The following is a 115,343-nucleotide window of genomic DNA, read 5'->3' as shown; positions in this document are numbered from 1 at the left end:
CCGCGCGCGCGCCACCGGCTTGGCCAGTTCGAACAATGCCTCGATTTCAGCAGGCGTGGATTGCGTCATCTGCGCCAGCGAGCGCACGATCTGCAGGCGCAAGGCGGACGCCGGCATCGCTTGCAGCAGCGGTTTGGCATCGAACTGCGCACGCGCCCTGCCCTCGGCAGTGCGAAGATCATGTTCACCGGCGACTTCCTTCAGCAGGAAGCGCGACAGCGGCATGGCATCCTTGATTTGCGCTTCGAAGGCTTCGGCGCCGAATTCACGCACGTAGCTGTCGGGGTCGTGCTCCGCCGGCAGGAAGAGAAACTGGATGGTTTTATTGTCGCCGGCATGCGGCAGACAGGCATCCAGCGCACGGCGCGCGGCGCGACGGCCGGCGGCATCGCCATCGAAGCTGAATACCACGTGGTCAGTCTGGCGTAGCAGCTTTTGCACGTGGGTCGGCGTGCAGGCGGTGCCGAGCGTGGCCACGGCTTGAGGAAAACCGAGTTGCGCGAGCGCGACCACGTCCATGTAACCTTCCGTGACCAGAACATAGCCGGCATCGCGAATCGCCTGGCGCGCTTCGAACAGGCCGTACAGCTCGCTGCCTTTCTGGAACAGCGGCGTTTCCGGCGAGTTCAGGTATTTCGGCTCACCCTGTTCCAGCACTCGACCGCCGAAGCCGATGACTTGGCCCTTGGTATTGCGAATCGGGAACATGATGCGATCACGGAAGCGATCGTAGCGCTTGCGGCCAGCGCCCTCTTCCTCGCTCTTGTCGATTACCAGACCAGCCTCAACCAAGGCTTCGTTCTGATAATCGGGAAATACCGTCTTCAAGCCATCCCAGGCATCGGGCGCATAGCCCATGCCGAAACGGGCGGCGATCTCGCCGGATAGGCCGCGCTTTTGCAGATAAGCGATGGCATTCTGGGCGCCGCGCAACTGCTTGCGGTAATAGTCGCAAGCCCTGGTCATCACGTCGGACAAGGCCAATGACTTGGCTTGCGCTTCTGCACGCTGCGCCGGCGGCAAGCGATCGTCGTCGTTTGGCACGGTCATGCCGACGCCTTGCGCCAACTCCTTGACGGCGTCGACAAAGCCGATGCCGGAATATTCGATCAGAAAGCCGATGGCCGTGCCGTGCGCGCCGCAACCGAAACAGTGATAGAACTGTTTCGACGGACTGACGGTGAAGCTGGGGGATTTTTCGTTATGGAAGGGGCAGAGCCCCATGAAGTTGGCACCACCCTTCTTCAGCTGGACATACTTGCCCACCACGTCGACGATATCGACGCGGTTGAGCAAATCCTGGATGAAGGACTGCGGGATCATGGTGCTGCCTGAGTTGCTGCCCGTACTGCCACCGGCGTCAATGCGCGCTGCACCCGGCAGCGCGACGCCGATGGAATCAGGCCTTGGTCAATGCCGCTTTTACCTGGGCGGATACCGCCGTCATGTCGGCACGCCCGGCCAGCCTGGCTTTCAGCACACCCATGACCTTGCCCATGTCTTGCGGACCGGCGGCGCCGGTCGAAGCGATGGCAGCAGCAATTTCCGCTTGCACTTCCTCATCCGACAAGGCAGCCGGCATGTAAGCCGAAAGAATGGCCAGTTCGGCTTTTTCAGCATCCGCAAGATCCTGGCGACCACCTGCTTCGAACTGGGCGATGGAATCCTTGCGTTGCTTGACCATCTTTTCGATGATGCCGAGGATCAGGGTGTCATTGAGCTCGACGCGCTCATCGACTTCCTTTTGCTTCATGGCAGCAGTCAACAGGCGGATGGTGCCGAGGCGGACACTATCCTTGGCGCGCATGGCGGCTTTCATGTCTTCGGTGATTTGTTCTTTCAGGCTCATGCGAACTCCATGGTCAATTGACTAAAAACACCAAAACCCGCTGCGGACCGTTTCCGGAGCGGGTTTGCGCCAGGTCCGCAGCGAAGCGGACGTGAAATCAGTACAGCTTTTTCGGCAACTGCTGGCTGCGGATGCGCTTGTAGTGGCGCTTCACGGCAGCGGCGAGCTTGCGCTTGCGCTCTGCAGTCGGCTTCTCGTAAAACTCGCGCGCACGCAACTCGGTCAGCAGACCGGTTTTTTCGATAGTGCGCTTGAAGCGACGCATAGCAACTTCGAACGGCTCGTTTTCTTTCAGGCGAATAGTGGTCATGTACGAATCAAACCGGGAAAAATTATGGAAAGACGGCGAGTGTAGCAGCTTTTATGAGCAATGGGAAGATCTATCTTGCCATGTTTGCTTTTACTCAAATTACCAGATTTCCTATACCGCCTGCCCTGCCGCCACGCCGGATGACCAGGCCCACTGGAAGTTGTAGCCGCCGAGCCAGCCCGTGACATCCACGGCTTCGCCGATGAAATACAGTCCGGGCATCTTATTCGCCATCATGGTTTGCTGCGACAGTTCGCGGGTATCGATGCCGCCGCGCGTGACTTCCGCCTTTTTATACCCTTCCGTGCCATCGGGCGTGATGCGCCAGCGGTTGAGCGATTCGCCAAGCTGTCGCAATTGCTTGTCCGGCAAATCGGCCAGGCGCGCCTCGCCTTTCATGCCTTGCACTTGCAGCCAGCTATCCGCCAAGCGCGCGGGCAGCCATTGTGCCAGCGTATTGGCCAGGTTTTTCTTGCTGCCGGCTTTGGCTTGCAGCAGGGCTTCAGTCAGGTTCTCTTGCGGCGCTAGGTTGATAGTGAGCGCGGTGTTTGGTTGCCAGTAGCTGGATATCTGCAGCACCGCTGGGCCAGAAAGGCCACGGTGAGTGAATAGCAAGTCTTCCAGAAAATAGCCGCGCGATTTTTTCTCGCCGGTTTCGATTTCCACTTCCAGGGCGATACCTGCCAGGGGCACGAAGGGTTGCCATTCGCTTGCGCCGAATGTCAGCGGCACCAGCGCCGGGCGCGGCTCGATCAGTTTCAGATCGAACTGGCGGGCGATGCGGTAAGCGAAATCGGTAGCGCCGATTTTCGGAATAGACAAGCCGCCGCTGGCAATCACGACGCTCTTGGCGAGAATTTCACCGGCATCCGTGTCGACGCGATAAGACTCTCCTGATTTGCCGATTGCTTCCACCTTGCATGGCATACGCCAGGCGACCTTGCCGGCATCGCATTCGGCCTTGAGCATGGCGATGATGTCTTCGGCGGAGTCGTCGCAAAAGAGTTGTCCCTTGTGCTTTTCATGGAAGGGGATGCGATGACGCTTGACCAGGTCGATGAAGTCACGCGCCGTGTAGCGCGACAAGGCGCTGCGGCAGAAGTGCGGATTCTCGGAAAGGTAATTGGATGGGCCGGCATCGAGGTTGGTGAAATTGCAGCGCCCGCCGCCGGAGATACGGATTTTTTCCGCCAGGCGGGTGGCGTGGTCGATCAGGACAACACGCTTGCCGCGCTGCCCTGCCACGGCGGCGCACATCATGCCGGCGGCGCCGGCGCCGATTACTGCAACATCGAATTCTTGGCTCATGGATTACGCTTGATAGGTAATCCATGATTGTACGGTGAATGGCTGGCTGGGTGCTTGCCTGATGCGTTAGCTTGGGCTTTTCCAGGGCCTTATCAGCCTGCGGCGCACTCTTGCAATTGCGCGGCGCTATCGGAGCAATCATGGCTTTCACCAAATTGATCGGCGCAACGCACGACGTCGCCGATGACGATGATGCTGGGGCTGCCCAGTTGCGACGCTTCCAGGTCTTGCGGCAAACGGGACAAGGCAGTGATCAACTGCGCTTGCGTTGTGCCGGTGGCCGACTGAATGACCGCGACAGGCGTCTCCGGCGCCTTGCCGCCTGCCAGGAGCGCCGCCTGGATGTCGCGGCTGCGCGCCACCCCCATGTAGATGACCAGGGTGAGATTCAGCTTCGCCAGCGTCGCCCAGTCGGGATTGGCTTCCGGGGTCTTGCCATGGCCGGTGACGAAAATCGCGCCCTGACTCCAGTCGCGGTGCGTCAGTGGAATGCCCAGCGTGGCAGGCGCGGCCAACCCGCTGGAAATACCATTGACGACCTCCACCTCGATGCCAGCGGCCTGCAAATGTTCGCGCTCTTCGCCGCCGCGGCCGAAGATGAACGGGTCGCCGCCTTTAAGGCGCGCGACTGTGTGGCCGTCCTGGGCTTCGGCGATCATCAGGCGCTCGATGAATTCCTGCGGAGTCGACTGGCAACCGCCGCGCTTGCCGACCTGGACGACTCGCGCTTGCGGCGACGCCAGTTCGAGAATCGCCGGGTTGACCAGGTCATCGACCAGTAAGACGTCTGCCCGGCCAATCGCCTTGGCTGCTTTCAATGTCAGCAATTCAGGATCGCCGGGGCCGGCGCCGATCAGATATACCTTAGCTTGGGGGTGTGATGTCTTTTTCATGGTGGCTCTGCCTTGCTCGTATCTGCTTTGATACTAGCAAGCAGTGTTCCACCTGCTCGATGATGGGTTGCGGTATCGGCTGCGCGCCATCCAGCGCTTCCTTGATCCAGGCTGCCGTGACCTGCGCATCATTTGTGGGCGGCAGTGGCGGCAATTCATCGACCGGCCCCTGCTTTTGCACCAACACCGTGCGCTGGCCTTCGTGAAACCATTCGATCTGCTGAGCCCGCCGGGCATTGGCGACGGTCTCGCCCTCGGTGCCGCGCATCAGGAAGGCATCGCCGCGTTCAGCCGGCGCGGCAGTGGTGAAATAGGCCGTCAACAATTCCAGGTATTCGGGATGCGTATAGGACGTGAGACGCAATGCCGGTTGCACGAAAGGCTGCATGATCTTGACCAGCGTGTGCGTGGAACTGCGCACGCCGAGAATGCGGCGCAAGGACAGCTGGTGCGCCAGCTTCGGCGCCAGCATATCGATGGGCATGAATGCCGGCAGGCCGCGCGCGAATTCGGCTTGCGCGGCTTGAGGCGTGCCGGCAGGCGGCAAGCCGAGTTCATGAAAGATTTCCGCGGTCGTCACGCGCTTGGGATCGTGCAGCATGCCATGCACCAGCACCGGCGCGCCGGCACGGGCCAGCAACAGGGCCAGGAGCGGCGTAAGGTTGGGCATGTTGCGCGAGCCGTTGTAGCTGGGGATGACGATCGGCGCATAGTCACCGCCAGGTGCTTCCAGCAATGGGAAGGACCGCTCGGCGGCATCGAGAAAGCCGGCAAGTTCGTCGATCGATTCGCCCTTGATGCGCATGGCGAGCAGGATCGCGCCCAGCTCCAGATCTGACACGCGGCCTTCGAGCATGGCGGTGTACATGAGGTCGGCATCGGCGCGCGTCAGGCTGCGCGCGCCATCCTTGCCGCGGCCGATTTCCTTGATGAAGCGCGCGGCGGCAAGCGGTTGATTATCGTGTAAAGGTTCCATGCGCAAAGCTTACTACGAAACCCGACGATCTATGCCGCGGCCTTCATGGATGTACGCTGAGTCAAAATAATTTTCTTCAGCTCAGGCAAGCAGGAGCCGCAATTGGTGCCGCACTTGAGCTTGTCTTGCAGGCTCGCCAGGCAGACATCGCTATCGCCAACCATGCCAGCCAGGGCATCGCCGATCTGGCTTTCGCTGATATTGAAACAGTTGCAGACGATCTTGCCGCGCGACTTGAATCCCTGCGGCGCCTGACTGGATGGCATCAGCAGCAGGCGACCGAGCGAAGCCACCGCTTGTCCGCTTTCCAGGTATTCCTTGAGCCAATGCTCGGCGGAGATATCGCCTGCCAGGGCAACTGCCGCGAGCTTACCGTCGCGCACCAGGATACGCCGGGCATTGCCGCGTTTTTTATCGTCGTAACGCAGCACTTCGGCGCCGGCAATTCCAAACATGGATTCGATTTCCGCCAGCAGTTGCGGATCGGCGGCATAGTCGTCCGCGGCACGGAACAGGACGCCCATCTGCTCGCGGCCGAACAATGTACAGGATGCATAACCAAAGCGACGCATGAATGGGCGAAGCGAGGCTTGCAACTCCAGTACGCGCGAGGCATCCACCCAGCCGAACACCAAAAAGCGCCAGGGCAAGTCGGCCTTGAGGATCTTGACCGCGGCGTGCTTGAGTTCAGGCTGTTTCGAGTACGGGTCGATTGCGGGCAGCGTCACGGCATTCACGCCATAACTGCCGTCACCATTGGCGCCGCGCCCGGATACATATTCCTCGCCCCAGTGCATGCCGATGAAAGCCTGACCGGGGCGGATCTCATCGCTGGAGATTGCCGGCAGAATCTGCGAGCCGCGCCGGCTGGTGACATGCACAAGGTCGCCATTCCTGATGGAGCGCCGCTCCATGTCGAGCGCCGACATGACTACCGATGGCTCTGACTGGTGCGCGAATAATTGCGCGACCGTGCCGGTGCGGCTCATGCCATGCCACTGGTCGCGCAGGCGTCCCGTGGTCAGGCGGAATGGATAGCGCACATCGACCGGCTCGGCCACCGGCTGGTAGATGGTATTGACGAACCTGGCCTTGCCGTTCGCAGTCGGAAACAAGCCATCTTCGTACAGACGCTTCTTGCCGCTGTTGGCCCCTTCCGGAAATGGCCATTGTTGCGGTCCCTTTTCTTCAAGAATTCGATATGAGAGACCTGTGATATCGAGATCGCGTCCACGCGTGGATTCGCGGTGCTCGTTCCAGATCTCTTCTGTCGTTTCATAGGGAAAGAGCGTGCGAGGTTTATCCAGGAGCGCTTCGAGCTTGCGGGCAAAACGGATGGCGATTTCCCAGTCATGCAACGCTTCGCCGGGCTTGTCGAGCGCAGCTTTTATGCGCGTGATGCGCCGCTCGGAATTGGTGACCGTGCCTTCCTTTTCGCTCCAGGTCGTGGCGGGCAGGAGGATATCGGCATAATCCACGCTGGCAGTGGTCTTGTAGGCATCCTGGACGATTACGAGTTCCGCCTTGCGCAATGCTTCGCGGATCAACTTTTGCTCCGGCATCGATTGCGCCGGGTTGGTACAGGCGATCCATAAGATCTTGATCTCGCCGGCGCGCACCGCCTCGAACATTTCCACGGCAGTCTTGCCTGGCTTGGCGGGCACGTCGTCGATACCCCATAACCTGGCGACTTCGGCGCGATGCTCGGGATTGGCCAGGTCGCGATGCGCCGACAACAGGTTGGCCATGCCGCCGACCTCGCGCCCGCCCATGGCGTTGGGCTGGCCGGTCAGCGAGAACGGGCCGGCGCCCGGCTTGCCGATTTGGGCGGTAGCCAGATGCAGATTGATCAGGGCAGCATTCTTTGCCGTGCCGGATGCGGACTGATTGAGTCCCTGGCAATACAGCGACAGACTGGCCCTGGATTTGCCGAACAAGCGAGCTGCTTCCACGAGGTCTTGCTCGCGGATGCCGCAAATATCGGCAACATATGCCGGAGTGTAGTCACGCACGGTTTGCTTCAGCGCGGCGAAACCTTCGGTATGGGCATCGATATAGGCCATATCGACGAGGTCTTCCCACAGGCAGATATGCAGCATGCCGTTGAAGAGCGCGACATCCGTGCCCGGCAGGATCGGCAGGAACAGGTCGGCTTCGCGTGCCGTGTCTGTCTTGCGCGGGTCGGCGACGATGACCTTCAGCTTGGGATTGGCACGGCGCGCCATTTCCAGGCGGCGGTAAAGAATCGGATGCGCATACGCCGTGTTGGAGCCGACAATGAACACCACCTCCGTCAGGGCGATATCCTCGTAACAGGCCGGCGGCGCATCGGCGCCCAGCGTTTGCTTGTAGCCGGCCACCGCGCTCGACATGCACAGCCGCGAGTTGGTATCGATATTATTAGTGCCGACCAAACCCTTGGCGAGCTTGTTGAAAACGTAGTAATCCTCCGTGAGCAACTGGCCGGAAATGTAAAAGCCGATGCTATCCGGCCCATGCTCGCGTATCGTATTGGCGAATTTCTTTGCCATGAAATCCAGCGTGACATCCCAGGAAGCAGGCGTGCGCGTGTCGCTGCGCTCCAGTCGCAATTCCGGATGGAGGGCGCGCGCCTGCTGCTGCAGCACCGGGCTGGCCGACAAGTGCAGCGTACTGCCCTTGGTGCATAACCGGCCATAGTTGGCCGGATGTTCAGGATCGCCCTTGACGCCCAGCACCTGCGTGCCATCGGATTCGATGATCACACCGCAGCCGACGCCGCAGTAGCAGCAAGTTGCCCTGGTTTGCCGGATTGCAGTCATGCAGCCTTCGCCTCCAGGCCGAGTGCAGTCAGCTCGTTCACATCCAGATAGACCTTGCCCTTTTCCACCTTGACGGAGAACTTGGGCGTACAGCCGTCATCGGGCGCCACCGCGCAGCCGGAGCCGAGTTCGATATTCCAGTTGTGCAGAGGACAGGCGACGCGTTCGCCGAACACGATGCCTTGCGACAGCGGACCGCCCTTGTGCGGGCACTTGTCGAGCAGCGCGAAAATCTTGTCTTCGCTGTTGCGAAAAACCGCGACATCGGGCTGGTCGACGCGCTTGACTACGCGCGCGCCCAATACCGGGATGTCATCCACCTGGCAAATCGGTTTCCATTGTTGCGTCATGGTGCTTCCTTGTTCGAAAAGTGGTTCAGGCAATGTCAAACGCTGAGCGGGGCGAACTGGCGGGTATCGACCATCGCCTTTTCCGGCTCATGCCAGGGATCGGGCTCGCCATCGAGCGCAAACAGCAGGCGTTCGTACAAGGCCTTGCGATTGGCCGCATCCTCCACCACTTTCTTCTTCACATAATCCAGTCCGACACGGCCGACGTAATGCACCGTGCGCTCCAGGTACCAGCCTTCTTCACGGTACAACTGCAGGAAGGCGCCGGCGTATTCCAGCACTTCTTCATGGGTTTTCACCTTGACGAAGAATTGCGCCACTTCGGTCTTGATGCCGCCATTGCCGGCGACGTAGATTTCCCAGCCGGAGTCGACGCCGATCACGCCGACGTCCTTGATGCCGGCTTCGGCGCAGTTGCGCGGGCAACCTGATACCGCCAGCTTGACCTTGTGCGGCGCATACATGCGCGCCAGTTCGCGTTCGAGTTCCTGGCCCATGCGGGTAGAATCCTGCGTGCCGAAGCGGCACCATTCCGAGCCGACGCAAGTCTTCACCGTGCGCAAGCCTTTTGCATAGGCGAGGCCGGACGGCATGCCAAGGTCTTGCCAGACATTGCGCAAGTCTTCCTTCTTCACGCCCAGCAAGTCGATACGCTGGCCGCCGGTGACCTTGACGGTCGGGATCTTGTATTTTTCCACCACGTCGGCGATGCGGCGCAATTCATCGGCACTGGTCTCGCCGCCCCACATGCGCGGGATCACCGAGTAGGTGCCATCCTTCTGGATATTGGCGTGCGAGCGCTCGTTGATGAAGCGCGATTGCGGATCGTCCTTGGCTTCGTGCGGCCAGGTGGAAATCAGGTAATAGTTAAGCGCCGGCCGACACGACGCGCAACCATTGGGCGTGCGCCATTCCATGAATTGCTGCACGGCTGGAATCGTCAACAGCTTGTTGGCCTTGATGGCGTCGCGCACTTCCTGGTGGGTATGGTCGGTGCAGCCGCACATCGGCTTGGTTTTGGGCGAGGATGAATAGTCGCCGCCGGCGGTAAAGCTGATGATCTGCTCCACCAGGCCGGTGCAGGAGCCGCATGAAGCGGATGCCTTGGTGTGCTTGCGCACGTCTTCCAGGGTGAACAAGCCCTTTTCCTTGATCGCCTTGACGATGGAACCCTTGCAGACGCCATTGCAGCCGCACACTTCGGCATCGTCCGGCATGGCAGCGGCCTTGGTATGGCCTTCATGGCCGACGTCGCCGGGACGGCCGGTGTTGGCTTCGCCGAACATCAGGCTGTCGCGGATTTCGGCAACATTCTTGCCTTCGCGGAGCAGCTTGAAGTACCAACTGCCATCCACAGTATCGCCATACAGGCAGGCTCCCACCAGCTTGTCGTCTTTCAGCACCAGCTTCTTGTAGACGCCGCCGAGGGGGTCGGACAGCACGATTTCTTCGGTGCCTTCGCCGCCCATGAAATCGCCGGCCGAGAATAGATCGATGCCGGTGACCTTCAGCTTGGTGGAAGTGACCGAACCCTGGTAACGACCGATGCCGAAATTGGCCAGGTGGTTCGCGCATACCCTGGCCATCTCGAACAAAGGCGCCACCAGGCCATAAGCCGTACCACGATGATTGACGCATTCACCCACGGCGTAGATGCGTGGGTCATAGGTTTGCATGGTGTCATTGACGACAATGCCCCGGTTGCAATGCAAGCCGGCAGATTCCGCCAGCGCGGTATTCGGGCGAATGCCGACAGCCATCACCACCAGTTGCACCGGCACTTCCGTGCCATCGGTGAAGCGCACTGCCTTGACGCGGCCATTTTCATCGCCCAGGATTTCCTGGGTGTTCTTTTTCAACAGGAAGTGCAGGCCGCGCTGCTCCAATGATTTTTGCAGCATCTTGCCGGCGACTGAATCCAGCTGGCGATCCATCAGGGTGCCGGACAAATGGACTACCGACACATCCATGCCACGCAGTTTCAAGCCATTGGCGGCTTCAAGGCCCAACAGGCCGCCGCCGATGACGATGGCATGCTTGTACTTGGCCGCCGCCTCGATCATGGCATTGGTATCCTGGATGTCGCGGTAGGAAATCACGCCGTCCAGGTCCTTGCCGGGCACGGGCAGCACGAAGGGATTGGAGCCTGTTGCCAGCAGCAGGCGATCGTATTCCGCCGTGGTGCCATCTTCGGCAATCACCAGGCGCCGGACGCGATCGATCCTGGTGATCTTTTTGCCGAGATGCAGAGTGATGTTGTTTTCCGCGTACCAGTCGACATCGTTGAGCATGATGTCCTTGATGGTCTGTTCGCCTGCCAGCACCGGCGAGAGCAGAATGCGGTTGTAGTTGGCATAGGGTTCGGCACCGAACACGGTAATGTCATACACATCCGGCGCAAGCTTGAGCAGTTCTTCTAGCGTGCGCACGCCCGCCATCCCGTTGCCCACCATGACCAGCTTCAGCTTTTTCATTGCGCTTTCCTCCTGATTGCTCTCCGCCTTTTCTCTAGCAAAAGCAATGCCAGTTGTGGGTGCAGGAAAAACAGCCCTATCGGGTGCAAGCACGCCTCGCAATGGTGAAATCAATCGGCTTCGTTTAGTGCACGGCACCGCAATGGCGCATGTCATGGCAAATTCGGCAACGTAATCCCGTTCTTCACCATGAGAGGCAATCACCAAACAATGGCATGGCACTTGCGTAGTGCAATGCATTCGCGTTGTTGAACGGTGCGCGCTCCATGTAAAACATCCTACGGGCACTCACATATCAGCAATGTCATTCACACGGCATGCTTGTTGCTAATAATGAGAAATGAATTCCGGACTTAATTTTCTAGTCGCCGCGCGCCAATGCGAAATTGGCGAACTCGAACAACTCGCCCGCACCGGCGAACTGGTCGGTGTGATCAGCAGGTTCACCCACGAGTTGCAGCGCGAGCGCGGCATTTCCAACCTGTTCCTCGGCGCGCAAGGCAAGCGCTTTGGCAAGCAGCTGGCCTCGCAGGTCGCGGAATGTCGCCAGCTCGAGCGCGATGTGCGACAACACTTCGCCCGGCTCGACACCGATGCCATCCGCGTGCGCAATGGCGCGCGCCTGTTCAGCCGGATCGCCGTGGTGCTGCATGCGCTGGATGGCCTTGCCGGACTGCGCCACCGCATCGCCACGCAAGCGCTGACGCCCGGCGACTCCACCGAGGCCTTCAGCCGCCTCATCTCCGGCTTGCTCGCAGTGGTATTCGAAGCCGCCGACAGCGCTTCCGATCCGGCCATCACCCGCGCGCTGGTCGCCATGTTCAATTTCATGCAAGGGAAAGAATTCGCCGGACAGGAACGCGCTTTCGGCGTGGCGATCTTCGCTTCCGGCTACATCGACACCACCCGCCAACATCACTGGCGGCACCTGGTCGAATCGCAGGAAGCCTGTTTCCAGGTGTTTTCCGACTTTGCCGATGCCGCGATAAGAGCGGACGTGCAGGCGAGCCAGGACATCGCTGTCCTGAACGAGCTTGAACGCCTGCGGCGCGCCGGCTTCTCGATCGGCAGCGGTGGCCGCACGGACCCGGGAATGACGCAAGCCTGGTATGACTGCTGCACGCGCAGGATCGATGCCATGAAAGCCGTCGAAGATTCCATCGTGCTCCACCTGCGCCAGCTATGCGAACGCAAGATCGCGCAAGCCCGCACCGAATTACGCGACCATCAAACGATTTTGGACGCGCTCACGCGGCAGGCGAGCGCGGCACCAGCCAGCACCACCGCCGCGTACGGTCCCAATCTGGAACGTTCCGTCGTCGGCATGCTGCAGGAACAGTCGCGGCGACTGCAAGTCATGAGCGATGAACTCGACACCGTTCGCACTGCCCTCAACGAGCGCAAGACCATCGAACGCGCCAAGGGTTTGCTGATGGCGCACCGGCAGCTCAGCGAGCAGGATGCCTACAAGATGCTGCGCCGGACGGCAATGAACCAGAAACGCCGGTTGATCGATGTCGCCGAAGCCGTGCTCGCCATGTCGGACATGCTGCCGCGGAATGCTCTTTAATCCGGTGCATGCCAGCGCCCTGTTGGTGCATGCCGATCGGGCGCGAAGCATATATGGCTACAGCAGCCATCTCCTGGCGGGCAAGGCTGCCGCCCAATTCACGGGCATACGCGCACCGCTTTGACTATTTCGACCCATGCGGGTGCGGAACTGGCGGTTTTTGTTCCATGCCGGGTCATGCTTTTACCAACCAGGCGCCGGATCGAAGCTTGGCATGGTCTCTGCTTATACAGAGACGAGCCCGCGCCAACGGCGGCGCGAGTGAAAGTCAATACCGACTTCTGGACAACGGCGTCCATCCTCCGTTTGTTATTTAAACAGGCGGTGTGATGGACGTTTTTTATTTTGCTACACGGGGAGCTGAAAATGGATAGCAAATCGAACAAGCCTGCAAACTTGTCGCGCCGTTCGGTCATCAAGGGCGCTGCCGCTCTGGCGGGCGCAAGTATTACTGGCAGCCTGTGGCCGGCGATCGCGTCGGCGCAGAACACCGCGCTGGAAACCAAGGCAGCCAAGCTTGGCTTCATCGCGCTCACCGATGCCGCGCCGCTGTTCGTTGCGGATGAAAAGGGATTCTTCAAGAAGCATGGCATGACCGAGGTCGAAGTCGTCAAGCAATCGTCCTGGGGCACGACGCGCGACAATCTGGTCCTGGGATCGAAGAGCAATGGCATCGACGGCGCGCACATCCTGACGCCCATGCCCTATCTGATCAGCACCGGCGCGGTCACGGCAAACAACGTGCCGACGCCAATGTATATCCTGGCGCGCCTGAACCTGGGCGGCCAGTGCATTTCGGTAGCCAACGAGTACAAGGACCTGAAAGTCGGCCTGGATAACAAGGAATTCAAGAAGGCATTGCTGGCCAAGCGGCTGAAGACAGGCAAGCCGGTGAACGCCGCCATGACTTTCCCGGGCGGCACGCACGATATGTGGATTCGCTACTGGATGGCCGCCGGCGGCGTCGACCCGACCCGAGATATCTCGACCATCGTGGTGCCACCTGCGCAAATGGTGGCCAACATGAAGGTCGGCAGCATGGATACCTTCTGCGTGTGCGAGCCGTGGAACCGTCAGCTGATCAATCAGAAGATCGGCTACACCGCGCTGACCACCAGCGAGCTGTGGATGAATCATCCGGAAAAATCCTTTGCGATGCGCGCCGATTATGTCGACGCCAATCCCAACTCGGCCAAGGCCTTGCTCAAGGCAATCATGGAAGCGCAGATGTGGTGCGAAGATCCGAAGAACCGCGCCGAGGTAGCCGAGATCTGCTCGCGCCGGCGCTGGATCAATGCGCCGGTGGCGGACATCATCGACCGAGTCAAGGGAGATTTCGACTATGGCACCGGCCGCGTCGAAGCCAACAGCAAATTCCAGATGCGATTCTGGAAGGACAATGCCAGCTACCCCTTCCAGAGCCACGATCTCTGGTTCCTGACTGAAAACCAGCGCTGGGGCTATCTGCCCATGAACCTCGATACCAAGAACCTGATCGCCAAGGTCAACCGCGAAGACATGTGGAAAACAGCAGCCAAGGAACTGGGCGTCTCAGCCAAGGATATTCCGACTTCCACGTCACGCGGCGTCGAGAAATTCTTTGACGGCAAAGTATTCGATCCCGCCAAGCCGAAAGCCTATCTCGACAGCCTGGCGATCAAGTACCTGAAGAGCGCCTGAGCACCGGAGCGGACCACGTTTTGAACCACAGGAGAATTCCATGAGTAACTCTGAAACCATCGCGCCGATCCCCCTTGCGACGGCGGCAATGCGAACCGCGCCGGCATGGCAAGCGTCGCTTGTGTCGGCGGGCCGCACCTTCCTCTCGCGAGTGGTGCCGCCGATTGTCATCATCGGTTTGCTGATCCTCATCTGGCAAATTCTGGGCTCGCGTCCCGGCGCCGCCCTGCCCAGCCCGAGCCAGGTGGTGAATGACACCTGGGAGCTGATCGTGGATCCGTTCTTTAACAATGGCGGCAACGACGTCGGGCTGGCCTGGCAAATCCTGGCCAGCCTGCAGCGCGTCGCCTACGGTTATACCCTGGCGGTTGTGGTCGGCGTCGGCCTTGGCGTACTGGTCGGCCAGTCGACCTGGGCGCTGCGCGGCCTCGACCCATTGTTCCAGGTGCTGCGCACGGTGCCGCCGCTGGCATGGCTGCCGATTTCGCTGGCCGGTTTCCGCGACGGCAATCCGTCGGCCATCTTTGTGATTTTCATTACTTCGATCTGGCCGATCATCATCAATACCTCGGTTGGCATTCGCAACATTCCCGAAGATTACCGCAACGTTGCCCGCGTGGTTCGCCTGAACGGCGTCGAGTACTTCGGCAAGATCATGCTGCCGGCCGCCGCGCCGTACATCTTCTCCGGACTGCGCATCGGCGTCGGCTTGTCCTGGCTGGCGATCATCGCGGCGGAAATGCTGATCGGCGGCGTCGGCATCGGGTTCTTTATCTGGGATGCATGGAATTCGTCCCGCATTTCCGACATCATCCTCGCCCTGGTGTATGTGGGCCTGGTCGGTTTCACGCTTGACCGTATCGTTGCCTGGATCGGCAAGAAGATTACACGGGGCACTTCCGCCGGCTGAAGGAGATCATCATGAGCCAACCCTATCTCACCCTTTCGCAAGTCGACATGAGCTTCGGAAACGGAGCAACCTCGACCCAGGTACTCAAGGGTATCAACCTGACTGTCGAGCGCGGCGAATTCATCTCGCTGATCGGCCACTCGGGCTGCGGCAAATCCACGGTGCTCAATATCGTCGCGGGACTGCTGAAGGCCACCTCGGGCGGCGTCATCGTCGATGGGCGCGAAGTCAACGCTCCCGGCCCCGACCGCGCGGTGGTGTTTCAGAACCATTCGCTGCTGCCCTGGCTGACGGTCTACCAGAACGTCGAAATCGCGGTCAACAAGATTTTCAAGGATAAGAAAAGCGCGGCTGAACGCAAGGAATGGATCCTGCATAACCTGGCGATGGTCAATATGTCGCATGCGCTTGACCGTCTGCCGTCGCAAATCTCTGGCGGCATGAAGCAGCGCGTCGGCATCGCCCGGGCGCTGGCCATGGAACCGAAAGTGCTGCTGCTCGACGAGCCGTTCGGTGCGCTCGATGCGCTGACCCGTGCCCATCTGCAGGATGAAGTCATTCGCATCCAGGCGGAACTGGGCAATACCGTGATGATGATCACCCACGACGTCGACGAGGCGGTATTGCTGTCCGATCGCGTGGTGATGATGACTAACGGGCCATCGGCCACGATCGGCCAGGTGCTCAATATCGACCTGCCCCGTCCGCGCAATCGCATTACGCTGGCCGGCGACCCGGTGTACAACCACTGCCGCCAGGAGATACTCACCTTCCTGTACGAGAAGCAGCGCAAGCTCGAATCGATCAACGCATCCCGCCAGAGCAAGGCCGCCGGCCAGGCAGAGAAAGCCACGGCGTAAGCGGCGCATTCCCCGGCATGGTCCGACGTCGCGCCCAGCGCCGCCGGACCATGCCATTTCCTCTTCAAGCGTTTCCGTGCCGGGCCAGTGACGGCGGAATACGTTACAATCTCGGCTTGTTCCACACCACCAGCCGCCTCCTTCCCAGCTGCTCTTCCCATGCTTGTCCTTGGCATCGAATCCTCCTGTGACGAAACCGGCGTTGCCTTGTACGATACGCAAGGCGGCCTGCTTGGCCACGCCCTGCACTCGCAGGTGGCGATGCATGAAGCGTATGGCGGCGTAGTGCCGGAGCTGGCTTCGCGCGACCACATCCGCCGCGCCTTGCCACTTTTGCAGCAAGTGCTGGAACAAAGCGGCTCGCCATTGTCGGCCATCGATGCCATCGCCTATACCCAGGGCCCTGGCCTGGCCGGCGCATTGCTGGTCGGCGCCTCGGTGGCCTGCGGCCTGGGACTGGCATTAGACAAGCCGGTGCTGGGCGTGCACCATCTGGAAGGACATTTACTGTCACCGCTCCTGGCAAAAGATCCGCCGGAATTTCCCTTCATCGCCCTGCTGGTCTCGGGCGGCCACACGCAACTGATGCGGGTGGATGGCGTCGGCCGCTATACGCTGCTGGGCGAAACCATGGATGACGCCGCCGGCGAAGCCTTCGACAAGTCGGCCAAGCTGCTGGGCCTGGGTTACCCGGGCGGACCGGCGATTTCGCGGCTGGCGGAGTTTGGCGACCCCAATGCCTACAAGCTGCCGCGGCCGATGCTGCATTCGAAAAATCTGGATTTCAGCTTTTCCGGCCTGAAGACCGCCGTGCTGACCCTGGTGAAAAAGCATCCGGCCAATATCTGCGAACAGGACAAGGCGAACATCGCCCGCGCCTTCGTCGATGCCATCGTTGACGTGCTGGTGGCCAAATGTGTCGATGCGCTCAAGCAGACCGGCTTGAAGCGACTGGTGATCGCCGGCGGCGTCGGTGCCAATGCGCAACTGCGCGCGGCCCTCAACGCAGCGGCGCAAAAACGGCGCTTCCGCGTGTTCTATCCCGAGCTGCAATTCTGTACCGATAATGGCGCCATGATTGCCTTTGCCGGCGCCCAGCGCTTGATGCGCAATCCTGACGCGGCCACGCGCGACTATTCGTTCGGAGTGCGGCCGCGCTGGCCGCTGGAAGAACTGCCTGCCGCTTGAGTGTTGACAGCCAAGCTTCGACAAGCACGCTTTCATGACCAAGCTTTCGTCACCGCGCCTCCGGCAAAACGGCAGCGGCAATTGCACCCGGATTGCCCCTGTGTATAGAAATGTCTGTATATATGGGAAAATGTCAGCCTTGCATTTCAGAGTACTTCCATGCCGACTTCCCAATTGATCCAGTATGCCGGCGCCACCATTTTTGCGCTGGCGGTATTGCACACCTTTTCCACCAAGTTCTTCGACCACCTGTCGCATACGCATCCGCGACATGCCGGGCTGTTTCACCTGCTGGGCGAAGTCGAAGCGGTCTTTGGCTTCTGGGCGATGATACTGATCCTGTTCATGGCGGTCACGGCCGACATGCACACCGCCATCGACTACCTGGAGCAGCAAAACCTGACCGAACCGCTGTTCGTGTTCGTGATCCTGGTGATGGCCGGCACCCGTCCGATCCTGTATCTGGCCAAGCGCCTGGTCGACTGGATTTCCGCGGTCCTGCCCTTGGCAGCGCCCGTCGCCTATTACCTGACCTGCCTGAGCGTGGTGCCGCTGCTGGGTTCTTTCATCACCGAACCGGCCGCCATGACCCTGGCTGCGCTATTGCTGCGCGACCGCTATTACAGCCAGCCGATTTCGCAACGCCTCAAGTATGTCACCCTGGGCGTGCTGCTGGTGAATGTCTCGATCGGCGGCGTGCTCACGCCCTATGCCGCGCCTCCGGTGCTGATGGTGGCGGCCAAGTGGGGCTGGGACTTGCCCTTCATGCTCAGCATGTTTGGCTGGAAGGCGGCACTGGCGGTCGGCATCAATGCCATCGGCGCCGCCCTGCTGTTCCGCCGCGAGTTGTCGGCGCTGCAAACGCCTGCTACAGAAAACAATAAGGATGGCATGCCGTTCCTGGTGGTCGCCATCCACGTGCTATTCCTGCTTGGCGTGGTGTATTTCAATCATCACCCGGTCGTTTTCTTTGGCCTCTTCCTGTTTTTCCTGGGCTTTACCGAGGCTTACCATAAATATCAGGATCCGCTGATGCTGCGCGAAGGCTTGATGGTGGCGTTCTTCCTGGCGGGCCTCGTCATCCTCGGTGGCGAACAGAAGTGGTGGCTGCAACCGCTCCTGGCCGGCATGGATGCGACCGTGCTGTATTTCGGCGCCACGGCTCTTACGGCGATTACCGATAATGCGGCGCTGACCTACCTCGGCTCGCTGGTGGAAGGCATTTCGGATACGGCCAAATACGCCCTGGTGGCAGGCGCCGTCACCGGCGGCGGCTTGACCGTGATTGCCAATGCGCCCAATCCGGCTGGCTTTGCGATTCTCAAGGGCAGCTTCGATGAGGAATCCATCAGCCCGCTCGGCCTGTTCGCCGCCGCCCTCACGCCGACGGTGGTCGCCATGCTCTGCTTCCTGTTGCTGTAGCAGGCTGACGCAGCACGAGTCAAATGCAAACGGGGCGGAATGTATCCGCCCCGTTTTTTTTATGGTTGCTGGCAATGCCGGCTGCAGGCTATTTTTTCAGCCTGCTTTTTTCTTGCTGCCGATGCGGCTTTCCTTGCCGGCCAGGAGATTGCCGATATTGGCGCGATGCCGGTAAACCAGCAATGCGCTCATGACCAGTATCGCCAGCAGGATTTCATCCGTGCCAAACAGCAGGCCGTAATAGAACGGCGCAAACACTGCCGCCACCAGCGCCGCCAGCGAGGAGTAGCGGAAGGCATACGCAATCACCAGCCAGGTCACCAGCGTCGCCAGGCCCAGCCAGCCATTCACGCCCAATAAAACACCGAGCGCCGTCGCCACGCCTTTGCCACCGACGAATTTGAAAAACACTGGCCACAGATGGCCGATGAATACGAAGATCGCCACCAGCGCCACACCGGCTTCATCGAGACCGTACTGCGGACCGATTTTCTGCGCCAGCCACACCGCCAGCCATCCCTTGAAGCAATCACCGGCAAGCGTCAGCGCGGCAGCGGCCTTGTTACCGCTGCGTAGCACATTGGTCGCCCCCGGATTTTTCGAGCCATACGTGCGCGGATCGGCCAGGCCAAACACGCGGCTGACCACCACCGCAAACGACAGCGAGCCAATCAGGTAAGCCGCCAGCGCAAATGCCAAATAAATCATTCTTTCCCCTTGAAGCTGTATGTATAGTTGTAACTACTCAATCCGCCAGCGCACAATTCACCGGCGTGGCTTGCAAGCTTGTCACCAGCACTTTCGGATCGATGCCGACCAGATAGCCGCGCCGTCCGCCGTTGATGTAAATCTTGTCCAGTCCAAGAATGCTTTCCTCGACATAGACCGGCATGGTCTTGCGCGTACCGAACGGCGACGTGCCGCCCACCAGATAACCGGAATGGCGATTGGCCACTTCCGGCTTGCAAGGCTCGACCGATTTGCAGCCGATCTGTCGCGCCAGGTTCTTTGTCGAAACCTTGCAATCGCCATGCATCAGCACGATCAGCGGCTTGGCCGCATCGTCCTGCATCACCAGCGTCTTGACGACGCTATGCTCCTCCACCCCCAGTTCGCGCGACGACACCGCGGTGCCGCCATGCTCTTCATAGGTATACGGATGTTCAGTGAAGGCGATGCCGTGCCGGCGCAGAAATTGCGTTGCCGGCGTTTCGGAAACGTGCTCTTTTTTAGCCATGCGTGTTACGCTAAACCTGTTCGCAGATTGAAACCGGGGCTTATTATGCAACAAGAAATCCGCTTTGCGACCTTCAATGTATGCAATCTGGCACTGCCAGGCGTGAGTTTTTACGACAATGTGCCGCCCTATACCCCGGAAGAGTATGAAGCGAAGCTGAACTGGCTGGCACGCAAGATCGATGAGATCGATGCCGATGTCATCGCCTTTCAGGAAATTTTTTCGCAATCGGCATTGCGCGACGTCCTGGTACGCACGCGTCATTACCGCGAAGCACATCATGCCGGCTTCGATCCGGACCCCGCCATTGAACCGTTGACTCCCAGCGTCGCCCTGGTGTCGCGCCTGCCGTTTGCCGCGCCCCCCGCGTCGTATCACGGCCTGCCGCCCGCCGTGCTCGCCAGCCTGGGCCCGCAAAGCCTGCCGCTGACGCGCTTTACCCGTCCGCTCTTGCATGTGCCGGTGCAACTGACTCCGGAATTGAAGGTAAATATTCTGGTGGTGCATCTGAAGTCCAAGCGGCCGGACTATCTCGATGGCGAAGATATCCTGGACCCGGGGCTGTATGACCTGGCGTCGCTGCGTTCGCTGTATCGGCGCGGCATCGAAGCGGTGGGGCTGCGCCATGTGCTCGACGGCTTGATGCGCGACGATGATCATGTGCCGCTGATGGTCATGGGCGATTTCAATGACATTGCCGAGTCGGTCACCACGCAACTGGTGATGGGCGTGGGAAGGCCGCAGCTCGATCCGGAAGACTTCGGCCTGCGCCTGTTCGACAGCTACCACATCCAGGAGCTACGTGATTTTTCGCGTGACGTCGGCTACAGTCACCTGCACGAAGGCGTCTTCCATACGATCGACCACGTGCTGGTGTCCAAGGAATTCCATCCGGAATGGCCAGAAGCCTTAGGCACGATCTCGGAAGTGGCATACGTGAACGATCATATCCACCTGCATGACCCGCAAGCCTCGGACCATGGCGCCGTGGTGGTGCGCCTGATTTTGCACGATACCGCCGCAAGCGATGCCGGCACTGGCCCCTTGGGCGATGCCTTTCCCTGAGACCCCTGCTCCTCACTTGCCTTTCACTTCGCAGTTCGCTTGACGCCGGCTGCCATTCACCCGCGCGGATGATGCTGCGCATGCAATTGCTTCAGGCGCTCGCGCGCCACGTGCGTATAGATTTGCGTCGTCGAGATATCGGCATGCCCCAGCAACAGCTGCACCACGCGCAGGTCGGCGCCATGATTGAGCAAATGCGTGGCAAAGGCATGGCGCAGCGTATGCGGCGACAAGGGTGCATGGATGCCTGCCTTGGCCGCGTGTTTTTTTATCAGCGTCCAGAACATTTGCCGGGTCATGGCGCCGCCGCGGGCGGTGACGAACAGGGCGTCGGAAACCTGGCCATTCAGAATCTGCCTCCTTGCCTCGCGCAGATATCGCTCGATCCAGGCACGCGCTTCCTCGCCGAAAGGCACCAGGCGGGTCTTGCTGCCCTTGCCGGTGATGCGCAAGACGCCTTCATTCATGCCGACCTCGATCGACTTGAGCAATACCAGTTCCGAGACGCGCAAGCCGCTGGCATACATCAGTTCGAGCATGGTGCGGTCGCGCAAGCCCAGCGGCGTATTGGCATCGGGCGCCGCCAGCAATGCTTCGACCTGCGCTTCGGACAAGGTCTTGGGAAAACGCGGCGGTTGCTTGGCCGACTGCATGTGCAGGCAGGGATCGGCCTCGATCTTTTTCTGCCGCAGCGCCAGCTGGTAAAAGCGCTTCAATACCGCCAGGCGCCGATTGGCCGACGTAGCCTTGGTATCGGCATGACGAGCGGCGAAATATGCATGCAAGTCATCCGCCTGCGCCTGCAGCACAGGCTTGCTGCGCTCGGCGCGCAACCATAATGCAAACAGGCGCATGTCGCGCCGGTACGCTTCCAGCGTGTTTTTCGCCAGGCCATCCTCCAGCCACAGGCTGTCGCAGAATTCATCGATGGCAGCCTGATCTTCCGCCGCAAGGCCTGGAGCGGAACTTGCCGCCGGAACGGCACGCGGCGTGCGGGTGCGGGGTTTGACTGCCTTATTCACTGATAACCGGCGACGCCTTCATGCGCCAGGAGCCAACGCTTGACGCCGACATGAAAGCCGGTGACATCGTCATGATTGGAAAAGCCGCCCAGGCCGCCACTGGCCGTCACGCGATGGCAGGGAATCACCAGCGGAAACCAGTTGGCGCCGCAGGCCTGGCCGACGGCGCGCGGCGACCCGCATCCCACCGCCTTGGCGACAGCGCCATAGGTCAGCACTTCGCCGCGCGGAATGCTGGAGATGGCTTGCCACACACGTTGCTGAAACGCCGTGCCGACCTTGGCCAGGGGAAGATCGAAACGGAAATCGGCTTGCTTGAAATAGCGTTCGACCTGGCGTGCCGCCAGCTCGGCGGGGCGATTCGAGGGCGCCTGCTCGTCGCGCGCAAACGAAGACGGCAGATACACCAGTTCATGCACGTATTGGTCATCGCTGCGGATGCCGATGAAGCCGAACGGGGCGGGAACGATGGCGGAAAAAATCGGGCCGTTTTGCGGAGAAGTCATGGCCGCAAAGCTTAGCGCAAAACCGGTTCGGACGGAACCGTCCGTGCCGATCCGGCATCGTCATGACAAACATGTCCGGACTTCAGAATGCGGCCCAAGGTATTTAATGAGATAGCACACAAAGAAAAAAAGCGCGTCTCGCGACGCGCCCAAATCTTTTGATGTCCCGGACCTCTTTTATAGCGGCATTCTCAGAACACCTGTCTCCTCGCCACACGGTGCATCCGTCTGTGTTTTTGCTGTCACCTCGCTCCTCCTTGGTGCGCTTTTCCTCACCGAAATTTGATGTCATGCACTTTGTTACTGGTGTTTTCAGTATGCGTATTGCCTAACATACGACTTCGGTGGACAGACACTGTAGCAGTGCGATTCTCCTTTTATCTGACAAACATCAACTATTTACCATGTCAAGCTGACATTTATCCAACGAAAAAATTGATTTAAAGAAATTTAACCTTTCCCTTGTGTGCACTCACCGTGCCGCTGTCACTTCACCAGCAGCACCGGCACTTTCGCAAGATTCAATAATTTCAAGGATACCGAGCCCAGCAGCATGGTGGAAATCTTGTTCTGTCCACGTGTGCCCATGACGATTTCATCGAATCCCTGTTCGTTGGCGTAACGCGCCATGACTTCGGCCGGCTCGCCGACAAAGACATGCGCCTGATAGGGAATGCCGGCTTCATCCAGCAGCTTGCGCGCCCCGGCCAATGCCTTGGCGCCGTCTTCCTGATGCAATTCCTTGATCTGTGCGGCGCTGATAAAGCTGCTGACGCCGCCATGCAAGGGATACTGGACATTCACGATATGCAGCTCGGCTTTTTCGCGCCCCGCCTGGATTTTCGAGATCAGGTAGGCCAGCCCGCGCAAGGAGCCGGGCGAATCATCACAGGCGATCAGAATTTTGGACATGGGACTCTCCCTTATGGTGATTTACTGTTCGATCGGGGATCAGGAGGCATGCGGCGGCTCGTCCGGCCGGCTGTCGCGGGCCAAATCCTCCATGGCTGCAGCCCGCTGCGCTTGGGTGCGACCAGCCAATGCCTTGCCGGTCGCCACCACCAGGACGGCGCCGATTGCCGGCGCGACCCATTTGGCCAGCGGGAATGCGCGCATCACGGTGTCATGGACCGCCACATCCGACACCAGCATGCCGCCCGCAATCCAGCCCAGCAAGGCGCCACCGGCGATGACAACGACCGGAAAACGGTCCATCAGCTTGATGACCAGCTGGCTGCCAAGCAGGATGATGGGAATCGACAGCAGCAAGCCGAAGATGACCAGGACCAGATGGTCGCCCGCCGCGCCGGCGATGGCGATCACGTTATCCAGGCTCATCACGGCATCGGCAATGATGATGGTCTTGACCGCGCCAAACAGCGTGGTGCCGGCTTCGATGTGATGCCCACCTTCGTCGGGTTCCGGCTGCAATAGCTTGATGCCGATCCAGAACAGCAGGAAAGCACCAACGATTTTCAAAAAGGGCACCTGCAGCAGATTCACGGCAAAGAAAATCAGGATGACACGCAAACCGATCGCGCCGGCCATGCCCCACAGGATACCGAGCTTGCGTTCGCGTTCCGGCAAGCGCCGGCAGGCCAGGCCAATCACGACGGCATTGTCGCCACCCAGTACGATATCGATCGCCACAATCTGCAAAAGCGCGATCCAGAACTGAGGGCTGGTGAAATCCATGATGTCCTTTCCAAAATAACAAATCACTTGCGAAAACAACCAGCATTATGCGCTGTTCCTGCTGGGCTGAGAATCATTAGCTTGCGGAAACAAGGTATGCTTAGCATCTTTCCTGCATTATTACCGCGACTTCTCGCGCTGGCTGTTTCATGTCGATTGCTTCCCTGCTGTTTCCCGATTTCACGCTCATCCTGCTGGGCTTCGTGTTATACCGGACCACCAACTGGGGACAGGCATTCTGGATGGGTGCAGAGAAGCTGGTGTATTACGTCCTGTTTCCTGCCTTGCTGTTTTATTCCACCACGCGCGCGCCGCTCGACTTTGCCAGCACCGGCAAGATGATCCAGACGGCCATGCTGACGCTGGCCGGCGGCATTGCCCTGGGATGGCTGGGCAAGTTCCTGTTTCGTCCCGGGCCGATGTTGTTTGAATCGGGCGTGCAAACCGCTTTCCGTTTCAATTCCTATATTGCCTTGGCCCTGGCTTCGCGTTTAGCGGGTGAGCAAGGAGTCGGATTGATGGCCTTGATCATTGGCTTTGCCGTGCCGACAGCGAATCTGGCAGCAGTGCATGCCCTCACGCACAAGGATGGCAACCTGCTCAAGGAAATGGTGAAGAACCCCTTGCTCATGTCGACCTTGTGCGGCGTGCTGTTCAACCTCGCTGGCCTGCATGTGCCGGAAGTGCTGGGCGCCAGCCTGTCGCGGCTGGGCAATGCGTCGATTGCGCTTGGCTTGATCATGGTGGGCGCGGGTTTGCGTTTGTCCGGCTTGCATGAAGCTAAAGGGCTGGCCGCCTGGTTTACCGCGATTAAGTTGGTAGGCATGCCGGCCATGGCGTTTTTCATTGGCCGCTGGCTGGGGTTGCCGCAACTGCAATTGCAGACTGCCGTGCTGTTCGGCGCCTTGCCGACCGCTTCCAGCGCCTATGTGCTGGCGGCGCGCATGGGCGGCAACGGGCCTTTTGTCGCGTTCCTGATTTCGGCGGGGACGGTATTGTCGGCGCTGACCTTGCCGGTGTGGCTGGCGCTGGCTGGGTAAAACGCCATATAGGGCTAGGGCTGCCCGGGTTTACTGGTCGCGATACAGTTGAATGATTGCCGACAAGTCCTTGTCTCCCCATCCGCGCGCAATCAGCATCTGATAGAGCTGTTGCGAAACCGCGCCCAGTATCACCGGCTGTTTCACTTCGCGCGCCGCATCCACCGCCAGGTTGACATCCTTGAGCATGATTTCAGCCGTGCCGCCGGGTGCATAGCCATGGGACGCCGGCGCATCGGGCGACACGCCGGGCCACGGGTTCATCGTGTCGGAACTGAAGCAGCGGCCTGACGAGACGTTGATCGCGCCGGCCAGAACCTTCGGATCGACTCCGAGCCTGACTCCCAGCGCCATGACTTCGCTGGTGCCGGTCATGGAAATCGCCAGCAGCAGGTTGTTGCAAATCTTGACCACTTGCCCGCTGCCGGGCTCGCCGCAATGAATGACGTTTTTGCCCATGGTTTTCAGCACCGGCTCGATCTGCGCAAACAAGTCGGCGTCCGCGCCCACCATGAAAGTGAGCGTGGCGGCCTTGGCGCCCATGCTGCCGCCGGATATCGGCGCATCCGCCATTTTCAGGCCGCGAGCAGCGGCCGCGTCGACCAGCTCGCGCGCGGTATGCGGATCGATCGTGCTGCAATCGACCAGCACGGTATCCTTGCCAGCACCGGCCAGGATGCCATCCTGCGCCAGGTAAACCTGCTTGACAAGCCGCGGCGATGGCAAGGCCGTCATCACCAGTTCGGATTGCGCAGCCACGTCTTTCGCCGAGCCGGCGGCAACCGCGCCGCCAGCAACAGCCGCTGCAACCGCAGCCGGGTTGATATCGAAGACATTCACGGTCAAGCCTGCCTTCAGCAGGTTCGCCACCATGGGGGCACCCATGTTTCCCAAACCGACAAAACCGACGCGCATGGACTTTTTGCTCATTTCAATTATGGTGACAGGAAGCGGGTTCACGGCTTCCGGTTATTGACCGAAACGGTCACGGACGAGGTGGTAATCAGGTCCATCAGGATATTTCTGGCCCGCTCCTCGGCATAGTCATTCCGTGCCGCGCCGGCAGCCTGGGCAGCCTCCGTCAGGCCATCGATGATGGCATGCAGCTGATCGATATGCAGATCGCAAATCTTGGCCAGGCTGGGATAACGGTCCTGATGAAAATAGAGAAACCGCCGTGCCAGCGTCTGCAGCATGGCATAGAATTCGGCAGCGTAGCTATTACGCGAAGCTTGTCCCAACACCCTTGTCAGATCAAAATGCACGCGCATGTACCTGCGCATGTCCCGGCGGGTTTTCAGTTTCTCGAATTCCGCAACCAACTTAGTCATCTCGGCGCGTTCCTGCTCGCTAGCGCATTGCGTTGCCTGCGGAATAATCAATCGCTCAATCTCGCGGCGGCACTGGATAACGTGCAGCTGGCCCTGGTAATCGATTTCAGAAATGAAGATGCCTTGCCTGGGCGCGATGTGCACCAGTCGCTGGAACGCCAGCTTTTGCAGCGCATCGCGGGTCGGCGACCGGCCGATTCCGATCCGCTCGCCCAGCACGCTTTCCGACCATTGACTCCCAGCCGGCAATTCACCGGTGACAATCATTTCTTCAAGGATGACGTAAGCTTTTTCGGTCTGGCTCACCGCTTCGCGATCGAACAGTTTTTCCGGTGTCTTCACTCTCATATTTTTATCCTGATGCTTCGTTACGTCGCCGCGATACTTTTCTGCAGTTCCCGCTTTAATACTTTTCCAGTGCTATTTTTAGGAAACTCAGGGACGAAAACGTAACGCTTCGGCCGCTTGAAACGCGCAATGCTCTGAATGCAATGGTCGTCCAGTTCCTCCGCCGTCACCGTGGCGCCCGCATGGCACACCACGAAAGCCACCACCACTTCGCCCCATTCCGGATCGGGCGCACTGACCACCGAAACTTCCGCAACGGCCGCGTGGGTCAGCAGCGCTTCCTCCACCTCGCGCGGATAGATATTGCTGCCGCCGCTAATGATAACGTCTTTCGAACGATCCTTGAGGTACAACAGCCCGCGCTCGTCCAGCAAACCGATATCGCCGGTACGCAGTGCGCCATCCACCACGGTCTTTTGCGTCGCTTCCGGATTATTCCAGTAGCCTGACATCACGGTCGGCCCCCTGACGACAACTTCGCCTGCCACGCCGGGCGCGACTGGTTTGTTATCGCCATCCATGATGGACACGTGGATGGCGGTTTGCACAAAACCCACGGACGCCAGCATGGCGGTATCGTTTTCGGCGACGGCGCGGGCCAGGTGCTCGGCCGGCAAGGCTGAAATGGTCATCGGTGTTTCGCCCTGGCCATACATCTGCGCGATCCGCGGGCCGAAGCATTGCACGGCAGCTTTGATGTCTTCAACGTAAAACGGCGCCCCACCAACCAGCAATGCGCGCAGTCCGGGCGAGCTGACAGGATTGTTCTGCGCATATTGCACCAGTCGGTGCACGATGGTGGGCGCGGCAAACAGGCTGACTTTGTCGTAATGGTTAAACAGTCCGAATAGCTCAGCCTCATCCAGCCCGCCGGATTCCGGCACCACCTGCAGCGCGCCCTTGATGAAATACGGCAGGCTGTAAATGCCGCTGCCGTGCGACATTGGCGCGACATGCACCAGCACATCGTCGCTGGCGATAGTCTGCACATCCGAATAAAAATGCATCGCCGCGCTGACCATGTTGGCATGAGACAGCATGACGCCCTTGGGGCGGCCGGTCGTGCCACTGGTATAGAACAGCCACGCCAGGTCACGGTCGCTGTCGCTGACCGGCGGGAGAGGAGGATTGTTCATCGCCAGGCGGTATGCCTCGGACGCCACATCGACCAGTTGCAGATCGACGATCTGTGCCGCCACAGGCTGCAACGCCTGGAACAGCTCGCCTTGCGACATGCAGGCGCGCGCGCCGGAATCGCGCAGCATGTAATCGATTTCATTCGGATGCAGCTTGCTGTTGACCGGAACCACCGCCAATCCGGCATGCCAGCTGGCCAGCATCAGTTCCATGTATTCAGGGCAGTTTTTCATCGCCAGCATGATGCGGTCGCCCGCCTGCAATCCCAGCGTATGGCGCAGCCAGTATGCCAGCGACCGCACCCGCTGGTTCAACTCCGAATACGTCAAGGCGGGCTCGGTGCCCTTGGCCAGCGCCGGGCGCTGCGCGTACAGTTGCACACTGCGTTGAAAGAGATGGCTCAGATTCATGATTGTCTCGCGAAGATTCGGACTACCGGGTATCAAAAATTCGGTTTATTGCTTGCCAAGGATGATGATGGACGTCGATGCCTCTTCGACGCCGCGGAAGCCGCCGCCGTTTTCCGCAATCGCAAAGCGGGCGTTCTCGACCTGGCGCGCGCCGGCTTCGCCACGCAGTTGCGTCACCATCTCGTACACCTGCGCCAGGCCAGTGGCGCCGATCGGATGGCCGCGCGACAGCAGGCCGCCGGAGACGTTGATCGGAATTTTGCCGCCGAGCGTGGTGGCGCCGGATTCCGCCATCGGGCCGCCTTCGCCGAAGGCGCAAAAGCCGAGCGCTTCGGTTTGCTGGATCTCGGCAAACGCGGTGGCGTCGTGCACCTCCGCCAGCGACATGTCTTCCGGGCCGACGCCGGCAGTCTCATACGCCTGCAGCGCCGCCAGGTGGCACAGGTGGCGTTCGTACTCAGTGGCGGCGCGGTCGGTGGCGCTGCGTATTACGCTGGCGCACAGGCGCACCGCGCGGTTTTGCTGCAGTTTCTTCAGCCCCGCTTCGTTGCAGATGATGGCTGCCGCGGCGCCGTCGCCGATCGGCGCGCACATCGGCAAGGTCAGCGGCCAGGACACGGGCCGCGCCGCCAGCACTTCGTCGATGGTCATCGGATACTGGAACTGGGCCAGCGGATTGCGCGTCGAATGCACGTGGTTTTTCGCCGCGACTGCCGCGATCTGGCGCTGGGTGGTGCCGAAGGTCTGCATATGCAGCCGTGCCAGGCTGGCATAGATATCCATGAACACGCTGCGCTTGCCCGGCTCGACATAGTCCGCCGGCGGCTTGACGTCGGGAGCGAGGTCCATCAGGGATTGCATCTGCTGGCTGGCCTGGTGCACATCCCAGGCGCCATCGAACACGGCAAAGCTTTTTTCCTTATCGGTGGAGAACAGCTTGTCGACGCCGACCGCCAGGCAAATATCGCCCGCGCCGGATGCGACAAACATATGGGCCGCATTGAGGGCCGTGCTGGAACTGGCGCAGGCATTCTCGACATTCACCACCGGAATGCCGGTAATACCCGCCGCCGCCAGCGCAATCTGACCGGCCACCATGTACTGGCCTTCGATCGAACCTTGCCCGGCGGTGGCGAAATAAGCGCCTTGCAGCAAGCCGGCCTCGCAACCCGCATCCTTCAATGCCGCGCCCACTGCTTCGCGCACGAGATCCTTGACGCTGGTTTCCAGCTGCTTGCCGAAGCGCGTGATGCCGACGCCGACGATATAGGTAGGGTTAGTGCTCATGATTCACTCCTGTAGTAATGATCGATTCAACGATGTCGCGTTGCGCTTCGAGTTCGGCGGCCGTGCCGGACCAGGCCACCGCGCCGTGGTCCAGCACATACTGCCGGTGCGCCAGGCGCATCGGCACCTTCAGGTTCTGCTCGACCAGCACGATGCCGGTGCCTTGCTTATGCACCATGGTGAAAATCTCGATCAGATGATTGACGATCAGCGGCGCCAGGCCCTCGGTCGGCTCATCCAGCAAGAGGATTTTCGGGTTGCCGAGCAAGGCCCGGGCGATCGACAGCATCTGCTGCTCGCCGCCGGACAACTGGTCGCCGCCGAAGCCGATGCGCTCCTGCAGTCTGGGAAAGATTTCGAGCACGCGCTCGATGGTCCAGTAACCAGGCTTGTGCGCCAGCGCGCCCATGCGCAGATTTTCGAGCACCGACAAGTTCGGAAAAATGCGGCGGCTATCCGGCACCAGCGCGATTCCGAGGCGGCTGATGTTTTCGACCGCCTGGCGGCTGATGTCCTGTTGCTGGAACAGGCGCCGGCCTTGCTGCAGCGGCAGCAGGCCCATCATGGTTTTCAGGGTGGTGGATTTTCCCGCGCCGTTGCGGCCGACGATAGCGATGATCTCGTCCTGCGCCGCCTTGATGCTCACATCGCTCAGCACGCGTGCGGGCCCGTATTGAACATAGGCGTTTTCCAGTGCAATCATGCTTATTCATCCTCTCCGAGATAAACCGAGCGCACGGTCTCGTCCGCCCTGACCTGCTCCGGCGTGCCCTGCGCGATGACGCTGCCGTTACTCATGACGACGATCTGTTCGGACAGCGACATGATCACGTCCATGTTGTGTTCGATCAGCAGGACGGTGCGGCCGGCCGACACGCTCTGGATCAGGCGTGTGGCGGCCTCGATTTCGTGGTGGCCGATGCCGGCGAGCGGCTCGTCGAGCAGCAGGATGCGCGGCCCCGGCAACAAGGTCAGGCCAAGTTCCAGCGCGCGCTGCAAGCCGTACGACATGGCGCCGGCGATATCATGCCGATGCGCCGTCAGGCCGGTCATTTCCAGCATCGCATCGATATCCCCGGCCAGCTTGCGGTCGTAACGGGACGAAATCCAGAACGGCATGAAACGCGAATGCTTGATCTGCGCGGCGATGCGCAGGTTTTCCAGCACCGTCATGTCAGGGAAGATCTTGGTGATCTGAAAGCTGCGGCCGATGCCGTGCCGCGCGCGCTGATGCGGCGCCAGCGCCGAAATATCCTCGCCATGGCACAGCACCTTGCCCTGGTGCTGCAACAGGCGGCCGGCCAGCACATTGAGCAGCGTGGTCTTGCCGGCGCCGTTGGGGCCGATCAGGCCGTACACCCGGCCCGCCTCGAACTCATAGTTGACGTTGTCGATCGCCTTGAGCGCGCCGAAGCTGACACTCACGTTAGCGCATTGCAATGCGATACTGCTCATGATTTTCCTCCGCGACGGCGCATCCGGCCTGCGAATGCCTGGAGTTCTCCCAATACCCCTTTCGGGAAATAGAGAGTAGCCACGATGAAGATGATGCCGAGGATGCCGTACCAGTACGGCGTCCAGCCGCTCAGCCATTCCTTCAGGATCTCGAAGATCATGACGCCGGCCACCGGCCCCCACAAGGTGCCGGCGCCGCCCAGCAGCGTCATGATGATGACGTCGCCGGAAGTGCTCCAGTGCAGCATCTGCGGATTCACGTACATCAGCAGCGAGGCCAGCAAGGCGCCGGCTAGGCCGCTGATGGCGCCGGACACGAGAAAGGTGATCTGCTTGATGCGATGCACGTCGTAACCCAGGTGCTGGGTACGGATTTCATTTTGCTGGATGCTCCGGATGACGCGGCCGAACGGCGAGCTGCGCACGATGGCGATGGCCACCATCACCAGCACGAAAATCGCCGCCACGTACCAGTAGAAGTTGAACGAGCTGAAAAAGTCGATGCCGTGGAATTCCGGGCGGGCCACGCCGGGCAAGCCGTCGGCGCCGCCGGTCCATTCGCGCAGCTTGCTGTCGGCGAGGATGTACAGCAATTGCGTCAAAGCGAGCGTTACCAGCGCAAAAAATATGCCGGAAACACGCAGGGCAAAAAAGCTGAATATCCAGGCGCAGACAGCCGCCGTCGCAATTGCCGCCAGCAGGCCGACCTCGAATGGCAATCCGAATCTTTGCGTGATGATCGCCAGCGCATAGCCGCCGATGCCGAGAAAACTGGCGTGACCGAACGACACCATGCCCAGGGAGCCGAATACGAAATCGAAGCCGACCGCGAAAATCGACCAGATCATCACCAGCGTCGCGAGATTCAGATAGAAGTCATCCTGCGTCAGGAATGGCAGCGCGAAAACCACCGGCGCCATCAACAGGCCGATTACTACGTCGAAGCGTGACAGATTCATGCGGACCTCACGGGACGGGAAAACAGGCCTTGTGGGCGCGTCAACAATGTCGCGATCAGCATCGCAAACGTCAGCACATCGACCCAGCTCGGCATGAAGGTGTAGCCGATCGCCCGCACCATGCCGATCAGGATCGCTGCCGCGACCACGCCGCGGATATTGCCCAGCCCTCCCAGGATGACGACGATGAAGCAGTCGATGATGGTGTTGGTGCCCATGCCCAGTTCGATCGGGAACAGCGGAGCCGCAATGGCGCCTGCCAGGCCGGCCAGACCGGCGCCGAAACCGAATACCGCGGTGCGTATGGTGGATGCCGGCAGGCCGAGCGTCTGCACCATTTCGCTGTCGCTGCTGGCCGCGCGCACCAGCATGCCGAAGGTGCTGCGTTCGAGCGCGGCGAACAGCCCGATCGCAGCGGCGGCGCCGAAGCCGATGACAAACAGCCGGTAGATTGGAATCGTGCTGCCGAACAGCTCGACCGAGCCGGACAGCAGTGCCGGCATGGGCGCTTCCTTGTAGCCCAGACCCCAGAAGAACTTGACCGCTTCGGTCAGCACCAGGATGAAGCCGAAGGTCAGGACCAGCTGGTAGAAATGCGGACGGTTGTATAGCGGACGCAATGTGAATCGTTCCATCGCGATGCCGGCCAGCCCAGCCACTACCGTCGAGGCAGCGACGCCAAGCGCAAACGAGCCGGTACGATGCGCGATATCGAAGGATAGATAGGCGCCCAGCATATATAAGGCCCCATGGGCGAAGTTGATGACGCCAAGCATGCCGAAGATAAGCGTCAGCCCGGATGCCAGCAGAAACAGCAGCATGCCAAGGCTAAGCCCGATGACGATCGTGGACATAATTGATCCCTGAGGTTACTGAAGGGCGTGCGACGCCACCCGGCCAGGATGGCTGGCCAGAAAGGCGCGGCTGGCGGCATGGCGCCACCCGCACCCGGCGCACGGATTACTGGGGATTACTGCTTGCAGTCCTCGAAAATTTCCTTCGGCTGATATACCTTGGTAATTTTCATGACGTAGGCGGGGTGCGGCGGCTTGCCGTTGACGACCTCGCCCCACAAGCCGACCTGGCGGGCCTGGTGGTCGCACGCACTCATTTCCTTGCGGCCTTCCAGGGAGTTGTCGCGCACGCTGCTGGCAAATGCCTCGACCCATTTTTCACGATCCCAGGTGCCGGTCTTTTCCACCACGTCCAGCCACCAGGACATGCCGTCGAATGCTTCACCGGCAGCGCTCGATGGGAACTCGTTGTATTTCTGGCGGTAGGCGTCGACAAATTTCTTGTTCGCCGGATTATCAACCGTGAAGTGATAACGCACGCCGGAATTGACCCCGACCGAGGCCGCTCCCACGCCTGCCGCCATGGTTTCATCGGCGATCACCGGACCGAAAATCTTGCGGGTCTTGTCGAGACCGACCTGGCCAGCCTGCTTCACCATCGTGATCGAATCCGAACCGGTCATGAACAAGGCGACGCCATCCGCATTGGAACGGGCAATCTTGTCGGCGATCGACGAGAAGTCACGGTTGCCGAGCGGCGGAAAGTCGGCGCCGACGATTTCGATACCGGCTTTTTCCGCTTCCTTGCGATACCACTCCCAGCTGTCGCGGGTCGCCTGGTAATCCGCCGTCACGCCATACACGCGCTTGATTTTCTGTTCCTTGCTGTAGGCAAGCGCCATGCGCTGCTCCATGCCCAGCGTGTTTGAAGTACGGAAGGTGTAACGCGACCCGCCCGGCAAGGTAATCTTGTCATCCGCCGACATCGTCACCAGGTGCGGGATCTTGCGCTGCTTCGTGATATTCATGATCGCGATGGTCGACGCCGAGCTGACCGCGCCGAAAATCATTTGCGCACCGTCCGCAATCAGGCGGGTGGTTTTCTGCACCGCCGGCTGCGGCTTGGTTTCGTCGTCCTCCCAGGTCACCTGGATCGGCTTGCCCAGCACCTTGCCGCCGCGCTGCTCAATGGCCAACTCCACGCCTTTGCGCATGTCGTCGCCGAACACGCCGTAGGTGCCGGATAGGGACACCACGCCGCCGATCTTGAAGGCGTCCGGATCAGCGCCGAACGCACTGCCGGAAAAAGTCAACGCAGCCGCCAGTCCTGCCCCTGCCGCCAGACGATAACCCGATGCTTGAATACGGAATTTCATGTTGTCTCCTGAATTTTGCAAACCGATTAGGAATCGCAAGTCACTATTTTGTGATGTTTTACTATAATCCTCTGATATATCAGATATATCAATCTGAAATATAAGTGACATTATCGTGAAATGCAAATGACATTTCTCAGCTTGGAAGAATTGCTGCAGTGCGAACCTTCTGAATAACGAAAGAATGCGTGACCCAAACATGGAGCCGGCCGGCTGCGAGATAGACAGAAGAGGAGATAATTCGCGACGGTGCTGAAGCTCAGGCTTTCAGTCACCGCTGAAAAGAGGGCTGAAAAATGGATTTCAGCCAATTGAATTTTTGCGGCGCAGCATCAGGCATTGCGCGCGTGCTGGCATCCGCCTCAAGGCTATTGATGCCGCGCCAACGCCCAGGTCACGTGTTCGCGCACCATTTCCGAAGGATGATCGGCGCGCGCCTTGAGGGCAGCCACCATTCCCGGGCGGGCGCCCTGCCCTGCGGCCGCATTACCCAGTGCCACCGCGATATTGCGCAACCAGCTTTCATGGCCGATGCGGCGGATCGGGCTGCCTTCCAGGCGCCGATTGAATTCCTCTTCGCTCCACGCAAACAGGTCGATCAAGGAAGCGGCATCCAGTCCATTGCGGACTTCGAAATCCGGCACCACCGCGCGCTGCGCAAACTTGTTCCAGGGGCAGACCAGCTGGCAATCGTCGCAGCCATAGATACGATTGCCGATCAGCGGGCGCAAGTCTTCGGGAATGCTGCCTTTTAATTCGATCGTCAGGTAAGAGATGCAGCGCCGCGCATCCAGCCGGTATGGCCCGACGATGGCTTGCGTCGGGCAGGCATCGATGCAGGCATGGCAAGTCCCGCAATGCGGCGCCATCGGCGCATCCACCGGCAAGGGCAAATCGGTATAGATCTCGCCGAGGAAAAACATCGACCCGGCTTGCCGATTCAGCAAGAGCGTATGCTTGCCGCGCCAGCCCAGGCCACTCTTGTCCGCCAATGCCACTTCCAGCACCGGCGCCGAATCGGTAAAGACGCGATAGCCGAATGGCCCCGCTTTCTCGGCAATCCGTTCGGCCAGCTTTTGCAGCCGGTTGCGCAATACCTTGTGATAATCCCGTCCACGCGCATACACTGACACCACGGCCGCGCCCGGGTCGCCATGGCGCCGGCGTTCATTGGCGCGCCAGTCAGGCGATGCATCCTGGGGCAGATAATCGATACGCGCCGAAATCACCCTGACCGTACCCGGCACCAGTTCGGCAGGCCGCGCCCGCTTCATGCCATGGCTTGCCATATAATGCATTTCACCATGCATGCCGGCGTCCAGCCAGGCTTGCAGGCCGGTTTCTTCGGCGGTCAGATCGATGGCGGCAATGCGCACATCGGCCAGGCCGAGTTCGCGCCCCCAGGCGGGAATGGCCTCAGCCAGCGCTTGCATATCTTGAGGCGTAGTCATCTGACGGGATAATTGAAAAAGAAAATGGGCAGCGATGTGGACGCTGCGCTGTCATCGGGACGTTGAGCAATGCATCATTTTAAAACCATTCTGCATGATGAGGCCGGCACTGCCGCACTGGGCGAATCGCTGGCGCTGGCGCTGGCGCCCGGCTTGACGATTTATCTGCATGGCGACCTGGGTGCCGGCAAAACCACGCTGACACGCGCCCTGCTGCATGCCGCCGGTCATGCCGGCCATGTCAAAAGTCCAACTTATACCCTGGCCGAGCCCTACACGGTTCGGCTCAACGGCAAGCCTGTCGAAGTCATCCATTTCGACCTGTACCGCCTGGGCAGCCCTGAAGAATTCCTCGACGCCGGTTTCCGCGAGTATTTCAATACTGCTACGGTTTGCCTGGTGGAGTGGCCGGAAAAGGCCGCAGGCGTGTTGCCTCCCCCCGACATTGAAGTGTTTCTTGGCATCATCGACGACGGACGTGATGTAGAATTGCAAGCATTGTCCGAGCAGGGTAAAGCATGCCTCGAAAGACTCCATTTCGCACCAAATCTGTAGAAAATCACGCTGCGTCGCCCGTTTCGCATAAGCGCCGCACCTTCCTTGGTGCCGGTGCGACTCTCCTGTTATCTGTGCTCACGCCGTTGCCGGTGCAGGCGGCGCGCATCGTTGCCGTACGCGTCTGGCCGGCCGAAGACTACACCCGCGTCACCCTGGAAAACGATAGCAACCTGAAGGTCAGCCATTTTCTCGTCAAGGACCCGGAACGGCTGGTGGTGGATATCGATGGCATCGAACTCAACCCGACGCTGAAGGAACTGGTCGCCAAGATCCAGCCGAACGACCCTTACATCAAGCAGGTGCGCGTCGGCCAGAACCGGCCCAATGTCGTGCGCCTGGTGTTCGATCTGAAGGAAGCGATCAACCCGCAAGTGTTTACGCTGGAGCCGGTGGCTGGCTACCAGCATCGCCTGGTGTTCGATCTCTATCCGGTCAATCCGCCCGATCCGATCGCCGCGCTGATTGCCAAGAGCCAGACGAAAGAGGGAGTACCAGACGGCAAGCCCCTGCCGCTCGAAACCAAGCCCGAAGCCAAACCGGCCGAGACCAAGACCGCCAAAACCGAGCCAGCCGAACCGGCGCCGCAACTGACGCGCATGATCACCATCGCGCTCGACCCTGGCCACGGCGGCGAAGATCCGGGCGCGATCGGCCGTGGCGGCAGCCGCGAAAAGGATGTCGTATTGGCCATTGCCAAGCGCTTGAAAGCCAAGATCGAGGAACAGCCGAACATGCGCGCCATGATGACGCGCGACGCCGACTTTTTCGTGCCGCTGCACGTGCGCGTGCAAAAGGCGCGCAAGGTCCAGTCCGACCTGTTCGTCTCGATTCACGCCGATGCCTGGGTCGAGCCGACCGCGCGCGGCGCCTCGGTCTTCACGCTGTCGGAAAAAGGCGCCTCATCGACGGCGGCGCGCTGGCTGGCCAACAAGGAAAACGCCGCCGACCTGATTGGCGGCGTCAATATCAAGACGCATGACAAGCAGCTCGCCAGCGTGCTGCTGGATTTGTCCACGACGGCGCAGATCAACGATAGCTTAAAGCTGGGCAAGGCCGTGCTGCGCGAAATCGGCGGCATCAACCGCCTGCACAAGGCCAATGTCGAGCAAGCAGGATTCGCCGTGCTCAAGGCGCCGGATATTCCCAGCATCCTGATCGAAACCGCTTTCATTTCGAATCCGGAAGAAGAAGCCAAACTGACTGATGAAAACTACCAAGAACAAATGGCCAATGCCATCCTGACCGGCATCCGTAAATACTTTGCCAAGAATCCGCCGCTGGCGAAAAACCGCATGACATAACGGGCCTTGTCCATGAAACAAGGAACACAAGAGGAGAACCAATGAAGATTGCAAATACACGAGTCGGCACCCGTCTGGGCGTCGGCTTTGCCTTAGTGATGGTGCTGCTGGCGGGAGTAACCGCGCTGGGCATCATGAACATGTCGCAGGTCCAGCAGCGTCTCGACAAGGTATTAACCAGCAATAACGTGCAAAGCCGGCTGGCCGCCACCATGCGCAACGCGGTGATGGACCGCATGATCGGCTTGCGCAATGTCGCCCTGGTGCAGGATGCCACCGAACTGGAACAGGAACTGGACCGCATCCGCAGCCAGAATCAGCAATACCTCAGCGCCGAAGAACAACTCGAGCAGATGCTGACATCAAGCGAGGCCGACGCGGAAACCAAGGCCGTGCTGGAAAAGGTCAAGGCTGCGGCAAACGCCGCCAAGCCGCTGATGGCCAAGGCCATGGAACTCGGTCAGGCGCGTCAGCAGGCTGAAGCCACGCGCGTCTTGATGGAGGAAGTACGCCCGGTACAAGAGCAATGGTTGGCGGGTCTGGACGAACTGGTCAGGACCGTCGACAAGCAGAGCATCCTCTATGGCTTCGACTCCAGCGCGAATTTTGAAAGCGCGCGCAACTTGATGCTGACCCTCGGCGGCATTGCCATGCTGCTGGGTGTGGCGGCCGCTTTCGTGATCACCCGCAGCCTGCTGCGCCAGCTTGGCGGCGAGCCTGCCGTGGCAGTGGAAATCGCCGAACGCATTGCCCATGGCGACCTGAACGTGGAAATCAAGCTCAAGTCCGGCGATGATTCCAGCATGTTGCATGCGCTGCGCGCCATGCGCGACAGCCTGGCGAAACTGGTGTCCCAGGTGCGCGCCGGCACCGATGCCATCGCCAGCGCCTCCAATGAAATCGCTGCGGGCAACATGGACTTGTCCTCGCGCACCGAGGCGCAAGCCAGCTCGCTGGAACAAACCGCCTCTTCCGTGGAAGAGCTCACCTCTACCGTCAAGCAGAATGCCGACAATGCCCGCCAGGCCAATACCCTTGCGCAATCGGCGTCCGAAGTCGCCAGCCAGGGTGGCGTGGTGGTTTCGGAAGTAGTCGAAACGATGGGGTCGATCAACGATTCCTCGAAGAAGATCGTCGATATCATTTCCGTCATCGATGGCATCGCCTTCCAGACCAACATCCTGGCGCTGAATGCCGCCGTCGAAGCGGCACGCGCCGGCGAACAGGGACGCGGGTTCGCCGTCGTCGCCGCCGAAGTGCGTTCGCTGGCACAGCGTTCGGCCGCCGCCGCCAAGGAAATCAAGGAATTGATCGGCAACTCGGTGGAGCGAGTGGAAGCCGGCACCAAGCTGGTGGACCAGGCCGGCGTGACCATGCAGGAAATCGTCACCAGCATCCGCCGCGTCACCGATATCATCGGTGAAATCACCGCCGCCAGCACGGAACAAACCGCCGGCATCGAGCAAATCAACCTGGCGATTTCCCAGATGGACAACGCCACCCAGCAGAATGCCGCGCTAGTGGAAGAAGCCGCCGCCGCAGCGCAGAGCATGCAATCGCAAGCCGGCAAGCTGGCACAACTGGTCGGCGTATTCAAGGTCAACAGCGCTACGGTTGCACGTACCCTGCCCGCGCAAAAAGCCGGTGCATCCAAAGCTGCAGCGCCGAAATCCGCCGCGCCGGCAGTCTCGGCCCCGGCTGTCCCTGCCTTGTCCAAGCCGGCAGCAGCGCCATCGCCTGTTGCCACTGCCCGCGCAAGCACACCGGCGCGCGCACCTGAACCGTTGCGCAAGGCCGCGCCTCCGCGCAACGGCGACGATGACTGGGAAGAGTTTTAACGCTCCGTCCCGTAGCCGCCGCTTTTCGCCAAGCGGCGGCCAGCCTTCCGCCTTTCCTCTTCCAGCTCTCCCCTGCCGCAGCGCCTTTCAAAAGGCGGTATCAGCAGCCAAGCCTGCTTCCTCGCATCCAGCTTGAATCCAACGGCGCAACGTCAACCTTGCGCTGCCGGGAGAATGACTGCTTCAGCCGTCCGTTGCTGCGTCCTATACGCCTCTGCAATTTCGTTGTTGCATTGCAACTTATTTAACATTAGTTTTCCTTGCGTCTTCGAGTTGCACTGAGGAAATTTCAACTTAACCAATATACTTCTCTCTCTGACAGGAGCCGTACCTGGCATAACAAAAATAACTTTTAAAGAGATAACAATGGAGAAGCTTTTCTCGTTAAGCATTGCAAAAAAGCTGTACCTGATTTTCGCCTGGGCGACACTCAGCATCGGGATCCTGACCAGCTACGCTCTTTTATCTGAAAAAGATATGTTGCTGGATGAGCGCAAGACCAGCGTCCAGCGTGCCGTGGAATCCGCGCACGGGGTGCTCCAGTACTATCACGAACAGGCAAGCAAGGGGGCCATGCCGGAAGAGGAAGCCAAACGCCAGGCGATCGCCCAGATCAAGCGCTTGCGTTACAGCGGCACTGAGTATTTCTGGATTAACGACATGCACCCGCGCATGGTCATGCATCCGATCAAGCCCGAACTGGACGGCAAGGACCTCAGCGACAACAAGGACCCCAATGGCAAGCGCCTGTTCGTTGAGTTCGTCGAGACCGTCAAGGCCAAGGGCAGCGGCTTTGTCATGTACGAGTGGCCCAAGCCCGGACAGTCGGCACCGGTGCCGAAAGCTTCCTATGTCAGCGGCTTTGCGCCGTGGGGATGGGTAATCGGCTCGGGCGTCTATATCGATACCGTGACCGCTGCCTTCTGGGAACGCCTGGTCAGGTTTGCACTGGTCGCGCTGGCGCTGTGCGGCGTGCTGATTTTTGTCTGCAGCAGGATCGCGCGCAGCATCACGCGGCCTTTGCACCAGGCGCTGAATGTAGCGAAAACCGTCGCGGCAGGCGACCTTACGAGCAGCATCCGGGTCAAGGGCAGCGATGAAACCGCCCAGTTGCTGCACGCGCTGGCGCATATGAACGATAGCCTGTCGCGCATCGTCGCCGGCGTGCGCACCGGCACCGACGCCATCGCCAGCGCTTCCAACCAGATCGCTTCCGGCAACATGGATCTGTCTTCGCGCACGGAAGCGCAAGCCAGCTCACTCGCAGAGACAACCTCATCGCTTGAGCAACTGACTTCGACCGTCAAGCAGAATGCCGACAATGCGCGTCAGGCCAATGGCCTCGCCACGGCCGCTTCGGAAGTCGCCATGAAAGGCGGCACGGTGGTTGCCGAGGTGGTCGAAACGATGGGGTCGATCAACGGTTCCTCGAAAAAGATCGTCGATATCATTTCCGTCATCGATGGCATCGCCTTCCAGACCAATATCCTGGCGCTGAATGCCGCCGTGGAAGCCGCGCGCGCTGGCGAACAGGGACGCGGCTTTGCCGTCGTCGCGACCGAAGTCAGAACGCTGGCGCAGCGCTCGGCGGCGGCGGCCAGGGAAATCAAGGAGTTGATCGGCGACTCGGTGGAAAAAGTCGAAGCCGGCACCAAGCTGGTGGATCAGGCAGGCGTGACCATGCAGGAAATCGTCACCAGCATCCGGCGCGTCACCGACATCATGGGAGAAATCAGCGCGGCGAGCCAGGAGCAGACTACGGGCATCGAGCAAATCAACCAGGCCATCACAAAAATGGACGAGGCCACTCAACAAAATTCCGCGCTTGTCGAGCAATCCGCGGCAGCCGCCCAAAGCATGCAGCATCAGGCAGCCAACCTGGCTTCGGCGGTCAGCGTATTCAAGCTCTCCACGCAAGCGCCGCGTCACGCCAGTCTTGCTATTGCTCCAGCCTCAAAGCAAGTCATCGCACCCCCTGCGACCGCCGTCAGCAAGCCGGGCGGCCGACCTACAGCCAAGCCGACACAACGCGCGGAGCCTGCGCTCTCGACCAGGCCTGCTGTCGCCGCCAGCTCAGCCGCGCGCGGCGACGATTGGGAAGAGTTTTAAGCCAGGTCGAAAATGCAAAGGCGCATTGATCCGCAAGGACAATGCGCCTTTTTCATGCCCGCCGCGCAGTGAATGCACAGGAGCGAAGCCTTACGGACGCGCGGAACGCTTGGAATTCAGCCAGCCGATGATACCGGGCAGCAGCGACAGCACGATCAACCCCATCAGCACAGCGGTGAGATTTGCCTTCACCCACGGCACGTTGCCAAGCAGGTAGCCGGCCACCGTCAGCGACACGACCCAGAGAATGGCGCCCGTGACGTTATACAGCGCAAAGCGGGCATAGTGCATCTGCCCGATGCCCGCCACAAATGGCGCCAGCGTGCGGACGATCGGAACGAAGCGCGCGATGATGATGGTCTTGCCGCCATGCCGCTCGAAAAACTCATGGGTGATGCGCAAATGCTCGGGATTCGGCCAGCGGTAGCGCTTGCCGGCAAGCGTCTTGCGATGAAACCAGGCTCCCGTGGCGAAATTCACCGTGTCGCCGGCAATCGCCGCGATGATCAGCAAGACGATAATCAGCGGCAGGCTCAGGCCGCCGGCCGCTGCCAGCGCGCCGATGACGAACAACAGCGAGTCGCCCGGCAAAAACGGCATGACCACCAGGCCAGTCTCGACAAAAATAATGAGAAACAGTATGGCGTAGATCCACGGACCATAATTCTGCAACAGCTCCAGCAGGTGCATATCGACGTGCAGAATCAAGCTGACAAGTTGTTCGATCATCCTGAATAATCTTCAAGTTAATCCATCGCAATCGCACTCGTGATGCCGGCGGGATGGAAAGGAATGGGAGGAGGCAATATCAGAGAAGAAACGGATAATACCTTAGCTTTCTCCAAATTGCGCATTTTGGCAGCCATGGTCTGATTCACTTCATATCTGCCAGCTTGCGACCAGGCTTGCGTTGCCAATGCGATGGCATTTCGTCAACCGCCAATCGGCGCACATCAGATACATCCTCGCTGTAAATACGCTGCGGTGAAGGGGCGCTGCAACTGCCCGCCAGTTATAATCGAGGCATGAACGCGCCCCACTTGCCCTCACGTCCAATCCAGGCCCTGCCCGACCAGTTGATATCCCAGATCGCCGCCGGCGAGGTGGTCGAACGTCCGGCTGCGGTGGTCAAGGAATTGCTGGAAAATGCCCTCGATGCCGGCTCCACCCAGATCACGGTGCGCCTGGAGCAAGGCGGCGTCAAGCGTATCGCCATCACCGACAATGGCCGAGGCATCCCTGCCGAACAATTGCCCCTGGCGCTGGCGCGCCATGCCACCTCCAAGATCGCCTCGCTGGCTGATCTCGAAAATGTCGGCACCCTGGGGTTCCGCGGCGAAGCGCTGGCGTCGATCGCCTCGGTGGCGCAGTTGACCCTCACGTCGCGCACCGCCGACGCGCCGCATGCCTGGCAAATCGACGGCGCCACCCTGCAAGTGACGCCAGCGTCCGGCGCCACCGGCACCACGGTCGATGTGCAAGACTTGTATTTCAACACGCCGGCGCGGCGCAAGTTCCTCAAATCCGAGCAAACCGAATTCGGCCATTGCGCCGAGGTCGTGCGCCGCATCGCGCTGTCGCGCCCCGACGTGGCGTTCTCTTTATCGCACAATGGCAAGACGGTAGACCATTGGAATGTCAGCGACCCGGCCCGCCGCAGCGCCCAGGTGTTGGGCGAAGAATTCGCGCAAGCGCGCCTGATGCTGGAAGAGATAGCCGGCACCGTGCGGCTGTCCGGCTTTGTCGGCTTGCCGACCGCGTCCAAGGCGCGCGCCGATTCCCAGTATTTTTATGTCAATGGCCGCTTCGTGCGCGACAAGCTGCTCACGCATGCCGTGCGCGCGGCGTATCAGGACGTGCTGCATGGCGACCGTTACCCGTCTTATGCGCTTTCCCTCGAAGTGGACCCGTCGCAGGTGGACGTCAATGTCCACCCCGCCAAGATCGAGGTGCGCTTTCGCGACAGCCGCGCCATCCACCAGTTCGTCTTCCATGCCGTGACCCGCGCGCTGGCGCAAACCTCCGCCACCGCGCATGGCAGCGCACCGGCGCCGCAGCCTGCATCGTCCGCGCCGTTACCCTGGATTCGCGAACAGCAGCAAACATCCTTCCATGCGCAATTCGCCGCCCAGCCTGCCGGCGGATTTGGCGTCGCGCAGAACACGGCGCAGTATGGCGCGCTGTTTGCGGGAGGCGGTAACGACGTATCCAGCACGACAGCTGAGCGCGCCGGGTTTGGCACTGCCGCCGGATATGCCTCGCCTGCCGCGATGGCGCCCTCACTGCCGGCGTCGGCATACACCGGCAATGCGGCCGACAGCGACATGCCGCTGGGTTATGCACTGGCGCAGTTGCACGGCATTTACATACTCGCCCAAAACGCCAAGGGCCTGGTACTGGTGGATATGCATGCCGCGCATGAGCGCATCCTGTACGAACAATTCAAGATGGCGCTGGACGAGGATGCCTTGCAGGTGCAGCCTCTTCTAATCCCGGTGACGTTCCACGCCGATGCCGTCGAAGTCGGCACTGCCGAAGAAAACCGCGACACGCTGCAGGCGCTCGGTTTCGACATTGCCGCGCTGTCGCCCACCACTCTGGCGGTGCGCTCGGTGCCGGCATTGCTGAAAAGCGCCGATGTGCAAACGCTGGCGCGCGACGTCTTGCGCGACGTGCGGGAATTCGGCGGCTCCCGCGTGCTGGTCGAGCGCCGCAATGAAATGCTCGGCACGCTGGCTTGTCACACCGCCGTGCGCGCCAATCGCGCGCTGACGCTGCCGGAAATGAATGCCTTGCTGCGCCAGATGGAGCAAACCGAGCGCGCCGACCAGTGCAACCATGGCCGGCCAACCTGGGTGCAACTGGCGCTATCCGATCTCGACAAGCTGTTCTTGCGCGGGCAATAAGCCATCGACATTTCGAATCCTCTGTTACCGATGTCTGCCATACCCTCTTCCACCAAGCCGCTCGCGGTGGCGCTGATGGGCCCGACTGCCTCGGGCAAGACTGCCGCCGCGCTCGAACTGGCGCGCCGGGTGCCGGCTGAAATCATCTCGGTCGACTCCGCCCTGGTGTACCGCGAGATGGATATCGGCACAGCCAAGCCCACGCTGCAAGAGCGCGCCGGCGTGCCACATCACCTGATCGATATTCTCGACGCTAGCGAATCGTATTCGGCCATGCAGTTTCGCCAGGATGCCTTGCGACTTGTCGACGACATCCAGTCACGCGGCAAGCTGCCGCTCCTGGTCGGCGGCACGATGCTTTACTTCAAAGCCTTGCAGGATGGCCTGGATGAATTGCCGCAAGCCGATCCGGCATTGCGCGCGCAGCTGGACCGGGAAGCGGCGGAATTGGGCGTGCCAGCCCTGCATGCACGTCTCGCCACGCTCGACCCGGAAACGGCGGCCCGGCTCAAGCCCAACGATGCCCAACGCATCCAGCGCGCGCTCGAAATCATGATGCTGACCGGTCAGCCCATGTCGGCCTTATTGGCCAAAGCGCCGAAGACGGAACTGCCATTCCGCCTTTTGCCGCTCGCGCTGGAGCCATCGGATCGCAGCGTCCTGCACGACCGCATCGCAGCCCGTTTCGACGCCATGCTGAATGCGCCCGAAGGTCTGCTGGCGGAAGTGCAAAAGCTGCGCGCGCGCGGCGATTTGCATCTCGGCCTGCCATCCATGCGCTGCGTCGGCTATCGCCAGGCTTGGGAATATCTGGATGGGGCTTATGACTTTGCCACCATGCGCGAAAAAGGAATTGCCGCCACCCGGCAACTGGCGAAACGCCAACTGACCTGGCTGCGCTCAATGCCCGAGCGCATCGTCGTAGATTGCCTCGATCCGCATGCGACACAACAGGTGTGGCTGCATGTCCAAGCAGCCTTGGCGCAGTGAACTACCCGAGGCCCGGTTTATCTGTTTATTAATTTTCCTGCTTTAGAAAAAACCAGCGGCTGGATTTTGCGTTCTTAGGCTTGACAATTGCGCGCCGGAACCGCATACTAGAAGGCTTCTTGGTGATATAGCTCAGTTGGTTAGAGCACAGCACTCATAATGCTGGGGTCGGTGGTTCAAGTCCACCTATCACCACCAGAACACAAAGCCGTTGATTCAATCGAGTCAACGGCTTTTTCGTTTGGCGCCTGCCCTTTCACATGTCGCCGGCGGCATCAAGCCCTCGCTCTAGCTTCCATTCCTTTTCCCGGCCGGAACCTGCTCGGCTGACTGCACATCGCGCAAGAGCCCCTTCAGCGCTTCAAAACTGACCGGCTTGGTCAAGTGATAATCGAATCCCGCTTCCCTGGTGCGATCCCGGTCTTCCTTCGCGCCCCAGCCGGTGATTGCCGCCAGCCGCGTTGAGCGCAATTGCGGCGCCTGGCGAATTGCCATGGCCAGCTTGTAGCCATCCATGACGGGCATGCCGATATCCAGCAATGCCATGTCAGGCAAGAATGTTTTGGCCAGCTCCAGGGCCGACATGCCATCATTGGCGATCCTGACCATGTGGCCTTGAATTTCCAGCATTTCCTTCAATAGGTCTGCTGCATCCTGGTTGTCATCGGCAATCAGGATGCGCATGGGTCGCTGCTCTACCGGCATGGCATTGTCATCCACCTTCGCCGCAGTCGACGGCTCCGCTTCGGCCGGCGCAATGGGAAGCCGGATAGTGAACGTCGCACCTTGTCCCGGCCCCGCGCTAAAGGCGTGCACCGTGCCGCTGTGCTTTTCGATCAGGCGTTTTACCAGGGATAGTCCAATGCCCAGGCCGCCTTGCGCGTGGCTGCTGTCATGGCCGACTTGCGTGAAGATGTCGAAAATGTGCGGCAGCGAATCCGCAGGTATGCCGATGCCGTTATCGGCGACGACAATCACCACTTCGTCACTCTTGCGCCGGACGGACAAGTCGATCTTGCCATTATCCGGCGTATATTTGCGGGCATTGGTCAGCACGTTGCCGATCACTTGCGCCAGCCGGTTGGCGTCGGCAATCAGCCAGATCGGCTCATCGGGAATATGAACGCTGAAGTCCTGGTTTTTTGCCTGGATGCCGGGCAGCGTCGTTTCCACGGCGCTCAGCACGATATCCTTCAGCAACACACGGGCCTTCTTGGGTTCGATCTTGCCTGTGCTGATGCGCGCCACATCCAGCAAGTCATCGACCAGGTGCACCAGATGATCCAGCTGGCGATCCATCATTTCCCGAATTCTTACCGTCGACGCCGGATTGTCCGCGCTGACCCGCATCAGGTCGAGCCCGGTACGGATAGGCGCCAGCGGGTTGCGCAATTCATGCGCCAGGGTGGCGAGAAATTCGCTTTGGCGTTGATTTGCCTTCGACAAATCAGCGGCAAGCTGGCGCAGTTCTTCCTCGGCCTGCTTGCGCTCCGTGACATCGCTACCCTCGGCAAAAATACCGGTGACGACACCGCGCGCATCGCGAATCGGCTGATAGACGAAATCGAGAAAGCGCTTCTCCAGCGGGCCATTGGGTTCGCGCTGCAGTTCGACCGGCATGGCATGCCCGACATAAGTCTGGCCTGTCGTATAGACATGGTCGAGCAAGGCGATGAAACCTTGCTCGACCACTTCGGGCAGCGCCTCGCGTGCCGGCTTGCCAAGGATGTCGCGATGTCCGACCAGCTGGGAATAAGCCTGATTGGTGAGGTCGAACACATAATTCTTGCCGCGCAGGATAGCCATGAAGCCCGGCGCCTGCTCAAACAGCGTCCGAAAACGCTCATTCTCTTCGTTGCGGTAGGCTTCGGCAAGCACCTGTTCCGTAGTTTCCACGCACGCGCAATACATGCCGGCGATCGTGCCGTTGTCATCACGCACCGGCGAATACGAAAAGGTGAACCAGACCGGCTCGTCATAGCCGTGACGATGCATCGTCAGCGGCAGGTTCTCGTGGTAGACGGCTTCGCCTGCCAGGGCCTTATCAATCAAGGGGAGAAGGTCTTGCCAGATTTCCGACCAGATTTCCTGAAAGCGCCGGCCTAACGCCCAGGGATGCTTGGCGCCGAGAATCTCGACATAAGCATCGTTATATAAAAAGCACAGTTCCTTTCCCCATGCGAGAAACATAGGAAATCTACTGTTCAGCATTAACCCCACAACGGTTCGCAATGATTGCGGCCAGTTTTCCGGAAGCCCCAGAGATGAAGCGGACCAATCATAAGCGCGCATGAGCGCCCCGACTTCACCGCCCCCATCCAGAAATGCAGGCATATCAGCATTCGTCATGCTATTCACTTTCGCTCGATGTCTTTCGGCAAAATAGACGATAAAAATACCCTACTTACTGCACGCAATAGAATTCCGTTAGACACAAATTAAGGATAAACAAACAATTCAGCATTGATTAAAGCCCTTATCGCCGCTGGCAATTGCGCGAATGCGCCCTACCGGATCCCGGCATTCACTATCGGCGTCGGCGCTGAAGCAGCATTCGGGTTATTAAATTCATATCGAACAGCGCTCCCGACGAATCCCGGAAGGTCATTAATGGTACACTTCAATCCATTTCCTGATGCCTTTTACCGTCACAAACGATTGATTTCTTAAGGATTTTGCTTGTGACCAAAAAGCGCCAGGCGGGCACGCCGCCCGGTCGTTCACTGCCATGGAGTTTGACATGAGGATTCAACGATTTCTCGCCGCTGTTGCCCTGATGCTGCTGGCCGTATCTGCGTTCGCATTCGAAAGACCCTTTCCGCAGATTGCCAAGCGTGGCACGTTTACCATGGGCAGCTCCCCGGAAATCACCCTCAATGGCAAGCCGCGCCGCATGTCGGCCGGCGGACGTATTTTCAATGAAAACAACCTGGTCCAGATGCCGGTTTCCGTGACAGGAAACGATCTGGTGGTGAACTACACCGAGGATTACGAAGGCAATGTCGATCGCATCTGGATTCTGACCGCCCGTGAAGCGGCGCAATCGCCTGCGGAACAACGCATCAATCCAGCCAACCCGCCTCAACAAGTGACGATCCAGATCGATCCGGTCCGGTAACACACGCAACACGGTACTACACCGATTAACTGATTCATGCAAAAGAAAGTATTCATCAAAACCTTCGGCTGCCAGATGAACGAGTACGACTCGGACAAGATGGTAGATGTGCTCAATGCCTCTGAAGGTCTGGTCAAGACCGATACGCCGGACGATGCCGACGTCATTCTCTTCAACACTTGCTCGGTGCGCGAAAAGGCGCAGGAAAAAGTCTTTTCCGACCTGGGCCGCGTGCGCGAACTCAAGCTCAAGAATCCGAACCTCGTCATCGGTGTGGGCGGCTGCGTCGCTTCGCAGGAAGGCGAAGCCATCATCAAGCGTGCGCCTTACGTCGACGTGGTGTTCGGCCCGCAAACGCTGCACCGTCTGCCGGACCTGCTGGCGCAGCGCCGCAGCAGCGGCCGCTCGCAAGTGGATATCAGCTTCCCCGAAATCGAGAAGTTCGACCACCTGCCGCCGGCACGCGTGGAAGGCGCGACCGCTTTCGTCTCGATCATGGAAGGCTGCAGCAAGTATTGCAGCTATTGCGTCGTTCCCTACACCCGCGGCGAAGAAGTCTCGCGCCGCTTCGACGACGTGCTGACCGAGGTCGCCGGACTGGCAGCGCAAGGCGTCAAGGAAATCACCCTGCTGGGGCAGAACGTCAATGCCTTCCGTGGCGAGATGAGCGATGGCGACACCGCCGACTTTGCGCTCTTGATTGAATACATCGCCGAAATCGATGGCATCGAGCGCATCCGCTACGTTACCAGCCATCCTAAGGAATTCACCCAGCGCCTGATCGAGACGTACGCGAAAGTGCCGAAGTTGGTGAACCACCTGTACCTGCCGGCGCAGCATGGCTCGGACCGCATCCTCATGGCGATGAAGCGCGGCTATACCTCGCTGGAATACAAGTCGATCATCCGCCGACTGAAGGAAGTGCGCCCGAATATCGCGATATCTTCTGACTTTATCGTAGGCTTCCCCGGCGAAACCGAGGCAGACTTTGAAGCTATGATGAAACTGATTGACGATATCGGTTACGACAATAGCTACAGTTTTATTTTCAGCCCCCGTCCCGGCACGCCGGCGGCCAACCTGCCGGACGATACGCCGCACGAAGTCAAGCTGGAACGCTTGCAACGACTGCAGAAAGTCATTGCCGACAATACCCGGCGCTTCAGCGATGCTCTGGTTAACACGACCCAGCGCATCCTGGTCGAAGGGCCGTCGCGCAAGAATCCGGGCGAGCTGCAGGGACGTACCGAATGCAATCGCGTAGTGAACTTCGATGGTGGACCGCAGGCAGCGCGCCTGGTGGGCCAGATGCTGGATGTAACCATCACCCAGAGCAACCCCTATTCCCTGCGCGGCGCGCTGGTGCTGCAGGGTTGAGGTGACCGTGAAAGCCAAAACTCCCGTAGAACCTCTGCATTTCACTCCCCAACCGCTCGACAACCGGCGCCTGGCCAACCTGTGCGGCCCGATGGACGAGAACCTGCGGCAAATAGCCGCTGCCCTCGACGCGACGGTATTCCGGCGCGGCGAGAAATTCATCGTCAGCGGCAAGGATGCCGCTTCGGCGGTCGAGATTCTCGAACGCTTCTATGAAGTCGCGGACAAGCCGATTTCCGTGGATGACGTGCAGCTGGCGCTGGTGGAACAGCGTGCCGGCAAGACCACCACTTCGCGCAAGTCGTCCAAGCCGGCGCAAGAGCCGGAAGCCAGTGATGCCGGCGAAGGCACAGGCGCGGGCGAGGAACCGACTCCCAGCGAACCGCTGGTGCTGAAAACCCGCCGCCATGATTTGCGCGGCCGCACGCCGCACCAAAACCAGTACCTGAAAGCCATTCTCGAGCATGACGTCACGTTCGGTATCGGCCCGGCCGGTACCGGCAAGACCTATCTCGCCGTGGCCTGTGCCGTTGATGCGCTCGAGCGCGACGCCGTACAGCGCATCGTGCTGACGCGTCCGGCAGTCGAAGCCGGCGAGCGGCTTGGCTTCTTGCCGGGCGACCTGGCGCAGAAGGTCGACCCTTACCTGCGTCCGCTGTATGACGCCCTGTACGACCTGATGGGCTTCGACCGCACGCAAAAGATGTTCGAGAAACAGGCCATCGAAATCGCGCCGCTGGCTTACATGCGCGGCCGCACCCTGAACCATGCCTTCGTGATCCTGGATGAAGCGCAGAATACGACGCCGGAACAGATGAAAATGTTTTTGACGCGTATCGGCTTCGGCAGCAAGGCCGTGATTACCGGCGACGTCACTCAGGTCGACCTGCAGCGCGGCCAGAAGAGCGGCCTGGTGGATGCCATCCAGGTGCTGAAAAAGGTGCGCGGCATCGCCTTCACCCACTTCACCAGCGCCGACGTGGTGCGTCATCCGCTGGTGGCGCGCATCGTCGATGCGTATGAAGCCGCCAATAAGCCGGTAAAAGGCAAGAATGAGTAAGACTGCAGAAAAACCCGAGCTGTCACTATCGGTCCAGTATCCTGACCCGCGCTTGCGTGAAACGATTACGCGCGCAAAATTGCGGCGCTGGGCACAGGCTGCGCTGCTGGCGTCAGCCGAACTGACCGTACGCTTTGTGGATGCCGAAGAAGGCCGTGTGCTCAATCGCGACTACCGCCACAAGGATTACGCTACCAACGTATTGACCTTTCCCTATACCGAATCGGAAGAGGACATCACGCGCGCGGATATCGTCCTCTGCACCGATGTGCTGGAAAAGGAAGCGGCCGAGCAAGGCAAGACGCTGGAAGAACATGCGGCGCATCTGGTAGTGCATGGCGTGCTGCATGCGCAAGGATATGACCACGAGGACGATGAGGAAGCGACAGAAATGGAGCAATTGGAAATCGATATCCTCACAGCATTGGGCTTTCCCAATCCTTATGAGCCAACTTAGGCTGCCTTGCCTGCAGGATGGCAAGCCCGAAACATGTCGGCTTGCCAACTTGCGGCTCCCGGCAGGATTTAGTGTATTCTATTGACCTCTGAAACAACGGCTACCCGCCATATGCAAGAACACCCTAGTAGCGTCAGTTCGTTCGACGCCAGCGCCAAGCCCCACCGGCCGCCGCACCGCACCCTATTTGAACGACTGACCGCCCTGATTTCTCCCGAGCCCGACAACCGGTCGGAATTGCTCGACATTCTCCACGACGCCCACGAGCGCAATCTGATCGACGCCGACGCCCTGTCGATGATCGAAGGCGTTTTCCAGGTATCCGACCTTTCCGCCCGCGACATCATGGTGCCGCGTCCGCAGATGGACGTTATCGATATTTCCACGCCCATCGAGGAATGGATGCCGCTGGTGCTGAAAACCGGCCATTCGCGCTTTCCGGTGGTGGACGGCGATCGCGACAAGGTGATCGGCACCCTGCTGGCGAAAGACTTGCTGCGCTATTACGCCGATGAGTCCTTCGACGTGCGCAACAAGGTGCGTCCGGCAGTGTTCATCCCGGAATCCAAGCGCCTGAACGTGTTGCTGCGCGATTTTCGCGCCAACCGCAATCACATGGCGATCGTGGTCGATGAATACGGCGCGGTCGCCGGCCTCATCACCATCGAAGACGTGCTGGAACAGATCGTCGGCGATATCGAGGATGAATTCGATATCGACAAGGAAGAGGACAATATCCTGCGCGTGCGCGACGGCCTGCACGGTCCGCGCTGGCGCGTCAATGCCATCACCGACATCGACGAGTTCAATGAAACGCTCGGCACCGACCTGACCGAAGATGCGGTCGATACCGTCGGCGGCCTGGTGGTGACCCACCTGGGCCGCGTGCCGCGCAAGGGCGACCGGTTCGATATCGGGCAGTTGCACTTCCAGGTCTTGCGCGCCGATGCCCGCCGCGTGGACATGCTGCTGGTCGAAAAACTGCCGACATCACCGGCTCCTGCCGAAGACTGAGGCTGACATGGCGGCTCTTGAAGGCGCCGGGCGCCGCCCTGCTTTCGCTGTCACGACACTGGTGGCGCTGGCCGCCGGTGTCGGCAACTTGTTCGCCTTCGCGCCCTTCGGCCTGTGGCCGCTGCAAATCCTGCTGCTGGCCATCCTGTTGCGGCTATTGCTTGCATCCGCTTCCGTGCGCCAGGCCGGCTTGCTCGGTCTTGCCTATGGCTGGGGCTGGGCAGTCGCCGGCGTGCACTGGCTGTACATCAGCATGCACGATTATGGCGGCATGCCATCCTGGATGGCGGCGCTGGCGGTCGCGCTGCTGGCAATCTGGCTAGGCCTCTTCGTCGCGCTGGCGGGGGGCGTCGGCATCTGGCTGCGCCGGCGCTGGCAGCTTTCCGACACGCTGACTTTGCTACTGATTCTCCCCTCGCTCTGGGCCCTGGGAGAATGGATGCGCGGCTGGATCTTCACCGGTTTCCCCTGGATCTCATCCGGTTATGCGCATGGCAATGGGCCGCTGGCCGGCTTTGCGCCGCTCGTCGGTGTGTATGGCATCGGCTGGCTGGCGGCACTGATGGCAGGTGGGCTGGCGCTACTGCCGTCACGCAAATTGCCTGCGCTATTGCTGCCGGCATTGCTGGTCGCCGGCTGGGCATTACAGACGATTACCTGGACTGACAAGCATGGCGAGCCGATTACCGTGCGCCTCCTGCAGGGCAACGTGCCACAGGAAATGAAGTTCGATCCTGAGCGTATCGTCAACACCCTGTCGGACTACGAGATCATGATCAGCCAGCGCCCGGCAGATTTGATCGCCACGCCGGAAACTGCGATTCCACTGCTGTCGACCCGCCTGCCGGAAGAGTACCTGGGCAGGCTGGCTACCTTTGCACGGCAGTCGGGCAGCCACATCATCCTTGGCTTGCCGATGTCCGATGGTCCGGGCCGCTACGCCAACAGCGTGCTGGGGCTGGCTCCCGGCGGCACGCCAGGCGCGCAAGGTGTGCAGAACGCAGGCTATCGCTATGACAAGCATCATCTGGTGCCCTTCGGCGAATTCATTCCGCCGGGGTTCCGCTGGTTCGTCGACATGATGAACATACCGCTGGGCGACTTCACGCGCGGCGCACCGTTGCAGGCGCCATTCAAGGTCAAAGACCAGTGGGTGCTGCCGAATATCTGCTACGAAGACTTGTTTGGCGAAGAGATCGCCGATCAGCTTTCAGCCGGTTATTTCGGCGAGATGCCGCAAGCCACCGTGCTGCTGAACGTGTCCAACATCGCCTGGTTCGGTGACTCGATCGCCTTGCCGCAGCATTTGCAGATTTCGCAGATGCGCGTGCTGGAGACGGGCCGCCCGATGCTGCGCGCCACCAATACCGGCGCGACCGCCATCATTGACCATCGCGGTCAGGTGACGGCGCAACTGAAGCCATTCACCACCGGCACGCTGGAAGCCACGGTGCAGGGTTATGCCGGCATGACGCCCTATATCGTGCTCGGAAATGGGCTGGTAGTGACGCTCGCCCTGCTGGCTCTGGCAATCGCACGTTTCTTGAGCTGGAAAAAGGGGCAAAATCAGCCGGAGCCGGGCAAAAAACGCTAAAATTCAGGGTTTTACCGATTCGACTTCACCCCATCACGGGGACGGAAAACCCACCATGCTCACATTTCAACAAGTCATACTGAAGCTGCAGGAATACTGGGATGCGCAAGGCTGCGCGCTCTTGCAGCCCTACGACATGGAAGTCGGCGCCGGCACTTCGCACACCGCGACCTTCCTGCGCGCGATCGGCCCGGAACCCTGGCGCGCCGCCTACGTGCAACCCTCGCGCCGTCCCAAGGATGGCCGCTACGGCGAGAACCCCAACCGCATGCAGCACTATTACCAGTATCAGGTGGTGCTGAAGCCGGCGCCGGAAAACATCCTCGACCTCTACCTCGGCTCGCTGCAGGCGCTGGGGCTCGACCTCAAGCAAAACGATGTGCGCTTCGTTGAAGACGATTGGGAAAACCCGACCCTCGGCGCCTGGGGGCTGGGCTGGGAAGTTTGGCTCAACGGCATGGAAGTCACGCAGTTCACTTACTTCCAGCAAGTAGGCGGCCTCGATTGCAAGCCGACGCTGGGCGAAATCACTTACGGTATCGAACGCCTGGCGATGTACCTGCAAGGCGTGGAAAACGTCTATGACCTGGTGTGGACCGAATGGGAAGAACATGGCGTGACCAAGCGCCTGACCTATGGCGATGTCTTCCATCAGAACGAGGTTGAGCAATCGACCTATAACTTCGAGCACTCCAACACCGAATTCCTGTTTTCGCTGTTCGGCAATTACGAAGCCGAGGCCAAGCGTCTGATGGAAGTTCCGCTGGCGCTGCCGGCCTATGAAATGGTCTTGAAAGCCGCGCATACCTTCAACCTGCTGGATGCGCGCGGCGCCATTTCCGTGACCGAGCGCGCTGCCTATATCGGCCGCATCCGCAACCTGTCGCGTTCGGTGGCACAGGCCTACTACGATTCGCGCGAGAAGCTGGGCTTCCCGATGTGCGGCGACAGCCGCCAGGCCGCGTAGTCCCACGACGCGCCGACAACAAATAACGAGAACGCAATGACTCAAACACTACTCGTCGAACTGTTTACCGAAGAATTGCCGCCGAAGGCATTGGCAAAACTGGGAGAAGCCTTCGCCGCCGGCATCGTGAATGGCTTGAAATCGCGCGACTTCCTCGAAGCTGATGCCGTCGCCACTTCCTATGCCACGCCGCGCCGCCTGGCGGTGTCGATCACCCGCGTGCGCGGGACGTCTCCCGACAAGGCGATCCGCGAAAAAGTGCTGCCGGTAACGGTGGCGCTGGATGCCGAAGGCAAGCCGACTGCGCCTCTGGGCAAGAAGCTGGCCGCGTTGGCAGCCACCGCCAAGGTCGAAGCCATCTCGCTGGAACAACTGGAACGTGCTCAGGATGGCAAGACTGAAAGCTTTTTCTTCAGCTATACCGCTGCCGGTTCGCCACTGCATATCGGCTTGCAAGCCGCGCTGGAAGATACCGTCGCCAAGCTGCCGATCCCGAAGGTCATGAATTACCAGCGCCCGGATGGCTCCGACGTGCAATTCGTGCGCCCGGTGCACCGCCTGATCGCCCTGCACGGCACGGAAGTCGTGCCGCTGGCGATCCTCGGCTTGGCTGCTGGCCGCACCACGCTCGGCCACCGCTTCCTGTCGCAAGGCGAAGTGGCGCTGCCGAATGCGGAAAGCTATGAAACGCTGCTGGAATCCCAGGGCAAGATCGTGCCCAGCATCACCGAGCGCAAGGAAAAGATCCGCGCCGCTTTGCTGGAGCGCGCCGGTCATGACAAGGTCTTGATGCCGGAATCGCTACTGGATGAAGTGACCGCATTGGTCGAATGGCCTGTCGTGTACGAATGCCACTTCGAGGAAGAATTCCTCGCGGTGCCGCAAGAGTGCCTGATCCTGACCATGCAGACCAATCAGAAATATTTCGCGCTGACCGATGCCAATGGCCGCCTGCGTTCGCGCTTCCTGATCGTCTCCAATCTCGAAACAGCAGACCCGCAGCACATCATCGGCGGCAACGAGCGCGTGGTGCGCCCGCGCCTGTCGGATGCAAAATTCTTTTTCGAGCAGGATAAGAAAAAGAAGCTGGCTGACCGCCTGCCCGGCTTGGCCAACGTGGTCTACCACAACAAGCTGGGCACCCAGGCGCAGCGCACCGAGCGTGTCAAATCGCTGGCCGCCGCCATTGCCAAATCCATCGGTACCGATGTGGCGCTCGCCGAACGCGGCGCACTGCTAGCCAAGGCTGACCTGCTGACCGACATGGTGGGCGAATTCCCCGAGCTGCAAGGCATCATGGGCACCTACTATGCCCGCCATGACAGCGAACCGGAAGAAGTGGCGCAAGCGATATCGGAACACTATCAGCCGCGCTTTGCCGGTGATGCTTTGCCTGCGACGAATACAGGCACGGCCGTGGCCCTGGCCGACAAGCTGGAAACCCTGGTCGGCATCTGGGGCATCGGCCTTGCGCCCACCGGCGACAAGGACCCGTTTGCATTGCGCCGCCATGCGTTGGGCATTTTGCGCATGCTGGTGGAAAAGCGCCTGCCGCTGTCGATCAGCCAGTTGCTGACGCAAGCTGCGCAACTGTTTGCCGGCAATGCGCAATTCAAGCAAGCCGACGCCGACATCCGCACATTCCTGTACGACCGCCTGCGTGGCCTGCTGCGCGAGCGCGGCTTCACGCAACACGAAGTGGAAGCCGTGGTCGCGCAGGAACCGGATACCCTGGATAACGTCATCGAGCGCCTGGAAGCGGTGCAAGCCTTCGCCGCCCTGCCGCAAGCGGAAGCTTTGGCTGCCGCCAACAAGCGCATCACCAACATCCTGAAGAAATCCGAAGGCACTGCCGGTAGTGTGCAGACCGGCCTGCTGCAGGAGGAAGCCGAGCGTGCCCTGCATGGCGCCATGGTCGCACTGGCGCCGAAGATCGATGCCGCGTTTGCCCAAGGCGACTTCACCGGCACCTTGAAAGCGCTGGCGCAATTGCGCGAGAACGTGGATGCCTTCTTCGACGATGTGATGGTGATGGCGGAAGATCCGGCATTGCGCAACAATCGCCTGGCATTGCTGGCGCAATTGCACGGCATGATGAACCGCGTGGCCGACATTTCCAAGCTGGCCGCCTAAAGTTCACATGCCTCACGCGCAAACATCGGCCATGAAGCTGATCGTCCTCGACCGCAACGGCGTCATCAACCAGTACGCCGAGGGTTACATCAAATCGCCGGAGGAATGGGTGCCCATCCCCGGCGCGCTGCAGGCGATCGCACGCCTGAACCAGGCTGGCTACCGGGTGGTGGTCACCACCAATCAGTCCGGCATCGCCCGCGGCAAGCTTTCCGTGGTGGCGCTCAATGCCATCCACCAGAAGATGCATGAAGCCGCGAAAATGGCCGGCGCCGATATCGATGCCGTGTTCTTTTGCCCGCACGCAGTCGAAGACAATTGCGACTGCCGCAAACCCAAGCCGGGCATGCTGCGCGCCATCGCCAGGCGCTACGACATCGACTTGAAAGGCGTGCCGGTCGTCGGCGATTCCCTCTGCGACCTGCAAGCCGCGTTCGTGTCCGGTTGCGCGCCCTATCTGGTCTTGACCGGCAATGGCACGCAGACGCTCGACAAGGGAGGCCTGCCGCCGGGAACGAAAACCTTTCCGGATCTGGCAGCCGTAGTGGACAATATCCTTGCAGAAGTTCCGCCGGCTGGCGCGGCTTCCTGATTACATCATTATTCGAAATAGGTTTCCCATGTCGCGTCTTTCGCTGATTCTGCGATCCGTCGTTTTTGCCTTTCTGCTGGGACTGGCTACTTTCATCTGGGCGCCGCTGTGCTTCTTCTTTGCGCCGCTGCCCTATCACAGGCGCTACTACTGGACCTCGCGCTGGAACGTGTTCGTGATCTGGGCAGCCAAGGTCGTCTGCGGCATCGATTACCAAATCAAGGGAATGGAAAACCTGCCCGATGCACCGGCAATCGTCTTGTCGAAACACCAGTCGGCCTGGGAAACCATTTTCTACCTTTGCATCATGCCGCGCCCGCTGGTGTTCGTGTACAAAAAGGCACTGGGCTACATCCCGTTTTTCGGCTGGGGCATCGCGCTCTTGCGCATGATCCCGATCGACCGCAGCAAGGGCCGCGACGCCTTCGAGCAAATCCTCGCGCATGGCAGAAAGCGCCTGGCTGGCGGCCAGTGGGTCATGATGTTCCCGGAAGGTACCCGCATCCCGGTCGGCCAGCGTGGCCGCTACAAGACCGGCGGCACTCGCCTGGCAGTGGAAACCAATACCCTGGTGGTGCCCATCGCGATGAACTCCGGCGAATACTGGCCGAAGAATTCGTTCATCAAAAAACCCGGCGTCATCACCGTCTCGATCGGCAAGCCGATTTCACCGGAAGGCTTGAATCCGGCAGAAATGATGCAGCAAGTCGAAAATTGGATAGAATCGGAAATGCGGGTGATTTCACCCGCGGTGTACGCCCGCCAGCCGGCGAATCACGCGACTGAAACTTGAAACTGCTACGCCAGAGTTCCCCCGATTCACCACAGCTTGACCTGCAGCTGGATCTTTTCGCGGCCGAAGCGCTTCCAGTCAATGCTCCCGCAGCGCCGCTCACGCCGGCGCCGGCAGCACAGCAACCCGACACTACCAGCTCGCTCTCCCCTGGCCCGCTTGCGCCCGGCAAACGGCGCATCCAGGTTGGCAGCCATGTTCTCGACTATGTCCTGCTGCGCTCCAAGCGCCGCACGATCGGTTTTCTGATCGATGATGACGGCTTGCGCATGACCGCGCCTAAATGGGTCAGCATTGCCGAAATCGAAGCCGCCATTCATGAAAAGCAGCGCTGGATTTTCACCAAGCTGAAAGAGAGGCGCGAGCGTTCGGCACGCCGCCTGCAGCCTCACATGCAATGGCGTGATGGCGCCACCCTGCCTTATCTGGGCAGCGATATCACGCTCAGATTAGGCACCGGCCGCAACGAGGGCATCGCCTTCAGCGAAACCGCGCGCGAACTGACCATTTCCCTGCCTGCAGACGCCGGCGAACAGCAACTGAAGGACCGCGTGCAAGGCTGGCTGCAGCAGCAAGCCAAGCGCATCTTTGCCGAGCGGCTGCCGCTGTATGCGGCAAAACTTGAAGTCGCTTATCGCTCCTTCGCGCTGTCCTCGGCCAGCACGCAATGGGGGTCCTGCACGGCGGATGGCAGAATTCGACTGAACTGGCGGCTGGTGCATTTTGCCCTGCCGCTGATCGATTACGTGGTCGCGCATGAATTGTCCCACCTGCGGGAAATGAATCACAGTCCGCGTTTCTGGGCCACAGTGCAATCGGTTTTCCCCGAATTCCAATCCGCTAGAAAAGCGCTGCGTGAACGGGGACCGGAAACGCTGCCGGTATTCTGACGCTGGCCCATGTCACCGTTCCTGTTTGCCTAAAATTTCAGCGCCCTGCAAAACTTACGAATATATGAGAGAATTTTGCGTGCGCCAATTTTGGCTGCGGCAATTTGCCGATCTCGCTACCATCCCGGCCCCATTCGACCGATGACGCGGCGCCAGGCTTGATCAGCCTGCGGACCCCGTCATCGCATTGCCCCCTACTTTTGCAGCCAGGCGCACATTCCTGCTCGGTCTACGGCTGCACCGTTTCACTGTCAAACGAATGGACTACTCCATTGATTCCCTGGCTGCGATAGACCGGCATCTATTCACTCGAGGAACACAATGAGCACGCATGCAGAGAGTGCCGGGAGGATTAACTCTCCCAGCCGGGTTTTATTCGCCAGCCTGATCGGCACCACGATCGAATTTTTCGACTTCTATATCTACGCCACCGCGGCGGTCCTGATCTTCCCCAAACTGTTTTTTCCATCGTCGGAACCGACTGCCGCCACCCTGCAGTCGCTGGCGACCTTTGCCATCGCCTTTTTCGCGCGCCCTATCGGCTCGGCAGTCTTTGGCCATTACGGCGACCGCATCGGCCGCAAGGCCACGCTGGTCGCGGCGCTCCTGACCATGGGCATTTCCACGGTCGTCATCGGCCTGTTGCCGACCTATGCGTCGATCGGCGTGATGGCGCCGATCCTGCTGGCGCTGTGCCGTTTCGGCCAGGGTTTGGGCCTCGGTGGAGAATGGGGCGGCGCCGTGCTGCTGGCAACCGAAAATGCGCCGCCGGGCAAGAGCGCCTGGTATGGCATGTTCCCGCAACTCGGCGCGCCGATCGGCTTCCTCCTCTCCGGCGGCAGCTTCCTTGTGCTGAGCGAAGTGCTAACCGAAGAACAATTCTTTGCATTCGGCTGGCGCATCCCGTTCCTGACCAGCGCGCTGCTGGTGCTGATGGGCTTGTATGTCCGCCTGAAAATCACGGAAACGCCCGTCTTCCAGAAAGTCCTGGACAAGCATGAGCGCGTCAAGGTGCCGGCCCTCACGGTACTGCAATCCCATACTCGTCCGCTGGTGCTGGGCACGGTGGCCGCGATGGCGACCTTCGTGCTGTTTTACCTGATGACGGTCTTTGCGCTCAGCTGGGGCACGTCCGCTTTGGGCTACTCGCGCCATGACTTCCTGTTGGTGCAGCTGTTCTCGGTGCTTTTCTTTGGCTTGACGATTCCGCTGTCGGCAGTCATCGCCGATCGCCGCGGACGCCGCAAGGCGATGATCCTGATCACCGCTGCAATTGCCCTGTTCGGTTTGCTGCTCTCCACGCTCTTCGTCGGCGGCAGTATCGCCAAGGTCACGCTGTTCATGTCGCTCGGTCTGGCGTTGATGGGGCTGACCTATGGTCCGCTGGGCACCTATCTCGCAGAACTGTTTCCGGCATCGGTGCGATACACGGGCTCGTCGCTGACATTCAACCTGGGTGGCATCCTGGGTGCCTCGCTTGCTCCTTATGCCGCTACCTGGTTGGCAAGCAACTTCGGCTTGCAGTATGTCGGATACTATTTGACCGTGGCATCCCTGCTTACCCTGGCGGCCCTGCTTTTCACCGAACGTTCTGCGGCTGATTCGATTCATGCAGTGCGTCCGGCTTGATATCGACTGGATATCCCAAGAGCGTGATTAAGCGTGATTAAAAAAGAAACGTTATAATTTCCAGTGCGCAATGTGGCAACTTCCTGCATTGCGCCGGCTCTTAACAATACAACCAGCCCTGATCCTTATGCATGCCATGACGACCAAATTCGCCGCCATCGTGCTTGCCGCCTCGGCATTGCACATCCCCGCCTTCGCAGTTGATTCCGTATCGGTAGAGTATGGTACCGGCAACCATACCGATGTCTATCGTGTCGGCGCCCAATGGAATTGGGGAAAACAGTGGTGGCAATCCAATGGCACGCATATTGGCGGCTACTGGGACTTAAACCTGGGACAATGGCGCGGCAACCGCTATCAAAACATTCCAGGCAATCACCAGAACATCACCGTGGCTGGCATTACGCCAGTGTTCCGCTTCCAAAAAGATAACTTGCAAGGCTGGTATGGCGAACTCGGCATTGGCGCCAACCTGCTGAGCGGCTACTATGATGTGGGCGGCCGGCGCTTCTCCACGCGCTTCCAGTTCGGCGATCACATCGGCATTGGCTATGTGTTTTCCAACAAGGTGGATGTCGGCTTGCGCTACCAGCATTTTTCCAATGCCAGTATCGATAGCCCCAACCCCGGCGTGAATTACACCGTCCTGCGAGTCAGCTACCCGCTCGGAAAGTAAACAGCATCATGCGCGTTCTCCACACCATGCTGCGGGTCGGCGACCTGCAGCGCTCCATCGATTTCTATACCCGCTTGCTCGGCATGAAGCTGCTGCGCACCACCGACCGGCCGGAGCAGCAATACAGCCTGGCATTTCTCGGCTATGGCAGCAATCCTGAACACGCGGAACTGGAACTGACCTACAACTACGGCGTGGACAAATACGAACTGGGCACGGCCTACGGCCACATCGCCATTGCTGTTGACGATATCTACAGCACCTGCGATGGCATCCGGGCTGCCGGCGGCACGATTACCCGCGAACCGGGTCCGGTCAAGGGTGGCAGCACCGTGATCGCCTTCGTGCAGGATCCCGACGGCTACAAGATCGAGCTCATCGAGCGCGAGATTTGACGTACTGGCGCCGGCCCGAGAAATTGTCGGCGCGCTCTTTTTCCTTCCTATACCAGCCGGTTAGCCAGCGCGACGAACTGCGCCACCGGCACGGTTTCCGGCCTGGACTGCGGATCGACGCCGGCATCGATCAGGTCGTTTTCGGTAAACATCCCGGCCAGGCAATTGCGGATCACCTTGCGCCGCTGTGAAAACGCCTTCGTGACCACCTGCTCCAGCCTGGTCTCGTCACAGGCCAGCGGCTTCTCCAGCGGGATCATGCGCACGATGGCCGAATCGACGCGCGGCGGCGGATCAAAAGCAGTCGGCGGCACCACGAACAGCAATTCCATGTAATAGCGCCATTGCAGCATCACCGACAGACGGCCATATTCTTTGCCGCCCGGCTCGGCCACCATGCGCTCCACCACTTCCTTTTGCAGCATGAAATGCTGGTCCTGCACCTGCCCGGCAATCTGCGCCAGATGAAACAGCAAGGGACTGGAGATGTTGTACGGCAGGTTGCCGACCACGCGCAGCTTCTTCCCTTCCGGCACCGGAATGCTGCCAAAGTCGAACTGCAAAGCATCGGCAGAATGCACGGTGAGGCGGGCCGGGTCGAAATGCTTTTGCAGGCGTGCCACCAGGTCACGGTCGAGCTCCACCACATGCAAGTGATTCAGCGACCCCAGCAAAAGCCGGGTCATCGCTGCCAGGCCGGGGCCGATCTCCACCATGGCATCATCGGGTTGCGGATTGATCGAACGGATGATGTCGTGCAGTACCTGCTGATCGGTCAGGAAGTTCTGGCCGAAGCGCTTGCGGGGAATGTGTTTCATGGATGTCTTGTAGAAGCCGACGCCGCAGCCATGTGCGCCGCCGTATGAATGGCTTCGATCATGCTGCCGCAATCGGCATGACCCAGGCCTTGTGCAGCCAGGTCCAGCGCGGTGCCGTGGTCAACCGAGGTGCGAATGATCGGCAAGCCGAGGGTGATATTGACGCCGCGGCCGAAGCTGGCATGTTTGAGCACGGGCAGACCCTGGTCATGATACATCGCCAGCACGCAATCGGCGTCCTGGAGATACTTAGGCTGAAACAGCGTATCCGCCGGATATGGCCCGCGCGCATCGATGCCGCGCTCCTGCGCGGTCTTGAGCACCGGGCTGATGACCTCGATTTCTTCACGGCCCAGATAGCCGCCCTCGCCTGCATGCGGATTCAAGCCGGTGACGAGGATACGAGGCCGGGCGATCCCGAATTTGTTGCGCAGATCGGCATGCACGATTTCGATGGTACGCAGCAGCGAGTCGCATGTAATCGCTGCCGGCACATCCTTGAGCGGCAAATGCGTGGTGGCCAGCGCCACGCGCAAGGGATGCGGATCGCTGCTGCCGGAGGCCAGCATCATGACGACCTGCGGCGTGGCGGTCTTTTCCGCAAAATATTCAGTGTGGCCAGTAAATGCCACGCCGGCATCGTTGATCGTGCTCTTTTGCAGCGGCGCCGTGACCACGGCATCGAACATGCCCGATTGCGCCCCGTTGATGGCGATGTCCAGCGTCTGCAGGACGGCGCGTCCATTGCGGGCATTCAAGCGGCCCGGGATGACCACCTCGTCCAGCGGACAGTCGATGACCGCCACGCGGTCGGCAGGAAAGCGTGGCAGGCCGGCGAAACATACCGCCTGCCACGAGACAGCCGACAGGCGCATGGCAGGGTCGATGGCATTGGCAGTTTGCGCCAGCAAGGCGGCATCGCCGATAAGCACGCTATTGACTTCGCTGCGCAACTGCCAGGCCGCACGCACGGAAATTTCCGGGCCGATGCCGGCAGGTTCGCCGACCGTGATCGCAATCGTCGGGCGGCGCGTAGGCGAAGCGTGTTCAGACATTATCTCTCTTCGTTGCGATACTCGACATACGCGCGGTCACGCAGCTGGCGCAGCCACTCCTGGGTCGCCTCCTCCAGCTTGCGCTCGCGCAGGGCCTGGCGTGCGACCAGACGCTTACGCTCTTGCGACACATCTTCATTCTTGCGTTCCAAAACCTGGATCAGGTGAAAGCCGAAAGGCGACTCGATCGGCTCACTGATCTGGCCCGGCTCCAGGGCATTCATTGCGCGCTCGAATTCCGGCACCGTGTCGCCCGGATAGATCCAGCCGAGATCGCCGCCCTTGGAAGCAGTCAGGTCGTTCGAGTACGAGCGGGCCAGTTCCTCGAAGGTCGCCGCCTTGTTGTCCAGGCGCTGCTTCAGATCCTGCAGCTTGCGCTGCGCATCCAGCGAAGACACGATCTGATTGACCTTGATGAGAATATGGCGAGCATGCGTCTGGGTGATCGTGGCCGGTGCGGCGGCGTTATTGCCGGCACGGACGACGCTGGGAGTACGCTTGCCGACCAGCTTCAGGATATGAAAGCCATTGGCGCTCTTTACCAGCGGCGCCACTTCTCCCGGCTGCAGATTACCCAAGGCATCCACGAACAATTGCGGCAGGCGGTCCTGCGTGCGCCAGCCAAGCTCGCCGCCCTTCAAGGCTTCGTCAGCATCGCTCGATGCCGCCGCCAGCTTGGCAAAGTCGGCGCCCGACTTCAGCTGTTGCAGCAGTTGCTCAGCGCGCTGGCGACGCTGCTCGATCTGCTCGGGCGAGGCGTTTTCCGGGATGCGCACCAGGATCTGCGCGACATTCCACTCCTGCTGGGAATGGCCGGCACCGGCTTCTTCCGCCAGGTAGTTTTCGATTTCCGATTCGCTGATCTGGATCTTGTTGTCGACTTCGCGCTCGCGCAGGCGTTGCATGATGATTTCGTTGCGGATCTCTTCGCGGAACTTCGCGAACGGCATGCCCTGTGTTTCAAGCTGATTGCGGAATTCCTGCAGCGACATGCGATTCTGCTCGGCGATGCGCGCCACGGCGCGGTCCAGCATCATGTCATCCACCTGAATATTCATTTCCTTGGCCAGTTGCAGCTGGGCCGTTTCGACGATCATGCGCTCCAGAACTTGCCGCTGAATTTCCGCGCGCGGTGGCAGATTGCCGTTCTGGCCTTGCGACGCGATCCGGCTCACGATCGCCTCGGTACGCTCATCCAGTTCCTTTTGAGTGATGACATCTTTATTCACCACCGCCACGATCGAATCCACCGTGCGAATGCGAGCAGGGGCCGCGGGGACAGACGCGAGCGCACCGGTTCCAGGCACGAGCGGGCCAGCGCCAGGAGCGAGCGGCCCTGCCCCCGGTTTGAACTGCGACCAGGCATCCGGCGTTGCGGCGACCGCCAGAACGGACAGGAAACAAGCAAGCGCGCTGCGGCGGAACGGTAGGCGGGTATTTCGCATAATGTGCAGTGAATCCATGAAATTGGTAAAAGGCTAGCGGAATTCGCCGCCGTTAGGCTGATTGATCATCTGGTAACCCGGAATATTCTTGCGCAAGGCTTCCAGCGGATTGGAACCGATGCGCGACAAGCCGTTCAGTTCGAGCTGGAGGAAGAAACCGGTGGTAGCCGTGTTGGATGAGGTCGGCGTGCGTTGCGCCACCAAGCGCAAGATCCAGCAATCGGCCTTGTATTCGAAGCCGAGCAGCGCTTCGGCCACCTTGCCGATGCGGTTGCCGACATTGGCATTGGCGGGCTGGTCATTACGCAACGAGTAATTAATACGACCAACACCGTACCAGCGCTGCGCAATCGGCCATTGCGCCGACAGGTCGAGTTGTTCCAGCGGCGATGCCAAGTTCGAGATATCGCGCCGATATTGCAGGTTCAGCACGCGCATCGGCCCCGGCTGCCAGCGTACACCATAGTTGTCGCGCACCATCTTGCTCAAACTCTGGCTGTACTGCATGTTGCCTTCGACACTGATCGTCCGCGACACTTTGCCAGCGGCGGCCAGCAGCAGGTCGGACTTGGTCTGACTATTCAGCACTCCCGGCAACGCTACGTTTTGATCGGAGAAATAATAACGTTGTCCGACCGCGACACGCGCCAATTCGGTGCCGGATTGGTCGAGGAATCGCGATACCACCGCTGCCGTCAACTGGTTGGCGTCACTGATGCGATCGTGGCCGACAAAGCGGTTTTCCGAGAACAACTGCGCATAACTAAAGTCCGTCAGACCGGTATCGAAAAGAGGGAAGTTGTTCTGATCACGGTACGGGGTGTACACGTAGAACAGACGCGGTTCAAGCGTTTGCGTGACGGCATTGCCGAACAGGCTGGCATCACGTTCGAAAATCAATCCTGTATCGATCGACGCCGTCGGCACGGCACGGCTCAGACTACCCGGCGCGCCAGCGGCACGGTTTTCCAGCGAATAACTGGTCGCATGCAGGGACAGCTTCGGCGTAATGAAGTAGCCGGGATGAATAATAGGGTAAGACAATCGCGGATTGACTACCAGGCGATCGCCGACCCGCGGATAATAGAGGCTTGGCTGCGCATAAGTCGGGTCGCCGACAAGATTGGATGGATGCCAGAAGCGGGTGGCTTCGACATCAGCCGCCAGGTCCCAGCCATTGAAGTCCTGCCGCTCGGCATGCAAGGCCAGTTGCGGCAGGCGGTCATACGGCCGCGAAATTGGCGCGATCGGGTCCTGCAGCACCTGGTAATTTGACGCGCGCAAGGTCGCAGACCAGAACGAGCTGCCATAGGTCAGCGACATATCGCGGGTCAACAGGCGCTGCTTGCTGGCGGTGATCGTGCTGGCGAAATCATCCGGATAGCGGTCATCGGACGCCCCATTCAGGTTCCAGGCCAGTGTCCATGCCGGCGCAAAGGTTTGGGTATGCAGCGACGACCAGGCATAGCGGTCGGTTTTGGTTTCACGATCGCTCGGCAGGTACTCCACACGCGTTTCGCCCGAATACGTCTGTCCCAGATAGCGCATTTCCGCACCGAGCTGCAGGCCACGCTTGGAAATCACTTTCGGGTACAGGGTCAGATCACGGTTGGGCGCGATATTGAAGTAATACGGCACGGTCACTTCCAGGCCGCCGGTGCTGGTGGCGCCAATAGTCGGCGGTAACACCCCGGACTTGCGCGCATCGGACAAGGGGAACGACATCGCAGGCGTTCCCAGGATCGGCACTCCTTTGAAATACACCACGGTTCCGGTAGCGAAACCCGTATCGCGCTCTTTGTCCAGCTGCAGCCGGGAAGACTTCAGATACCAGTCCGGATCAGGCATTTCACAAGTGCTGTACGTCCCATCCTCGACCACGGCCTCGTCTTGCGACTGGAAGTCGATGCGCTCGGCCTTACCCTGACCATTGTTGGTCTGCAGATGATAGGTTGGATTGGTGACGTAACCCTCGCCGGAGTCGATGCGCATCCGAAGTTCATCGCCGGTGTAACGGTCGCCCATGCGCCGCATGCGGATATTGCCGCTCGCATCCACCTCATCGTTAAGGATATTGTATGTGGCGCGATCGCTCTCGATGACCGTGGTGCCCTGAACGATTTCCACGTTCTTGTCGAGATGAACTTCCCGGTCAGGGCGGCCAGAAATGCGCTCGGCGCTGACGTTGATCGGCTCATCCTTGTCGGCAGTTTGTGCCGTAGCGAGTCCCGGCAATGCCGCGGCCGCCACGGTCGTTGTCACCATGCAAAGCAATAGCGGTGAATCGAAAAAAGGGGGAACCCGCATCATGAAAAAAACAAAACCATGCTAGTGAGCCTGTTGACCATTGTTAGCGTTATCGGCATGCGCCCTTCCCTGTCACGCAGCCGGCACACCGGGGGCAATATCTGCCCAGCGTGCAACAGCAGGCGATTTTTTGAATCGAATCCCTTATTATATGGGAATCTGTACCGACAACTGCATTCCTGCACCTTCCATGTCCACATCAAATTCCGTCGACTTGCGTTTAATACAACTAAAATCCTGGCTTGGCACCGTTACAACGCCCGCCGTTTTGCCGGATTCCATCCGTCCAGCCTCGGCCGATGCCAGCTTCCGCCGCTATTTCCGCGCCGATGGCACGGACGGTGTCACTTATATCGTGATGGATGCGCCGCCGCCGCATGAAGACGTGCGCCCGTTCATCCACGTGGCGGAATTGTTCGGCCAGTCGGGAATTTCGGTGCCGCACATCCTGGCAAAGGACGTGGAACAAGGCTTCCTGCTGCTTTCCGACTTGGGCAATACGACCTACCTGAACCAGCTGAGCCCGGATACGGCGCATAAGCTTTATCTGGACGCGATCGATTCGCTGGTGCTGTTGCAGACGCATAGCCAGCCAGGTGTCTTGCCGGAGTATGACCGTGCCTTATTGATGCGCGAACTGCAGCTCTTCCCTGAGTGGTATATCGGCAAGCATCTGGGTGCGACCCTGACCGATGCGCAGCAAGCCGATCTGAATAAAGTTTTCGATGTCCTGCTGGCCAATAACCTGGCGCAGCCGCAAGTCTATGTACACCGCGATTACCACTCGCGCAACCTGATGGTGCTCCTGCAAGGTAATCCGGGCATCCTCGATTTCCAGGATGCGGTGTATGGCCCCATCACCTACGATCTGGTGTCGCTGCTGCGTGACGCCTACATCCAGTGGGACGAAGAAATGGTGCTCGACTGGACGATCCGTTACTGGGAACGCGCCCGCCGCGCCGGTTTGCCGGTCAATCCGGATATCGATGCTTTTTACCGTGATTTCGAATTTATGGGCGTGCAGCGTCACCTGAAAGTACTGGGTATTTTTGCGCGCCTATACCACCGCGACGGCAAGGATGGCTACCTGAAGGATTTGCCACTGGTGATGGAATACACGCGCAAGGCTGCGGCACGTTATCGCGAACTGACGCCACTGATTCGCTTGCTCGATGTGCTGGAAGAGCGCGGTCCGCGCGTCGGCTATACCTTCTAAGGCAAAGACATCATGAAAGCCATGATTTTCGCCGCCGGACGCGGCGAACGGATGCGTCCGCTGACCGATGCCTGTCCCAAACCGCTCTTGAAGGTACGCGGACGGCCGCTGATCGTCTGGCATATCCTGAACCTGGTGCGCGCCGGGATTACCGATATCGTCATCAACCATGCGCACCTGGGCCACATGATCGAAGAAGCGCTGGGCGACGGCTCGCAGTTCGGCGCCAGAATCGCTTATTCGGCCGAAGGCACGGCGCTGGAAACCGCCGGCGGCATTGCCCGCGCGCGCCACCTGCTGGGCGATGAGCCCTTCGTCGCCATTGCTGCCGATATCTATTGCCCGCATTTCGATTTCAGCAAGGTCACTGACGTTTTGGAAGCCAACGATGTCTGGGGTAATCCGCATCCGCAAGACAAGCGTGACGTCGCCTGGCTGTACCTGGTCAAGAATCCGCCGCACAATCAAAAGGGCGATTTTGCCCTGAACAGTTTTTCGATTGCCAACGACGGCGAGCCGCGCCATACCTTTTCCGGCATCGGCGTGTATCGCCCTGAAATGTTCGATGGCGTGAAACCCGGCGACAAGGCTGCGCTGGCGCCAATCCTGCGCGAGTATGCCGCGCGCGGCCTGGTCGGCGGCGAAGTGTATCGCGGCGACTGGACCGATGTCGGCACGCCCGAGCGGCTCGAACAATTGAATGCCCCTCTTTTTCCCGCGAGGTCAACATGAAATCCTTTGCCGCCCGCCGTGCCGCGCTGATCGCTCATATGCAATCCCGAGGGGGCGGCGTGGCTGTCATTCCGACCGCGCCGGAAGTGGCGCGCAATGCCGATAGCGATTATCCGTATCGGCATGACAGCTATTTCTATTACCTGTCCGGTTTTCCAGAGCCGGAAGCGGTAATGGTGCTGGTAGTCGGCAAAACGACCCAGTCGATCCTGTTCTGCCGCGAAAAAAATCTCGAGCGCGAAATCTGGGATGGCTATCGCTATGGCCCGGAAGCGGCGCGCACGACCTTCGGTTTCGACGCGGCTTTTCCAATTGCGGCGCTGGATACCGAAATGCCCAAGCTGCTGGCCAACGCGCCGTCGATCTTCTACGCGCTGGGAGCCGACAGCAAGCTCGACGCCAGGGTGCAAGGCTGGCTGCATGCCGTGCGCCAGCAGGCACGCGCCGGCGTGGTGGCGCCATCGACGGCGCACGACATCCATGGCTTGCTGAATGAAATGCGGCTCATCAAGGATGCGGAAGAAATCGGCATCATGCGCCGCGCCGCCAATATTTCGGCGCAAGCCCATGCGCGCGCCATGCGCATGACAAAGCCAGGCGTGCGCGAATACCAGATCGAAGCGGAACTGCTGCATGAATTCCGCCGCCACGGCTCGCAATTCCCGGCTTACTCATCGATCGTCGCCGCCGGCGCCAATGCCTGCGTGCTGCATTATCGTGCCGGCGACGCGGTTGCCAAGGATGGCGACCTGATACTGATCGATGCAGGCTGCGAGCTCGACAGCTACGCTTCCGACATCACGCGCACCTATCCGGCCAACGGCAAGTTCTCCGGGCCGCAAAAGGAATTGTATGAAATCGTGCTGGCGGCGCAGTATGCCGCCATCGCCGAAACCAAACCGGGCAAGCGCTTCCCCGACGCCCACGATGCTGCTGTGAGAGTGCTGGCGCAAGGCATGCTGGACACCGGCCTGCTCGACGCCAACAAGGTCGGCACGCTGGATGATGTCATCGCCAAGGGCGACTACCGCCAGTTCTACATGCACCGTACCGGCCACTGGCTGGGCATGGATGTGCACGACGTCGGCGACTATCGTGAACCGGGCGAAGCGCCGGTCGAAGGAGAAAAGCCCTGGCGCATCCTGCGTCCCGGCATGGTCACCACCATCGAACCGGGCATCTATGTGCGTCCAGCGCAAGGGGTGCCGGAACAGTACTGGAACATCGGCATCCGCATCGAAGACGATGCGCTGGTGACGGAGAATGGTTGCGAATTGCTGACCGCGGATGCGCCGAAGACCGTGGCGGAAATCGAAGCCGTCATGCGCGAAGGCTGAAACCAGCATGGCGGACCACAACGACCGTAGCGACTTCGACATTGCGATCCTCGGCGCCGGCCCGGTCGGCCTGGCGCTGGCATGCATGCTGGTCAAGCGCGGCGCCACCGCTTCCCGCGTCGCCCTGATCGATGCCAAGACGCTCGACCAGGTGACGCAGGACCCGCGCTCCATCGCCCTGTCGCATGGCAGCCGGCAAATCCTGGAGCATATCGGCGCCTGGCCGCGCGTCACCGATCCGATCCATCAGATCCATGTCTCGCGTCGCGGCCATTTCGGCCGCACGCTGATCGACCGGACGGAGTTCGATGTCCCGGCCCTGGGCTATGTCACCCGTTATGGCCATATAGTCGCGGCGCTTTCGGATGCCGCTTACACGGCTGGAGTACAGGTAATTCGGCCGGTTCATGCCAATGCCATCGATGAAACAGAGGATGGCGTGGAGATTGAACTGGAAAATGGCACGCGGATTTTTTCGCGCATTCTCGTGCAGGCAGAGGGCGGCGTCTACGGCACGCAAACGGCCCGGTCACTGCGCCGCGACTATGGCCAGATCGCCATCATCGCCCACGTCAAAACCAGCGCGCCGATTGCGCATCGCGCCTATGAGCGTTTCACCGATGAAGGACCGCTGGCGCTGCTGCCGCAAGACGACGGCTATGCGCTGGTATGGTGCGCGACCCCGGCCAGCACGGAGCAGCTACTCGGGCTGCCGGATGCCAGCTTTCTGGATGCATTGGGCGAAGTTTTCGGCAGTCGCCTGGGGCACTTCACCCACGTTTCGCAGCGCAATACCTTTCCTCTGGGTTTGAATGCTCATCCGCCCGCGTCTTCCCGCACTGTAGCCATCGGCAATGCTGCACAAACCTTGCATCCGGTCGCCGGCCAGGGACTGAACCTGGGCCTGCGCGACGCCACTGTGCTGGCGCGACTGCTGGCGCAGGAAGCATCATCTGCCATGCTAGCCCGGTTTGCGGAACAACAGCAGGCTGACCGCAACGTCACGATCCGCCTGACGGATGTAATGGCACGCATCTTCGCCAGTGCGCCGCAAGGGAGCCTCTCCCAATCTCTGCTGGGCCTGTCTCTGGGGATTTTCGACAGTGTCAGGCCGGCGAAAAAACTGCTTGCCGAACAAATGATGTTTGGCTGGCGCTGAAATAGAAAGCCGCCGACTAGGCAATTTTTAATTTCATGGTTAGTGTCTCTACAGCTCGGAACAGGGCTGAATTGTCAGCCAAGCTGCCATGGCAATCGCACGCTGCTCACTTCGCAGCGTGTTTTCTCTGATACATCCGTTTATCCGCCAGATGTTTCAATGCCTGGCGCTCCGGGACTTCAGACAAGTGAGCGGATCCGAAACTGGCGCCGACGCAGCCGAAATCCTGCCGGCGCAATGTCTCCAGGGCCTCGTCCAGCATCTTCTCCATCCAAGCGAGGTCGCCGCATTCACAAGTAATGGCAAACTCGTCGCCGCCCATTCGATGGAGCAAAGCTTTTTGCCCAAGACGGCGCTGCAACTCGGCAGCAAAGCCACACAGCAAAGCATCGCCGCGTGCATGGCCGAAGGTATCGTTATAGTGCTTCAAGCCATCCAGGTCGATGATGGTAAGGCTGCCGCCATCGGGCAGTTTTTCCAGGCTGAGATCGAGATGAAAGCGATTCGGCAAGCCGGTCAGGGCATCGGTATGCGCCTGTGCGAAGTGCTTGCGCGCGCTTTCCATGGCTGCTTCTCGTTCACGGTGGAGTTGCGCGAATTGATATGACAGAACCAGCGCCAGCAAGATCACTTCGACTGCCACCGCCACCAGACCGACATGCTCGATGGTGATCGTGTAGCTATCCAGCTTTGCCAGTGAAATGGCCGCTGCGCCAAGAATGAAAAATGTCACGATCGCCACCAGGTAACGGCGTGCCGAGCGGTTGCCTGAGCGGGCACATACGCCCCCAGCGACAAGACCGTACGTGATAAACAGTCCAACGCCATAGCGATCGAGCTCCAGCGACCAGTTGGGCTTGGCGATAGCCGTCACGATGGCGAGCATCATCAATGCCAGTACACCCTGGCCGGCACGATACAGCCGCCCATGGTTATCGATGCGGATCTCCAGCAGCGCCATGACGAACAGGATATAAGCGCAATTGGAAACCAGGATGGCAAAACCGCCCAGGTAAAAGCCGCGCCAGCCCAGCAAATCCGAGAAAACCAGCAGGCACGTGCCATTCCAGAGCAGGTTACCCAGGATGAACAAGGCATACATCCGCTCTGCCATGCGCCGGCGCGCAGCGGCCAGCGCAGCGTAATAAAATCCCAGGCCGACGAAGATGCCGAGGCCGATCAGCACCACGGCATTGCCGGGCTTGATCCCCTGGCGGTAATCGTCCAGCGCATCGAGATAAGGTTCGGCCTGGGCCAAAAACATCGGGGAATCAAGCTGGGTCACGATCCGGTAGCTTCCCGCTGCCAGATCCAGTTCACGCCCATGCCGCAGAAAGAACGGGTTCTGCTCCGCGCTCTGAATGCCGCCGGACAGCGTCTTGATAAGCCGGCCTTGTGCGTCGAAGATCCAATGCTGGAAACGCCCGATCAGGCTGGAATTTTTCATGTCCAGCACGTATCGGCCATCTTGTTTCACAGTGAAATTCGCCTGGTGCCAGAAGTTGCCCCCTGTCGGTGCCAATCGCGAAACGGGAGCGAGCCCGCTCCGGCCAAGGTCATTCTGCAGCTGGTACGTCCATCCTGACGGCGCCTCAAACCATTGTCCCGGCAAATCCTGAGGAGCGGCATGCAACAAGGCTGGCCATACCAGGTAGAGGAACACACCAGCCAGCAAACGACACCAGGGTGGCAAGGAGCAGGAGGTAGGCAGCTTCAAGATCGCGAGAAATTGGGAGGATTAGAAAATCGAGCGAATTTTCACAGTAATGCTTGTTGGAGCCAAATGTTGAATAAGAAGCATGATACTGGCACTTTCAAGCCAAAGTCCATGCAAACGCTTCGCAACCTGAATTGCCGTTGTCATTCATGGTCAATTTTCTCTTCCCATAAAAAAACCGCGCGACAGGCACGCGGTTTTTGTTTGAATCCGGCTTAAGGCATCAAGCCGTCTTCAACGCCACCAACACTTCTTCCAGCATCTTCTTGGCATCGCCAAACAGCATGCGATTGTTATCCTTGTAGAAGAGCGGATTGTCCACCCCCGCATAGCCGGAAGCCATGCTGCGCTTCATGACGATCGATGTCTTGGCCTTCCACACTTCCAGCACCGGCATGCCGGCGATCGGACTGCCCGGATCTTCCATCGCCGATGGATTGACGATATCGTTAGCGCCGATCACCATCGCCACGTCGGTGTCCGGGAAGTCTTCATTGATCTCGTCCATTTCCATCACGATGTCATACGGCACCTTGGCCTCGGCCAGCAGCACGTTCATGTGACCCGGCATACGGCCCGCTACCGGGTGAATGCCGAAGCGCACGTTGACGCCCTTCTCGCGCAGGATCTGGGTGATTTCGTTGACGATATGCTGGGCCTGCGCCACCGCCATGCCGTAACCCGGCACGATGATGACATTCTTGGCTTCGCGCAGCAGCTCGGCGGTTTCAGCCGCAGTCACCGCCACCACTTCGCCGGCTGGTTGCGCCTCGCCCTTGGCAGCGGCGGTCTTGCCTGCGCCGGAACCGAAGCCGCCGGCAATCACGCTGATGAAGTTGCGGTTCATCGCGCGGCACATGATATAGGACAGGATCGCACCGCTGGAGCCGACCAGCGCACCAGTCACGATCAACAAGTCATTCGACAGCATGAAGCCGGTCGCCGCCGCCGCCCAGCCGGAATAGCTGTTGAGCATCGACACCACCACCGGCATGTCGGCGCCACCGATCGCCATCACCATGTGGAGTCCGAACAGGAAGGCGATCACGGTCATGACGATCAGCGGCGTCACGCCTGCATCCATCGACTCGGCGCGCACGAATTGCACACCGAAATAGATGACCACCAAAAGACCGATCAGGTTGAGCAGGTGACGCCCCGGCAGCAGCAGCGGCTTGCCGCCGATCTTGCCGGACAGCTTGCCGAAGGCAACCAGCGACCCGGAGAAAGTCACCACGCCGATCAGGATGCCGACATAGATTTCGATGTCGTGGATGGTCTTTTCCGCGCCGGTGAAATGCGCCGCGGCGGCCGGATCGATATAGCTGGCGTAACCGACCAGCGCGGCGGCGAGGCCGACCAGGCTGTGCATCAGCGCTACCAGTTCCGGCATCTGCGTCATCTTCACGACGCGCGCGGCATACAGGCCGATGCCGCCGCCGACCACCATGGCGCCGACGATCCAGGGGATACCGGCAGCCGCCACGCGCGGACCCAGCACCGTGGCCAGCACGGCGATCGCCATGCCGATGACGCCATAGAAGTTGCCGCGACGCGCGGTTTCCGGATTGGACAAGCCGCCGAGGCTGAGGATGAACAGGATCGCCGCGCCCAGATAGGCAACGATAGTGAGGCTTTCTGACATTTTCTTTGTGCCTTTCTAATAATTATTTGCGGAACATCGCCAGCATGCGGCGGGTCACGGCGAAACCGCCGAACATGTTGATCGCGGTGAGCACGATGCCGATCACGGCCAGCCAGCGGATCCAGTCGTCCGGACGCTCGGCGCCTGCGGCAAGCGGCGGCGCCACCTGCACCAGCGCGCCGATGGCGATGATGCTGGAGATCGCATTGGTCACGCTCATCAGCGGCGTGTGCAAGGCTGGCGTGACGTTCCACACCACCATGTAACCGATGAAGCAGGCCAGCACGAAGACGGTGAAGTGGCCGATGAAAGCCGCTGGCGCATAGGCGCCCACCAGCCAGAACAATGCGGCGGCAATGCCGAAAAGGACAGCAAGGCGTGTTCCCGACATCGGTTCACTTGGCGCACCATGTGCCGGCGCTTTCGGCGGCGGCGCGACGGCCGGCTTGGCGGCTACCGGCGCGGGCGCCGGCATCTTGATCGGCGGTGCCGGCCAGGTGATTTCGCCATTCTTGATGACGGTTAGCCCGCGAATGGCATCGTCGTCCATGTTGACGTTGATATTGCCATCCTTGGTCTTGCACAGTTCTTCGGTCAGGCGCAACAGATTGCTGGCGTACAGCGTGCTCGATTGCTTGGCCAGACGGCTCGGCAGATCGGTATAACCAATGATGGTCACGCCATGCCTGACCACGGCCTCGCCCGGCACGGTCAATTCGCAATTGCCGCCCTGCTCGCCAGCCATGTCGACGATCACGCTGCCCGGCTTCATCGATTGCACCATCTCGGCGGTGATGAGTTTCGGCGCTGGCTTGCCAGGGATCAGGGCGGTGGTGATGATGATGTCCGCTTCCCTGGCCTGCTTGGCATACATCTCGCGCTGCGCTTGCTGGAAGCCTTCCGACATGACTTTGGCGTAACCGCCGCCGCCGGAACCTTCTTCCTCATAATCGACTTTGACGAACTCGCCGCCCAGCGATTTGACCTGATCGGCCACTTCCGGACGGGTGTCGTTGGCGCGCACGATCGCGCCGAGGTTGGCGGCGGTGCCGATGGCAGCCAGGCCGGCCACGCCGGCGCCGGCGATGAAGACCTTGGCCGGCGGGATCTTGCCGGCGGCAGTAATCTGACCATTGAAGAAGCGGCCGAAGGCATTGGCGGCTTCGATGACGGCGCGGTAGCCGCTGATGCCGGCCATGGAAGTCAACGCATCCATCTTCTGCGCGCGCGAAAGCTGGCGCGGCAGCGCATCGATCGCCAGCACGGTCACCTTCTTCGCGGCGAGCTGCTGCATCAGTTCCGGATTCTGGGCCGGCCAGATGAAGGAAATCAGCGTAGTGCCTTCGCGGATCTGCGCCAATTCCTGCGCATTCGGCGCGCGCACCTTGAACATGATATCGGCCGTCGCCCAGACTTGAGCGGCGCTCTCGGCGATCTGCGCGCCGGCAGCACGATAGCTGTCGTCGCTGAAGTTAGCTGCATCGCCCGCGCCGGACTCGACGGTGACGGCAAAGCCCAGCTTGATGAGCTTTTCCACCACTTCGGGCACGGTTGCCACACGCTTTTCCTCGGGATAGGTTTCCCGGGGAATACCAATCACTAAAGCCATACACTTCCTCCTGGTTCATTTTAATTTTTTGCACCATCCGGCATGCTGCCGAATTGGCCCTTAAAGGTAGTGATCCCGCGGCGCCCTTGCGAGCGCAGCGGGATCGAATTTATTTTTTAGTGCATGCGGCTTTAAGGCATTGCCGCGATCTGGCTTATTTTTTCAAGCCAGTGATTTTGTTGTTGTCGTCGACAAAAACGATTTTTTGCTGATAAGTCGCGATTTCCTCATCCGACATCGGTGCATAAGTGCAGATGATCAGCAGGTCGCCCAGATGCGCCAGGCGGGCTGCCGCGCCATTCAGCGAAATCTCACCGGTACCGCGCTTGCCCTTGATAGCGTAAGTGGAGAAACGCTCGCCATTGTTGACGTTGTAAAGCTCGATTTTCTCAAACGGCTTGATATCCGCCGCTTCCAGCAAATCCTCATCGATCCCACAGGAACCTTCATAATTCAGGTCGCACTGGGTAACAGTAGCGCGATGAATCTTCGCGCGTAACATAATACGTTGCATTAACTACTCCTGACTGCCTTACTGCATGTTGCTACCATTGCCCAGCGCCGCTGGCGACAATGGAAAATGAATACGAATACCTGGTGCATCCGCGCTGATCTCGGCAGTTAAGCCGGATTTCAAGATTTTCCCGAAAAAACTCGGAAACAGTGAATCTTACACGCAATCTGCATTGTAGTAGAGCGCAGCAGTAGCCAAGGCCACAAAGCAGCTCCACTACACCGCATTTAATTTCTCACAAGAAACGTTAATTGTAGGAATTATATGTGATAGCCAAAGTGGTTTTTACTTTAACAAGAATGTCATTCTTTCCGTAGAAAGATTGTTTCCCGTCAATTAATTGCAATAGTGGGAATGTTTCTTGGAACCATATATTTATGGTGCTAGTCCACTGCTCTAGTAACAATTGACTTGAATAACGATTTCGCTGACACGGTAAAATGCCTCCCTTTCTTCCTGCCTCGCTTTCGCCTGATGCCAACCTGATCAATCTGGGTCCTAAGGCTACGAATACTATGAGTTCAACTTCACATACCTGGAAACCGTCCGTCACGGTCGCAGCCATTATCGAGCGGGAAGGCCGCTTTTTACTGGTGGAAGAAGAGACCAGCGACGGTATCCGCTTCAATCAGCCTGCCGGCCACCTGGATCCGGGAGAAACGCTGGCGCATGCGGTCACGCGCGAAACGCTGGAAGAATCCGCCCATGATTTCGAACCGACTGCGCTGGTCGGCATCTACATGTCGCGCTATCTCTCTTCGCGCACCGGCAAGGAAGTGACCTACCTGCGTTTCGCCTTCTGCGGTGAAGTCGGCGCCAAACATGACCTGCCGCTGGATGTCGGCATTCTGCGCGCGGTCTGGATGACTTACGACGAAATGCTGGCCTGCCGCGAAAAGCATCGCAGCCCGCTGGTGATGCAATGCGTGGACGATTACCTGCAGGGCAAGCGCGCACCATTGTCGTTGTTGTACACTCACCCGACGGCAATCGGCGCGTTTACTGGTTAAATAACATGGTTAAAAGAGTAGTAATCGGCATGTCGGGCGGCGTGGATTCTTCCGTTTCCGCCTGGCTGCTGAAGCAGCAAGGGTATGAAGTCATCGGCTTGTTCATGAAAAATTGGGAAGACGATGACGATTCAGAATATTGTTCGAGCCGCCAGGATTGGATCGATGCAGCCAGCGTCGCGGACGTGGTGGGTGTCGATATCGAGGCGGTCAATTTCGCCGCCGAATACAAGGAACGCGTGTTCGCCGAATTCCTGCGCGAATACCAGGCTGGCCGCACGCCCAACCCGGATGTGCTGTGCAATGCCGAGATCAAGTTCAAGGCCTTTCTCGACCACGCCATGCATCTCGGCGCCGACCTGATCGCTACCGGTCATTACGCGCGCGTGCGGCAAGTGACGTCCGGGCCTGATGCCGGCCAGTTCCAGTTGCTCAAGGCAGTCGATGCCAGCAAGGACCAGAGTTACTTCCTGCACCGCCTAAACCAGGCGCAGTTGTCGAAGACGCTCTTTCCGCTCGGGGAAATCCACAAGACGGAAGTGCGCCAGATTGCTGAAAAGATCGGATTGCCGAATGCGACCAAGAAGGATTCCACCGGCATCTGCTTCATCGGCGAAAGGCCCTTCCGTGAATTTTTGAATCGCTATCTGTCGTACAAGCCCGGCCCCATGATGACGCCGGAAGGCGATGTCGTCGGCGAACATGTCGGTTTGTCCTTCTATACGCTGGGCCAGCGCAAGGGCATCGGTATCGGCGGCTCGAAAAAACACAAGAATGCCGAAGGCGACAGCGACCCGTGGTATGTGGCGCGCAAGGATGTCGAAAACAATGTCCTGCATGTCGTGCAGGGACATGACCATCCCTGGCTCCTGTCGTCCGCGCTGGAAGCGGGCCAGGCCAGCTGGATTGCCGGCCCCCCGCCGGCATCAGGCATGCTGTCGGCGAAAACCCGTTACCGCCAGGCCGATGTGCCGTGCGATTTCCAAGCCAGCGGAAAGGATGGCTTCTCGCTATCCTTTCCGACGCCGCAATGGGCTGTCACACCCGGACAATCCGCAGTCCTGTACCAGGGCGATGTCTGCCTGGGCGGCGGCATCATCAACCGTTAAGTCTTTTAGCAATGCGCCTTTCCGGCTAGGCGCATTGCAATAAACATGCATTTTATAAGCATGTTTGATACAATCAGGAATCATCAGCGCGGATGCCTTGATTTGCGGGCGCTTTGTCGCTATTGAATCTTGCGTTTGATTGCTCGCGTCCGGGCCGGCTGTGTTCTGACTGCCGCTTGCATCGCGCAACGACACCGCAAGTTCATGCAGCGGCTGACGTCAACGTCTTGCCACGAGTGCGCATGAACTTATGAAGATGAATGAGGTGTTTCCCACCTCATCGTCGAGCTGGTGAATTTCGTTTTTAAAGTTGCATTTAAAATGCATTAATTGGAGAAATTATGGTATCCCCTGCTGCCCGCCCGTATATCGATGCCAGCGTGCCTGTACTGCGCGAACACGGCCTTGCGATCACCCGCACTTTTTATCGCAACATGTTTGCCGCTCATCCTGAATTGACCAATCTGTTCAACATGGGAAATCAGGCCAGCGGCGTCCAACAACAATCCCTGGCAGCGGCCGTGTTTGCCTATGCCGCCAATATCGACAATGCCCAGGCCCTGCAACCGGTCGTGCAGCGCATCGTCCACAAGCATGCCTCGGTCGGCATTCGTGCCGAGCATTACCCGATCGTCGGCCGTCATCTGCTTGGCGCCATCCAGGAAACCCTGGGCGACGCCGCTACTCCTGCTCTGTTGGCGGCTTGGGAAGAAGCCTACGGCGAGCTGGCCAGCGCGCTCATCGCAGCCGAAAAGGAACTGTATCGGCAAGCGGCTACCGAGGCAGGCGAATTGCGCGCCATGCGCGTGGCGGCCGTGACGCGTCAAAGCGAAGATGTCATGTCGTACACGCTGGAAGCTATCGATGGCAAGGCGCTGCCTGCCTTCAAGCCTGGCCAGTACGTCAGCGTCGCGGTCGATTTCGCCGATGGTCGTCGCCAGTTGCGGCAATACAGCCTGTCCGATTCGCCGCTGGCGCCGCATCTGCGGATTTCGGTCAAGCGTGAAGCAGCAAACTCACAAATTCCTGCCGGTGCCGTATCGAACTGGCTGCATGATCACGTCAAGGCAGGCGACTTGCTCCGGGTTACGCACCCCTTCGGCGACTTCACTCCTGATGCCGATTCGGACGAGCCGGTCGTGTTGCTATCCGCCGGCATCGGCATCACGCCCATGGTCGCGGTGCTGAATCACATCGTGCGCGCCAATCCGCGTCGGCATGTGATTTTCGGCCACGCCGCGCGTGATGAAGCGCATCACGCTCACCAGGCTGACATCGCCGCCGCTAAGGCTGCCATGCCGAACCTGCAAGTTATCAGCTTCCATGAATCGCTGGCTGCCGATACTGACGAGATTCTTGCCGGCCGCATGGAGGTGGCGCGCCTGCCATCCTGGCCACGCATGGAAACGAATGTCTATCTGTGCGGTCCTTTGGGCTTCATGCGCGAGCAATGGAGTGCGCTGCTTGCCGCCGGCGTGCCGGTAGTCCGCCTGCATCGTGAAGTGTTTGGCCCCGAGATGCTGGATCACTTGAGCTGATCCCTTTCGCCGCCATCCAAGCCTGGCAGCGGTGGAGTCACGATATGCCGCCGCTGCCTGAATCAATGAGGGTCATCAAGCATGGAAACTGCATTCACTCCCGACAATATCCACCGCATGGTCCACGGCTTCTATGATCGCGTGCGTCGCGACGACGTGCTGGGGCCGGTGTTCGATGAGGCTTTGCCGCATGGCTGGGATGTGCATTTACCGCGCATGGTGGAATTCTGGTCGACCGTGCTGCTTGGCAGCGGCACCTTCCAGGGCAATGTGTTTGGCAAGCATATGGCCTTGCATGGTATCGAAAAAGAACATTTCGTCCGCTGGCTCGCCTTGTTTCATGAAACGGTCACGACCCTCTACGCTGGCGCGCAGGCTGAAGAAGTTTTATTGGTGGCACAACGCATTGCCGGCAGCCTGCAGCTGGGTTACTTCGGTAAAAAGCTCGTTTGAAAAGCCCATCGGGACTCCGGCTGACATTGGCCCGGATCGAATTGCTTGCATATTTCCATGACTTACCCCATAATCTAAATAAGAATTGTTATCATTTACAATCAATTCACAATTTGGCTTAATGGGTGTAGCAATGATTGTCTGTGTCTGCAACAACGTATCCGACCGTAAAATCCGCCAGGCTGCCGAAGAAGGCATGACGACATTGGCAGACTTGCGCAAACACCTCGATGTCGGAACCTGTTGCGGCAAATGCCATTCCTGCGCCAAGCAAGTATTGCGCGAATGCCAGGAAACCGTCTCGATCCTGCCCTTCTCCTTGCAAGCCATGGCGGCCTGAGCGCCGCACAGTCTATTCCAGATCATGGCGCTTCTTGCCTCCTCCGCTACCATTGCCTCCTGGCGGTTGTCTGTTCGCCAACCACCATCGAACACCAGCCCATCCCTCAAATGACCAGCCAAGGCACCAGCCAACAGTCGCATCTCTTTCAGCAATTAGGCCCGCTCGGCCTGGTGATCCTGCTGCACGTCGCCGCTTTCTTTGCCTTGCAAAACGGCTTGAGCAAACCCGTCAGCCGGGCTGAGCCGCGCGAAATCGTCGCTACCCTGATCGCGGCCCAGTCGGCGCCGGCACCCACGGCCGCAGCGCCGGCTCCGCAACCCGAACCTGTCAAGCCGCAAGCAGAGCCCAAGCCTGAGCGGCATAAGCCGCAACCCAAGAAACAGGTGAAGGAAACGCCGAAAGCCGAACCGACACCGGAACCCACGCCAAAATCGATCAGCAAGCCCGCCGAAACAGCCCCGGCGCCAGCCCCCGCTCCGGCATCGCCTCCCGCACAGGCGGCAGCGGCCGCACCGGCTCCTAACGCTGCCGCTGCGGCGGGCGCGCCTGCCGGGCCGCCCGGGCCAGCCCAACCCAAGCTGGTCACCAGCGGCGTCGAATACATTCAACCGCCCAGCCCGGTCTATCCGGCAGTGTCACGACGCCTGGGCGAAGAAGGCACGGTCACGCTGCGCGTCCTGGTGAACGAACGTGGCCGCGCCGAGCAAGCCGACATTCATAAATCATCTGGCGTGCCGCGCCTGGATGAAGCCGCACGTCAAGCCGTCCTGCGCGCAGTCTTCAAGCCTTACACGGAAAATGGCGGGCCAATACCTTATCGGGTAAATGTGCCAATAAGCTTTCAATTAGATAGATAAATAAGGACTCATCATGCAAGCAAGCCCATACGGACTGCAAAACCTGTGGCAGCAAGGCGACTTGATCACCAAGGGAGTCGCTTTCCTGCTGATCGCCATGTCGATCGCTTCCTGGTACGTCATCGTCACCAAGGCGATTCAGCTGTGGCAATACCGCCGCGCCGCCAAAGCTGCCGGCCATGAATTCTGGGATGCCACGACGGTGGAGGAAGGCTTGGCCGCACTGGGCAGCAACAATCCGTTTGCCTCACTGGCGCAAGCCGGCGTCAGCGCCATGAAGCACCACAGCGCGCACCAGGGGCACCTGCACGATGAATTGTCGGTCAGCGACTGGGTCACGCTATCGCTGCGCCAAGCCGTCGATGAAATCACCGCACGCCTGCAAACCGGCATGGCGGTACTGGCATCGGTCGCGTCGAGCGCGCCATTCGTCGGCCTGTTCGGCACCGTCTGGGGTATCTATCACGCACTGGTCGCGATCGGTTCGTCCGGTCAAGCCAGCATCGACCAGGTCGCCGGCCCGGTTGGCGAAGCACTGATCATGACTGCACTAGGCCTGGCGGTGGCAATTCCCGCATCGTTCGGCTACAACGCGCTGGTACGCGGCAACAAGAATGTCACGGCGCGCCTGAACAAGTTCGGCTTCGACCTGCATGCCCTCTTCGTCACCGGTGCGCGTGCCAGTGCCGGTCGCGATAGCGGCAAGCTGGCCGTCGTGGGAGCCGCATAATGGCAATGGGTTCTTTGTCGGATAACGACGACGATTTCAACCCGGAGATCAATACCACGCCGCTGGTCGACGTGATGCTGGTGCTGCTGATCATTTTCATCATCACCATCCCGGTTATCAACCATACGGTGAAGATCGATCTGCCGCATGCGACTAACGAGCCGAACCAGAGCAAGCCGGACAACATCAATCTGTCGATCGATGCGCAGGGCAAGATCTTCTGGAATACCGACGAGATCGACATGGAGCAGCTGAAGCTGCGCATCACCGAAGCGGCAAAGCATACGCCGCAGCCGGAATTGCACTTGCGCGCCGAGCGCACCACGCAATACGAGACAGTGATGCAAGTGATGGCGGCGGCACAATCGGGCGGGCTGACCAAGCTTGGCTTCATTACCGACCCGGAATCGAAATAGTCCTCATTTGCGCCTGGATTCTCAGGGCGGCTTCTAGTCAAGCACTTGCGCGGGAGACTTTGTTCTCCCGCTTTGCTTTTACCATCTTGTCCCGCCATTCTTCCAAACGCCGCAACAAGCCTGGGTCGGTTTGCGTTATCATCCTTGCACTCCAAAATTAATTTTCCATCGAGCCGAGGCGAACATGAAAGGCGATCCCAACATCATCAGGCTGCTCAATGCGCAGCTGACCAATGAATTAACAGCGATCAACCAGTACTTCCTGCATGCGCGCATGTACCGTCACTGGGGCTTTACCAAGCTCGGCAAAAAGGAATACGACGAATCGATTGGCGAGATGAAGCATGCCGACAATCTCATCAATCGCATTTTGATGCTGGATGGCTTGCCCAACCTACAGGCGCTCAACAAGCTGATGATCGGCGAATCGACGCCGGAAATGCTGGAATGCGATTTGAAGCTGGAACAGGCAGCGCAAGCGACGGTAAGAGACGGCATCAAGGCATGCGAAGCCGCGGGCGACTATGTGTCGCGCGAAATCCTGCGCGAAATCCTGGAAGATACGGAAGAACATATCGAGTGGCTGGAAACGCAACTCGATCTGATCAACAAGGTCGGCTTGCAGAATTACCTGCAATCGCAAATGGATGAATAAACCGGTTTGGCGGACATGAAAAAACGGGGCACTCGGCCCCGTTTTTTATTGCCCCGGCATGCATACCGGCCGCATGCTCACCTGATCAAAGCTGCGGCACCGTGTCTTTGAACGATGGACGTTCCGACAGCTTGTCGAGGTGACGGGCGAGATTCGGATACTCCTCGCGCCATTGCAATGCCGGGAAACGGAAGCTCAGCCAGTCCAGCGCACAGCCGACCGCGACATCCGCCAGCGTGTAGTGATTGCCGGCGCAATAAGGCTTGTCGCCAAGTCCTGCCGACATGGCTTTCAGTCCGGCATTCACCTTGCCCCACTGGCGCTCGATCCAAGCCGGGCTTTGCTGCGCTTCGGGACGCTGCGTGCGCTCCAGGCGAACCAGGACGGCGGCATCCAGCACGCCATCGGCCAGCGCTTCCCAGCATTTGATTTCGGCGCGTTCGCGACCTTGGCCGGAAAGCAGTTTGCCGACGGGCGACATGGTATCCAGGTATTCGACGATCACGCGCGAATCGAACATGGCGCCGCCGTCTTCCATCACCAGGCAAGGCACCTTGCCGAGCGGGTTCGATTGCTGGATCGCGGTATCGGCGCTCCAGACGTTTTCAAGAATGAATTCGTAGTCCAGCTTCTTTTCCGCCATGACCACGCGCACTTTGCGCACATAGGGACTGGCGAGGGAACCGATCAATTTCATGGCAATCGCATAGGTTAATTCGGGCGCAGATTATAACACTGGCGCCTTGCGGATTAGGCACCGTAGCCCTGCTGTTTTACCTTGCCCTCCTTTTACGTTCTCCCATAGGTGCCATCAGTGCCGCTACCGGGGAGGGAATGAAATCCGTGACGGCAAGCGATTTGGCACGCGATTTGATGGGCGCAACGGATGGTAAAATGGCGGATTCTTATCTTCATATCAGCAATTCCGCCATGTCACTCTCCGCGCTTTCCGCCCTCTCTCCGCTCGACGGCCGCTACGCCGCCAAAACCGACAAGCTGCGCCCGATCCTGTCCGAAGCCGGCTTCATGCACCATCGCGTCAAAGTCGAAATCGCCTGGCTGCAAGCTCTGTCTAATGCCGGCTTTGCCGAGATCAAGCCCTTCTCGCCGGCCGCCAATGCGCTGCTGGACAAGCTGGCTGCTGAATTCAATGAAGCTGACGCTGCCCGCATCAAGGAAATCGAAGCCGTCACCAACCATGACGTCAAAGCCGTCGAATACTGGTTGAAGGAAAAGGTCAAGGATGTGCCAGAGCTTGTCGCCGCATCCGAATTCATCCACTTCGCCTGCACCTCGGAAGATATCAACAACACCTCGCACGGCATGATGCTCAAGGCCGCGCGTGACAATGTCATGGTGCCGGCGTTGCAGGCGCTTGTCGCCAAGCTGACCGAGATCGCGCATGACAACGCCGAATTGCCGATGCTGTCGCGCACCCATGGCCAACCTGCCAGCCCGACCACGCTCGGCAAGGAAATCGCCAACGTGGTGGCCCGCCTGCAGCGCGCCATCGAGCGCGTCGCCAATGTGCAAATCCTCGGTAAGATGAATGGCGCAGTCGGCAACTACAATGCCCACCTGTCGGCTTATCCGGAATTCGACTGGCCGGCGTTCTCCAAGAATGTCATCGAGCAGCGCCTGGGCCTGACCTTCAACCCGTACACCATCCAGATCGAGCCGCACGATTACATGGCTGAGCTGTTCGACGCCGTGGCGCGCGCCAACACCATCCTGCTCGACCTGAATCGCGACATCTGGGGCTATATCTCGCTGGGCTACTTCAAGCAACGCACCAAGGCTGGCGAAATCGGTTCATCCACCATGCCGCACAAGGTCAATCCGATCGACTTCGAGAATTCCGAAGGCAACCTCGGCATGGCCAACGCCGTCCTCAAGCACCTGGCGGAAAAGCTGCCGGTATCGCGCTGGCAGCGCGACCTGACCGACTCGACCGTGCTGCGCAATATCGGCGTCGGTTTCGGCTATACCCTGCTGGCTTACGACAGCTGCCTGCGCGGCTTGAACAAGCTGGAAGTCAACCCGGCACGCCTGGCCGAAGACCTCGACGCTACCTGGGAAGTGCTGGCCGAGCCGGTCCAGACCGTAATGCGCCGCTACGGCATCGAAAATCCGTACGAGCAATTGAAGGAACTCACCCGCGGCAAGGGCATTTCCAAAGATGCGCTGCGAGAGTTCATCAATGGTCTGGCGATTCCGCAGACTGCCAAGGACCAGTTGCTGGCGATGACACCGGCCAACTACATCGGCATTGCTGCTGAGCTGGCACGCAAGATCTGACGCTTCTTCATCGCAAGTGTGTTTACCGCAATTATTGGGGCGGCAAACACACTTGCCATTTTTTTGCTATATTAGTCCTAGTTCGAACTAATTGAATCAGTACAAATTTCTAAAAACACATGGAAAAATATACCAAGACAGCAGTCGCCCTGCACTGGCTCATCGCCTTGCTGATCGTGGCGGCATTTGCGCTGGGCATGACCATGACGGATATTCCCGGCCTGACGCCGACCAAGCTGAAGTATTTTTCGTGGCATAAATGGCTTGGCGTGACCGTGCTCGGCCTTGCCGCCCTCCGCTTGCTGTGGCGCCTGACGCATCGCGCGCCCGCCTTGCCTGCCGGACTCATGCCAGCCTGGCAAATCAAGGCGGCTGAAGCGCTGCATGGCTTGCTGTATATCCTGATGTTCGCCATTCCGCTATCCGGCTATTTCTATAGCCTCTCTGCCGGTGTGCCGGTGGTGTATCTTGGCGTGTTGCCGCTGCCGGTGCTGATCGATCCCAACCCGGAACTGAAGCCGGTGCTGAAGGCTGTGCACTACTGGCTCAACATGGGCTTGCTGGCAGCAGTCATCCTGCACGTGGCCGCCGCATTGAAGCACCAGTTCATCGACCGCGACGGCGTGCTCAAGCGCATGCTGCCGTAAGCTGTCCATACCCTTATTCGCCCCCACATCAGAAAGGACTCATCATGACACTTCGTAAGCTTTTCCATACCGGCGGCACGGCCGTGCTTTGCCTGGCATTGTCGGGCCTGGCCTGGGCGGCATTGAAAGTCGACACCGCCAAGAGCAGCGTGACTGCCGTTTCCAAGCAGATGGGCGTGCCGGTGGAAGGCAAATTCAAGAAATTCAATGCCCAGATCGACTTCAACGCCGCCAAGCCGGAAGCATCCAAGGCCACCATCGATATCGACGTCGCCAGCTTCGATCTCGGCAGCGCGGAATTCAACAGCGAAGTCATGAAGAAAGAGTGGTTCAACGCCGCCCAGTATCCCAAGGCGACCTTCGTCTCCACCGGCATCAAGCCTGCTGCCGGCGGCAAATATGATGTCGCAGGCAAGCTGACCATCAAGGGCAAGACGGCAGACGTGGCCTTCCCCCTGACCCTGAAGAAGGAAGGCGCCGCGCAGGTGTTCGAAGGCTCCCTGCCGATCAAGCGCCTGGCTTTCAACATCGGCGAAGGCGATTGGAAAGACACCAGCATGGTCGCCGATGAAGTCACCATCAAGTTTCGCGTCGTGACGGCGCAATAGCAGCAAATCTGCAGACAACTCCAAGTACTTTCAGCAACCCGTTAACAAAAGGATTACAGCATGCAACTCAAAACCCTCGCCGCAGCAGCACTGGCCCTCGCATCGGTCTCGGCAATCGCCGCTCCTACCACCTACAACATTGAGCCGAATCACACTTACCCGAGCTTCGAAGCCGACCACATGGGCATTTCCACCTGGCGCGGCAAGTTCAACAAATCCAGCGGCACCGTGACGCTCGACCGCGCCGCCAAGACCGGCACCATCGATATCACCATCGACACCAGCTCGATCGATTTCGGCCACGCCAAGATGAACGATCATGCCAAGAGCAAGGATATCTTCAATGTCGAGAAATTCCCGACTGCGACCTTCAAGAGCAACACGATCAAGTTCAATGGCGACGTGCCTGTTGCAGCGGAAGGCGAATTCACCCTGCTGGGCGTGACCAAGCCGCTGACTCTGACGATCAACAAGTTCAAGTGCATCCAGCACCCGATGTTCAAGCGCGAAGTGTGTGGCGCCGATGCCAGCGCAACCTTCAACCGCACCGACTTCGGCCTGAACTATGGCGTGCCGATGGGCTTCTCGCCGGAAGTCAAGCTGGCCATCCAGGTCGAAGCCCTGAAGGCTGACTAATCCGCAAACCGGCCATATGCGCCGGTTTCATTTCTTTTCAGGGCGCGCGCGATAGCGGCGCCCTTTTATTCTTCTTATGGCAGAACGATTCTTTCGCAGTATCCGTCTTCTGGCGCAGTGTTATCAGACCTTCGAACAATACTCGAACGCGGACGTGCGCCGCACGAAGCTGACGCCTTCGCAATTCGACATCATCGCCACTTTAGGCAATACGGAAGGCATGACTTTCCGCGAACTTGGCGAGCGGACCCTGATCACCAAGGGGACCCTTACCGGCGTGATCGACCGCCTGGAAGAACGCGGCCTGGTCAGGCGCGTGGCGCAAACCGATGACCGCCGCTGCACCCTGGTGCAATTGACCGAGCACGGCCAGCGCGAATTCGAGCAGGTGTTCCCCGGCCACGTGCAGCATTGCAAACAGCCATTCCTCGACTATACGGAAGAAGAGTTTGCCGCCCTGGAGCGCGAGCTGGGCCGCCTGAAAGCCAGCCTGGATGCCGCCATGACTGATAAAAAAGGCTGACCCCACTTCCTTCACCTGCAATATCCGCTCGCAGCAAAGCAGCGGGCAAGAAAAAAGCCGGCGCATGCGCCGGCTTTTATTTTGGCTTTTTTAGCCTGTTAGTCGCTTGGTCTTAGACCACCGCACCGTCGGTTTCATCCTTCGGCTTGACTGGCTTCATCAAGTCTTCACGCTTGACGCCCAGCCACATCGCCATGGCGGCAGCAACGAACACCGAGGAATAGATGCCGAACAGGATACCGATGGTCAGCGCCACCGAGAAGTAATGCAGCGTCGGACCACCGAACAGCATCATCGACAACACCATCGCCTGGGTCGAGCCGTGAGTGATGATGGTACGCGACATGGTGCGGGTAATCGCATGGTTGAGCACCTCCGGCGTCGCCAGCTTGCCGAAGCGGCGGTCACGGAAGGTTTCGCGCACGCGGTCGAACACCACCACCGATTCGTTCACCGAATAACCCAGCACCGCCAGCACCGCCGCCAGCACCGTCAGCGAGAATTCCCACTGGAAGAAGGCGAAGAAGCCGAGGATGATCACCACGTCGTGCAGGTTGGCGATGATCGCCGCCACGGCCAGCTTCCATTCGAAACGGATCGCCAGGTAAATCACGATGCCGACCACCACCATGGCCAGCGCCAGCAAGCCGTCATGCGTGAGCTCATCGCCCACCTGCGGCCCGACGAATTCGACGCGGCGCAGCTGGACCGTGTCGTCCTGCGCTTTCAGGCCGCCCATCACTTTCTCGCTGACCTGCGCCGAGCTCACGTTCTTCTGTGCCGGCAGGCGGATGATCACATCCTGCGCCGTGCCGAAGCTCTGCACCTGGATGTCCGTGTACCCTTGCTGGTTGATATTGGCGCGGATCGCATCCAGGTCAGCCGGCTTGGAATAGGCAACCTCCATCACGGTCCCGCCGGTGAACTCGATCGACAGGTGCAATCCCTTGTGGAACAGGAAAAACACGGCGGCGACAAAGGTCAGGATCGAGATCGCGTTGAAAATCAACGCATGACGCATGAAGGGGATGTCTTTTTTGATGCGGAATAATTCCATGATTAACCTTTCAATTTCCGCTTAACTTAAGCTTCCGGCTTCCATACCTGTCCGATCGACAGGCTGGTCAGTTTCTTCTTGCGTCCATACCAGAAGTTGGTAATGCCGCGCATGACGAACACCGACGAGAAGATCGAGGTCAGGATACCCAGGCAGTGCACCACCGCAAAGCCGCGGATCGCGCCCGAGCCGAAAATCAGCAGCGCCAGACCGGCGATCATGGTGGTCACGTTGGAGTCCAGAATCGTCGCCCAGGCATGGTCGAAGCCGGCGGCAATGGCCGACTGCGGCGAAGCGCCGGCGCGCAGCTCTTCGCGGATACGCTCGTTGATCAGCACGTTGGCGTCGATCGCCATACCGAGCGTGAAGGCGATCGCCGCCATGCCGGGCAAGGTCAGGGTCGCCTGCATCCACGACAACACCGCAATCAGCAGCAACAGGTTGATCGACAGCGCCAGCACGCTGAAAAAGCCGAACAGGTGATAGTAGATCACCATGAACACGGCAATCGCGACAAAGCCCCACACCACCGAATTGAAGCCTTTTTCAATATTGTCGGCGCCCAGTTGCGGACCGATGGTGCGTTCCTCGACGATTTCCATCGGCGCGGCGAGCGAACCGGCGCGCAGCAGCAAGGCCAGGTCGCTGGCCGCCTCGGAATTGCCCATGCCGGTGATCTGGAAGCGCGAACCCAGTTCATCGCGGATGGTCGCCACGGTCAGGACTTCACCCTTGCCCTTTTCAAACAGCACGATCGCCATATCCTTGCCGATCTTGTTTCGGGTGGCTTCGCGCATCTTGCGGCCGCCATCGCCATTCAGGTCGAGTGCCACGGCAGGCTGATGGTTCTGGTCGAAGGTGGCGGACGCGTTGGAAATGTAGTCGCCGGTGATGACCGGATCCTTGTACAGGATGACCGGCGCGCCGCGACCCACCTTGAACAGCTCGGAGCCGAACGGCACGGCGGCGGTTTCCTCGGTGCCGCGCGAAATCGATTCATCCACCATGCGCACTTCCAGGGTGGCGGTGCGGCCGATGATGTCCTTGGCGCGGGTGACGTCTTGCACGCCCGGCAATTCGACCACGATACGGTCGGCGCCCTGGCGCTGGATCACCGGCTCGGCCACGCCCAGCTCGTTGACGCGCTTGGACAGGGTCGAGATATTTTGCTTCAAGCCGTCTTCCATCGTGGTCTTGATGGCTTCCGGACGCAGAGCTACCTGCAATTTGAGTTCGTCGCCGCTGCCGGCATCGGTCAGCAGGACTTCCGGCAGTTGCCCGGCCAGCACGTCGCGCGCCTGATTGCGGGTTTGCGCATCGCGGAAAGTCACATCGATGACGTTGCCGTTGCGGGAAATGCCGGCGTGGCGCACGTTCTTGTCACGCAGGATGCTGCGTACGCTGGACTGGATCCCCTGCACGCGCTTGTTCATGACCGCCTTGGTATCGACCTGCATCAGGAAGTGCACGCCGCCGCGCAAGTCCAGGCCAAGGTACATCGGCATGGCGCGCAGGCTTTGCAGCCATTGCGGGGTATTCGGCAAGAGGTTAAAGGAAATCAGGAAGGCCGGATCGTTGGGGTCCGTGTTCAATTCCTTTTCCAGGAAAGCCTTGGCCTTGAACTGGGTGTCGGTATCGGCGAAGCGCGCCCGCACGGTTCCCTGTGCGCCGCTTTGGTCATACACCACGCCGGTGGTCTTGATATTGGCCTTTTCCAGCGACTGTTGCACCCTTTCGGCAGTTTCGGGAGTCAGCTTCAGGGTCGCCTTGCCGCTGCTGATCTGCACCGCGGGCGATTCGCCAAAGAAGTTAGGCAGGGTATACAGCACGCCGAACAGCAGCGCGATGACGATGATGATGTACTTCCAGATTGGATAGCGATTCATGGTGCTCCAGCGTTCGGTAGCATGACGGCGATGACGGCATCAAAGCCGCGGCCCGCAGGACTAAGCTGCGGGCCTGCCGCGGTAATTACAGATCCTTGACGGTGCCTTTCGGCAGCAAGGTGGCGACCGTGGCCTTTTGCACGACGATTTCCGTGCCATTGGCGACTTCCAGCGTCACATAGGCTTCGCCCACCTTGATGACCTTGCCGACGATGCCGCCGGCGGCGATGACTTCATCGCCCTTGGCCAGGGCTTCGAGCATGGTGCGCTGTTCTTTCTGACGCTTCATTTGCGGGCGGATCATCAGAAAGTACAGCACCGCAAACATGATGATGATCGGCAAAAAGCTCATCAGGCTGGACTCTGGGCCAGCCCCGGCAGCTTGTGCATAAGCGTTGGAAATGAACACGTTAAACTCCAATAATTAATAGTAAACAGGAACGACCCGGCATTTTAGCATCGGAAAAGCGGTTTGCCGGGCTGATTTACCTTCCCATTTTCCCGGGCTAAACCCGGGCTTGATGGCCGCCTTGATTCCCGGCGGCTTTGTGAAAGCCATTACACTCCGCGTACCCGCTCGGCGTTAAAGCGCGCCACGAAGGCAGAAAATTCGCCGGCCTCGATGGCTTCGCGCATTTCCCGCATCAATTGCAGGTAGTAATACAGGTTATGGATGGTGTTCAGGCGCGCCCCCAGGATTTCGCCGGCGCGATGCAAGTGATGCAAGTAAGCGCGCGAGAAATTGCGGCAAGCGTAGCAACCGCAGGTTTCGTCCAGCGGCGCCGGGTCATCCTTGTAGCGGGCATTCTTGATCTTGATGTCGCCGAAGCGGGTAAACAGCCAGCCGTTGCGGGCATTCCGCGTCGGCATGACGCAATCGAACATATCGATGCCATTGGCCACGCCATCCACCAGGTCTTCCGGCGTACCCACGCCCATCAGGTAATGCGGCTTGTCGGCCGGCAGGCGCGGACCGACGTGGGCGAGGATGCGCAGCATGTCTTCCTTCGGCTCGCCCACCGACAAACCGCCGATCGCCAGGCCATGGAAGCCGATTTCCTCCAATCCGGCCAGCGATTCGTCGCGCAAATGCTCGAACATGCCGCCCTGGACGATGCCGAACAAGGCGTTGGGATTTTCGCCACGGTCGAATTCATTGCGCGAGCGCTTGGCCCAGCGCAGCGACATGCGCATCGAATCGGCCGCTTCCTTCTCGGTGGCCGGGCGGCCGTCGATTTCATACGGCGTGCATTCATCGAATTGCATGACGATGTCGGAATTGAGCGAGCGCTGGATCTGCATCGAGACTTCGGGCGACAGGAACAGCTTGTCGCCATTCACGGGCGAAGCGAACTTGACGCCTTCCTCGGTGATCTTGCGCATCTCCCCCAGCGAAAATACCTGGAAGCCGCCGGAATCGGTCAGGATGGGCTTGTCCCAGCCCATGAAGCCGTGCAAGCCGCCGAACTTGTCGAGCACCTCGGTGCCCGGTCGCAGCCACAGGTGGAAGGTATTGCCAAGAATGATTTCGGCGCCGATCTCGTGCAATTCCAGCGGCGACATCGCCTTCACCGAGCCATACGTCCCGACCGGCATGAAGATCGGCGTTTCCACCGTGCCGTGGTTGAGGGTCAGGCGGCCGCGACGAGCCTTGCCATCGGTTTTGAGTAAGGTGTATTTCATCGTTATCGTTTCAATTTCAACAGCATGGCATCGCCATAGCTGAAAAAGCGGTATTTCTGCGCAATCGCATGGGCATAGGCGGCGCGGATTTCCTCGTAGCCGGCAAAGGCCGACACCAGCATCAGCAGCGTCGACTTGGGCAGATGGAAATTCGTCACCAGGCGCGTGACGGTCTTGAAGGTGTAACCAGGAGTGATGAATAGCCGCGTGTCGTTGCTGCCCGCTTCAAGCTTCCCGGATTGCGACGCCGATTCCAGCGCGCGCATGCTGGTGGTGCCCACGGCGACCACGTTGCGACCTGCCGCTTGCGTAGCGCGCACCGCCTCCACGGTTTCCTGCGGAATCGTGTACCACTCGCTATGCATCTGGTGCTCGGCAAGGTTTTCGCTGCGCACCGGCTGGAATGTGCCGGCGCCGACATGCAGCGTGACGAACGCCATGTTGACGCCCTTGGCGCGCAAGCGCGCCAGCAATTCGTCATCAAAATGCAGGCCGGCAGTCGGCGCCGCAACGGCACCCGGCTCCTTGGCGTAGACAGTCTGGTAACGCTCTTCGTCGAATTCATCGGCGGCGTGCTCGATATACGGTGGTAGCGGCAGGCGGCCGTGCGCCTCGATCAACTCGAACACGTCGGAAGGAAAGCTCAGGGTATAAAATTCCCCGGCGCGCTCGCCCACCGTGACATCGAAGGCATCGGCCAGGCGGATGCTGCTGCCCGGCTGCGGCGACTTGGAAGCGCGCACCTGGGCGTGCGCGGTGCGGTTGTCGAGAATGCGCTCGATCAGGACTTCCACCTTGCCGCCGCTTTGCTTGGCGCCGAAAAAACGCGCCTTCAGTACGCGGGTATCGTTAAACACCAGCAAATCGCCCGGCGAGAGCAAATCGACAACCTCGGTGAATTGCCGGTCCACCAAGCGCGGGCCATCGACCTCCAGCAGGCGCGACGCGCTGCGCTTGGCCAGGGGCGTTTGCGCGATCAGTTCGGGCGGCAGGTCGAAATCGAAATCGGAAAGTGAGTACATGCTGCAAATAATGACGAGAAATCGGGCCGCATGGCAAAATGCCATGGCTAGTTCAGCGCAAAATCATGGCGGCAGCCCGGACAAACCCGCTATTTTACGCTGTGCCGCCGACTTTACGGTTTGCCACTCCAAATGCCCGCATTGAAATCCACTCCAGCCGCCAAATCTGCCGCGAAATCGGACGCCGCCACTGCGGCAGCGCCGGCTGCGGTCAAGGCTAAGGGCAAAGCCAAGGCTGCGGCAAAAACCGCTGCGCGCCCCAACAAGGTCGCCGACAAGCTGGCCCGCCTTGGCCTGAAAACCCCGGCCGACCTGGCCCTGCACCTGCCGATGCGCTACGAGGATGAAACGCAGGTCGTGCCGATCGCCGAAGCCGGCTTCATGGGCGGCTCGGTGGCGCAGGTAGAGGGCGTGGTGACGTCGTGCGATGTGCAATTCCGCCCGCGCCGCCAGCTGGTGGTGACGATTGCCGACGACAGCGGTCCGCTGGTGATGCGTTTCCTGAATTTCTACGGCAGCCAGACCAAGCAGCTCGCGGAAGGCACGCGGATCCGCGCGCGCGGCGAGGTGCGCCACGGCTTTTTCGGCGTCGAGATGGTCCACCCGGCTTACAAGGTGATCAACGAAGGGGCGCCGCTGCCGACCGCGCTGACCCCGGTCTATCCTGCGGGCGAAGGCTTGTCGCAAACCATACTGCGCAAGGCCGTCAACGATGCCCTCTTCCAGCTCGACTGGCACGACACCTTGCCGGAATCCCTGCGCGCGTCGCTGGGCCTGATGCCGTTCGAACAAGCCGTGCGCCTGTTGCACAATCCGCCGGCAGATGTCGATGAACGCGCCCTCGAAGAGCGCTCGCATCCGGCCTGGATCCGCATGAAATTCGACGAATTGCTGGCGCAGCAGCTTTCGCTCAAGCGTGCCCAGCTGGCGCGCCGCAACAAGGGCGCGCCGCCGTTGACGGTCAACGGCGACCTGTCATCGCGGCTGCTGCAGGCGTTGCCCTTCCAGCTCACGCCGGCGCAGCGGCGGGTGCTGGATGAAATTCGCGCCGACCTGCGTCAGCCTTATCCGATGCAGCGTCTTTTGCAGGGCGATGTCGGCAGCGGCAAGACCGTGGTGGCGGCGCTGGCTGCCGCGCAAGCCATCGACAGCGGTTACCAGGCCGTGCTGATGGCACCCACCGAAATCCTCGCCGAACAGCATTTCCACAAGATCGCCGCCTGGCTGGAACCGCTCGGCGTGCCGGTGGCCTGGCTGACCGGCAGCCTGAAGAAAAAGGAAAAGCTCGAAGCGCTGGCCGATATCGCCTCCGGCCATGCGCGGCTGGTGATCGGCACGCATGCACTGATCCAGGAAGGCGTGGAATTCGAAGCGCTGGGGCTGGTGGTCGTCGATGAACAGCACCGCTTCGGCGTCGGCCAGCGTCTGGCCTTGCGCAACAAGGGCTTGACCGATGTGCCTGCGGGTGATGGAACGAATGCGGAAAATGGCCAAGGAAATGTCGCGGATACGGCTACCGTGCCGCACCAGCTGATGATGTCGGCCACGCCGATTCCGCGCACCCTGGCCATGACGTATTACGCCGACCTCGAAGTCTCGGTGATCGATCAATTGCCGCCTGGACGCACGCCCATCGTCACCCGCGTCGTCGATCAAAACCGCCGCGAGGAAGTGATCACGCGCGTGCATGCCGCAGCGCTGGAAGGCCGGCAAGCGTACTGGGTTTGCCCCTTGATCGAAGAATCCGAAGCCCTGCAATTGCAGACCGCCACCGATACCCACGCCGCGCTGCAAGCCGCCCTGCCCGACCTGCGCGTGGGTCTCGTGCACGGGCGCCTCAAACCGGCGGAAAAGCAGGCGGTGATGGATGCCTTCATTCGTGGCGAGATGCACGTATTGGTGGCCACTACCGTGATCGAAGTCGGCGTCGATGTGCCAAATGCCTCGCTGATGGTGATCGAGCATGCCGAGCGTTTTGGCCTGTCGCAATTGCACCAGTTGCGCGGCCGCGTTGGCCGAGGCGCTGCCGCCAGCGTCTGCCTGTTGCTGTATCAAGCCCCGCTGGGTCATGTCGCCAAACAGCGCCTGATGACCATGCGCGAAACCACGGATGGCTTCGAGATCGCCCGGCGCGACCTGGAAATCCGTGGACCCGGAGAATTTCTCGGCGCAAGACAATCCGGCCAGGCCCTGCTGCGCTTTGCAGATCTGGAAACCGACCAGTGGCTTGTGGAAAAAGCGCGCGATACTGCCGCAATGTTGCTGCAAAACGATCCTCCGACGGTAACACGGCACTTGGCCCGCTGGCTTGGCGACAAGGAAGAATTCCTGAAGGTATAAGGAGTGGCAAGATGACTAACGTGAATCTGCGTTATGCTTGCATTTGCCATAGGGGATGAGCAAGATGACCTTAACCGAATTGAAATACATCGTTGCCGTGTCGCGCCATAAACATTTTGGCCATGCAGCGGAAGCCTGCTTCGTCGCCCAGCCGACCCTGTCGGTGGCGATCAAGAAGCTGGAAGATGAACTGGGCGTGGTGATTTTCGAGCGCGGCGGCAGCGAAGTATCCGTCACGCCACTGGGCGCGCAAATCGTCGCGCAAGCCGAGCGCGTGCTGGAGCAGACCGCCGCCATCAAGGAGCTGGCGAAACAGAACAAGGATCCGCTGTCCGGACCGTTTCGCCTGGGTGTGATCTACACCATCGCTCCCTACCTGCTGCCGCAACTGGTCAAGGTGATGATCGAGCAAGTGCCGCAGATGCCCTTGATCCTGCAGGAAAACTACACGACACGCCTGATCGAACTGCTGCGCCAGGGTGAGCTGGATGCCGCCATCATGGCCTTGCCGCTGCCGAGCACGGGCTTGCAAATCCAGGACTTGTACGATGAACCCTTTGTCGTCGCGGTCCCCAAAAACCATCCCTGGGCCACCCGCCCCAGCATTGCCTCCGAAGAATTGAAATCGGAAACCATGCTGTTGCTGGGCGCCGGCCACTGCTTCCGCGACCAGGTGCTGGAAGTGTGCCCGGAAATGGCACGCTTTTCCAATAACGGCGATGGCATTGCCCGCACCTTCGAAGGTTCGTCGCTGGAAACCATCCGTCACATGGTTGCCTCTGGCATTGGCTTGACCGTGCTGCCTGCCGCCTCGGTGCCGCCAACGCCGGACAAGGATGGCATGCTGCGCTATGTCTCCTTTGAAGAACCGGTGCCGTCGCGCCGCGTCGTGCTGGCATGGCGCAAGAGTTTCACGCGTCAGGCAGCATTGGAAGCGCTGCGCCAAGGCATCCTCTCCTGCGATTTACCTGGCGTTACCATGCTGCCCGATGCCAAGATTACTGAAAGCTGAACAAGAAGAATGAATACCGCCGCAATGCCCCATGAAAGCCGTCTGCAACTGTATTGGCGCCTGGTGCGCGCAGATAAGCCGATCGGCATTCTGCTGTTATTGTGGCCGACCTTGATCGCGCTGTGGCTGGCTGCCAATGGCCATCCCGACTGGCGACTGGTGGTGATTTTCAGCATCGGGACGGCCCTGATGCGTTCCGCCGGCTGCGCCATCAATGACTGGGCCGACCGCGACTTCGACCGCCACGTCAAGCGTACGGTGGACCGCCCGCTGACTTCAGGAAAAATCAGCGGGCGTGAAGCCCTGGCGGTCGCCGCCACTCTGGCGATCATATCCTTCCTGCTAATCCTGCCTTTCCTGAATCTGCTGACGCTGCAGCTGTCGGTGGTGGCCGTGCTGCTTGCGGCAACCTATCCGTTCTTCAAGCGTTTCTTTCCGGTTCCGCAGGCTTACCTTGGTATTGCCTATGGCTTTGGCATCCCCATGGCGTATGCCGCTACGCTTAATGCCGTGCCGTTCACTGCATGGCTTTTGTTGGCTGGCAGCGTGCTCTGGACCATCGCCTACGATACGGAATATGCCATGGTCGATCGTGACGACGATATCAGGATCGGCCTCAAAAGTTCGGCGCTGACATTCGGCCGTTATGATGTTGCCATCATCATGCTGTGCTATGCCGCATGGTTACTTCTCGTTCTTTTCATCGGCTGGCAAGCCGGATTGCGCTCCTGGTTTATCGCCGGTTGGCTACTGGCTGTTGGTTGCGCCATTTATCATTATCAATTGATTCGCGAACGTGAGCGCATGCGTTGTTTTGCCGCTTTTCTACACAATAGCTGGCTGGGCGCGGCGCTCTTTGCCGGCGTGGCGTTGGACTACGCCTTGAGCTGACAGACAATGCGCCGTTACACGTCAAGCGCCATCATGCTTTGATTAGGCGCAAGCCATTTCCCTTCTCTCTGCTTACACTCAAATTTCTACTTTCAAGAGGGGATTTGGCCATGGACTACAGTTCGACCAATTCAAGTGATTCGATGGGTAAAGACATGAAAAACGCGGCACGGGATGCCACTGATACGCTGAAGGCAACCGGCCAGCAGCTTGGTGAACAAATGAGCGAGCAATATCGCAATGCCCGTTCCAAGTTCCAAGACACCTTCAGCCAGGCAAAAAGCAACTTTTCTGACATCCAGGAAAATGTCAGCGAACGCACTCGCACTGCGATGGATAGCACGGACCAGTATGTCCGCGATAACCCATGGCAAGCCGTCGGCATCGGTGCCGCTATCGGCGTGGTGCTGGGCTTTCTCATGATGCGTCGCTAATCCGTTTAACGCCGCTACAGGGCCTTGGTGCATCCCAAGGCCCTTTTTCTTTTCTCTTTTTCTTTTCTCTTTCTCCTGCGCTGCGGCCCGCTGCAGAGCCAACCCGGGTCCGGCAAGGATCAACATGCTGCGGGCATCGAACCGATTGCATTTCAGGCAATCACACTCATTGTGTACGCCTTGCTCGGACCTGGCGATGGGATGCCGGTGAAGTTGCGCGCTTCTTTCCCGCTTGCGTGTCACCACGCGCCATCGCACACGGCTGAGTCAGCGTCATTCATCAACACAAAAGGAGCCACCATGTCATCAAGCACCCTGGACCCGGACAACATGCCCGAACCCGACCGCCAGCTTGGCAAAGGACACAGCAACAAGGAACTCGGTCCGAGCGACCTTTCCGACACCGGCAGCGATGTGCAGCCCGGCATACGGGCCATCGACGAGCCGGGATTCGGACTGGACCTGGACCGCGGCACCACGGAAGACCCGGATATCCGCAATATTGAAGCCAGTGACGATAATGAAGACTCGACTGCCACCGGCGAGGATGTCACCGCAGGGCGTGAAGGCGATGTGGAGCTGAATGCCGATATCGAAACCGACCGCATCGATTATCTCAGCCCGGACCTGGATCTGGATGCCGGAACGGAAACCGCGCCGGAAGATTTGCCACCGCCGCGCCGGCAGAATATCGAGCGACCGACGTCACGTTGAACCTGCCGATCATGTTCGGCAGAAGTAGTACATCAGATTAAAGCAGAGAGCGGATAAGGTCCTGAGAATCGCGACTACATCCGCTCCCAGTCCTCGATATCGCCCGGCACGACGCGAAAGGATGGATGCGCTTCCGGCGTGGGAATATCCTTCACATTTTCGTATTTCTCGAGCGAGCGCGATTTCAGCTTGGCCAGCAGATGCTGCCACTCGTATTCAAGCTGCCCCAGCGTGACATCGATTTCCGGACAGGCGGCATTCCTGATGATTTTCGTGTGATCGAACTTGTAGCCGCGACTGGTCGCTTCGATCACCACTTGCGACAGATACGCGCCGATCGCCACCACCGGATCGGCAGCGGCACGGAATCTGTTCAGTTGCGGATGATGCTTGTACCCCTTGGTAAGGCCAAGCAGCACGTTCTGCGCAAGCAAGCCTTCCCGCCACAGGGCGAGCAAGCCTTTCGTATCCAAATATCGCGGGTGTAAAGACCATAGGCGCACTGGGCTATCCTCGTTTGATGCCGGTCCATTTGATGCCGGCCGTTTTTAGTTATCGCAGAAAGCCGGATTATTTCAGCGAAGCGCGCAATTGCCCATTCTTTTTCAAATGATCCGTCAATAATTCGGCAATGTCGCGGCGGTCCAGCCGCTTGGTGAAATCGACGGCATTCATGTTCAACTCGTTGATCAGCGAGGCATCCGCTCCGCGATCGAGCAGCAGCTTCACCGTCGAGAAATGGCCTTCATAGGCAGCGACCATGAGGGGCGTGCTCTGGTTGGGCGAGCGCGCATTGATTTCCGCCCCGCGTTCCAGCAATGTCTCGACGATATCGTTACTGCCGCTGGCCGCGGCGTAATGCAAGGCGTTCCAGTCCGGGCGATTGATGGCGACACCCTTTGCCAGCAGCGTATCCACCGCCGTCCGGTTTTTCTTGAAGGCGGCAATCATCAGGGCATTGTCGCCATTTCTTGCGGTCGCTTCCAGGTCCACGCCGGGCCTATTGACCAGCTCGTGAAACGTATTCACCGAGCCTTCCAGCAAGGCCGTGATCAAACCGGTATTGCCCCGGTACTTTTCCGTGACATTCGGGTTCAAGCCTTGCTGCAACAGGGAACGGACTTCATCGACGTTATCCATTTCCGCAGCCTTGAAAAAATCTTCGATGGCATCGGCGCGGGCCGCCGGCATCAGGACAGCGCCAGTCCAGGCCAGCATGCAAAGCTGGCAAAGAAAAAACCGTATGGATTTGCGCATATCGCTCGTGCCTCCCCGAAGCATCGACTGGCTTATATTCACGCCCTGCCCTTCAGTGACTCCTCACTGTCTTGTCCTGGCGCGTCTTGATGAAGAATATATCCCGGAAAATTCCAGCCCTGCCGGCGACTGGAAAAGCGTCATTTCCCAGTGCCGTTCATCCGGCGTGAAGCGCAGGATATAAATGCCGGAATCATCCGCCTCTATCTTAAAGTAACTATGATCGCTGGCTATCCAGCGATCAATGATTTGTCGGACTTTCACAACCTGGCCGCCCAGTTCAAAGGCGGTAGGCTCGGGTTGGCCTCGATATCCGGGCCGGCTTTCCACATGCAAATCCATCTACAGGCTCCATATTCTTGTTCGTGAATGACTGCTTTGGTGCCTTATTCGACGATGCGTTCAAGTCAAAGTTTCTTGCATTTAATAGTAGCAATCTAGGCCGCCCATTCGGCACGCGCCGTTTTCTTGCGTTCGAGCAGGTTGAGCGCGACTGATTTTTTCAGAATCGGCCAGATAATCAAAAGTTGCGATGTTTTCATTTAAGCCTTTCATACAACTTGTAAACATGTACGCGTCTCTCCAAGCCATTCTCCATCCTTGCAGCCAGATCATCGGCGTCTTGCTGGCCACATCGCTGATATCGGCCGGCGCCGCCCATGCTGCAAGCAATGACAAAATCTCTACCGACCGCCCGGACTTTGTCGAATCCAGCGCAGTCGTCGGCAAGGGCCGCTTGCAGATCGAAACCGGGCTGGCATGGGATCGCACCAACACCGGCGGCACCAGAGAGCGCAGCTTCACCACGCCGGTGTTGCTGCGCATGGGGCTGGGTGATACGTGGGAATTGCGCCTGGAAAGTGATGGCAGGACGATCCATCGGAGCAAGGAGTTAGCCACAGGCGTTGCCACCGTCGAGACAGGTTATGCCGATGCCTCGCTGGGAGCGAAGTGGCACGTAAGGGATGGCCAGGGCAGCACGCCTTCGGTGGGCATACTTCTGAATCTCGACATGAATACCGGCACGGCGTCGTTTCGCGGCAACGGACTGAGGCCATCGCTGCGCGCGACAGCGGAATGGGAATTGCCTGCTGATTTTTCGTTGGGCGTGATGCCGGGAATTAGCTACGACAAGACCGACAGTGGCAAGCGGTTTGCCTCGGGCATATTCGGTATCGTGCTCGGCAAGCAGTGGGCAGACCGCTTCGCCACGTTTATCGAACTGGCTGCGCCGCAGATCGCGCATGCAAGCAATGGCGACTCAATGGTGTACGCCGGCACAGGCGCGACCTATTTGCTGTCCGACTCCTGGCAAGTCGATGCGGCCTTGCGGCGCGGGCTCAACAGGAACACACCCGATTGGGCCTGGACTATCGGGCTGTCGGCAAGGTTTTAGCTGCAGGCGACGTGCGCCTGTCAGCGGTCAGCCATGCTTGGTCGCGACGCCATAGTCGTCCTGCGCGGCGAGAGGTGTGATGGGACGCAGCCTTGGTGATTGCGCGCTAATATAGAGGAAGGTCGGCGCAACCGAACAGATCCACAGGAAGGCGACCGTGCCCAGATACGCCATGCCATGCCGCGCCGATGCGTCGGCTTCGGCCAACAGGATATTGACGAAGGCTCCGCCGATTGTCACGCCCATCAGCAGATAAGCCAGCAGGGTAAAGGAGGCTTTGGCGTTGCCCTGCAAATGACCCCAGGCCCATGACAGCAGCCGGACGTAAAAAAACGAGGCGATACCGATTGCCGCGAAACTCATTACAAATCGTGATAGCAGTGCTTCCCAGGGCATGTCAGCTCCTTGCGATATAGCGCCCTCGATAAGGGCGAGATCAGTATGTCGGCGCAGTGTCGACCTGGCTTTCAGGTCTACTGCCAGTTGCTGACGTCATTGCCATTGCCGCCAATTTCGCGACGCCACTAGCAGCGGCGCAGCTTAGAGCAGCAAATAAGCGATGCAGATATTGCAATCACCGGGAAACTGCAAACGGTATGTCATCGTCAGCTTCGAGAAACTGTACAGCAAGCGGATGATTCCAACAATCAATATGCAGCATTTTTTTGACACGCCAAATCATGCAAGAAAATCAATTTGAAGCGTCGATATGAATTCGACATATTCGATTGGCAAGCCTGGCGATGTCAGAACATAAATGATTTCACGAGCGTGAGCTCGCCTATCCTGCGCAAGGGGATCACGAAACTTTCGCGTTTTTCTTTTGCCGTATTTTCGTAATACACGAGGGTGATGCGCGCAGTCACAATGGGCTTTTGCCGCACCGAGTCATCGAAGTTGTAGCCGCCCGGTCCATAACTGCCCCAGTAATTCACATAGACATGGTAGGCGCCATGGCGCGGGGCGATGGTGGTGAACATTTCAGGCCCTGGACCATCGACGCTATCGACATCCAATCCCCCGCCGCCATCGAGCACGGGCTGCGCGAAAAAGGCATGCTGCCCATCCGGCGTGACGATATGCAGATCGATCTCGGCCTCCGGCGCATCCCATGAACACACGATGCGCAGTTGCGGCGATTGCTGGCCCGGGTTGGCTTCATAGAATTGCACCCGCTTGCTTTCCTTACCGCTTGCGGACCTGACTTCGACGCTGTTGGAGCCGCCGCCGAACGCGTAATACCGCTGGAAACGGCCATCCGCGCCGGTATCGAGCGCCATCGGATTGCCGTTGACTACCAGCTTGGCACCGCGCTGGTTACCGGCCTCGCGAATATGCCCCTCGATCATGCGGCGATGCTTCTGGGCGCCGCGATTGATCGGCGGCGTGGGATAGGCCACGCGCGACTCGCCCGACTTGTCGGTCAGGCCGGAATAATTCCATCCGCCGCGCGGGGAAGTCAGTTCGGTAGCGTGCGCCGAAGCAGAGAAAAAAAGGATTGCCGCAAGGAGCGCGATGTTTGGTGCGAGTTTTGGCAGGATGTTCATGGATAACTGAATGACTTGACGAGAGTAAGCTCGCCCGGCTTGCGCAACGGGACTTGCATGATCTGCTGTTTTTCCGAGGGCGTGCCTTCATTCGTGATGACCGCCACCTGTGTGGTCGTCAGATCGCCATGGTCTGATCCGGCACCGAAATAATTGACGTAGACATGGTAGACGCCCTTGGGAGGAGTCGGATTGGCATAGATTTCCGGACCGTATCCAGTTGTGACATCCACATCCAGCGCGCCGCCGTTGGCGCTCACCCGATTGCCGTAGAAAACGTGCTGGCCATCGGGCGAAACCACATGCAAGTCGATATCGGTGCCATCGCTATCCCAGGACAGCACCACCCGCAACTTCGCCTGCGAACGCGCCGCATATGAGTCATAGAATTGCACCCGCTTGCGCGTTTTGCCATCGGCGTCCCTCACCTCGATGCTGTTGGAGCCGCTGCCAAATGCATAGGGGCGAGAAAAATTGCCTGCCTCATCGGTTGCCAAGGGCATGGCCGCGCCATTGACGACCAGTTTGGCTGGCTTGCCCTTGCCTGTCGCGGCGATGCGACCTTTGATCAGCGCCGCGTCAGGGTGGTCCTGGGCGTTGACGGAGGAGGCAGGATAATTGACCCGCTGCCTGAATCCGGCTGCCTGGTCCTGGCTATGGCGCCACCCGCCGCGCGGCGTATCGATTTCCGGCTGCGCGAACGCGCTACCGGCCGCCAGCCCCAAACCACCCAGGATCATCCATATCGGAAGAATGCCTTGCATGTTTACCCCTCGATCAATCGGCGCGCCAGCCGTTCAATGTATTGTTCATCGGCGCCATGGGGATGGAACCGGAAAGCCAGGTGCAGGTATTCATGCGCCAGCGTCATCCGCTCATTCAGGTTCTGCCAGCCGCGCACGTAGATGCGCAAGCGCCGCTGGTCAGCGTACGGGTATCCATCCGCCAGCGCACAGATCCGGGGCAACAGCTCCGGCGTCTCGAACCCCGCTTCGCGTTCTAGCACACGGCGCCATGAAGCAACAGCGCGCGCGAGCCACGCTTCAGCGGCATCAAGCCGGCGACACTCTTCGCGTCCGCTGAGCGAAGCCAGCACCGCTTGCGGATAAGCGTGCATGAGGATGCGTTCGAAATCCCATCCGTTGCGGTCCTGCTCTACCGCCTTCTGCCACGACAGGCGGTTCTTGCCGGCCTGCGTGGCATGGTAGCCGATCGGGGCGCCGCGCAGCAGCATGGCGTCGGAAAACCAGGCGGCGGCAAGCGCGGCATCGCTGGGCGGATTGGCGCTCACGCGCTGGGTGCGGCTCCAGTCGGCGATATGCCAGCAGCCCGCATCGAAGCGGGCGTTTTGCACGAGATAGGTGCGCGCCGCGATGGCAAGCGCACGGCCGGCATGCAATTTCATGGCATCGCCTTCGCGGTCCACCACGCGCGCCACATAGTCATTCATGGAGAAGCGCCCATGAACGCGCAAGGTATCGCCATGACGCGCCAGTAACAGCTCGCCGCGCGACGCGACGCTGAGCCAGTTGCCGTTTTCAAATTCAATGCGAAAACGCCCGCGCAATTCTCCCGGTACAGCCTTGACATGCTTACCCGCCTGCCATACCGCCCGCACCGGATACCGCTCGAAGAAATCGACATCGACACAGCTGTCGTCACCGGATGCTGTCGTGGCCTCAGCCCAGCGGGGAGATGGCAGCGCTGCGGCCAGCTGCTGCGCCCAGGTAGCCAATACCGTGCGGCTCGAACCGCGGCCGCCGATCCAGAACGGCGTGCCGTCGGCCAGCCAGCCCGCCGCGCCGCCGAACGCTTCGTCGCCGGCGCGACGCCAGGAAAAAGTCTTGTAGCGCAAGCCGGTTCCCAGCAACGGCCAGGCTTGCTTGCCATAGCCATGGATGCCGATATCGAGCAGCGCCCGGCGTGCCTGTGCCCGACCTTCTGCCGGCACGCGGCTCAGGGCGGTCAGCAGCTCTTCGATGCTGACTTCGGTCTCCGGGCGCAATTGCCGCATGTCGCGCAACCACGCCGGCGACTGCCGCGCGTTCCAGTAACGGGCCCATTTTTGCGGCGTTGCGCCCACCCGCGCGGGAGAAAAATAGGGAGCGCATGACCGGCTTAAGGCCTGCGAGCGCGCGATGCTCTCGCCCGGCGTGCAGCAATATACATCTTCATCCTTTGACGCCGGGGTTCGGGCGGAGCAGGCATATTCCGGCTCGGTCGCCCGGGTCTCTTCCAGATAGACGTACATGAACAGCTTCCACAGGCTGCCTAGCGGAACCTTGCCTTGCGCCTGCGGGTCGGCATGGAGCGCGTCGCCGGCGCCGAGAGTGCGCGCCTGTACCTGGCCGTCGCGCAACCATGCCACCGTGGGGCCTTCGGCAGCCTGTGCCGTAAGGACAAGGCCTAGCCACAGGGCCAGGGCGCTAGCGCACTTCGAGATAGGCACGCGGGTTTTCCTCGAAAGCCTTCTGGTCCGGCTGGTACATGCCATAGTACCTGGCAGGCGGCATGACGAACCTGCCGGTCTGCGCGGCGCGCACTAGGTGGCGGACCCTGACTTCGCCTTCCAGGGTATCGACCGGCACGGCATAGCCACGCGGCGTCTGCTCGTAGCGCGCCTGCTCCAGCGCTTCGGCCGCCTGGCCGCCCGGATAGCGTACTGCAATGCCCCAGGTGGTACGGTCGGCGGAAGCACCCGGCGGCAGCGGCACTTCGACAATGCCAAAGCGCATGGCCGGGCCGGTATTCCGCTTGAGCACGATTTCGTCGAGATACACTTCATCGGTCTTGAGCGGCGTGCCGGCGGCGACAGGCTCGAGCGTGTAGCCGGACACGTCGGCCGCAGGTCTGGCGCCGCTTGCCCCCTGCGGCGCGGCGGCGACCTTGGCGCCCGGAACGAGACGGTAAAGCGTGCGCTTGAGCTGCACCGGCAGGGTCGACGCCTGCGGCTCCCGGCTTTCGAATTGCACGATCGCCGTCGTGCCCGTCGATGGCGCGCTTGCCACGCTGATGACGGATGGCAGCGGTTGACCGGATGGCCAGCGATATACGCGCTGCCCGGTTATGGTATCGACGGGTTGCCATGGCGCCTGGGGCTGGGTGCGGGCTGCGCCATTTTTGAGCACGTTCTCGCCCGTACCCCGGCCGCCACCCAATGCCCGGTAAGTCCACAACAGCGCCAGCGACCGGTCCAGCGTCGGCATGTCGCTGCGCACGCTTTCCAGCACCTTGACGGCATCCGCAGACGAGCGGTCGCCGGTCATCATGAGCAGCGCATCTGTCAGTGGCATGCCGGCCTGGCGAACCTTTTGCACGGCGCCCTCGAGTTGCGAGCGTGCCCCGGACGCGAGCGTGCCTTGCGTCTGCTGCACGACATAGCTAGACAGCAGCAGGCTCATCGCTGCCTGCAGGTCGCCGCCTTCCTGGCCCAGCACCCTGCTCGACGTCGGCGACATCGCCACCTTTTGCATCGCGACACCCGCAGCCTTTTCCTGCGCCGCAGCGGCTTCCTCGGCAAGCGCTTCCGCGAGCGAGCGCACCGGCAAGCCCATCTCCTGCATCCAGTACAGCATCAACGCCCGGTGCCAATGCGAGCGCGGCATCCCGGTGCGCCGATATACATCCAGCAGACGGTCGAAATGCCCCGGCGGCAATGCCAGCTTGAGGGCGCGACTGGCATGCCAGTCGGCGTAATACGCATACGCCGTGAGCAAGGCATCGCCTTCAGTCTCCGGCGCGCTCCACCAGCCGAATGTCGCAACCGGCCCTGCCATCTGGGCCAGGCGGAACCGATGGCTGTTCAAACGCTGGGCAAGCTGGGCAATAAGCTTCTCTTCGCCCGGCAATGCCGACTGCAGCGCGAGGCTGTAGGGGATGAGCCGGCTGGCAGTCTGCTCGACGCATCCATAAGGATAGTCGATCAGGTCATCCATGATCCGGCGGAAATGCGAGGTCGCATTGTCGGCGAATTGCAGGCGCACGTTCGCCGCGTCCGCCGGCAGCTTGATCGGCGAATCCATCGCCGTGATCGGGATGCTGAGCGAGCGCGAGGCTTGCCAGTGAACGGGCACCACTTTCAACGGGACAGCCAGCGCATCCACCGTGCGCCCATTGGAGGCCAGGGTCAGGCTGAGCTGCGGGTCGTTGGCTTTCGGATTCAGCGGCAGCGATACGAAATTGGCGCCGGGCTTGAGCTTGAGCGGCTCGGTCCGCTTGACGCCCGCGCCGGTCGCAGTCAACTCAACGGTCGCATCGCGCCCGCTCTGATTGAACACGGCCACACTTGCATTGGGCGTATCCTGAGCACGCATCCAATCAGGGCTTGTCCACTTGACGTAAAACTCCTTGTCGGAACGGATATGCGAAGCGCTTTGCCCGACCAATCCGGACATGGTGGCGGCCCGGGCAGTGACACGCCAGCGCGTCAGGGAATCCGGCATGGTAAACGACACCTTCACCTTGCCCTCCGCATCCGTCGTCAATGTCGGCTGCCACAAGGCCGTGTCCTTGTCTTCGCGGCGCGGACGCTCGAGCACCTTGACCGCCCGCTCCCGCGCCTGTCCGCGTGCCGGCAGCGCCAGCTTGGCAGGTGCGCGCGCCAGGTCGTAGGCAATGAAGTTCAGGCTGGCGGAAGTGCGCACGTTGTTGCGGCGCGGATGATAGAAGAAATCAAAGATGTTCGGCGCGATTTCCGGCTGCAATACATAGACCATTTCATCGACCACTCCGACGGTCAGCTGCGTTCCTGACACAGGCTTGCCGTTGAGCGTAGCCTGCAATTCAAGAGTGACCTTGTCGCCTGGCGCATACACCTTCTTGTCGGCGACCACCGCCACATCGATGCGAGGCTGCTCCACGCGCAGGCCCAGGTTCTGGAACACGTACTCGCCATCTTTGACATACACGACGGACAAGGTGATGTTGGGGCCGTAATTGTCCTGGACCGGCAATTCCGCCTGCCACTGTGTCGGCGACACGCGTTTGCTGCGCACCCAGTTCAGCGGCGCGGATAGCAGCGAAGACTGTTCCACGGCGTCGCGCTCCAGCGTCAGCAGCGCTTCGTCGACCGGTTGCGGGAAAGTGATCAAGGCACGCGCCGTTTCACCCGGACGATAGCTCGCCTTGTCGAACACCATGTCAATCGAACCCTGCGGTGCGCGCACCCCTGCTCCGCTGACGTAATGCGAAGTAGCGCCAACGATATTGCCGGACCCGTCGCGCAGGGACAGCGTATACGTGCCCGGTTCGGCGAAGCGCAACGCCAGTCGTTGCGCGTTGGCGAGCGGGCCGGTCGATTTCTTGCGATCTTCCAGGCGCGTCCATTCCCAGCTGACAGGTGAGGCCGCGTTGGCAGCGGCGGCAGCGTTGGTTCCCGAGGCAGGCTGCAGCTTGATGGAAAACGGCACTTCCTCGCCCGCCGCCGAGAAGGCGCGCTCGCCCTTGACGACGTAGGTATCGGCGCTACGCTCGATCAGCAGCTCCCGGGTTGTCCGCACGCGGTATGCCGCGCCATCGGTGGCCAGGACGGTAAGGACATACCGGCTGGGTTCCCTGGCCGCCGGCAGAGTGAAGCTGGCAAACCCCTTGCCGTCCGTCGTCAGCTCTGCCGTTGTTAGCTTGACCGGAAACTGCCCGGCATAGCCGAGATCTCCTTCGATCATCGTCAACTGCTGCGCGCGCACCGACAACTCGGCGCGGGCATTCGGCACTGGCTTGCCATCCGGGTAGACCAGTTGCAGTCGGCCGGTGACGGCCTCGCCGGTTTTGAAATCGCGCTTGGCCGGCAAGACGTTGATCTCGAAATGCGGCTTCTGGTATTCGGCGACGCGGAATGCCGCGCCGTAGGTATCGCCCTTGAATTCAAAGCGCAGATCGTAGCCGCCGGCGGCGGCATTGTCAGGCAATGGGAAACTGGTATCGCCCCCGGTCTCGGAAGTGACCTTGACCGTCTGGCCGGCGACCGGGAAGCCGCTCGGGTCGAACACCTGCAGTTTCAATTCTCCGGCAGGCAAAGGCACCGACTCGCGCGCGGATTTGAATTCACGCCCTATGAACTTGACGAAGACGGTTTCGCCTGGGCGGTACAGGGGCCGATCGGTTACCGCATAGATCTTGGTATTGTAGATTTCGCTATCGTAGTAAAAGTTTTCCGCCACGAACACGCCGCCCTGCCTGTCTTCGCCGAACACATAGGTTTTCTCCGGCGCGGACCGCTGGAAAGTTGTGACGCCACGCGCATCAGACGTCCCGCTGGCCAGCACGCCGACGCCATCGGTCCACAGCACTTGTGCATCCTTGACCGGCTTGCCGCCGCGCCGCTCGGCAGTCCATGTCAGCATCTGGGCAGCCGACACTTTGGTCACCAGGATCGTATCGGAGACGAAAACCATCGTCACGGCACGCTGCGCACCGGCCATCGCTTCCACGACATACAACCCCGGCGCCAGGCGTCCCAGCGGAATCATCACGTTGCCCGCAGGCGCCGCGATGAACTCGCTGCTGCTGCCCGCCAGCTTGACGCCTTCCGGTGGCTGGATCGGTTTGGCAGCTTGGATCGGATAACGGAAGCTGTCGACCAGCTGGTGGGATTTCAGCGGCTTGTACTGGGGATTGAGGCTTTGCGGCGTCGGTTGCGCTGAGAGCGGGTGGGTCTTCACGGCAGCCACATTGTCCGTGACCGCTTTGCGGGCGTGCGCGGAAAAAAGGCGGCGCCAGGCGTAGCGCGATTCATTCCACCAATTGTCCCAGATGCGCGCCAGCGCGTTCGCTAATCCCGGACCGCGATAATTGCCTTCCACATCGATGCGATGCAGGTTCTTTTGCGCCTTCAGGAAGTCCAGCGGCTTGGCGACGCGATAAACATACACGTCCACGCCGCCATACTCGCTGACCGCGCCCATGTCCTGCGCTTCCAGCCGTACCTTGGCGACATCCTGCGTGCCGAAGGAGGCATCGCTGAGCAGGAAGAATGCACCGCTATCCTGAGCATATGCCGGCACAAAGAGGCAAAGCCATCCCAGCAGCATGGCGAGGCGAGCCAGACAACGAGAGATTTTCATTTCCATCTTTTTATTAATTTAGGCAGTGAGAAATGCCAGTCGGTAAACGCCGGCGAAATTCGGGTTGTCCTGCGAAGGATGCCAGCGCGTGTCGCGCCAGCGCAGCAAATCCTGCAGCCGCACGGCACGCAAGCCATTGTCGGTCGCCGTGACTGAGCCCGTGTGATAGGCGATGAACGAACCCATCCACACCATCAGATGCTGCGCGTCGCCCTGGTCATAAAAGAGCAGATCGCCGGTCGCGGCGACATTGCATTGCTTGGCGATGTAGCGCGAATTTTCCTGGACCAGTTCGAGCGCCCCGGCATAGGCAGACAAGGAACCGTCCGCCAGGCGCCACTGGTGGCGCAGCGCCTGTTGCGCGGCATCGAGGTTCAGCTCGGGTGGCACCGGACGTCCGGCCAAGCCATTGGCGCGCTTCCATTTCTCGTCATGACTGCGCAGCGTCTCGCCGACGGCAAAGCGCACCAGTCCCGCGCAGTCGCGCTGCTGCCAGCGCGGCGTAGGGCCGGCTGCCAGCTGTATCGAAATAATGCGCGTCATCCAGGCGCGAAAGATGCGGGATTGCGCGGCATCCAGCCGGGCAGGCAATTCTGCACTGCTCGCATGTGTGCCGGCCCATGGCAACAACAGACCGCCGGCGGCACCGAGCAACAGCTCGCGGCGCTTCACTGGCGCTCCTTCTGCGCTTCCCAGGCAATCGGATGCCAACCGGCCGAGGCCTTGCCCGGGACCAGCTCGAGCCGATATGGAGGATAAGCCGCCAGTGCACGGGTATGCGCAGGGAGTTGCGACTGCGCGATTGCCAGCAGCTCGGGGGAATCGTCTTGCCGCAGCGTCGCCAGGGCTTCCCGCTCGACCATGTCGGCCAGCCGCCGAGGCGTGAACTGCGCAAGCATCAGGTTCGACACCGGCATCTGGTCGGCCACACTCGGATGCGCGTGGCGCAGGGTGTCGAGCACCAGTTTGACTAACGCGCCATCTGGTGAAAACACGATGTAATCATCATGCACGCCCACTGTGGGCATGGCAAAATGCAGCCGCTTGTCTTGCCCCGCCATGGCCGCCGGCGCTGCGTCAGCCCGCCACATCATGGTCCCGGGCTGGTCGCGCGAACCCGCGTCGGCCGCGCCAGCTTTGCCAGTACCGCCCTTTCGGACCGCAGCCTTGGGCGCCTCGGCCTGCAGCTTGCCGGCCAGCGCCCAGGCCGCGACCGATTCGACGACCGCATTGCGGTTCTCGACATTCTTGGCGATGCGCGCAATGAATACCGGCGCATACAGGGAGGATTCGCGATACCAGCATGCCAGCGCAGGACCATCCAGCGCGGCAAGCGTGTCGGCAGAAAGCTCGAGCGAACTATTGGCGCGACTCAGAATATTCCGGGCCTTTTCCCAATTCAGCGGCAGCAGCAGGCAGGCGCCTGGATTGGCCGGAGCGGCGAGCCAAAGCGCACGGTCGCCCAAGCCGCCTGGACGTGCTGCTTTCTCGTCGATCAAAGCTGCCATGCCTGGCGCATCGCCAAAGTCCAGGCGCAGGCCCTTGAACGCCGGCACAAAATCCGCGTAGCCAAGCGCCAAGGCTGGCGCGCCGACGACGATCGTATGCTGCGGCTTGGCCGGCTTGCCGCTTGCCTGCGGCGCCGTGACAAGCGCGAACTGCCTGGCCAATGCATCCGGCTGTTGCAGCCAGCGCGCAATGGCATTTTCTGCCGACGACACGACCCGACTATCCTTGTCGAGCACCAGACCGGGATCGGACAACACCACGACCCTGTTACCGAGCGAGCTGATCAGCAGGGTACGGCGCGGATTGAGTTCGAGCGCGTAAAGGTTGGCAGACCCCATGCCGACATCGATTTTGCCGGCTAGTTTGAGCTGGCCATCCTTGGCCGCGATGGTCCCAAGCTCCTGGAGAACTTTAGCCAGCGTATTGCGTTCCATGACGAAGGCGAAATGTCGCAAGGCGCCCTTGCCGTCTCGCCAAAGCGCGATATCAGCCGGCGCGTCAAGAATGGTCTGTAGCAGCCGGTCGGTCCATTGCAGCTCATGTTCGAATGCAATCCGCTTGATTGCGCCTTCAAGCCCAAGCCGGTCTTCGTTCTGTTCGTAGTAAAAGGCGAGATCTTCGGTCAGCACATCCCGGGCCACCGGAATTTTGAGAAGATCACGAGGAAGTGCGGCAAGACTGGTGGTACGAATCAAGGCATCGGGCTGGCCGAGGTCCGTCATCAGGCGCGTCCCTGAAAATTGGAAGAGCTTCCAATCCGTGCTGTACAAATAGCCACCGGCTACCGTTATAGCGGCAAACAGCAGACTGCCGGCAATGACGACACGTCGCATGCCCACTCCCTGGATAAAGTTCTTGTTGTTATCGCTACTTGAAGAAAAGTTATTGTAGTCGATGCCGTCAGAGCCAAGTGTTGGCTGTGGTATTTTTGCCAATTTCTTGACGGGACGCGGAGGCGCTTTCTTGCCTATGCTTTTATCGGCAAGACTTTGCGCGAATAAGGTAGCCGTTTGGATGCCTCCCTGTCCTTATCGCAACGCGGCGAATCTCTCGGTACCGTTTTAGCCTGATTGCCCGGCTTGACTGGTATGGCCTAGATGCAGCCAAGCAGAACGCAAGCGCAATAGTGTGCCGTGAGCGTGCCCTGGCACGCCGGTCTACAATGGCTCCATCTTCTCGCATTCACATCACTTAAGTTCAACCTGCAATGCCACAGCCTACTGGCCCTTTGATCGTGACGCTCAAACTGGATGCAGCTTCATTCGCCTGGTTAAATGACTTGCGCCAGGCGCACTTTCCACCTGAACGCAACTATCTGCCAGCCCATGTCACGTTGTTTCATGCGCTTCCTCCTCGGAAGAATAGTGGTTACCAAACGTCTGTTTCTGGACAAAGCCGACGATTAAAGTGACGGCTATACCGAATACTCCTAGTACGCCGGCCGTTCTGGAGCGCTCAAAGTCAAAGTAAAGTGCAGCAAGTGCCAAAACAAAGGCCAAACAAGCCACGCCAAACAGTATCCCGGCTAGATCTCTAGCTCGTGCATTCGGATCAAATTCTTCTTCTGCCATTGTGAAAACTAACGCCGAGCTAACCGGGACCCAACGCGTTGCCGCGCAGCGGCAAGCCCTTGTTGCAGGTCCGGGTTCAGCGAATAAAAGGGACTTCCCCCACTCGGTACGGCATCGACGTGCCAAGATTGAGGTTCGAGAACAATCTGAATGAGGGAGGAAGTCATGAACAAGCGTACCGCACAACATAATGGAATGGCAACACTCACCCGTGTCGGAATGGATACATCCAAGAAGTATGTACAGCTCCATGGCGTCAACGCTACCGAGCAGCCAGTCTTGAAGAAGCAGATGAAGCGCGAAGACGTGCTGGCCTTCTTTGCCAATCTGCCGCCTTGCCTGATCGGCTTGGAAGCCTGCTCCTCCAGCCACTACTGGACCCGAGAGTTGAGCAAGCTCGGCCACACCGTCAATATGATGGCGGCGTCCTTCGTCTCGCCCTACCGCAAGAACCGCGCTGGCAAGAATGACGCCAATGATGCCGA

Annotated in this window: 104 protein-coding genes, 1 tRNA gene and 1 pseudogene (1 of these 106 running past the window's edge); 54 read left to right on the top strand and 52 right to left on the bottom strand. The window is 59.9% G+C overall.

The window, feature by feature from the left end; translation table 11 throughout:
• The 9 genes from dnaG to nirB all read right to left on the bottom strand — a co-directional run.
• Positions 1 to 1,323, bottom strand: partial view of a DNA primase gene (gene dnaG / locus EDC30_RS03720; protein ID WP_132257430.1) — the 5' portion only. 474 nt of this gene lie to the left of the window's left edge; the window shows 1,323 of its 1,797 coding nt (coding positions 1–1,323); its start codon is at positions 1,321 to 1,323; the stop codon falls past the left edge of the window.
• A 76-nt stretch (positions 1,324 to 1,399) separates the two neighbouring features.
• The gene (locus tag EDC30_RS03715) at positions 1,400 to 1,849 is read right to left on the bottom strand and encodes a GatB/YqeY domain-containing protein (protein ID WP_132257428.1); all 450 of its coding nucleotides are present in this window, start codon (positions 1,847 to 1,849) and stop codon (positions 1,400 to 1,402) included.
• A 97-nt stretch (positions 1,850 to 1,946) separates the two neighbouring features.
• Positions 1,947 to 2,159, bottom strand: coding sequence for a 30S ribosomal protein S21 (rpsU, locus tag EDC30_RS03710; protein ID WP_005665410.1), 213 nt, complete (start codon positions 2,157 to 2,159; stop codon positions 1,947 to 1,949).
• Positions 2,160 to 2,270: 111 nt separating this feature from the next.
• Entirely contained in the window at positions 2,271 to 3,467 is a 1,197-nt protein-coding gene (locus tag EDC30_RS03705; protein ID WP_132257427.1) for a BaiN/RdsA family NAD(P)/FAD-dependent oxidoreductase, read from the bottom strand.
• Between the two features lie 92 nt (positions 3,468 to 3,559).
• On the bottom strand, positions 3,560 to 4,360 hold the full coding sequence (gene cobA, locus EDC30_RS03700; RefSeq protein WP_132257425.1) for a uroporphyrinogen-III C-methyltransferase: 801 nt from the start codon (positions 4,358 to 4,360) through the stop codon (positions 3,560 to 3,562).
• On the bottom strand, positions 4,332 to 5,336 hold the full coding sequence (gene ybiB, locus EDC30_RS03695; RefSeq protein WP_132257424.1) for a DNA-binding protein YbiB: 1,005 nt from the start codon (positions 5,334 to 5,336) through the stop codon (positions 4,332 to 4,334). The genes cobA and ybiB overlap by 29 nt, the downstream gene beginning before the upstream one ends.
• A gap of 29 nt (positions 5,337 to 5,365) precedes the next feature.
• Entirely contained in the window at positions 5,366 to 8,137 is a 2,772-nt protein-coding gene (locus tag EDC30_RS03690) for a nitrate reductase (protein WP_165973716.1), read from the bottom strand.
• Positions 8,134 to 8,487 (bottom strand): nitrite reductase small subunit NirD, encoded by a 354-nt coding sequence (nirD, locus tag EDC30_RS03685; RefSeq protein ID WP_132257422.1) that lies wholly within the window; start codon positions 8,485 to 8,487, stop codon positions 8,134 to 8,136. Before nirD ends, EDC30_RS03690 begins: the two co-directional genes overlap by 4 nt.
• 35 nt (positions 8,488 to 8,522) lie before the next feature.
• Positions 8,523 to 10,961: a nitrite reductase large subunit NirB gene (nirB, locus tag EDC30_RS03680; protein WP_132257420.1), complete on the bottom strand. Its 2,439-nt coding sequence runs from the start codon at positions 10,959 to 10,961 to the stop codon at positions 8,523 to 8,525.
• A gap of 340 nt (positions 10,962 to 11,301) precedes the next feature.
• Between nirB and EDC30_RS03675 the strand changes: the two genes are divergently transcribed.
• From EDC30_RS03675 to EDC30_RS03650, 6 genes are all read left to right on the top strand, one after another.
• Positions 11,302 to 12,531 carry a nitrate regulatory protein gene (locus tag EDC30_RS03675; protein ID WP_132257419.1) on the top strand — a complete coding sequence of 410 codons (1,230 nt, stop codon included), beginning with the start codon at positions 11,302 to 11,304 and terminating at the stop codon, positions 12,529 to 12,531.
• A gap of 366 nt (positions 12,532 to 12,897) precedes the next feature.
• Complete coding sequence (locus EDC30_RS03670; RefSeq protein ID WP_132257417.1) at positions 12,898 to 14,211, top strand: ABC transporter substrate-binding protein; 1,314 nt, start codon at positions 12,898 to 12,900, stop codon at positions 14,209 to 14,211.
• A gap of 40 nt (positions 14,212 to 14,251) precedes the next feature.
• Positions 14,252 to 15,121, top strand: a complete 870-nt coding sequence (ntrB, locus tag EDC30_RS03665; protein WP_207907202.1) for a nitrate ABC transporter permease — start codon at positions 14,252 to 14,254, stop codon at positions 15,119 to 15,121.
• 11 nt (positions 15,122 to 15,132) lie between these two features.
• Positions 15,133 to 15,981 carry an ABC transporter ATP-binding protein gene (locus tag EDC30_RS03660; protein ID WP_132257415.1) on the top strand — a complete coding sequence of 283 codons (849 nt, stop codon included), beginning with the start codon at positions 15,133 to 15,135 and terminating at the stop codon, positions 15,979 to 15,981.
• A 159-nt stretch (positions 15,982 to 16,140) separates the two neighbouring features.
• Complete coding sequence (gene tsaD, locus EDC30_RS03655) at positions 16,141 to 17,169, top strand: tRNA (adenosine(37)-N6)-threonylcarbamoyltransferase complex transferase subunit TsaD (protein ID WP_132257414.1); 1,029 nt, start codon at positions 16,141 to 16,143, stop codon at positions 17,167 to 17,169.
• Between the two features lie 159 nt (positions 17,170 to 17,328).
• Positions 17,329 to 18,591 (top strand): putative Na+/H+ antiporter, encoded by a 1,263-nt coding sequence (locus EDC30_RS03650; protein WP_132257412.1) that lies wholly within the window; start codon positions 17,329 to 17,331, stop codon positions 18,589 to 18,591.
• A gap of 96 nt (positions 18,592 to 18,687) precedes the next feature.
• On the opposite strand, the gene plsY is transcribed toward EDC30_RS03650, so the two are convergent.
• Entirely contained in the window at positions 18,688 to 19,299 is a 612-nt protein-coding gene (plsY, locus tag EDC30_RS03645; protein ID WP_132257410.1) for a glycerol-3-phosphate 1-O-acyltransferase PlsY, read from the bottom strand.
• 37 nt (positions 19,300 to 19,336) lie between these two features.
• On the bottom strand, positions 19,337 to 19,828 hold the full coding sequence (gene ybaK / locus EDC30_RS03640) for a Cys-tRNA(Pro) deacylase (protein ID WP_132257408.1): 492 nt from the start codon (positions 19,826 to 19,828) through the stop codon (positions 19,337 to 19,339).
• Between the two features lie 45 nt (positions 19,829 to 19,873).
• Between ybaK and EDC30_RS03635 the strand changes: the two genes are divergently transcribed.
• A complete protein-coding gene (locus EDC30_RS03635; protein ID WP_132257406.1) occupies positions 19,874 to 20,893 on the top strand; it encodes an endonuclease/exonuclease/phosphatase family protein in 1,020 nt (339 codons plus the stop codon).
• Positions 20,894 to 20,949: 56 nt separating this feature from the next.
• Here the strand turns inward: EDC30_RS03635 and xerD are convergent, their stop codons facing one another.
• From xerD to EDC30_RS03615, 4 genes are all read right to left on the bottom strand, one after another.
• A complete protein-coding gene (xerD, locus tag EDC30_RS03630) occupies positions 20,950 to 21,915 on the bottom strand; it encodes a site-specific tyrosine recombinase XerD (RefSeq protein WP_132257405.1) in 966 nt (321 codons plus the stop codon).
• Complete coding sequence (locus EDC30_RS03625) at positions 21,912 to 22,421, bottom strand: methylated-DNA--[protein]-cysteine S-methyltransferase (RefSeq protein ID WP_132257403.1); 510 nt, start codon at positions 22,419 to 22,421, stop codon at positions 21,912 to 21,914. Before EDC30_RS03625 ends, xerD begins: the two co-directional genes overlap by 4 nt.
• Before the next feature lie 486 nt (positions 22,422 to 22,907).
• Positions 22,908 to 23,333: a universal stress protein gene (locus EDC30_RS03620; RefSeq protein ID WP_132257401.1), complete on the bottom strand. Its 426-nt coding sequence runs from the start codon at positions 23,331 to 23,333 to the stop codon at positions 22,908 to 22,910.
• A 39-nt stretch (positions 23,334 to 23,372) separates the two neighbouring features.
• Positions 23,373 to 24,116, bottom strand: a complete 744-nt coding sequence (locus EDC30_RS03615) for a TerC family protein (RefSeq protein WP_132257399.1) — start codon at positions 24,114 to 24,116, stop codon at positions 23,373 to 23,375.
• A 149-nt stretch (positions 24,117 to 24,265) separates the two neighbouring features.
• On the opposite strand from EDC30_RS03615, the gene EDC30_RS03610 reads away from it, so the two are divergent.
• Positions 24,266 to 25,156 (top strand): AEC family transporter, encoded by an 891-nt coding sequence (locus EDC30_RS03610; RefSeq protein WP_132257398.1) that lies wholly within the window; start codon positions 24,266 to 24,268, stop codon positions 25,154 to 25,156.
• Positions 25,157 to 25,186: 30 nt separating this feature from the next.
• On the opposite strand, the gene mmsB is transcribed toward EDC30_RS03610, so the two are convergent.
• The 10 genes from mmsB to queG form a co-directional block, all read right to left on the bottom strand.
• Positions 25,187 to 26,071: a 3-hydroxyisobutyrate dehydrogenase gene (gene mmsB / locus EDC30_RS03605; protein ID WP_132257763.1), complete on the bottom strand. Its 885-nt coding sequence runs from the start codon at positions 26,069 to 26,071 to the stop codon at positions 25,187 to 25,189.
• 41 nt (positions 26,072 to 26,112) lie between these two features.
• The gene (locus EDC30_RS03600; protein WP_132257396.1) at positions 26,113 to 26,835 is read right to left on the bottom strand and encodes a GntR family transcriptional regulator; all 723 of its coding nucleotides are present in this window, start codon (positions 26,833 to 26,835) and stop codon (positions 26,113 to 26,115) included.
• Between the two features lie 20 nt (positions 26,836 to 26,855).
• Positions 26,856 to 28,382 carry an AMP-binding protein gene (locus EDC30_RS03595; protein WP_132257395.1) on the bottom strand — a complete coding sequence of 509 codons (1,527 nt, stop codon included), beginning with the start codon at positions 28,380 to 28,382 and terminating at the stop codon, positions 26,856 to 26,858.
• 45 nt (positions 28,383 to 28,427) lie between these two features.
• Positions 28,428 to 29,669 (bottom strand): thiolase family protein, encoded by a 1,242-nt coding sequence (locus tag EDC30_RS03590; RefSeq protein WP_132257393.1) that lies wholly within the window; start codon positions 29,667 to 29,669, stop codon positions 28,428 to 28,430.
• Positions 29,659 to 30,372, bottom strand: a complete 714-nt coding sequence (locus tag EDC30_RS03585; RefSeq protein WP_132257392.1) for an ABC transporter ATP-binding protein — start codon at positions 30,370 to 30,372, stop codon at positions 29,659 to 29,661. Before EDC30_RS03585 ends, EDC30_RS03590 begins: the two co-directional genes overlap by 11 nt.
• Before the next feature lie 2 nt (positions 30,373 to 30,374).
• Entirely contained in the window at positions 30,375 to 31,124 is a 750-nt protein-coding gene (locus EDC30_RS03580; protein WP_132257390.1) for an ABC transporter ATP-binding protein, read from the bottom strand.
• Positions 31,121 to 32,083 (bottom strand): branched-chain amino acid ABC transporter permease, encoded by a 963-nt coding sequence (locus tag EDC30_RS03575; RefSeq protein ID WP_132257388.1) that lies wholly within the window; start codon positions 32,081 to 32,083, stop codon positions 31,121 to 31,123. Before EDC30_RS03575 ends, EDC30_RS03580 begins: the two co-directional genes overlap by 4 nt.
• On the bottom strand, positions 32,080 to 32,937 hold the full coding sequence (locus tag EDC30_RS03570; RefSeq protein ID WP_132257387.1) for a branched-chain amino acid ABC transporter permease: 858 nt from the start codon (positions 32,935 to 32,937) through the stop codon (positions 32,080 to 32,082). The genes EDC30_RS03575 and EDC30_RS03570 overlap by 4 nt, the downstream gene beginning before the upstream one ends.
• 116 nt (positions 32,938 to 33,053) lie before the next feature.
• Positions 33,054 to 34,253, bottom strand: a complete 1,200-nt coding sequence (locus EDC30_RS03565; RefSeq protein WP_132257385.1) for an ABC transporter substrate-binding protein — start codon at positions 34,251 to 34,253, stop codon at positions 33,054 to 33,056.
• Between the two features lie 368 nt (positions 34,254 to 34,621).
• Entirely contained in the window at positions 34,622 to 35,704 is a 1,083-nt protein-coding gene (gene queG, locus EDC30_RS03560; protein ID WP_132257383.1) for a tRNA epoxyqueuosine(34) reductase QueG, read from the bottom strand.
• Between the two features lie 69 nt (positions 35,705 to 35,773).
• On the opposite strand from queG, the gene tsaE reads away from it, so the two are divergent.
• The 4 genes from tsaE (at position 35,774) to EDC30_RS03540 (ending at position 41,510) form a co-directional block, all read left to right on the top strand.
• Positions 35,774 to 36,259, top strand: coding sequence for a tRNA (adenosine(37)-N6)-threonylcarbamoyltransferase complex ATPase subunit type 1 TsaE (gene tsaE / locus EDC30_RS03555; protein WP_132257382.1), 486 nt, complete (start codon positions 35,774 to 35,776; stop codon positions 36,257 to 36,259).
• Positions 36,223 to 37,563, top strand: coding sequence for an N-acetylmuramoyl-L-alanine amidase (locus tag EDC30_RS03550; RefSeq protein ID WP_132257380.1), 1,341 nt, complete (start codon positions 36,223 to 36,225; stop codon positions 37,561 to 37,563). Before tsaE ends, EDC30_RS03550 begins: the two co-directional genes overlap by 37 nt.
• 41 nt (positions 37,564 to 37,604) lie before the next feature.
• Positions 37,605 to 39,401, top strand: coding sequence for a methyl-accepting chemotaxis protein (locus EDC30_RS03545; protein ID WP_132257378.1), 1,797 nt, complete (start codon positions 37,605 to 37,607; stop codon positions 39,399 to 39,401).
• Between the two features lie 366 nt (positions 39,402 to 39,767).
• Positions 39,768 to 41,510, top strand: a complete 1,743-nt coding sequence (locus tag EDC30_RS03540) for a methyl-accepting chemotaxis protein (protein ID WP_132257377.1) — start codon at positions 39,768 to 39,770, stop codon at positions 41,508 to 41,510.
• A gap of 90 nt (positions 41,511 to 41,600) precedes the next feature.
• Here the strand turns inward: EDC30_RS03540 and EDC30_RS03535 are convergent, their stop codons facing one another.
• Positions 41,601 to 42,239 (bottom strand): DedA family protein, encoded by a 639-nt coding sequence (locus EDC30_RS03535; protein WP_132257375.1) that lies wholly within the window; start codon positions 42,237 to 42,239, stop codon positions 41,601 to 41,603.
• A gap of 296 nt (positions 42,240 to 42,535) precedes the next feature.
• Between EDC30_RS03535 and mutL the strand changes: the two genes are divergently transcribed.
• From mutL to EDC30_RS03520, 3 genes are all read left to right on the top strand, one after another.
• On the top strand, positions 42,536 to 44,416 hold the full coding sequence (mutL, locus tag EDC30_RS03530; RefSeq protein ID WP_132257373.1) for a DNA mismatch repair endonuclease MutL: 1,881 nt from the start codon (positions 42,536 to 42,538) through the stop codon (positions 44,414 to 44,416).
• A gap of 30 nt (positions 44,417 to 44,446) precedes the next feature.
• Positions 44,447 to 45,406: a tRNA (adenosine(37)-N6)-dimethylallyltransferase MiaA gene (gene miaA / locus EDC30_RS03525; RefSeq protein ID WP_132257372.1), complete on the top strand. Its 960-nt coding sequence runs from the start codon at positions 44,447 to 44,449 to the stop codon at positions 45,404 to 45,406.
• A gap of 121 nt (positions 45,407 to 45,527) precedes the next feature.
• Positions 45,528 to 45,604, top strand: a tRNA-Met gene (locus tag EDC30_RS03520).
• 90 nt (positions 45,605 to 45,694) lie between these two features.
• Here the strand turns inward: EDC30_RS03520 and EDC30_RS03515 are convergent.
• On the bottom strand, positions 45,695 to 47,596 hold the full coding sequence (locus EDC30_RS03515; protein ID WP_165973715.1) for a hybrid sensor histidine kinase/response regulator: 1,902 nt from the start codon (positions 47,594 to 47,596) through the stop codon (positions 45,695 to 45,697).
• A 550-nt stretch (positions 47,597 to 48,146) separates the two neighbouring features.
• Between EDC30_RS03515 and EDC30_RS03510 the strand changes: the two genes are divergently transcribed.
• The 14 genes from EDC30_RS03510 (at position 48,147) to gloA (ending at position 62,101) form a co-directional block, all read left to right on the top strand.
• Entirely contained in the window at positions 48,147 to 48,524 is a 378-nt protein-coding gene (locus EDC30_RS03510) for a hypothetical protein (protein WP_132257368.1), read from the top strand.
• A 36-nt stretch (positions 48,525 to 48,560) separates the two neighbouring features.
• Positions 48,561 to 49,901, top strand: a complete 1,341-nt coding sequence (miaB, locus tag EDC30_RS03505; RefSeq protein WP_132257366.1) for a tRNA (N6-isopentenyl adenosine(37)-C2)-methylthiotransferase MiaB — start codon at positions 48,561 to 48,563, stop codon at positions 49,899 to 49,901.
• A 7-nt stretch (positions 49,902 to 49,908) separates the two neighbouring features.
• Entirely contained in the window at positions 49,909 to 50,961 is a 1,053-nt protein-coding gene (locus EDC30_RS03500; RefSeq protein WP_132257364.1) for a PhoH family protein, read from the top strand.
• On the top strand, positions 50,954 to 51,418 hold the full coding sequence (gene ybeY / locus EDC30_RS03495) for an rRNA maturation RNase YbeY (protein WP_132257362.1): 465 nt from the start codon (positions 50,954 to 50,956) through the stop codon (positions 51,416 to 51,418). Before EDC30_RS03500 ends, ybeY begins: the two co-directional genes overlap by 8 nt.
• A gap of 111 nt (positions 51,419 to 51,529) precedes the next feature.
• Entirely contained in the window at positions 51,530 to 52,432 is a 903-nt protein-coding gene (locus tag EDC30_RS03490; RefSeq protein ID WP_132257361.1) for an HlyC/CorC family transporter, read from the top strand.
• Between the two features lie 7 nt (positions 52,433 to 52,439).
• Positions 52,440 to 54,026, top strand: a complete 1,587-nt coding sequence (gene lnt / locus EDC30_RS03485; RefSeq protein ID WP_132257359.1) for an apolipoprotein N-acyltransferase — start codon at positions 52,440 to 52,442, stop codon at positions 54,024 to 54,026.
• Between the two features lie 55 nt (positions 54,027 to 54,081).
• Complete coding sequence (gene glyQ, locus EDC30_RS03480) at positions 54,082 to 54,993, top strand: glycine--tRNA ligase subunit alpha (RefSeq protein WP_132257357.1); 912 nt, start codon at positions 54,082 to 54,084, stop codon at positions 54,991 to 54,993.
• Positions 54,994 to 55,029: 36 nt separating this feature from the next.
• Complete coding sequence (glyS, locus tag EDC30_RS03475; protein ID WP_132257355.1) at positions 55,030 to 57,126, top strand: glycine--tRNA ligase subunit beta; 2,097 nt, start codon at positions 55,030 to 55,032, stop codon at positions 57,124 to 57,126.
• Positions 57,127 to 57,157: 31 nt separating this feature from the next.
• Positions 57,158 to 57,718, top strand: a complete 561-nt coding sequence (gene gmhB / locus EDC30_RS03470; protein WP_132257353.1) for a D-glycero-beta-D-manno-heptose 1,7-bisphosphate 7-phosphatase — start codon at positions 57,158 to 57,160, stop codon at positions 57,716 to 57,718.
• 28 nt (positions 57,719 to 57,746) lie between these two features.
• Entirely contained in the window at positions 57,747 to 58,511 is a 765-nt protein-coding gene (locus EDC30_RS03465) for a lysophospholipid acyltransferase family protein (RefSeq protein WP_132257352.1), read from the top strand.
• The gene (locus tag EDC30_RS03460; protein WP_132257350.1) at positions 58,508 to 59,401 is read left to right on the top strand and encodes a M48 family metallopeptidase; all 894 of its coding nucleotides are present in this window, start codon (positions 58,508 to 58,510) and stop codon (positions 59,399 to 59,401) included. The genes EDC30_RS03465 and EDC30_RS03460 overlap by 4 nt, the downstream gene beginning before the upstream one ends.
• 321 nt (positions 59,402 to 59,722) lie before the next feature.
• A complete protein-coding gene (locus EDC30_RS03455) occupies positions 59,723 to 61,030 on the top strand; it encodes an MFS transporter (protein WP_132257348.1) in 1,308 nt (435 codons plus the stop codon).
• Positions 61,031 to 61,166: 136 nt separating this feature from the next.
• Positions 61,167 to 61,706 carry an acyloxyacyl hydrolase gene (locus tag EDC30_RS03450; RefSeq protein WP_243656639.1) on the top strand — a complete coding sequence of 180 codons (540 nt, stop codon included), beginning with the start codon at positions 61,167 to 61,169 and terminating at the stop codon, positions 61,704 to 61,706.
• Positions 61,707 to 61,714: 8 nt separating this feature from the next.
• Positions 61,715 to 62,101, top strand: a complete 387-nt coding sequence (gloA, locus tag EDC30_RS03445; protein ID WP_132257345.1) for a lactoylglutathione lyase — start codon at positions 61,715 to 61,717, stop codon at positions 62,099 to 62,101.
• A gap of 47 nt (positions 62,102 to 62,148) precedes the next feature.
• Here gloA and rsmA read toward each other — a convergent pair whose 3' ends face one another.
• Genes rsmA through EDC30_RS03425 form a run of 4 tightly spaced genes read right to left on the bottom strand, consistent with a single transcriptional unit; the run spans position 62,149 to position 67,684 of the window.
• Positions 62,149 to 62,919 (bottom strand): 16S rRNA (adenine(1518)-N(6)/adenine(1519)-N(6))-dimethyltransferase RsmA, encoded by a 771-nt coding sequence (gene rsmA / locus EDC30_RS03440; RefSeq protein ID WP_132257344.1) that lies wholly within the window; start codon positions 62,917 to 62,919, stop codon positions 62,149 to 62,151.
• Entirely contained in the window at positions 62,916 to 63,974 is a 1,059-nt protein-coding gene (pdxA, locus tag EDC30_RS03435; protein ID WP_132257342.1) for a 4-hydroxythreonine-4-phosphate dehydrogenase PdxA, read from the bottom strand. The genes rsmA and pdxA overlap by 4 nt, the downstream gene beginning before the upstream one ends.
• Positions 63,974 to 65,419, bottom strand: coding sequence for a peptidylprolyl isomerase (locus tag EDC30_RS03430; protein WP_243656638.1), 1,446 nt, complete (start codon positions 65,417 to 65,419; stop codon positions 63,974 to 63,976). Before EDC30_RS03430 ends, pdxA begins: the two co-directional genes overlap by 1 nt.
• A 33-nt stretch (positions 65,420 to 65,452) precedes the next feature.
• Positions 65,453 to 67,684 carry an LPS-assembly protein LptD gene (locus tag EDC30_RS03425; protein ID WP_243656637.1) on the bottom strand — a complete coding sequence of 744 codons (2,232 nt, stop codon included), beginning with the start codon at positions 67,682 to 67,684 and terminating at the stop codon, positions 65,453 to 65,455.
• 232 nt (positions 67,685 to 67,916) lie between these two features.
• Here EDC30_RS03425 and EDC30_RS03420 point away from each other — a divergent pair, with 232 nt between their 5' ends.
• Genes EDC30_RS03420 through EDC30_RS03405 form a run of 4 tightly spaced genes read left to right on the top strand, consistent with a single transcriptional unit; the run spans position 67,917 to position 72,170 of the window.
• Positions 67,917 to 68,942: an aminoglycoside phosphotransferase family protein gene (locus EDC30_RS03420; protein WP_132257337.1), complete on the top strand. Its 1,026-nt coding sequence runs from the start codon at positions 67,917 to 67,919 to the stop codon at positions 68,940 to 68,942.
• A gap of 12 nt (positions 68,943 to 68,954) precedes the next feature.
• Positions 68,955 to 69,674 carry an N-acetylmuramate alpha-1-phosphate uridylyltransferase MurU gene (gene murU / locus EDC30_RS03415; RefSeq protein WP_132257335.1) on the top strand — a complete coding sequence of 240 codons (720 nt, stop codon included), beginning with the start codon at positions 68,955 to 68,957 and terminating at the stop codon, positions 69,672 to 69,674.
• Positions 69,671 to 71,011, top strand: coding sequence for an aminopeptidase P N-terminal domain-containing protein (locus tag EDC30_RS03410; protein ID WP_132257333.1), 1,341 nt, complete (start codon positions 69,671 to 69,673; stop codon positions 71,009 to 71,011). Before murU ends, EDC30_RS03410 begins: the two co-directional genes overlap by 4 nt.
• 7 nt (positions 71,012 to 71,018) lie before the next feature.
• Positions 71,019 to 72,170, top strand: a complete 1,152-nt coding sequence (locus EDC30_RS03405; protein WP_132257332.1) for a UbiH/UbiF/VisC/COQ6 family ubiquinone biosynthesis hydroxylase — start codon at positions 71,019 to 71,021, stop codon at positions 72,168 to 72,170.
• Between the two features lie 106 nt (positions 72,171 to 72,276).
• On the opposite strand, the gene EDC30_RS03400 is transcribed toward EDC30_RS03405, so the two are convergent.
• The 4 genes from EDC30_RS03400 to panD form a co-directional block, all read right to left on the bottom strand.
• On the bottom strand, positions 72,277 to 73,887 hold the full coding sequence (locus EDC30_RS03400; RefSeq protein ID WP_207907201.1) for a GGDEF domain-containing protein: 1,611 nt from the start codon (positions 73,885 to 73,887) through the stop codon (positions 72,277 to 72,279).
• Positions 73,888 to 74,110: 223 nt separating this feature from the next.
• Positions 74,111 to 75,532 carry a Re/Si-specific NAD(P)(+) transhydrogenase subunit beta gene (gene pntB, locus EDC30_RS03395; protein ID WP_132257330.1) on the bottom strand — a complete coding sequence of 474 codons (1,422 nt, stop codon included), beginning with the start codon at positions 75,530 to 75,532 and terminating at the stop codon, positions 74,111 to 74,113.
• Between the two features lie 22 nt (positions 75,533 to 75,554).
• Positions 75,555 to 77,141 carry a Re/Si-specific NAD(P)(+) transhydrogenase subunit alpha gene (locus EDC30_RS03390; RefSeq protein WP_132257329.1) on the bottom strand — a complete coding sequence of 529 codons (1,587 nt, stop codon included), beginning with the start codon at positions 77,139 to 77,141 and terminating at the stop codon, positions 75,555 to 75,557.
• Positions 77,142 to 77,295: 154 nt separating this feature from the next.
• Complete coding sequence (panD, locus tag EDC30_RS03385; protein WP_132257327.1) at positions 77,296 to 77,655, bottom strand: aspartate 1-decarboxylase; 360 nt, start codon at positions 77,653 to 77,655, stop codon at positions 77,296 to 77,298.
• A gap of 515 nt (positions 77,656 to 78,170) precedes the next feature.
• Between panD and EDC30_RS03380 the strand changes: the two genes are divergently transcribed.
• The 9 genes from EDC30_RS03380 (at position 78,171) to bfr (ending at position 84,766) form a co-directional block, all read left to right on the top strand.
• The gene (locus tag EDC30_RS03380; RefSeq protein WP_132257326.1) at positions 78,171 to 78,665 is read left to right on the top strand and encodes an NUDIX hydrolase; all 495 of its coding nucleotides are present in this window, start codon (positions 78,171 to 78,173) and stop codon (positions 78,663 to 78,665) included.
• A gap of 5 nt (positions 78,666 to 78,670) precedes the next feature.
• Positions 78,671 to 79,774 (top strand): tRNA 2-thiouridine(34) synthase MnmA, encoded by a 1,104-nt coding sequence (gene mnmA, locus EDC30_RS03375; protein WP_132257324.1) that lies wholly within the window; start codon positions 78,671 to 78,673, stop codon positions 79,772 to 79,774.
• A 341-nt stretch (positions 79,775 to 80,115) separates the two neighbouring features.
• The gene (gene hmpA, locus EDC30_RS03370; RefSeq protein ID WP_132257323.1) at positions 80,116 to 81,312 is read left to right on the top strand and encodes an NO-inducible flavohemoprotein; all 1,197 of its coding nucleotides are present in this window, start codon (positions 80,116 to 80,118) and stop codon (positions 81,310 to 81,312) included.
• An 81-nt stretch (positions 81,313 to 81,393) separates the two neighbouring features.
• The gene (locus tag EDC30_RS03365) at positions 81,394 to 81,765 is read left to right on the top strand and encodes a group III truncated hemoglobin (protein ID WP_132257321.1); all 372 of its coding nucleotides are present in this window, start codon (positions 81,394 to 81,396) and stop codon (positions 81,763 to 81,765) included.
• A gap of 133 nt (positions 81,766 to 81,898) precedes the next feature.
• On the top strand, positions 81,899 to 82,105 hold the full coding sequence (locus EDC30_RS03360; protein ID WP_132257320.1) for a (2Fe-2S)-binding protein: 207 nt from the start codon (positions 81,899 to 81,901) through the stop codon (positions 82,103 to 82,105).
• Between the two features lie 110 nt (positions 82,106 to 82,215).
• Entirely contained in the window at positions 82,216 to 82,965 is a 750-nt protein-coding gene (locus EDC30_RS03355) for an energy transducer TonB (protein ID WP_132257318.1), read from the top strand.
• Positions 82,966 to 82,978: 13 nt separating this feature from the next.
• Positions 82,979 to 83,695, top strand: a complete 717-nt coding sequence (locus tag EDC30_RS03350) for a MotA/TolQ/ExbB proton channel family protein (RefSeq protein WP_132257316.1) — start codon at positions 82,979 to 82,981, stop codon at positions 83,693 to 83,695.
• Positions 83,695 to 84,111, top strand: coding sequence for an ExbD/TolR family protein (locus EDC30_RS03345; protein WP_132257314.1), 417 nt, complete (start codon positions 83,695 to 83,697; stop codon positions 84,109 to 84,111). The genes EDC30_RS03350 and EDC30_RS03345 overlap by 1 nt, the downstream gene beginning before the upstream one ends.
• 184 nt (positions 84,112 to 84,295) lie before the next feature.
• On the top strand, positions 84,296 to 84,766 hold the full coding sequence (bfr, locus tag EDC30_RS03340) for a bacterioferritin (protein WP_132257312.1): 471 nt from the start codon (positions 84,296 to 84,298) through the stop codon (positions 84,764 to 84,766).
• Between the two features lie 85 nt (positions 84,767 to 84,851).
• Here the strand turns inward: bfr and EDC30_RS03335 are convergent, their stop codons facing one another.
• Positions 84,852 to 85,463, bottom strand: a complete 612-nt coding sequence (locus tag EDC30_RS03335; protein WP_132257310.1) for a glutathione S-transferase family protein — start codon at positions 85,461 to 85,463, stop codon at positions 84,852 to 84,854.
• Positions 85,464 to 85,696: 233 nt separating this feature from the next.
• On the opposite strand from EDC30_RS03335, the gene purB reads away from it, so the two are divergent.
• The 5 genes from purB to EDC30_RS03310 all read left to right on the top strand — a co-directional run bounded on the left by purB (position 85,697) and on the right by EDC30_RS03310 (position 89,478).
• Positions 85,697 to 87,064 carry an adenylosuccinate lyase gene (gene purB, locus EDC30_RS03330; RefSeq protein ID WP_132257761.1) on the top strand — a complete coding sequence of 456 codons (1,368 nt, stop codon included), beginning with the start codon at positions 85,697 to 85,699 and terminating at the stop codon, positions 87,062 to 87,064.
• Positions 87,065 to 87,183: 119 nt separating this feature from the next.
• Entirely contained in the window at positions 87,184 to 87,711 is a 528-nt protein-coding gene (locus EDC30_RS03325; protein ID WP_132257308.1) for a cytochrome b, read from the top strand.
• Positions 87,712 to 87,755: 44 nt separating this feature from the next.
• Positions 87,756 to 88,319 carry a YceI family protein gene (locus EDC30_RS03320; RefSeq protein ID WP_132257306.1) on the top strand — a complete coding sequence of 188 codons (564 nt, stop codon included), beginning with the start codon at positions 87,756 to 87,758 and terminating at the stop codon, positions 88,317 to 88,319.
• Between the two features lie 60 nt (positions 88,320 to 88,379).
• The gene (locus tag EDC30_RS03315; RefSeq protein WP_132257304.1) at positions 88,380 to 88,955 is read left to right on the top strand and encodes a YceI family protein; all 576 of its coding nucleotides are present in this window, start codon (positions 88,380 to 88,382) and stop codon (positions 88,953 to 88,955) included.
• A gap of 76 nt (positions 88,956 to 89,031) precedes the next feature.
• Positions 89,032 to 89,478 carry a MarR family winged helix-turn-helix transcriptional regulator gene (locus EDC30_RS03310; RefSeq protein ID WP_132257302.1) on the top strand — a complete coding sequence of 149 codons (447 nt, stop codon included), beginning with the start codon at positions 89,032 to 89,034 and terminating at the stop codon, positions 89,476 to 89,478.
• A gap of 112 nt (positions 89,479 to 89,590) precedes the next feature.
• Here the strand turns inward: EDC30_RS03310 and secF are convergent, their stop codons facing one another.
• The 5 genes from secF to queA all read right to left on the bottom strand — a co-directional run bounded on the left by secF (position 89,591) and on the right by queA (position 95,126).
• Complete coding sequence (secF, locus tag EDC30_RS03305; RefSeq protein WP_132257300.1) at positions 89,591 to 90,535, bottom strand: protein translocase subunit SecF; 945 nt, start codon at positions 90,533 to 90,535, stop codon at positions 89,591 to 89,593.
• A 26-nt stretch (positions 90,536 to 90,561) separates the two neighbouring features.
• A complete protein-coding gene (gene secD / locus EDC30_RS03300) occupies positions 90,562 to 92,421 on the bottom strand; it encodes a protein translocase subunit SecD (protein WP_132257298.1) in 1,860 nt (619 codons plus the stop codon).
• A gap of 85 nt (positions 92,422 to 92,506) precedes the next feature.
• On the bottom strand, positions 92,507 to 92,773 hold the full coding sequence (yajC, locus tag EDC30_RS03295) for a preprotein translocase subunit YajC (RefSeq protein ID WP_243656661.1): 267 nt from the start codon (positions 92,771 to 92,773) through the stop codon (positions 92,507 to 92,509).
• Between the two features lie 206 nt (positions 92,774 to 92,979).
• Positions 92,980 to 94,104 (bottom strand): tRNA guanosine(34) transglycosylase Tgt, encoded by a 1,125-nt coding sequence (tgt, locus tag EDC30_RS03290; RefSeq protein ID WP_132257294.1) that lies wholly within the window; start codon positions 94,102 to 94,104, stop codon positions 92,980 to 92,982.
• 2 nt (positions 94,105 to 94,106) lie between these two features.
• Complete coding sequence (gene queA / locus EDC30_RS03285) at positions 94,107 to 95,126, bottom strand: tRNA preQ1(34) S-adenosylmethionine ribosyltransferase-isomerase QueA (RefSeq protein WP_132257292.1); 1,020 nt, start codon at positions 95,124 to 95,126, stop codon at positions 94,107 to 94,109.
• A gap of 132 nt (positions 95,127 to 95,258) precedes the next feature.
• Here queA and recG point away from each other — a divergent pair, with 132 nt between their 5' ends.
• The 5 genes from recG to EDC30_RS03260 all read left to right on the top strand — a co-directional run bounded on the left by recG (position 95,259) and on the right by EDC30_RS03260 (position 100,517).
• The gene (gene recG, locus EDC30_RS03280; protein ID WP_132257290.1) at positions 95,259 to 97,466 is read left to right on the top strand and encodes an ATP-dependent DNA helicase RecG; all 2,208 of its coding nucleotides are present in this window, start codon (positions 95,259 to 95,261) and stop codon (positions 97,464 to 97,466) included.
• A gap of 64 nt (positions 97,467 to 97,530) precedes the next feature.
• Positions 97,531 to 98,478: a LysR substrate-binding domain-containing protein gene (locus tag EDC30_RS03275; RefSeq protein ID WP_132257288.1), complete on the top strand. Its 948-nt coding sequence runs from the start codon at positions 97,531 to 97,533 to the stop codon at positions 98,476 to 98,478.
• Positions 98,479 to 98,502: 24 nt separating this feature from the next.
• On the top strand, positions 98,503 to 99,369 hold the full coding sequence (ubiA, locus tag EDC30_RS03270; protein WP_132257760.1) for a 4-hydroxybenzoate octaprenyltransferase: 867 nt from the start codon (positions 98,503 to 98,505) through the stop codon (positions 99,367 to 99,369).
• Positions 99,370 to 99,479: 110 nt separating this feature from the next.
• Positions 99,480 to 99,803, top strand: coding sequence for an ElaB/YgaM/YqjD family protein (locus EDC30_RS03265; RefSeq protein WP_132257286.1), 324 nt, complete (start codon positions 99,480 to 99,482; stop codon positions 99,801 to 99,803).
• A 300-nt stretch (positions 99,804 to 100,103) separates the two neighbouring features.
• Positions 100,104 to 100,517 carry a hypothetical protein gene (locus EDC30_RS03260; RefSeq protein WP_132257284.1) on the top strand — a complete coding sequence of 138 codons (414 nt, stop codon included), beginning with the start codon at positions 100,104 to 100,106 and terminating at the stop codon, positions 100,515 to 100,517.
• Between the two features lie 74 nt (positions 100,518 to 100,591).
• On the opposite strand, the gene EDC30_RS03255 is transcribed toward EDC30_RS03260, so the two are convergent.
• The 3 genes from EDC30_RS03255 to EDC30_RS03245 form a co-directional block, all read right to left on the bottom strand.
• Entirely contained in the window at positions 100,592 to 101,020 is a 429-nt protein-coding gene (locus EDC30_RS03255) for a pyrimidine dimer DNA glycosylase/endonuclease V (protein WP_132257282.1), read from the bottom strand.
• A 67-nt stretch (positions 101,021 to 101,087) separates the two neighbouring features.
• Complete coding sequence (locus tag EDC30_RS03250; protein WP_243656635.1) at positions 101,088 to 101,774, bottom strand: ankyrin repeat domain-containing protein; 687 nt, start codon at positions 101,772 to 101,774, stop codon at positions 101,088 to 101,090.
• Between the two features lie 63 nt (positions 101,775 to 101,837).
• Positions 101,838 to 102,116 carry a hypothetical protein gene (locus EDC30_RS03245; RefSeq protein WP_132257280.1) on the bottom strand — a complete coding sequence of 93 codons (279 nt, stop codon included), beginning with the start codon at positions 102,114 to 102,116 and terminating at the stop codon, positions 101,838 to 101,840.
• 226 nt (positions 102,117 to 102,342) lie between these two features.
• Between EDC30_RS03245 and EDC30_RS03240 the strand changes: the two genes are divergently transcribed.
• On the top strand, positions 102,343 to 103,170 hold the full coding sequence (locus EDC30_RS03240; protein WP_132257278.1) for a transporter: 828 nt from the start codon (positions 102,343 to 102,345) through the stop codon (positions 103,168 to 103,170).
• A 27-nt stretch (positions 103,171 to 103,197) separates the two neighbouring features.
• On the opposite strand, the gene EDC30_RS03235 is transcribed toward EDC30_RS03240, so the two are convergent.
• The 8 genes from EDC30_RS03235 to EDC30_RS19410 all read right to left on the bottom strand — a co-directional run bounded on the left by EDC30_RS03235 (position 103,198) and on the right by EDC30_RS19410 (position 114,858).
• Positions 103,198 to 103,566 (bottom strand): hypothetical protein, encoded by a 369-nt coding sequence (locus EDC30_RS03235; RefSeq protein ID WP_132257277.1) that lies wholly within the window; start codon positions 103,564 to 103,566, stop codon positions 103,198 to 103,200.
• A gap of 350 nt (positions 103,567 to 103,916) precedes the next feature.
• On the bottom strand, positions 103,917 to 104,717 hold the full coding sequence (locus EDC30_RS03230) for a YfaP family protein (RefSeq protein ID WP_132257275.1): 801 nt from the start codon (positions 104,715 to 104,717) through the stop codon (positions 103,917 to 103,919).
• Entirely contained in the window at positions 104,714 to 105,481 is a 768-nt protein-coding gene (locus EDC30_RS03225) for a YfaP family protein (RefSeq protein WP_132257273.1), read from the bottom strand. The genes EDC30_RS03230 and EDC30_RS03225 overlap by 4 nt, the downstream gene beginning before the upstream one ends.
• Before the next feature lie 2 nt (positions 105,482 to 105,483).
• Complete coding sequence (locus EDC30_RS03220; protein WP_165973713.1) at positions 105,484 to 107,166, bottom strand: DUF2300 domain-containing protein; 1,683 nt, start codon at positions 107,164 to 107,166, stop codon at positions 105,484 to 105,486.
• Positions 107,144 to 111,778: an alpha-2-macroglobulin family protein gene (locus tag EDC30_RS03215; RefSeq protein WP_165973712.1), complete on the bottom strand. Its 4,635-nt coding sequence runs from the start codon at positions 111,776 to 111,778 to the stop codon at positions 107,144 to 107,146. The genes EDC30_RS03220 and EDC30_RS03215 overlap by 23 nt, the downstream gene beginning before the upstream one ends.
• Before the next feature lie 18 nt (positions 111,779 to 111,796).
• Complete coding sequence (locus tag EDC30_RS03210) at positions 111,797 to 112,450, bottom strand: DUF1175 family protein (protein WP_424446895.1); 654 nt, start codon at positions 112,448 to 112,450, stop codon at positions 111,797 to 111,799.
• Positions 112,447 to 114,120 (bottom strand): DUF2138 family protein, encoded by a 1,674-nt coding sequence (locus tag EDC30_RS03205; protein ID WP_132257267.1) that lies wholly within the window; start codon positions 114,118 to 114,120, stop codon positions 112,447 to 112,449. Before EDC30_RS03205 ends, EDC30_RS03210 begins: the two co-directional genes overlap by 4 nt.
• 495 nt (positions 114,121 to 114,615) lie before the next feature.
• On the bottom strand, positions 114,616 to 114,858 hold the full coding sequence (locus EDC30_RS19410; RefSeq protein WP_165973711.1) for a hypothetical protein: 243 nt from the start codon (positions 114,856 to 114,858) through the stop codon (positions 114,616 to 114,618).
• Between the two features lie 165 nt (positions 114,859 to 115,023).
• Here EDC30_RS19410 and EDC30_RS03195 point away from each other — a divergent pair.
• A pseudogene (locus EDC30_RS03195) lies at positions 115,024 to 115,343 on the top strand (hypothetical protein); the annotation flags it as partial.

Origin of the sequence: Paucimonas lemoignei (assembly GCF_004342585.1) — a bacterium.
Taxonomy (GTDB): domain Bacteria; phylum Pseudomonadota; class Gammaproteobacteria; order Burkholderiales; family Burkholderiaceae_D; genus Paucimonas; species Paucimonas lemoignei.
The sequence above is the reverse complement of the archived record's forward strand: the minus strand, read 5'-3'. Positions and strand labels throughout refer to the sequence as shown.

Bases quoted from the DNA above. Each gene is read 5' to 3' on its own strand.
- EDC30_RS03715 (WP_132257428.1), bottom strand. From the start codon at position 1,849: ATGAGCCTGAAAGAACAAATCACCGAAGACATGAAAGCCGCCATGCGC.
- rpsU (WP_005665410.1), bottom strand. From the start codon at position 2,159: ATGACCACTATTCGCCTGAAAGAAAACGAGCCGTTCGAAGTTGCTATG.
- EDC30_RS03705 (WP_132257427.1), bottom strand. From the start codon at position 3,467: ATGAGCCAAGAATTCGATGTTGCAGTAATCGGCGCCGGCGCCGCCGGC.
- cobA (WP_132257425.1), bottom strand. From the start codon at position 4,360: ATGAAAAAGACATCACACCCCCAAGCTAAGGTATATCTGATCGGCGCC.
- ybiB (WP_132257424.1), bottom strand. From the start codon at position 5,336: ATGGAACCTTTACACGATAATCAACCGCTTGCCGCCGCGCGCTTCATC.
- EDC30_RS03690 (WP_165973716.1), bottom strand. From the start codon at position 8,137: ATGACTGCAATCCGGCAAACCAGGGCAACTTGCTGCTACTGCGGCGTC.
- nirD (WP_132257422.1), bottom strand. From the start codon at position 8,487: ATGACGCAACAATGGAAACCGATTTGCCAGGTGGATGACATCCCGGTA.
- nirB (WP_132257420.1), bottom strand. From the start codon at position 10,961: ATGAAAAAGCTGAAGCTGGTCATGGTGGGCAACGGGATGGCGGGCGTG.
- EDC30_RS03675 (WP_132257419.1), top strand. From the start codon at position 11,302: ATGAATTCCGGACTTAATTTTCTAGTCGCCGCGCGCCAATGCGAAATT.
- EDC30_RS03670 (WP_132257417.1), top strand. From the start codon at position 12,898: ATGGATAGCAAATCGAACAAGCCTGCAAACTTGTCGCGCCGTTCGGTC.
- ntrB (WP_207907202.1), top strand. From the start codon at position 14,252: ATGAGTAACTCTGAAACCATCGCGCCGATCCCCCTTGCGACGGCGGCA.
- EDC30_RS03660 (WP_132257415.1), top strand. From the start codon at position 15,133: ATGAGCCAACCCTATCTCACCCTTTCGCAAGTCGACATGAGCTTCGGA.
- tsaD (WP_132257414.1), top strand. From the start codon at position 16,141: ATGCTTGTCCTTGGCATCGAATCCTCCTGTGACGAAACCGGCGTTGCC.
- EDC30_RS03650 (WP_132257412.1), top strand. From the start codon at position 17,329: ATGCCGACTTCCCAATTGATCCAGTATGCCGGCGCCACCATTTTTGCG.
- plsY (WP_132257410.1), bottom strand. From the start codon at position 19,299: ATGATTTATTTGGCATTTGCGCTGGCGGCTTACCTGATTGGCTCGCTG.
- ybaK (WP_132257408.1), bottom strand. From the start codon at position 19,828: ATGGCTAAAAAAGAGCACGTTTCCGAAACGCCGGCAACGCAATTTCTG.
- EDC30_RS03635 (WP_132257406.1), top strand. From the start codon at position 19,874: ATGCAACAAGAAATCCGCTTTGCGACCTTCAATGTATGCAATCTGGCA.
- EDC30_RS03625 (WP_132257403.1), bottom strand. From the start codon at position 22,421: ATGACTTCTCCGCAAAACGGCCCGATTTTTTCCGCCATCGTTCCCGCC.
- EDC30_RS03620 (WP_132257401.1), bottom strand. From the start codon at position 23,333: ATGTCCAAAATTCTGATCGCCTGTGATGATTCGCCCGGCTCCTTGCGC.
- EDC30_RS03615 (WP_132257399.1), bottom strand. From the start codon at position 24,116: ATGGATTTCACCAGCCCTCAGTTCTGGATCGCGCTTTTGCAGATTGTG.
- EDC30_RS03610 (WP_132257398.1), top strand. From the start codon at position 24,266: ATGTCGATTGCTTCCCTGCTGTTTCCCGATTTCACGCTCATCCTGCTG.
- mmsB (WP_132257763.1), bottom strand. From the start codon at position 26,071: ATGCGCGTCGGTTTTGTCGGTTTGGGAAACATGGGTGCCCCCATGGTG.
- EDC30_RS03600 (WP_132257396.1), bottom strand. From the start codon at position 26,835: ATGAGAGTGAAGACACCGGAAAAACTGTTCGATCGCGAAGCGGTGAGC.
- EDC30_RS03595 (WP_132257395.1), bottom strand. From the start codon at position 28,382: ATGAATCTGAGCCATCTCTTTCAACGCAGTGTGCAACTGTACGCGCAG.
- EDC30_RS03590 (WP_132257393.1), bottom strand. From the start codon at position 29,669: ATGAGCACTAACCCTACCTATATCGTCGGCGTCGGCATCACGCGCTTC.
- EDC30_RS03585 (WP_132257392.1), bottom strand. From the start codon at position 30,372: ATGATTGCACTGGAAAACGCCTATGTTCAATACGGGCCCGCACGCGTG.
- EDC30_RS03580 (WP_132257390.1), bottom strand. From the start codon at position 31,124: ATGAGCAGTATCGCATTGCAATGCGCTAACGTGAGTGTCAGCTTCGGC.
- EDC30_RS03575 (WP_132257388.1), bottom strand. From the start codon at position 32,083: ATGAATCTGTCACGCTTCGACGTAGTAATCGGCCTGTTGATGGCGCCG.
- EDC30_RS03570 (WP_132257387.1), bottom strand. From the start codon at position 32,937: ATGTCCACGATCGTCATCGGGCTTAGCCTTGGCATGCTGCTGTTTCTG.
- EDC30_RS03565 (WP_132257385.1), bottom strand. From the start codon at position 34,253: ATGAAATTCCGTATTCAAGCATCGGGTTATCGTCTGGCGGCAGGGGCA.
- queG (WP_132257383.1), bottom strand. From the start codon at position 35,704: ATGACTACGCCTCAAGATATGCAAGCGCTGGCTGAGGCCATTCCCGCC.
- tsaE (WP_132257382.1), top strand. From the start codon at position 35,774: ATGCATCATTTTAAAACCATTCTGCATGATGAGGCCGGCACTGCCGCA.
- EDC30_RS03550 (WP_132257380.1), top strand. From the start codon at position 36,223: ATGCCTCGAAAGACTCCATTTCGCACCAAATCTGTAGAAAATCACGCT.
- EDC30_RS03545 (WP_132257378.1), top strand. From the start codon at position 37,605: ATGAAGATTGCAAATACACGAGTCGGCACCCGTCTGGGCGTCGGCTTT.
- EDC30_RS03540 (WP_132257377.1), top strand. From the start codon at position 39,768: ATGGAGAAGCTTTTCTCGTTAAGCATTGCAAAAAAGCTGTACCTGATT.
- EDC30_RS03535 (WP_132257375.1), bottom strand. From the start codon at position 42,239: ATGATCGAACAACTTGTCAGCTTGATTCTGCACGTCGATATGCACCTG.
- mutL (WP_132257373.1), top strand. From the start codon at position 42,536: ATGAACGCGCCCCACTTGCCCTCACGTCCAATCCAGGCCCTGCCCGAC.
- miaA (WP_132257372.1), top strand. From the start codon at position 44,447: ATGTCTGCCATACCCTCTTCCACCAAGCCGCTCGCGGTGGCGCTGATG.
- EDC30_RS03515 (WP_165973715.1), bottom strand. From the start codon at position 47,596: ATGTTTCTCGCATGGGGAAAGGAACTGTGCTTTTTATATAACGATGCT.
- EDC30_RS03510 (WP_132257368.1), top strand. From the start codon at position 48,147: ATGAGGATTCAACGATTTCTCGCCGCTGTTGCCCTGATGCTGCTGGCC.
- miaB (WP_132257366.1), top strand. From the start codon at position 48,561: ATGCAAAAGAAAGTATTCATCAAAACCTTCGGCTGCCAGATGAACGAG.
- ybeY (WP_132257362.1), top strand. From the start codon at position 50,954: ATGAGTAAGACTGCAGAAAAACCCGAGCTGTCACTATCGGTCCAGTAT.
- EDC30_RS03490 (WP_132257361.1), top strand. From the start codon at position 51,530: ATGCAAGAACACCCTAGTAGCGTCAGTTCGTTCGACGCCAGCGCCAAG.
- lnt (WP_132257359.1), top strand. From the start codon at position 52,440: ATGGCGGCTCTTGAAGGCGCCGGGCGCCGCCCTGCTTTCGCTGTCACG.
- glyQ (WP_132257357.1), top strand. From the start codon at position 54,082: ATGCTCACATTTCAACAAGTCATACTGAAGCTGCAGGAATACTGGGAT.
- glyS (WP_132257355.1), top strand. From the start codon at position 55,030: ATGACTCAAACACTACTCGTCGAACTGTTTACCGAAGAATTGCCGCCG.
- gmhB (WP_132257353.1), top strand. From the start codon at position 57,158: ATGAAGCTGATCGTCCTCGACCGCAACGGCGTCATCAACCAGTACGCC.
- EDC30_RS03465 (WP_132257352.1), top strand. From the start codon at position 57,747: ATGTCGCGTCTTTCGCTGATTCTGCGATCCGTCGTTTTTGCCTTTCTG.
- EDC30_RS03455 (WP_132257348.1), top strand. From the start codon at position 59,723: ATGAGCACGCATGCAGAGAGTGCCGGGAGGATTAACTCTCCCAGCCGG.
- EDC30_RS03450 (WP_243656639.1), top strand. From the start codon at position 61,167: ATGACGACCAAATTCGCCGCCATCGTGCTTGCCGCCTCGGCATTGCAC.
- gloA (WP_132257345.1), top strand. From the start codon at position 61,715: ATGCGCGTTCTCCACACCATGCTGCGGGTCGGCGACCTGCAGCGCTCC.
- rsmA (WP_132257344.1), bottom strand. From the start codon at position 62,919: ATGAAACACATTCCCCGCAAGCGCTTCGGCCAGAACTTCCTGACCGAT.
- pdxA (WP_132257342.1), bottom strand. From the start codon at position 63,974: ATGTCTGAACACGCTTCGCCTACGCGCCGCCCGACGATTGCGATCACG.
- EDC30_RS03430 (WP_243656638.1), bottom strand. From the start codon at position 65,419: ATGCGAAATACCCGCCTACCGTTCCGCCGCAGCGCGCTTGCTTGTTTC.
- EDC30_RS03425 (WP_243656637.1), bottom strand. From the start codon at position 67,684: ATGGTGACAACGACCGTGGCGGCCGCGGCATTGCCGGGACTCGCTACG.
- EDC30_RS03420 (WP_132257337.1), top strand. From the start codon at position 67,917: ATGTCCACATCAAATTCCGTCGACTTGCGTTTAATACAACTAAAATCC.
- murU (WP_132257335.1), top strand. From the start codon at position 68,955: ATGAAAGCCATGATTTTCGCCGCCGGACGCGGCGAACGGATGCGTCCG.
- EDC30_RS03410 (WP_132257333.1), top strand. From the start codon at position 69,671: ATGAAATCCTTTGCCGCCCGCCGTGCCGCGCTGATCGCTCATATGCAA.
- EDC30_RS03405 (WP_132257332.1), top strand. From the start codon at position 71,019: ATGGCGGACCACAACGACCGTAGCGACTTCGACATTGCGATCCTCGGC.
- pntB (WP_132257330.1), bottom strand. From the start codon at position 75,532: ATGTCAGAAAGCCTCACTATCGTTGCCTATCTGGGCGCGGCGATCCTG.
- EDC30_RS03390 (WP_132257329.1), bottom strand. From the start codon at position 77,141: ATGGCTTTAGTGATTGGTATTCCCCGGGAAACCTATCCCGAGGAAAAG.
- panD (WP_132257327.1), bottom strand. From the start codon at position 77,655: ATGCAACGTATTATGTTACGCGCGAAGATTCATCGCGCTACTGTTACC.
- EDC30_RS03380 (WP_132257326.1), top strand. From the start codon at position 78,171: ATGAGTTCAACTTCACATACCTGGAAACCGTCCGTCACGGTCGCAGCC.
- mnmA (WP_132257324.1), top strand. From the start codon at position 78,671: ATGGTTAAAAGAGTAGTAATCGGCATGTCGGGCGGCGTGGATTCTTCC.
- hmpA (WP_132257323.1), top strand. From the start codon at position 80,116: ATGGTATCCCCTGCTGCCCGCCCGTATATCGATGCCAGCGTGCCTGTA.
- EDC30_RS03365 (WP_132257321.1), top strand. From the start codon at position 81,394: ATGGAAACTGCATTCACTCCCGACAATATCCACCGCATGGTCCACGGC.
- EDC30_RS03360 (WP_132257320.1), top strand. From the start codon at position 81,899: ATGATTGTCTGTGTCTGCAACAACGTATCCGACCGTAAAATCCGCCAG.
- EDC30_RS03355 (WP_132257318.1), top strand. From the start codon at position 82,216: ATGACCAGCCAAGGCACCAGCCAACAGTCGCATCTCTTTCAGCAATTA.
- EDC30_RS03350 (WP_132257316.1), top strand. From the start codon at position 82,979: ATGCAAGCAAGCCCATACGGACTGCAAAACCTGTGGCAGCAAGGCGAC.
- EDC30_RS03345 (WP_132257314.1), top strand. From the start codon at position 83,695: ATGGCAATGGGTTCTTTGTCGGATAACGACGACGATTTCAACCCGGAG.
- bfr (WP_132257312.1), top strand. From the start codon at position 84,296: ATGAAAGGCGATCCCAACATCATCAGGCTGCTCAATGCGCAGCTGACC.
- EDC30_RS03335 (WP_132257310.1), bottom strand. From the start codon at position 85,463: ATGAAATTGATCGGTTCCCTCGCCAGTCCCTATGTGCGCAAAGTGCGC.
- purB (WP_132257761.1), top strand. From the start codon at position 85,697: ATGTCACTCTCCGCGCTTTCCGCCCTCTCTCCGCTCGACGGCCGCTAC.
- EDC30_RS03325 (WP_132257308.1), top strand. From the start codon at position 87,184: ATGGAAAAATATACCAAGACAGCAGTCGCCCTGCACTGGCTCATCGCC.
- EDC30_RS03320 (WP_132257306.1), top strand. From the start codon at position 87,756: ATGACACTTCGTAAGCTTTTCCATACCGGCGGCACGGCCGTGCTTTGC.
- EDC30_RS03315 (WP_132257304.1), top strand. From the start codon at position 88,380: ATGCAACTCAAAACCCTCGCCGCAGCAGCACTGGCCCTCGCATCGGTC.
- EDC30_RS03310 (WP_132257302.1), top strand. From the start codon at position 89,032: ATGGCAGAACGATTCTTTCGCAGTATCCGTCTTCTGGCGCAGTGTTAT.
- secF (WP_132257300.1), bottom strand. From the start codon at position 90,535: ATGGAATTATTCCGCATCAAAAAAGACATCCCCTTCATGCGTCATGCG.
- secD (WP_132257298.1), bottom strand. From the start codon at position 92,421: ATGAATCGCTATCCAATCTGGAAGTACATCATCATCGTCATCGCGCTG.
- yajC (WP_243656661.1), bottom strand. From the start codon at position 92,773: ATGAGCTTTTTGCCGATCATCATCATGTTTGCGGTGCTGTACTTTCTG.
- tgt (WP_132257294.1), bottom strand. From the start codon at position 94,104: ATGAAATACACCTTACTCAAAACCGATGGCAAGGCTCGTCGCGGCCGC.
- queA (WP_132257292.1), bottom strand. From the start codon at position 95,126: ATGTACTCACTTTCCGATTTCGATTTCGACCTGCCGCCCGAACTGATC.
- recG (WP_132257290.1), top strand. From the start codon at position 95,259: ATGCCCGCATTGAAATCCACTCCAGCCGCCAAATCTGCCGCGAAATCG.
- EDC30_RS03275 (WP_132257288.1), top strand. From the start codon at position 97,531: ATGACCTTAACCGAATTGAAATACATCGTTGCCGTGTCGCGCCATAAA.
- ubiA (WP_132257760.1), top strand. From the start codon at position 98,503: ATGCCCCATGAAAGCCGTCTGCAACTGTATTGGCGCCTGGTGCGCGCA.
- EDC30_RS03265 (WP_132257286.1), top strand. From the start codon at position 99,480: ATGGACTACAGTTCGACCAATTCAAGTGATTCGATGGGTAAAGACATG.
- EDC30_RS03260 (WP_132257284.1), top strand. From the start codon at position 100,104: ATGTCATCAAGCACCCTGGACCCGGACAACATGCCCGAACCCGACCGC.
- EDC30_RS03250 (WP_243656635.1), bottom strand. From the start codon at position 101,774: ATGCGCAAATCCATACGGTTTTTTCTTTGCCAGCTTTGCATGCTGGCC.
- EDC30_RS03245 (WP_132257280.1), bottom strand. From the start codon at position 102,116: ATGGATTTGCATGTGGAAAGCCGGCCCGGATATCGAGGCCAACCCGAG.
- EDC30_RS03240 (WP_132257278.1), top strand. From the start codon at position 102,343: ATGTACGCGTCTCTCCAAGCCATTCTCCATCCTTGCAGCCAGATCATC.
- EDC30_RS03235 (WP_132257277.1), bottom strand. From the start codon at position 103,566: ATGCCCTGGGAAGCACTGCTATCACGATTTGTAATGAGTTTCGCGGCA.
- EDC30_RS03230 (WP_132257275.1), bottom strand. From the start codon at position 104,717: ATGAACATCCTGCCAAAACTCGCACCAAACATCGCGCTCCTTGCGGCA.
- EDC30_RS03225 (WP_132257273.1), bottom strand. From the start codon at position 105,481: ATGCAAGGCATTCTTCCGATATGGATGATCCTGGGTGGTTTGGGGCTG.
- EDC30_RS03215 (WP_165973712.1), bottom strand. From the start codon at position 111,778: ATGAAAATCTCTCGTTGTCTGGCTCGCCTCGCCATGCTGCTGGGATGG.
- EDC30_RS03205 (WP_132257267.1), bottom strand. From the start codon at position 114,120: ATGCGACGTGTCGTCATTGCCGGCAGTCTGCTGTTTGCCGCTATAACG.
- EDC30_RS19410 (WP_165973711.1), bottom strand. From the start codon at position 114,858: ATGGCAGAAGAAGAATTTGATCCGAATGCACGAGCTAGAGATCTAGCC.